This is a genomic window from Spiroplasma citri (genome assembly GCF_001886855.1).
Taxonomy (GTDB): Bacteria; Bacillota_I; Bacilli_A; order Mycoplasmatales; family Mycoplasmataceae; genus Spiroplasma; species Spiroplasma citri.
On the sequence record NZ_CP013197.1, the window covers coordinates 519,044 to 634,386 of the forward strand.

The 115,343-nt window shown below is 24.9% G+C and carries 128 protein-coding genes, 3 rRNA genes, 7 pseudogenes and 1 riboswitch (2 of these 139 running past the window's edge); of the genes and pseudogenes, 72 read left to right on the forward strand and 66 right to left on the reverse strand.

The genetic code is table 4. The features are described from left to right. From SCITRI_RS02775 to recD2, 8 genes are all read left to right on the forward strand, one after another. A 16S ribosomal RNA gene (locus SCITRI_RS02775) occupies positions 1–372 on the forward strand; it begins 1,148 nt to the left of the window's first position. Between the two features lie 273 nt (positions 373–645). Further along, positions 646–3,559: ribosomal RNA gene (locus tag SCITRI_RS02780) — 23S ribosomal RNA — on the forward strand. Between the two features lie 72 nt (positions 3,560–3,631). Beyond that, positions 3,632–3,738 (forward strand): 5S ribosomal RNA (rrf, locus tag SCITRI_RS02785). The 16S, 23S and 5S rRNA genes sit together here, the layout of an rRNA operon. Before the next feature lie 589 nt (positions 3,739–4,327). Continuing rightward, on the forward strand, positions 4,328–4,864 hold the full coding sequence (locus tag SCITRI_RS02790; RefSeq protein ID WP_071938053.1) for a hypothetical protein: 537 nt from the start codon (positions 4,328–4,330) through the stop codon (positions 4,862–4,864). A gap of 171 nt (positions 4,865–5,035) precedes the next feature. Further along, positions 5,036–5,581, forward strand: coding sequence for a hypothetical protein (locus tag SCITRI_RS11225; protein WP_237238054.1), 546 nt, complete (start codon positions 5,036–5,038; stop codon positions 5,579–5,581). A 128-nt stretch (positions 5,582–5,709) separates the two neighbouring features. Next, entirely contained in the window at positions 5,710–5,961 is a 252-nt protein-coding gene (locus SCITRI_RS11230; RefSeq protein ID WP_237238055.1) for a hypothetical protein, read from the forward strand. A gap of 168 nt (positions 5,962–6,129) precedes the next feature. Next, on the forward strand, positions 6,130–7,263 hold the full coding sequence (gene mnmA / locus SCITRI_RS02800; RefSeq protein ID WP_071937125.1) for a tRNA 2-thiouridine(34) synthase MnmA: 1,134 nt from the start codon (positions 6,130–6,132) through the stop codon (positions 7,261–7,263). Between the two features lie 15 nt (positions 7,264–7,278). Beyond that, complete coding sequence (recD2, locus tag SCITRI_RS02805) at positions 7,279–9,441, forward strand: SF1B family DNA helicase RecD2 (RefSeq protein WP_071937126.1); 2,163 nt, start codon at positions 7,279–7,281, stop codon at positions 9,439–9,441. 458 nt (positions 9,442–9,899) lie between these two features. Here recD2 and SCITRI_RS11235 read toward each other — a convergent pair whose 3' ends face one another. Further along, complete coding sequence (locus SCITRI_RS11235) at positions 9,900–10,325, reverse strand: hypothetical protein (RefSeq protein ID WP_237238056.1); 426 nt, start codon at positions 10,323–10,325, stop codon at positions 9,900–9,902. A gap of 981 nt (positions 10,326–11,306) precedes the next feature. Here SCITRI_RS11235 and SCITRI_RS11240 point away from each other — a divergent pair. From SCITRI_RS11240 to SCITRI_RS12570, 12 genes and pseudogenes are all read left to right on the forward strand, one after another. After that, positions 11,307–11,909 carry a hypothetical protein gene (locus SCITRI_RS11240; protein ID WP_237238057.1) on the forward strand — a complete coding sequence of 201 codons (603 nt, stop codon included), beginning with the start codon at positions 11,307–11,309 and terminating at the stop codon, positions 11,907–11,909. A gap of 186 nt (positions 11,910–12,095) precedes the next feature. Then, positions 12,096–12,794 carry a hypothetical protein gene (locus tag SCITRI_RS11245; RefSeq protein ID WP_237238058.1) on the forward strand — a complete coding sequence of 233 codons (699 nt, stop codon included), beginning with the start codon at positions 12,096–12,098 and terminating at the stop codon, positions 12,792–12,794. 595 nt (positions 12,795–13,389) lie between these two features. Continuing rightward, positions 13,390–13,574: riboswitch (cobalamin riboswitch) on the forward strand. Between the two features lie 398 nt (positions 13,575–13,972). Next, complete coding sequence (gene deoD / locus SCITRI_RS02820; protein WP_004028681.1) at positions 13,973–14,683, forward strand: purine-nucleoside phosphorylase; 711 nt, start codon at positions 13,973–13,975, stop codon at positions 14,681–14,683. 19 nt (positions 14,684–14,702) lie between these two features. Then, positions 14,703–15,326 (forward strand): deoxynucleoside kinase, encoded by a 624-nt coding sequence (locus SCITRI_RS02825; RefSeq protein ID WP_004572355.1) that lies wholly within the window; start codon positions 14,703–14,705, stop codon positions 15,324–15,326. A 45-nt stretch (positions 15,327–15,371) separates the two neighbouring features. After that, positions 15,372–17,360: a transketolase gene (tkt, locus tag SCITRI_RS02830; protein WP_071937127.1), complete on the forward strand. Its 1,989-nt coding sequence runs from the start codon at positions 15,372–15,374 to the stop codon at positions 17,358–17,360. Further along, positions 17,360–17,971 carry a bifunctional 4-hydroxy-2-oxoglutarate aldolase/2-dehydro-3-deoxy-phosphogluconate aldolase gene (locus SCITRI_RS02835; protein ID WP_071937128.1) on the forward strand — a complete coding sequence of 204 codons (612 nt, stop codon included), beginning with the start codon at positions 17,360–17,362 and terminating at the stop codon, positions 17,969–17,971. The genes tkt and SCITRI_RS02835 overlap by 1 nt, the downstream gene beginning before the upstream one ends. Positions 17,972–17,986: 15 nt before the next feature. After that, a complete protein-coding gene (locus SCITRI_RS02840) occupies positions 17,987–18,574 on the forward strand; it encodes a nucleoside 2-deoxyribosyltransferase (protein WP_071937129.1) in 588 nt (195 codons plus the stop codon). A gap of 381 nt (positions 18,575–18,955) precedes the next feature. Continuing rightward, a complete protein-coding gene (locus SCITRI_RS09840; protein WP_155522081.1) occupies positions 18,956–19,105 on the forward strand; it encodes a hypothetical protein in 150 nt (49 codons plus the stop codon). Positions 19,106–19,209: 104 nt separating this feature from the next. Further along, positions 19,210–19,359, forward strand: coding sequence for a hypothetical protein (locus SCITRI_RS02845; RefSeq protein ID WP_071937130.1), 150 nt, complete (start codon positions 19,210–19,212; stop codon positions 19,357–19,359). After that, positions 19,359–19,610 (forward strand): hypothetical protein, encoded by a 252-nt coding sequence (locus tag SCITRI_RS02850; protein ID WP_071937131.1) that lies wholly within the window; start codon positions 19,359–19,361, stop codon positions 19,608–19,610. Before SCITRI_RS02845 ends, SCITRI_RS02850 begins: the two co-directional genes overlap by 1 nt. A gap of 692 nt (positions 19,611–20,302) precedes the next feature. Beyond that, on the forward strand, positions 20,303–20,566 hold the full coding sequence (locus SCITRI_RS02855) for a hypothetical protein (protein ID WP_071937132.1): 264 nt from the start codon (positions 20,303–20,305) through the stop codon (positions 20,564–20,566). Positions 20,567–20,584: 18 nt separating this feature from the next. Beyond that, positions 20,585–20,727 (forward strand): annotated as a pseudogene (locus tag SCITRI_RS12570) (DUF3627 domain-containing protein); the annotation flags it as partial. A gap of 938 nt (positions 20,728–21,665) precedes the next feature. On the opposite strand, the gene SCITRI_RS10495 reads toward SCITRI_RS12570, so the two are convergent. The 15 genes from SCITRI_RS10495 to SCITRI_RS02930 form a co-directional block, all read right to left on the reverse strand. Then, the gene (locus tag SCITRI_RS10495; protein ID WP_147076865.1) at positions 21,666–21,896 is read right to left on the reverse strand and encodes a hypothetical protein; all 231 of its coding nucleotides are present in this window, start codon (positions 21,894–21,896) and stop codon (positions 21,666–21,668) included. After that, complete coding sequence (locus SCITRI_RS02870) at positions 21,887–22,873, reverse strand: hypothetical protein (RefSeq protein ID WP_071937135.1); 987 nt, start codon at positions 22,871–22,873, stop codon at positions 21,887–21,889. Before SCITRI_RS02870 ends, SCITRI_RS10495 begins: the two co-directional genes overlap by 10 nt. A 439-nt stretch (positions 22,874–23,312) precedes the next feature. After that, the gene (locus SCITRI_RS02875) at positions 23,313–23,666 is read right to left on the reverse strand and encodes a S1 RNA-binding domain-containing protein (RefSeq protein WP_071937136.1); all 354 of its coding nucleotides are present in this window, start codon (positions 23,664–23,666) and stop codon (positions 23,313–23,315) included. Between the two features lie 58 nt (positions 23,667–23,724). After that, the gene (locus SCITRI_RS02880; protein ID WP_147076869.1) at positions 23,725–24,354 is read right to left on the reverse strand and encodes a hypothetical protein; all 630 of its coding nucleotides are present in this window, start codon (positions 24,352–24,354) and stop codon (positions 23,725–23,727) included. A 177-nt stretch (positions 24,355–24,531) separates the two neighbouring features. Further along, positions 24,532–26,169 (reverse strand): Mbov_0396 family ICE element transmembrane protein, encoded by a 1,638-nt coding sequence (locus SCITRI_RS02885; RefSeq protein WP_071937138.1) that lies wholly within the window; start codon positions 26,167–26,169, stop codon positions 24,532–24,534. Positions 26,170–26,199: 30 nt separating this feature from the next. After that, positions 26,200–26,490 (reverse strand): Mbov_0395 family pilin-like conjugal transfer protein, encoded by a 291-nt coding sequence (locus SCITRI_RS02890; RefSeq protein WP_071937139.1) that lies wholly within the window; start codon positions 26,488–26,490, stop codon positions 26,200–26,202. Between the two features lie 129 nt (positions 26,491–26,619). Beyond that, positions 26,620–26,811, reverse strand: coding sequence for a hypothetical protein (locus SCITRI_RS02895; protein WP_071937140.1), 192 nt, complete (start codon positions 26,809–26,811; stop codon positions 26,620–26,622). A gap of 2 nt (positions 26,812–26,813) precedes the next feature. Beyond that, positions 26,814–27,905: a DNA cytosine methyltransferase gene (locus SCITRI_RS10690; protein WP_084566874.1), complete on the reverse strand. Its 1,092-nt coding sequence runs from the start codon at positions 27,903–27,905 to the stop codon at positions 26,814–26,816. Then, on the reverse strand, positions 27,898–28,071 hold the full coding sequence (locus SCITRI_RS12055; RefSeq protein ID WP_147076873.1) for a DNA cytosine methyltransferase: 174 nt from the start codon (positions 28,069–28,071) through the stop codon (positions 27,898–27,900). The genes SCITRI_RS10690 and SCITRI_RS12055 overlap by 8 nt, the downstream gene beginning before the upstream one ends. 298 nt (positions 28,072–28,369) lie before the next feature. Continuing rightward, complete coding sequence (locus SCITRI_RS02910) at positions 28,370–28,903, reverse strand: hypothetical protein (RefSeq protein ID WP_071937142.1); 534 nt, start codon at positions 28,901–28,903, stop codon at positions 28,370–28,372. Between the two features lie 44 nt (positions 28,904–28,947). Beyond that, positions 28,948–29,370 carry a hypothetical protein gene (locus SCITRI_RS02915; protein ID WP_071937143.1) on the reverse strand — a complete coding sequence of 141 codons (423 nt, stop codon included), beginning with the start codon at positions 29,368–29,370 and terminating at the stop codon, positions 28,948–28,950. A 194-nt stretch (positions 29,371–29,564) separates the two neighbouring features. Further along, positions 29,565–29,855, reverse strand: coding sequence for a hypothetical protein (locus SCITRI_RS02920; RefSeq protein ID WP_071937144.1), 291 nt, complete (start codon positions 29,853–29,855; stop codon positions 29,565–29,567). 195 nt (positions 29,856–30,050) lie between these two features. Continuing rightward, complete coding sequence (locus SCITRI_RS09860) at positions 30,051–30,203, reverse strand: hypothetical protein (protein WP_155522083.1); 153 nt, start codon at positions 30,201–30,203, stop codon at positions 30,051–30,053. Positions 30,204–30,220: 17 nt separating this feature from the next. Beyond that, a complete protein-coding gene (locus SCITRI_RS02925) occupies positions 30,221–30,523 on the reverse strand; it encodes a hypothetical protein (RefSeq protein WP_071937145.1) in 303 nt (100 codons plus the stop codon). A 501-nt stretch (positions 30,524–31,024) separates the two neighbouring features. Beyond that, positions 31,025–31,243: a hypothetical protein gene (locus SCITRI_RS02930; protein WP_071937146.1), complete on the reverse strand. Its 219-nt coding sequence runs from the start codon at positions 31,241–31,243 to the stop codon at positions 31,025–31,027. A 114-nt stretch (positions 31,244–31,357) separates the two neighbouring features. On the opposite strand from SCITRI_RS02930, the gene SCITRI_RS02935 reads away from it, so the two are divergent. The 22 genes and pseudogenes from SCITRI_RS02935 (at position 31,358) to SCITRI_RS03030 (ending at position 51,506) form a co-directional block, all read left to right on the forward strand. Then, positions 31,358–32,530: a hypothetical protein gene (locus SCITRI_RS02935; RefSeq protein WP_071937147.1), complete on the forward strand. Its 1,173-nt coding sequence runs from the start codon at positions 31,358–31,360 to the stop codon at positions 32,528–32,530. A 291-nt stretch (positions 32,531–32,821) separates the two neighbouring features. After that, the gene (locus tag SCITRI_RS02940) at positions 32,822–34,426 is read left to right on the forward strand and encodes a hypothetical protein (RefSeq protein ID WP_071937148.1); all 1,605 of its coding nucleotides are present in this window, start codon (positions 32,822–32,824) and stop codon (positions 34,424–34,426) included. Between the two features lie 155 nt (positions 34,427–34,581). Next, a complete protein-coding gene (locus SCITRI_RS02945) occupies positions 34,582–35,301 on the forward strand; it encodes a hypothetical protein (RefSeq protein ID WP_071937149.1) in 720 nt (239 codons plus the stop codon). 41 nt (positions 35,302–35,342) lie between these two features. Further along, positions 35,343–39,422, forward strand: coding sequence for an ABC transporter permease (locus tag SCITRI_RS02950; protein WP_071938054.1), 4,080 nt, complete (start codon positions 35,343–35,345; stop codon positions 39,420–39,422). A 12-nt stretch (positions 39,423–39,434) separates the two neighbouring features. Continuing rightward, entirely contained in the window at positions 39,435–40,394 is a 960-nt protein-coding gene (locus SCITRI_RS02955) for a hypothetical protein (protein WP_071937150.1), read from the forward strand. Positions 40,395–40,656: 262 nt separating this feature from the next. Next, positions 40,657–40,902, forward strand: coding sequence for a hypothetical protein (locus SCITRI_RS02960; RefSeq protein ID WP_237238059.1), 246 nt, complete (start codon positions 40,657–40,659; stop codon positions 40,900–40,902). Between the two features lie 432 nt (positions 40,903–41,334). Then, positions 41,335–41,580, forward strand: coding sequence for a hypothetical protein (locus SCITRI_RS02965; protein ID WP_071937151.1), 246 nt, complete (start codon positions 41,335–41,337; stop codon positions 41,578–41,580). 235 nt (positions 41,581–41,815) lie between these two features. Next, positions 41,816–41,980 carry a hypothetical protein gene (locus SCITRI_RS10500; protein ID WP_167693718.1) on the forward strand — a complete coding sequence of 55 codons (165 nt, stop codon included), beginning with the start codon at positions 41,816–41,818 and terminating at the stop codon, positions 41,978–41,980. Further along, positions 41,958–42,397, forward strand: a pseudogene (locus tag SCITRI_RS02970) (DUF3627 domain-containing protein). Before SCITRI_RS10500 ends, SCITRI_RS02970 begins: the two are co-directional and overlap by 23 nt. A gap of 152 nt (positions 42,398–42,549) precedes the next feature. Next, positions 42,550–43,020: a DNA methyltransferase gene (locus SCITRI_RS02975; RefSeq protein WP_071937152.1), complete on the forward strand. Its 471-nt coding sequence runs from the start codon at positions 42,550–42,552 to the stop codon at positions 43,018–43,020. 23 nt (positions 43,021–43,043) lie between these two features. Continuing rightward, a complete protein-coding gene (locus SCITRI_RS09865) occupies positions 43,044–43,643 on the forward strand; it encodes a phage tail tape measure protein (RefSeq protein WP_257785698.1) in 600 nt (199 codons plus the stop codon). Positions 43,644–43,665: 22 nt separating this feature from the next. Beyond that, positions 43,666–44,043, forward strand: a complete 378-nt coding sequence (locus tag SCITRI_RS02985; RefSeq protein WP_071937154.1) for a hypothetical protein — start codon at positions 43,666–43,668, stop codon at positions 44,041–44,043. Between the two features lie 10 nt (positions 44,044–44,053). Then, positions 44,054–44,980: a phage distal tail protein domain-containing protein gene (locus tag SCITRI_RS02990; RefSeq protein WP_071937155.1), complete on the forward strand. Its 927-nt coding sequence runs from the start codon at positions 44,054–44,056 to the stop codon at positions 44,978–44,980. Between the two features lie 16 nt (positions 44,981–44,996). Beyond that, complete coding sequence (locus SCITRI_RS02995; RefSeq protein ID WP_071937156.1) at positions 44,997–46,187, forward strand: coiled-coil domain-containing protein; 1,191 nt, start codon at positions 44,997–44,999, stop codon at positions 46,185–46,187. A 482-nt stretch (positions 46,188–46,669) separates the two neighbouring features. Continuing rightward, positions 46,670–47,212 (forward strand): Fic family protein, encoded by a 543-nt coding sequence (locus SCITRI_RS03000; RefSeq protein WP_071937157.1) that lies wholly within the window; start codon positions 46,670–46,672, stop codon positions 47,210–47,212. Positions 47,213–47,241: 29 nt separating this feature from the next. Continuing rightward, positions 47,242–47,364: a hypothetical protein gene (locus SCITRI_RS12110; protein WP_257785685.1), complete on the forward strand. Its 123-nt coding sequence runs from the start codon at positions 47,242–47,244 to the stop codon at positions 47,362–47,364. A 385-nt stretch (positions 47,365–47,749) separates the two neighbouring features. Continuing rightward, entirely contained in the window at positions 47,750–48,181 is a 432-nt protein-coding gene (locus tag SCITRI_RS03005) for a Panacea domain-containing protein (RefSeq protein ID WP_071937158.1), read from the forward strand. Continuing rightward, on the forward strand, positions 48,171–48,587 hold the full coding sequence (locus tag SCITRI_RS03010; protein WP_071937159.1) for a hypothetical protein: 417 nt from the start codon (positions 48,171–48,173) through the stop codon (positions 48,585–48,587). The genes SCITRI_RS03005 and SCITRI_RS03010 overlap by 11 nt, the downstream gene beginning before the upstream one ends. A 165-nt stretch (positions 48,588–48,752) precedes the next feature. After that, the gene (locus SCITRI_RS03015) at positions 48,753–49,265 is read left to right on the forward strand and encodes a hypothetical protein (RefSeq protein WP_071937160.1); all 513 of its coding nucleotides are present in this window, start codon (positions 48,753–48,755) and stop codon (positions 49,263–49,265) included. 90 nt (positions 49,266–49,355) lie between these two features. Next, positions 49,356–51,008 (forward strand): hypothetical protein, encoded by a 1,653-nt coding sequence (locus SCITRI_RS03020; protein WP_071937161.1) that lies wholly within the window; start codon positions 49,356–49,358, stop codon positions 51,006–51,008. 23 nt (positions 51,009–51,031) lie between these two features. Then, positions 51,032–51,313 carry a hypothetical protein gene (locus SCITRI_RS03025; RefSeq protein ID WP_053391401.1) on the forward strand — a complete coding sequence of 94 codons (282 nt, stop codon included), beginning with the start codon at positions 51,032–51,034 and terminating at the stop codon, positions 51,311–51,313. After that, a complete protein-coding gene (locus SCITRI_RS03030; RefSeq protein WP_071937162.1) occupies positions 51,294–51,506 on the forward strand; it encodes a hypothetical protein in 213 nt (70 codons plus the stop codon). Before SCITRI_RS03025 ends, SCITRI_RS03030 begins: the two co-directional genes overlap by 20 nt. A 38-nt stretch (positions 51,507–51,544) precedes the next feature. On the opposite strand, the gene SCITRI_RS03035 is transcribed toward SCITRI_RS03030, so the two are convergent. Then, entirely contained in the window at positions 51,545–52,078 is a 534-nt protein-coding gene (locus tag SCITRI_RS03035) for a lipoprotein (RefSeq protein WP_071937163.1), read from the reverse strand. Positions 52,079–52,263: 185 nt separating this feature from the next. Here SCITRI_RS03035 and SCITRI_RS03040 point away from each other — a divergent pair, with 185 nt between their 5' ends. From SCITRI_RS03040 to SCITRI_RS12430, 8 genes and pseudogenes are all read left to right on the forward strand, one after another. After that, a complete protein-coding gene (locus SCITRI_RS03040) occupies positions 52,264–52,719 on the forward strand; it encodes a hypothetical protein (protein WP_071937164.1) in 456 nt (151 codons plus the stop codon). A 200-nt stretch (positions 52,720–52,919) separates the two neighbouring features. Continuing rightward, positions 52,920–54,242, forward strand: coding sequence for an Mbov_0401 family ICE element transposase-like protein (locus tag SCITRI_RS03045; RefSeq protein WP_071937165.1), 1,323 nt, complete (start codon positions 52,920–52,922; stop codon positions 54,240–54,242). Between the two features lie 242 nt (positions 54,243–54,484). Beyond that, positions 54,485–56,338: an ABC transporter permease gene (locus tag SCITRI_RS03050; RefSeq protein WP_071937166.1), complete on the forward strand. Its 1,854-nt coding sequence runs from the start codon at positions 54,485–54,487 to the stop codon at positions 56,336–56,338. A gap of 25 nt (positions 56,339–56,363) precedes the next feature. Further along, a complete protein-coding gene (locus SCITRI_RS03055; RefSeq protein WP_071937167.1) occupies positions 56,364–57,353 on the forward strand; it encodes an ABC transporter ATP-binding protein in 990 nt (329 codons plus the stop codon). Positions 57,354–57,493: 140 nt separating this feature from the next. Further along, positions 57,494–57,637: a hypothetical protein gene (locus SCITRI_RS09870; protein WP_155522085.1), complete on the forward strand. Its 144-nt coding sequence runs from the start codon at positions 57,494–57,496 to the stop codon at positions 57,635–57,637. 15 nt (positions 57,638–57,652) lie between these two features. Continuing rightward, positions 57,653–58,273 (forward strand): annotated as a pseudogene (locus SCITRI_RS09585) (pyridoxal-phosphate dependent enzyme); the annotation flags it as partial. Positions 58,274–58,735: 462 nt separating this feature from the next. Beyond that, the gene (locus SCITRI_RS03065) at positions 58,736–59,119 is read left to right on the forward strand and encodes a Rid family detoxifying hydrolase (RefSeq protein WP_071937168.1); all 384 of its coding nucleotides are present in this window, start codon (positions 58,736–58,738) and stop codon (positions 59,117–59,119) included. Between the two features lie 117 nt (positions 59,120–59,236). After that, positions 59,237–60,195: pseudogene (locus tag SCITRI_RS12430) on the forward strand (hypothetical protein); the annotation flags it as partial. Here SCITRI_RS12430 and SCITRI_RS03075 read toward each other — a convergent pair. Together SCITRI_RS03075 and SCITRI_RS03080 are read right to left on the reverse strand one after the other, a co-directional pair. Continuing rightward, positions 60,178–60,933, reverse strand: coding sequence for a UPF0236 family transposase-like protein (locus SCITRI_RS03075; RefSeq protein WP_071937169.1), 756 nt, complete (start codon positions 60,931–60,933; stop codon positions 60,178–60,180). The pseudogene SCITRI_RS12430 and the gene SCITRI_RS03075 overlap by 18 nt on opposite strands. A 190-nt stretch (positions 60,934–61,123) precedes the next feature. After that, a complete protein-coding gene (locus tag SCITRI_RS03080; RefSeq protein ID WP_071937170.1) occupies positions 61,124–61,513 on the reverse strand; it encodes a hypothetical protein in 390 nt (129 codons plus the stop codon). 138 nt (positions 61,514–61,651) lie between these two features. Between SCITRI_RS03080 and SCITRI_RS03085 the strand changes: the two genes are divergently transcribed. Beyond that, the gene (locus tag SCITRI_RS03085) at positions 61,652–62,173 is read left to right on the forward strand and encodes a lipoprotein (protein ID WP_071937171.1); all 522 of its coding nucleotides are present in this window, start codon (positions 61,652–61,654) and stop codon (positions 62,171–62,173) included. A gap of 36 nt (positions 62,174–62,209) precedes the next feature. Here SCITRI_RS03085 and SCITRI_RS03090 read toward each other — a convergent pair whose 3' ends face one another. The 22 genes from SCITRI_RS03090 to SCITRI_RS03190 form a co-directional block, all read right to left on the reverse strand. Next, entirely contained in the window at positions 62,210–62,422 is a 213-nt protein-coding gene (locus SCITRI_RS03090) for a hypothetical protein (RefSeq protein ID WP_071937172.1), read from the reverse strand. Continuing rightward, on the reverse strand, positions 62,403–62,684 hold the full coding sequence (locus SCITRI_RS03095) for a hypothetical protein (RefSeq protein WP_071937173.1): 282 nt from the start codon (positions 62,682–62,684) through the stop codon (positions 62,403–62,405). Before SCITRI_RS03095 ends, SCITRI_RS03090 begins: the two co-directional genes overlap by 20 nt. Before the next feature lie 15 nt (positions 62,685–62,699). Next, complete coding sequence (locus tag SCITRI_RS03100; protein ID WP_071937174.1) at positions 62,700–64,328, reverse strand: hypothetical protein; 1,629 nt, start codon at positions 64,326–64,328, stop codon at positions 62,700–62,702. A 14-nt stretch (positions 64,329–64,342) separates the two neighbouring features. Continuing rightward, positions 64,343–64,945 carry a hypothetical protein gene (locus SCITRI_RS03105; protein WP_071937175.1) on the reverse strand — a complete coding sequence of 201 codons (603 nt, stop codon included), beginning with the start codon at positions 64,943–64,945 and terminating at the stop codon, positions 64,343–64,345. Between the two features lie 946 nt (positions 64,946–65,891). Continuing rightward, a complete protein-coding gene (locus tag SCITRI_RS03110) occupies positions 65,892–66,149 on the reverse strand; it encodes a hypothetical protein (RefSeq protein ID WP_071937176.1) in 258 nt (85 codons plus the stop codon). Between the two features lie 146 nt (positions 66,150–66,295). After that, positions 66,296–66,430: a hypothetical protein gene (locus SCITRI_RS12115; protein ID WP_257785686.1), complete on the reverse strand. Its 135-nt coding sequence runs from the start codon at positions 66,428–66,430 to the stop codon at positions 66,296–66,298. Continuing rightward, positions 66,388–66,819, reverse strand: coding sequence for a type II toxin-antitoxin system antitoxin SocA domain-containing protein (locus tag SCITRI_RS03120; RefSeq protein ID WP_071937178.1), 432 nt, complete (start codon positions 66,817–66,819; stop codon positions 66,388–66,390). Before SCITRI_RS03120 ends, SCITRI_RS12115 begins: the two co-directional genes overlap by 43 nt. 159 nt (positions 66,820–66,978) lie before the next feature. Next, entirely contained in the window at positions 66,979–67,110 is a 132-nt protein-coding gene (locus tag SCITRI_RS12120) for a hypothetical protein (RefSeq protein ID WP_257785668.1), read from the reverse strand. A gap of 48 nt (positions 67,111–67,158) precedes the next feature. Further along, positions 67,159–67,533, reverse strand: coding sequence for a hypothetical protein (locus SCITRI_RS03125; RefSeq protein WP_071937179.1), 375 nt, complete (start codon positions 67,531–67,533; stop codon positions 67,159–67,161). Positions 67,534–67,549: 16 nt separating this feature from the next. After that, the gene (locus SCITRI_RS03130; protein WP_071937180.1) at positions 67,550–68,065 is read right to left on the reverse strand and encodes a Panacea domain-containing protein; all 516 of its coding nucleotides are present in this window, start codon (positions 68,063–68,065) and stop codon (positions 67,550–67,552) included. A 431-nt stretch (positions 68,066–68,496) separates the two neighbouring features. After that, positions 68,497–69,363, reverse strand: coding sequence for a hypothetical protein (locus SCITRI_RS03135; RefSeq protein ID WP_071937181.1), 867 nt, complete (start codon positions 69,361–69,363; stop codon positions 68,497–68,499). A gap of 52 nt (positions 69,364–69,415) precedes the next feature. Further along, entirely contained in the window at positions 69,416–69,943 is a 528-nt protein-coding gene (locus SCITRI_RS03140) for a hypothetical protein (protein ID WP_071937182.1), read from the reverse strand. A 17-nt stretch (positions 69,944–69,960) separates the two neighbouring features. After that, positions 69,961–70,887 carry a phage distal tail protein domain-containing protein gene (locus tag SCITRI_RS03145; RefSeq protein ID WP_071937183.1) on the reverse strand — a complete coding sequence of 309 codons (927 nt, stop codon included), beginning with the start codon at positions 70,885–70,887 and terminating at the stop codon, positions 69,961–69,963. 9 nt (positions 70,888–70,896) lie between these two features. Further along, the gene (locus SCITRI_RS03150; RefSeq protein WP_071937184.1) at positions 70,897–72,444 is read right to left on the reverse strand and encodes a phage tail tape measure protein; all 1,548 of its coding nucleotides are present in this window, start codon (positions 72,442–72,444) and stop codon (positions 70,897–70,899) included. Positions 72,445–72,631: 187 nt separating this feature from the next. Next, positions 72,632–72,964, reverse strand: coding sequence for a hypothetical protein (locus SCITRI_RS03155; protein WP_071937185.1), 333 nt, complete (start codon positions 72,962–72,964; stop codon positions 72,632–72,634). Further along, the gene (locus SCITRI_RS03160) at positions 72,957–73,544 is read right to left on the reverse strand and encodes a major tail protein (RefSeq protein ID WP_071937186.1); all 588 of its coding nucleotides are present in this window, start codon (positions 73,542–73,544) and stop codon (positions 72,957–72,959) included. Before SCITRI_RS03160 ends, SCITRI_RS03155 begins: the two co-directional genes overlap by 8 nt. 15 nt (positions 73,545–73,559) lie before the next feature. Continuing rightward, a complete protein-coding gene (locus SCITRI_RS03165) occupies positions 73,560–73,937 on the reverse strand; it encodes a hypothetical protein (RefSeq protein ID WP_071937187.1) in 378 nt (125 codons plus the stop codon). A 5-nt stretch (positions 73,938–73,942) separates the two neighbouring features. After that, a complete protein-coding gene (locus tag SCITRI_RS03170; protein ID WP_071937188.1) occupies positions 73,943–74,341 on the reverse strand; it encodes an HK97 gp10 family phage protein in 399 nt (132 codons plus the stop codon). Between the two features lie 10 nt (positions 74,342–74,351). Continuing rightward, the gene (locus SCITRI_RS03175; protein WP_071937189.1) at positions 74,352–74,678 is read right to left on the reverse strand and encodes a hypothetical protein; all 327 of its coding nucleotides are present in this window, start codon (positions 74,676–74,678) and stop codon (positions 74,352–74,354) included. Continuing rightward, the gene (locus tag SCITRI_RS03180) at positions 74,668–75,036 is read right to left on the reverse strand and encodes a phage head-tail connector protein (protein ID WP_071937190.1); all 369 of its coding nucleotides are present in this window, start codon (positions 75,034–75,036) and stop codon (positions 74,668–74,670) included. Before SCITRI_RS03180 ends, SCITRI_RS03175 begins: the two co-directional genes overlap by 11 nt. 23 nt (positions 75,037–75,059) lie before the next feature. Then, the gene (locus SCITRI_RS03185) at positions 75,060–76,838 is read right to left on the reverse strand and encodes a phage major capsid protein (protein WP_164028179.1); all 1,779 of its coding nucleotides are present in this window, start codon (positions 76,836–76,838) and stop codon (positions 75,060–75,062) included. After that, positions 76,813–78,015: a phage portal protein gene (locus SCITRI_RS03190; RefSeq protein WP_071937192.1), complete on the reverse strand. Its 1,203-nt coding sequence runs from the start codon at positions 78,013–78,015 to the stop codon at positions 76,813–76,815. Before SCITRI_RS03190 ends, SCITRI_RS03185 begins: the two co-directional genes overlap by 26 nt. Positions 78,016–78,186: 171 nt before the next feature. Between SCITRI_RS03190 and SCITRI_RS03195 the strand changes: the two genes are divergently transcribed. After that, on the forward strand, positions 78,187–78,678 hold the full coding sequence (locus SCITRI_RS03195; protein ID WP_071937193.1) for a Panacea domain-containing protein: 492 nt from the start codon (positions 78,187–78,189) through the stop codon (positions 78,676–78,678). Beyond that, positions 78,659–79,051, forward strand: a complete 393-nt coding sequence (locus tag SCITRI_RS03200; protein WP_071937194.1) for a hypothetical protein — start codon at positions 78,659–78,661, stop codon at positions 79,049–79,051. The genes SCITRI_RS03195 and SCITRI_RS03200 overlap by 20 nt, the downstream gene beginning before the upstream one ends. A gap of 99 nt (positions 79,052–79,150) precedes the next feature. Here SCITRI_RS03200 and SCITRI_RS03205 read toward each other — a convergent pair whose 3' ends face one another. From SCITRI_RS03205 to SCITRI_RS03305, 23 genes and pseudogenes are all read right to left on the reverse strand, one after another. Then, on the reverse strand, positions 79,151–80,854 hold the full coding sequence (locus SCITRI_RS03205; protein ID WP_071937195.1) for a terminase large subunit: 1,704 nt from the start codon (positions 80,852–80,854) through the stop codon (positions 79,151–79,153). A 2-nt stretch (positions 80,855–80,856) separates the two neighbouring features. Further along, positions 80,857–81,360: a hypothetical protein gene (locus tag SCITRI_RS03210; protein WP_071937196.1), complete on the reverse strand. Its 504-nt coding sequence runs from the start codon at positions 81,358–81,360 to the stop codon at positions 80,857–80,859. 268 nt (positions 81,361–81,628) lie between these two features. Next, entirely contained in the window at positions 81,629–84,085 is a 2,457-nt protein-coding gene (locus SCITRI_RS03215; RefSeq protein ID WP_071937197.1) for an HsdM family class I SAM-dependent methyltransferase, read from the reverse strand. Between the two features lie 217 nt (positions 84,086–84,302). After that, positions 84,303–84,680 (reverse strand): HNH endonuclease, encoded by a 378-nt coding sequence (locus tag SCITRI_RS03220; RefSeq protein WP_164023979.1) that lies wholly within the window; start codon positions 84,678–84,680, stop codon positions 84,303–84,305. Then, positions 84,661–85,515 (reverse strand): recombinase RecT, encoded by an 855-nt coding sequence (locus SCITRI_RS03225; RefSeq protein WP_071937199.1) that lies wholly within the window; start codon positions 85,513–85,515, stop codon positions 84,661–84,663. The genes SCITRI_RS03220 and SCITRI_RS03225 overlap by 20 nt, the downstream gene beginning before the upstream one ends. Before the next feature lie 119 nt (positions 85,516–85,634). Next, the gene (locus SCITRI_RS03230; RefSeq protein WP_071937200.1) at positions 85,635–85,877 is read right to left on the reverse strand and encodes a hypothetical protein; all 243 of its coding nucleotides are present in this window, start codon (positions 85,875–85,877) and stop codon (positions 85,635–85,637) included. Beyond that, the gene (locus SCITRI_RS03235) at positions 85,868–86,302 is read right to left on the reverse strand and encodes a single-stranded DNA-binding protein (RefSeq protein ID WP_053391425.1); all 435 of its coding nucleotides are present in this window, start codon (positions 86,300–86,302) and stop codon (positions 85,868–85,870) included. Before SCITRI_RS03235 ends, SCITRI_RS03230 begins: the two co-directional genes overlap by 10 nt. 90 nt (positions 86,303–86,392) lie before the next feature. Continuing rightward, positions 86,393–87,112 carry a PD-(D/E)XK nuclease family protein gene (locus SCITRI_RS03240; RefSeq protein ID WP_071937201.1) on the reverse strand — a complete coding sequence of 240 codons (720 nt, stop codon included), beginning with the start codon at positions 87,110–87,112 and terminating at the stop codon, positions 86,393–86,395. A gap of 5 nt (positions 87,113–87,117) precedes the next feature. Beyond that, positions 87,118–87,795: a hypothetical protein gene (locus SCITRI_RS03245; RefSeq protein ID WP_053391427.1), complete on the reverse strand. Its 678-nt coding sequence runs from the start codon at positions 87,793–87,795 to the stop codon at positions 87,118–87,120. Next, entirely contained in the window at positions 87,795–88,205 is a 411-nt protein-coding gene (locus SCITRI_RS03250; protein ID WP_071937202.1) for a hypothetical protein, read from the reverse strand. The genes SCITRI_RS03245 and SCITRI_RS03250 overlap by 1 nt, the downstream gene beginning before the upstream one ends. Beyond that, on the reverse strand, positions 88,205–88,411 hold the full coding sequence (locus tag SCITRI_RS03255) for a hypothetical protein (RefSeq protein ID WP_071937203.1): 207 nt from the start codon (positions 88,409–88,411) through the stop codon (positions 88,205–88,207). Before SCITRI_RS03255 ends, SCITRI_RS03250 begins: the two co-directional genes overlap by 1 nt. Further along, positions 88,411–88,794 carry a pentapeptide repeat-containing protein gene (locus SCITRI_RS03260; RefSeq protein ID WP_071937204.1) on the reverse strand — a complete coding sequence of 128 codons (384 nt, stop codon included), beginning with the start codon at positions 88,792–88,794 and terminating at the stop codon, positions 88,411–88,413. Before SCITRI_RS03260 ends, SCITRI_RS03255 begins: the two co-directional genes overlap by 1 nt. Before the next feature lies 1 nt (position 88,795). Further along, on the reverse strand, positions 88,796–88,933 hold the full coding sequence (locus tag SCITRI_RS09875) for a hypothetical protein (protein ID WP_157092848.1): 138 nt from the start codon (positions 88,931–88,933) through the stop codon (positions 88,796–88,798). A 1-nt stretch (position 88,934) separates the two neighbouring features. Next, positions 88,935–89,192, reverse strand: coding sequence for a hypothetical protein (locus SCITRI_RS03265; protein ID WP_053391429.1), 258 nt, complete (start codon positions 89,190–89,192; stop codon positions 88,935–88,937). Position 89,193: 1 nt separating this feature from the next. Then, positions 89,194–89,373 carry a hypothetical protein gene (locus tag SCITRI_RS03270; RefSeq protein ID WP_071937205.1) on the reverse strand — a complete coding sequence of 60 codons (180 nt, stop codon included), beginning with the start codon at positions 89,371–89,373 and terminating at the stop codon, positions 89,194–89,196. A 13-nt stretch (positions 89,374–89,386) separates the two neighbouring features. Then, positions 89,387–89,566, reverse strand: coding sequence for a hypothetical protein (locus SCITRI_RS03275; RefSeq protein WP_071891731.1), 180 nt, complete (start codon positions 89,564–89,566; stop codon positions 89,387–89,389). 135 nt (positions 89,567–89,701) lie between these two features. Further along, on the reverse strand, positions 89,702–90,241 hold the full coding sequence (locus tag SCITRI_RS10505) for a hypothetical protein (protein ID WP_071937206.1): 540 nt from the start codon (positions 90,239–90,241) through the stop codon (positions 89,702–89,704). Next, a complete protein-coding gene (locus tag SCITRI_RS03285) occupies positions 90,210–90,443 on the reverse strand; it encodes a hypothetical protein (protein WP_071937207.1) in 234 nt (77 codons plus the stop codon). Before SCITRI_RS03285 ends, SCITRI_RS10505 begins: the two co-directional genes overlap by 32 nt. A gap of 18 nt (positions 90,444–90,461) precedes the next feature. Then, positions 90,462–91,205, reverse strand: coding sequence for a DNA-methyltransferase (locus tag SCITRI_RS03290; RefSeq protein ID WP_147077617.1), 744 nt, complete (start codon positions 91,203–91,205; stop codon positions 90,462–90,464). A 153-nt stretch (positions 91,206–91,358) separates the two neighbouring features. After that, positions 91,359–91,798 (reverse strand): annotated as a pseudogene (locus SCITRI_RS03295) (DUF3627 domain-containing protein). Beyond that, entirely contained in the window at positions 91,776–91,940 is a 165-nt protein-coding gene (locus SCITRI_RS10510; RefSeq protein ID WP_167693716.1) for a hypothetical protein, read from the reverse strand. Before SCITRI_RS10510 ends, SCITRI_RS03295 begins: the two are co-directional and overlap by 23 nt. A gap of 326 nt (positions 91,941–92,266) precedes the next feature. Beyond that, a complete protein-coding gene (locus SCITRI_RS03300) occupies positions 92,267–92,512 on the reverse strand; it encodes a hypothetical protein (RefSeq protein ID WP_071937151.1) in 246 nt (81 codons plus the stop codon). A gap of 476 nt (positions 92,513–92,988) precedes the next feature. Continuing rightward, positions 92,989–93,459, reverse strand: a complete 471-nt coding sequence (locus SCITRI_RS03305; protein WP_071937209.1) for a hypothetical protein — start codon at positions 93,457–93,459, stop codon at positions 92,989–92,991. A 174-nt stretch (positions 93,460–93,633) separates the two neighbouring features. On the opposite strand from SCITRI_RS03305, the gene oppB reads away from it, so the two are divergent. From oppB to SCITRI_RS03345, 9 genes are all read left to right on the forward strand, one after another. After that, positions 93,634–94,878, forward strand: a complete 1,245-nt coding sequence (gene oppB / locus SCITRI_RS03310; RefSeq protein WP_071937210.1) for an oligopeptide ABC transporter permease OppB — start codon at positions 93,634–93,636, stop codon at positions 94,876–94,878. Positions 94,879–94,894: 16 nt separating this feature from the next. Next, positions 94,895–95,884, forward strand: coding sequence for an oligopeptide ABC transporter permease OppC (gene oppC, locus SCITRI_RS03315; protein WP_071937211.1), 990 nt, complete (start codon positions 94,895–94,897; stop codon positions 95,882–95,884). A 29-nt stretch (positions 95,885–95,913) separates the two neighbouring features. Next, positions 95,914–97,617 (forward strand): oligopeptide ABC transporter ATP-binding protein OppD, encoded by a 1,704-nt coding sequence (oppD, locus tag SCITRI_RS12260; protein ID WP_071937212.1) that lies wholly within the window; start codon positions 95,914–95,916, stop codon positions 97,615–97,617. 1 nt (position 97,618) lies between these two features. Continuing rightward, complete coding sequence (gene oppF / locus SCITRI_RS12265; RefSeq protein ID WP_071937213.1) at positions 97,619–99,853, forward strand: oligopeptide ABC transporter ATP-binding protein OppF; 2,235 nt, start codon at positions 97,619–97,621, stop codon at positions 99,851–99,853. A 2-nt stretch (positions 99,854–99,855) separates the two neighbouring features. Next, entirely contained in the window at positions 99,856–102,030 is a 2,175-nt protein-coding gene (locus SCITRI_RS03330) for an ABC transporter substrate-binding protein (protein ID WP_071937214.1), read from the forward strand. 1 nt (position 102,031) lies between these two features. After that, positions 102,032–102,307: a hypothetical protein gene (locus SCITRI_RS11280; RefSeq protein ID WP_237238062.1), complete on the forward strand. Its 276-nt coding sequence runs from the start codon at positions 102,032–102,034 to the stop codon at positions 102,305–102,307. A gap of 184 nt (positions 102,308–102,491) precedes the next feature. Next, positions 102,492–102,635, forward strand: coding sequence for a hypothetical protein (locus SCITRI_RS11285; protein ID WP_237238063.1), 144 nt, complete (start codon positions 102,492–102,494; stop codon positions 102,633–102,635). Positions 102,636–102,777: 142 nt separating this feature from the next. Continuing rightward, entirely contained in the window at positions 102,778–103,335 is a 558-nt protein-coding gene (efp, locus tag SCITRI_RS03340) for an elongation factor P (RefSeq protein WP_071937215.1), read from the forward strand. Between the two features lie 31 nt (positions 103,336–103,366). After that, entirely contained in the window at positions 103,367–103,672 is a 306-nt protein-coding gene (locus SCITRI_RS03345) for an MMB_0454 family protein (protein ID WP_071937216.1), read from the forward strand. 143 nt (positions 103,673–103,815) lie between these two features. Here SCITRI_RS03345 and SCITRI_RS12575 read toward each other — a convergent pair. Continuing rightward, positions 103,816–105,070, reverse strand: a pseudogene (locus tag SCITRI_RS12575) (ISNCY family transposase). A gap of 257 nt (positions 105,071–105,327) precedes the next feature. On the opposite strand from SCITRI_RS12575, the gene SCITRI_RS03360 reads away from it, so the two are divergent. From SCITRI_RS03360 to SCITRI_RS03400, 9 genes and pseudogenes are all read left to right on the forward strand, one after another. After that, positions 105,328–107,073, forward strand: a complete 1,746-nt coding sequence (locus SCITRI_RS03360; protein WP_157092849.1) for an APC family permease — start codon at positions 105,328–105,330, stop codon at positions 107,071–107,073. Positions 107,074–107,191: 118 nt separating this feature from the next. Continuing rightward, a pseudogene (gene udk / locus SCITRI_RS12435) lies at positions 107,192–107,833 on the forward strand (uridine kinase). Positions 107,834–107,913: 80 nt separating this feature from the next. Further along, positions 107,914–108,384 (forward strand): transcription elongation factor GreA, encoded by a 471-nt coding sequence (gene greA / locus SCITRI_RS03370; protein WP_071937219.1) that lies wholly within the window; start codon positions 107,914–107,916, stop codon positions 108,382–108,384. 106 nt (positions 108,385–108,490) lie between these two features. Then, the gene (locus tag SCITRI_RS11300) at positions 108,491–108,667 is read left to right on the forward strand and encodes a hypothetical protein (protein ID WP_237238065.1); all 177 of its coding nucleotides are present in this window, start codon (positions 108,491–108,493) and stop codon (positions 108,665–108,667) included. 162 nt (positions 108,668–108,829) lie between these two features. Further along, positions 108,830–109,063: a hypothetical protein gene (locus SCITRI_RS11305; RefSeq protein ID WP_237238066.1), complete on the forward strand. Its 234-nt coding sequence runs from the start codon at positions 108,830–108,832 to the stop codon at positions 109,061–109,063. Beyond that, positions 109,044–109,616 (forward strand): hypothetical protein, encoded by a 573-nt coding sequence (locus SCITRI_RS11310; RefSeq protein WP_237238067.1) that lies wholly within the window; start codon positions 109,044–109,046, stop codon positions 109,614–109,616. Before SCITRI_RS11305 ends, SCITRI_RS11310 begins: the two co-directional genes overlap by 20 nt. Before the next feature lie 429 nt (positions 109,617–110,045). After that, the gene (locus SCITRI_RS03385) at positions 110,046–110,312 is read left to right on the forward strand and encodes a bacteriocin leader domain-containing protein (RefSeq protein WP_071937221.1); all 267 of its coding nucleotides are present in this window, start codon (positions 110,046–110,048) and stop codon (positions 110,310–110,312) included. A gap of 487 nt (positions 110,313–110,799) precedes the next feature. After that, complete coding sequence (gene fib, locus SCITRI_RS03395; protein WP_071937222.1) at positions 110,800–112,338, forward strand: cytoskeletal motor fibril protein Fib; 1,539 nt, start codon at positions 110,800–110,802, stop codon at positions 112,336–112,338. 114 nt (positions 112,339–112,452) lie between these two features. Then, positions 112,453–113,739, forward strand: coding sequence for a YitT family protein (locus SCITRI_RS03400; protein WP_071937223.1), 1,287 nt, complete (start codon positions 112,453–112,455; stop codon positions 113,737–113,739). Here the strand turns inward: SCITRI_RS03400 and SCITRI_RS03405 are convergent. Then, positions 113,736–114,716 carry a hypothetical protein gene (locus SCITRI_RS03405; RefSeq protein ID WP_071937224.1) on the reverse strand — a complete coding sequence of 327 codons (981 nt, stop codon included), beginning with the start codon at positions 114,714–114,716 and terminating at the stop codon, positions 113,736–113,738. The two genes, SCITRI_RS03400 and SCITRI_RS03405, sit on opposite strands and share 4 nt — an antisense overlap. A gap of 86 nt (positions 114,717–114,802) precedes the next feature. On the opposite strand from SCITRI_RS03405, the gene SCITRI_RS03410 reads away from it, so the two are divergent. Next, positions 114,803–115,343, forward strand: the 5' portion of a protein-coding gene (locus tag SCITRI_RS03410) for a deoxyribonuclease IV (RefSeq protein WP_071937225.1). Its footprint extends 386 nt past the window's final position; the window shows 541 of its 927 coding nt (coding positions 1–541); it begins with the start codon at positions 114,803–114,805; its stop codon lies off the right edge, out of view.

Below are 115,343 nucleotides of genomic sequence, written 5' to 3' on the forward strand. Positions count from 1 at the left end.
CTAGAGGAAGGTGGGGATGACGTCAAATCAGCATGCCCCTTATATCTTGGGCTACACACGTGCTACAATGGTCGGTACAAACAGTTGCGATCTCGTAAGAGGGAGCTAATCTGAAAAAGCCGATCTCAGTTCGGATTGAGGGCTGCAACTCGCCCTCATGAAGCCGGAATCGCTAGTAATCGCGAATCAGCAATGTCGCGGTGAATACGTTCTCGGGTCTTGTACACACCGCCCGTCACACCATGAGAGTTGATAATACCAGAAGTCGGTATTCTAACCGCAAGGAGGAAGCCGCCCAAGGTAGGATTGATGATTAGGGTGAAGTCGTAACAAGGTATCCGTACGAGAACGTGCGGATGGATCACCTCCTTTCTATGGAGTTAATACTTTATAGTAATTAACTAGTTTTAATGACCGTTATGTTTAGTTTTCAGAGATTAGTTTCTCTGAAAATAACAAGTAAATGTTATTGGAATTGTTCTTTGAAAACTGGATAATAGACATCTAGTTATTTTAATCACATGATTAAAATAACAATAATTCAAAATTTCTGTTATTTTTAAAAAATAACTAAAATTTCACAGTTATATTTGTAAATGATTCTCAAAAAACTGATTTAAAATCAGGTCAAATAATTTATAAAACTTTGAAGTTACAAAGGGCGTATGGTGAATGCCTTGGGAATAGGAGACGATGAAGGACGTGACTACCTGCGATAAGGTTCGGGGAGCTGGAAGTAAGCTTTGATCCGGACATGTCCGAATGGGGAAACCCGGTGAGATTAATCTCTCATCATCCTATAATGAATAAATAGTTATAGTGAAGGTATACCTAGGGAATTGAAACATCTTAGTACCTAGAGGAAAAGAAAGCGAATGCGATTCTCTTAGTAGCGGCGAGCGAACGGGGAACAGCCCAAACCAGATTTATCTGGGGTTGTAGGACCATAAATAGTAGAGTTACAAAACTTGTTTATAGTAGAAATGGTTGGGAAACCATGCCGTAGAGGGTGATAGCCCCGTATACGAAATAGACAAGACTCGAAATGGAATCCTGAGTACGGCGAGACACGTGAAATCTTGTCGGAATCAACGCGGACCACCGCGTAAGGCTAAATACTACCTATTCACCGATAGTGAACCAGTACCGTGAGGGAAAGGTGAAAAGCACCCCGGGAGGGAAGTGAAATAGTACCTGAAACCATATGCCTACAAGAAGTCGGAGCCCGTTAATGGGTGACGGCGTGCCTTTTGTAGAATGAGCCGGCGAGTTATGATAGCATGCAAGGTTAAGTAGAAAATACGGAGCCGTAGTGAAAGCGAGCCTTAATAGGGCGTTTAGTATGTTGTCATAGACCCGAAACCAGGTGATCTAGCCATGAGCAGGTTGAAGTTGAGGTAAAACTTAATGGAGGACCGAACCGACGTTCGTTGAAAAGACCGCGGATGACTTGTGGCTAGGGGTGAAATTCCAATCGAACCTGGATATAGCTGGTTCTCCCCGATATAGCTTTAGGGCTAGCGTCGAGGTTAGCAAGTTGGAGGTAGAGCACTAAATGTATGATGGCCCCACCTAGGGGTACTGAATGCAATTAAACTCCGAATGCCAATTTTGTATACTCGGCAGTCAGTACATGGGTGATAAGGTCCATGCACGTAAGGGAAACAGCCCAGATCATCAGCTAAGGTCCCAAAATTTATGCTAAGTGTGTAAGGATGTGAAGTCGCTTAGACAGCTAGGAGGTTGGCTTAGAAGCAGCCACCCTTTAAAGAGTGCGTAACAGCTCACTAGTCGAGTAACTTTGCGCCGAAAATGTACCGGGGCTAAGCATAATACCGAAGCTATGGGTTTTGTATATTTATATACAGGGCGGTAGGGGAGCGTTCTAACAGGGATGAAGGTAGACCGTGAGGACTGCTGGACTGGTTAGAAGTGAGAATGCCGGCATGAGTAACGTTTGAGGGTGAGAATCCCTCATGCCGTTTGACCAAGGTTTCCTGGGCAAGGTTCGTCCACCCAGGGTTAGTCAGGACCTAAGGCGAGGCCGAAAGGCGTAGTCGATGGACAACAGGTTGATATTCCTGTACCACCATATAGAGCGATGGAGTGACGGAGAAGGATAGTATATCCCGGTTATTGGATTCCGGGCTAAGCACAAAGAGGGTAAGGTTGGCAAATCCGCCTTGCATAACCTTGAAGTGTGATGGGGAGCGAACGGTTCGCCTAGTAGCGAAGTATATGACTCCATGCTTCCAAGAAAAGCTTCTAGCACTATTTATATGGTGCCTGTACCTAGAACGAACACACGTGGTCAAGGAGAGAATCCTAAGGCAAGCGAGATAACTGTAGCTAAGGAACTCTGCAAAATAACCCCGTAAGTTAGCGAGAAGGGGTGCTCATAGCAATATGAGCCGCAGTGAAGAGGAAGGGGCAACTGTTTAGCAAAAACACAGCTCTCTGCAAAGTCGTAAGACGACGTATAGGGGGTGACGCCTGCCCAGTGCTGGAAGGTTAAGGGGATTAGTTAGCATTAGCGAAGCTTTGAACCGAAGCCCCAGTGAACGGCGGCCGTAACTATAACGGTCCTAAGGTAGCGAAATTCCTTGTCAGGTAAGTTCTGACCCGCACGAAAGGCGTAATGATCCCTTCGCTGTCTCGGCTGCAGACTCGGTGAAATTTTAGTACCTGTGAAGATGCAGGTTACCCGCAACTAGACGGAAAGACCCCATGGAGCTTTACTATAGCTTGATATTGGGTTTTGATATAGCATGTATAGGATAGGTGGGAGACTTTGAAGCAGTAACGCTAGTTGTTGTGGAGTCATCCTTGGAATACCACCCTTGTTATGTCGGAATCCTAACCTAGATCTGTAAGCCAGATCAGAGACAGTGTCAGGTGGGTAGTTTGACTGGGGCGGTCGCCTCCTAAAATGTAACGGAGGCGCCCAAAGGTACCCTCAGTATGGTCGGAAATCATACATAGAGCGCAAAGGTAGAAGGGTGCTTGACTGTGAGACTTACAAGTCGAACAGGAGCGAAAGCTGGGCTTAGTGATCCGGCGGTCCCGTGTGGAAGGGCCGTCGCTCAACGGATAAAAGTTACCCTGGGGATAACAGGCTGATCTCCCCCAAGAGTTCACATCGACGGGGAGGTTTGGCACCTCGATGTCGGCTCATCGCATCCTGGAGCTGAAGTTGGTTCCAAGGGTTGGGCTGTTCGCCCATTAAAGCGGTACGCGAGCTGGGTTCAGAACGTCGTGAGACAGTTTGGTCCCTATCTGTTGTGGGCGTAGGAAATTTGAAGAGATCTGTCCCTAGTACGAGAGGGCCGGGATGGACACACCTCTGGTGCTCCAGTTGTCACGCCAGTGGCACAGCTGGGTAGCTATGTGTGGAAATGATAATCGCTGAAGGCATCTAAGCGAGAAGCATACTTTAAGATGAGATTTCCCATCCTTTATGGAGTAAGACCCCTTGAAGACGACAAGGTTGATAGGTTGGGTGTGTAAGCACGGCGACGTGTTCAGCTAACCAATACTAATAGGTCGAGGACTTCAAAAAAGCGAGAGCTTATTTACAAATTTTAGACAGTTTATTATCTAGTTTTGAGCGGATAATTTCCCTCAGATATAATCTGGTGCTTATGGCATAGTGGACACACCCGTTCCCATTCCGAACACGGAAGTTAAGCACTATTACGCCGACAATAGCCGCAAGGTGAAAATAGGGCAGCGCCAGGTTAAAAAAAGGTTTTGACCTTTTTTAATATTTTTATTTACCCATGCTGTGGTAGCTAAACTATTACATTCAGTGATGTAAGTCCTGTTGAATACAGGAACCTAAACCTTTAGTCATTTTTTGTTAGTCTACTTTTCTTAACTAATTCAAACATTAGTCTTTTTTATTTATCAAAATGTACGTCCAATATTAATTAATAATAAGATTTTTAAATTAAAGGTTTGTTAATTTAAAACTAATGTGATAAAGTTAATATTGTAAATGATTTTAAAAAATGGTTAATATTTTTTAAAATAAATGACTTTAATTAATTGTTTTTATTAACAAATCATTATAAATTATTTCATTTAAAAAATAATTAAATTAAATAATATATAGTATAAAAAGAGTAAATAAAACATAAATTAAAAATATAAAATTCTATTTTAAAATAGTTAATGTTTTAAAATAAAATGAAAATCATAAAATATTAATTTTATGATTTTCAATTATGAAAGGGGCATACTTAATATTATGGGCTGCTTAGCAAAAATGATTGAAAATATAGGAAGAATATATTTAGTATATAAAATGATAATATGGAGTAAGAAAATGCGTAAAAAAACTAAAGCAGCATGAAATTTTACTGCTGATAAAATTAGCAAAAAATGAAATAGTGCAAAAAATTGGTTATTAAAAAAACATTATTATTGAACTAACTATAATAAATGACTTGACATAAGAACAAAAGAAGAAAGAAAAAAAATTAATTTTCAACAAGATATTGTTATTAATGCTCAAATATATTATAAACAAGTTGAAAGAGAAGCAAAGCGTAAGCTTGAAGAAATAAAGAACATTGCCAAAAGAGATAATATATATCAGTATTTAGAACCTGACTTTAGCCAAATTGAAAATATTTTAGATAACTTTGACATAGTAAAAATGATGTCACGTCTTTCAACTTCAAATCAAGATCTTGCTAATAAATTTAAAGGCATTCTTAATGAATTTAGTACAGTTTCCTCATCACGTTCAAATAGTGAGCAAATGATTGATAATGATATATCATCTGATGATAATGATGAATTTTTTGATGCATTAGAAGAATTAGAGCCTGTTAAAACAGATAATGAACGCAGTTTGTAAGGAAATTGTAATAAATAATTTTATAAATATAAAAAGCAATTAAAATTTTAATTGCTTTTTATATTTACTTGGCATTACAAAAAAAGTCCAATATTTCCTTTGTTTTTTAGCTGTTTTACGATATAATTAATATGTATTAGTTCTGAATTTGTTTTGAAATGGGTGTTGATAATGAAAAGTAATGATATTAAAATTTTAAAAATAAAACCAATTAAGCAAAGTGTTCATAATAACCAGAACATTGAGCCCCAAGAGTTTATTTCAAACAATGATGAAACTTTTTTGCTACAAGAAAATAGCCATTTTTTTAAAAATAATTATTTTTTCACTAAGAACCAAAATGTGAATCAAAATAATGATTTAAATTCATTCGCACAGTCACGGAAAATAATTTTAAATTTAGATAATCCAAATGCATTAAAAATTTTACATCATCAAACTGAAAAATTACAAGAGGAGAAAACAAGTTTTCATCACCGATTAAATAAAATTAAATCAACTTTTGATGAAAAAATCCAATTGGATAATGAGGAACACTTATATGAACCACCAACCATTACAAAAAAAAATGACTTATTAAACTTTAATAATAAAAATAATGATGTTCAGTTTAATAATAAACCTGCTGAAGTTAAAGTTGACCATGCAACAGTCAAAGCACAAGCTCGTGCTGTTGCTCAAAAAATAATTCAAAAAGATCAAGAAAAATTAAAGTAATCATTAACTAATAGTGATAATAAAAAAAATATAAAATCAAAGTTAGGTTTAACAAATCATTTTCCTAAACTTACTTTACCGAACTCATCACCAAAAAAAGATGTTTTTTTACTCAAAGTTATAATAAAATGCCAGGTCAAAAAACAAATATTTCGCAAAAAATAACAGGTAATGTTACTCCTATCCAAACGAAAAGTGATAAGGAAGAAACTTATGATAAAAAGTTTGATATTAAGCAAAATGAAAATAAAAAAATAGTGGAAGGAGTAAATTTAATCGTTAGCCCGGACAAAGCAAGTCAATTTTATGATGAAATTGATACAATGGAAATTGATCAAGTAGTATTATGCAAATTATTAGTTATAGTTTTTTATTGATAGCAAATATTTTGATGTTAGCAGCAGTTTTAAAAAGTAAAAAAGAAAGATCTTAAATTATATAGGAAATTATTTTAAGCAATAGGAAACCAATTTCTTATCTTGGGTTTTTTAATTTTCAATGTTAAAATAATAGTACTAAATTATTATTAAAAAAGGAAGTGATGTGCAATGAAAAAAGTTGTTGTTGGATTATCTGGGGGAGTTGATTCTTCAGTTAGTTTATATTTATTACAACAAGCAGGTTATGATGTTGAAGGTCTTTTTATGCGTAATTGGGACAGTCAATTAAATAATGATATTTTAGGGAATAAAGCAATTAATAATATGATTTGTCCACAAGAACTTGATTATAATGATGCTGTTAATGTTAGTAAAACATTACAAGTGCCATTGCACCGTGCTGATTTTATTAAAGAATATTGAGAATATGTTTTTAAACATTTTATTAGTGAATATCAAAAGGGGCGAACTCCTAATCCAGATATTTTATGTAATAAATATATTAAATTTAATTATTTTTTAAACTATGCAATTAATAATTATCATGCTGATTTTATTGCAATGGGGCATTATGCGCGTGTACGTTTCAATGAAGAATTACAAGAATATCAATTATTACGGGGAATTGACCGAGATAAAGATCAAACTTATTTCTTAAGTCAGTTGAACCAAGGACAATTATCAAAAACATTTTTTCCGTTAGGAAATTTAACAAAAAAACAAGTTAGAGAAATTGCAATGACGCAAAATTTAAGCACGGCTAATAAAAAAGATTCAACAGGGATTTGTTTTATTGGCGAACGTGATTTTAAAATTTTTTTACAAAATTATATTCCAAATCAAGATGGTAATATTGTTGATATTGAAACAAAAGAAGTTGTTGGTCATCATAATGGGGTGATGTATTATACAATTGGTCAACGGCGTGGTTTAAATTTAGGTGGTATGAGTGAACCATATTTTGTTGCTGGTAAAAATGTTGAAAAAAATATTTTATATGTTGCAAAAAGCAGCGAAGAAAAATGACTATATTCAACTAGTTGTCTTGTTACTGATGTTAATTGAATTAATACTTTCCGTGAAAAAGAATTTAATTGTACAGCTAAGTTTCGTTATCGTCAAAAAGATATTCCTGTTAAAATAACCGTTTTAAATGATAACAAATGTCTTGTGCAATTTGCAACAACAGTAAAAGCAATTACACCAGGACAAGCTTCTGTTTTTTATGTTGATGAAGTTTGTCTTGGCGGTGGAGTTATTAATGATGTTTATTTAGATAATCAAAAATTATGATATTTATAGGAAAGGATTATTAAAATGGTTGAAAAAATACGTGGTTATTTAAAATTAATTGTTTTTGAATCTAATAATGGTTATCGGATTTGTAAATTTCAATTAGAAAATGATAAAACACATTTTATTTTTATTAAAGGATTTTTATCAGCTTTACAACCAGAACAATTATATGAATTATGTGGGGACTTTGTATATAATGAACGTTATGGTGAAAATTTTGAAGTTAAAGAAGTTCATAAACTTGCTCCGCGTAGTAATGATGAGGTCTTAAAATATTTAACTAGTAGTTTATTTCCAACAATTGGTGAAAAAGCAGCACAAATAATTATTGATTATTATCAAACAGATGTGATTACTAAGATTAAAGAAAATTTATCAACCTTACATCAAATCCCAGGGATTAGTGTTAAACAAGCTAATATTATTGCAAAAGTATTTCAGTCAATGAGTCGTGATGATGAATTAAATCACCAATTTAATCAAAAAGGATTATCGCTACAAGTTTTATCTTTATTAAAAACAAAATATAATGTTGACCAGATTTATGCTTTATTAAAAAAAGATCCTTATTCATTATTATTAAAAGATAATATTGCTTTTAAAACAATTGATAAGATTTATTTAGCATTTGAGCAAGAACCTTTTAGTAATATTCGAATTGGTTATTATGCCTGATATTTAGCAAAGGAATTTTGCAATAATAATGGTGATACTTATTTAACATTAAATGAATTAACAAAAATTTTACAAAAGCATTTTTCTTCTTTAACAAAAGAACAATTATTAGCAGGATTAAAATATAGTAAAGAAATTAAATTACTAATTTTTAAGAATGATAAAATTTATGTTGCAGAAGTATATCATAGTGAAATAAATATTGCTGCAATGTTAGTTGGCTTGAACACAACTGACCAATATGATGATCAAAAATTAACAGAAGAGTTAGAGAATTTAACAAATAAAAAACAAATTATTTATAATATGAATCAAACAAAAGCAATTAAGACTGCCGTTCATTCTAATTTTTTAGTTATTATTGGGGGACCTGGAACGGGAAAAACAACAGTTGTTGATGGCGTTGTTAGTCTTTTAAAAAAAGTTTACCAACAATCAAAAATTGTGTTAGCAGCACCAACAGGAAAAGCAGCAAAACGATTACGAGAAAAAACTGGCCGGAAAGCTTTAACAATTCATAAATTATTAAAATATGATGCTTTAACTAATCAGTTTTTTTATAACGAAAATAATCCTTTAGAAAATGATATTTTAATTTTAGATGAAGTTAGTATGGTTGATAGTTTGTTATTAGCACAAATTGCCAAAGCTAGTGTTAATTTGCGTAAATTAATTTTAATTGGTGATCCAAATCAATTGCCATCAGTTGCTTGTGGTGATTTGTTACGAGATATTATTCAAAGTGATGTTTTTAATGTTATTAAATTAGAAGAAGTTTATCGGCAAGAAGCTGGAAATGACATTTTAGAACTATCTTATGCAATTGAACAAGAACATTTTGAAGATAATAATTTATTTGATAAAAAAGATTTTACTTTTATTAATGAAACTGATTCGCAAGCATTATTAACAGTTGTTGGTGATTTATATCAAAACATTAGCAATCAATATGAAGCAGATTATAATGCTATCCAAGTAATTGCTCCAATGTATAATGGTCCAGTTGGAATTAATGCATTAAATACTTATTTACAAAATCGAATGAATCATGCAGTTGGCCAAAAAGAAATTAAGATTGGACATCGTTTTTTTCGAGTTAATGATAAAGTTATGCAACTTAAGAATCGACCTGAATTAGAAATTTATAATGGTGATGTTGGCATTATTATTGATATTAAAAAAGATAAAAATTTAAATGATGTTATTTTAGTAAAATATGATAATGTTATTACATATACTAAAGAACTTTATTATGATATTACTTTAGCTTATGCTTGTAGTGTTCATAAGTTACAGGGCAGTGAATATGATAATATTATTTTTGTAATAACAAAAAGTTTTTGAATGATGTTAAAACGAAATCTAATTTATACAGCAATTACCCGCGCTAAAACTAAGTTGTATTTAATTGGTGAACCATCAGCATTTTTATATGGAGTTAATAATTTACCACAAAAGCGTCGAACAACTTTACAAGAAAAAATTAAAACATTTTTAAAAGAGCAATAGTTATAATATTTTACCTAGTTTTAATACTATCCGTAAAATAACATAAAACTTATTAATTATAAATGTATTGCAATGGTAGCAACATCAGCAGGTTTTATTGCAAACATCTTTATCAAATTATGTCCTGGTTTGTGTTGTTATAATAATAGTAATGAATAAAGTAGTGATTACAAATGATACAATATTTAAAATATTTACTATTTTTTTACCTTTTAATTTGTTTTTTTAAAAATATTTTTAAGATAATTCTATCATAATTTAAAAAATCAATAAATTATGTTTTAATATTGTAAATTGTAAATACAAGTCTAGCAAAACTGTTAATTAAGTAATAACATAAAAATAAGTTAAAAAACATCTTTAATAAAAAAATTTTTCAATTAAAAATTAAAAACTTTTTTATAAAGATTAATGTTTTTTATTTTGCTATTTAAAATAAATATTGATTCCTATACATTTTAGAAAAGAGAACTAGCAACACAGCCAATTATACTAAGCGCAGAACCTTTCGCGATACCTTTAAGTACTCCGGTAGCGAATGCTTTTCCTGATTCTTTAATAATGACTTTTAAAGCAGAGTCACTATTTTCTTTAATTTTTTCTCAAGCATCACCAGGCGCATCAGCAAGAGTTTTATTTTTAAATGACTCAAAAATATTGTCTAAGCATGTTTTTTTCTCTTCTAGCTTATCTAATCTTGATTTTATTTCATCTATTTCTGCTATAAGATTTATTATTTGATTGTTTTGATCTAAAATTATTAAATCTTGAATATAACCATGTAATATTTCTATTAATCATAGTTTAAATTCTTCTTTAAATGCCACTTCTTCTTTCATTAAAATATCTTTATTATAATTTTTATCGTTTCTTTTTGTTTGCAATTCCTCTTCTTTACTATTAGCTCAATTATCAAATTGTTTTGCTTTTTCCGCTGTTAATAAAAATAGAGGATTTACATCAACTTTACCAACAAGACGAATTGCATTGTATTTTAATTTACTTCAAGTGCGATAAGTGCAATTTGATGATGAAAAATAATAATTATGTCTGATTTTTAATTGTTTTCCATCAAGAAATAATTCTATATCAATATAAGAATTCTGAACGCAAAAAGCTCAGGTACTAATACAGTTAACAAATTTAGTATTTTTTTCATTACTTGTATTTCTCCTTTTCTCAATATTGAAACTTTTTATTTAGGGCCTATCTTGTATTATATATATGCAAACAAAATTATGAATTATTTTGTAAATTGTAAATAAAGAAAAAAGTTAATATATTTTAAAACTTATTGATTTAGCAGTGAAATAATTTACTTTTTTTCATCAAACCAGTTTTTTTATAATGGGGGTGCTTAAAAATGGGGGTGCTTAAAATTAATATTAATAAATAACTTAATTTTAAGCAAACAGAGAAACATATATTTTATAGTTTTCATTAGTTTATATTTGAAATGTGTAATTAAAATCTTCTTTTTAGTTACACATTTTGCTTTTATTGAAAATACATTAAAAAAGCCAATTTTTATTGTTTTTTTAAAATAAAGATATAGAAAGGAAATTAATTTAAAAATAATTGTTAATATAAAATAATTATGATAAAGTGAAAAATGTAAATGATTTTTAAAATATTACTAATATTTTAAAAATAAATGACATTAATTTAATAAAATATAATAAAAAGAATTTTTAACATCGGCTAGCGATAAGAAGCCTTAATTATGATATTTAAGTTTTAAATTATTTTTTTAAGTTATAATTAGAAAGTATGAATATAAATATTACGAAGGGATTTTAAATTATGAAAAAACTAATGAGTTTATTAGGAATGACTTTTTTGCAACGGCAGGATTCAGTCCAATTATGAGTTGTAAGACGCCTCTTAAAGATGATAATAACAATGGTGTTGGAAAAGATATTGAAATTTTAAATAAAATTTCGCAACGTGCTATAAACAATTTTTCAGTTTATGCACGAACTAAAAATACAATTAATAGTACTGAATATCAAAATAAATTTGACAAGTTATATACAATGGTCAATAAAGAAACGGAAAGTAAAAAATTAAACCAAATGGATGAATATGTGAAGAATGCTTTAGCAACACTAAAAAATGGTTTTATTGCTGTTTTTAATAATATTTGTAATGAGATTTATAATGACTATTCAAATTATTATCCTGATAGTAAACCAATTGAATTAGTAAGTGATAGTTTAAATTATGAATTAACTTTTATTGATATGGCACAATTAAAAACAATTTTAGATCGACCAGGATTAGAAAAAGTGAAAACAGTTAGATTAGATTTCCATTTTCAATTTAAAGCTAATTTTAAACTTTTATCAACAACTTCAGATTATGTGATTCAATATGTTATTACTGATAATTCAGAAGAAATGAAAGTTGTTTTAAATGGAATGGTTCAAAAAATTTCCAGAGTAATTGTTAATTTTTTCAATACATAAGGAGTTTTTCAAATTGATAAAGCGCCAGAATTTGCTAAAATTTATCAAAATTTTGATGTAAACTATACGGCTGGTTTTGCTAATTTAGATAAAATTATTTTAGAAAAGTTACAGCGTAAAATTGAAAGTGATAGCGAATTACAAAAATTTGTAAAGAATATTAAATATAATTCTTCAATAACCTTGTTGAGTTTACTAACAAGTGCAATTAATAATACTACTAATGGTGTTGATGTTGTTCGAAAAAATACAGCCTCATATGTTTGAACTGGAAAAGAATATCAACCTGATAAAATTACTCCAGAAAATTTTGTTAAGTTTTATCGTGCATTAGTTAATGTTTTTAATATTGGAGGGCAAAACTTACGATTAGCTGATTTTCATGTCAATTTAGTTAAAATTCAAGTAGCTGTTTTCCCACTATCTGGAGCAGTAATGAATGATGGTCAAGCCTTAAAAGTTCAAGTTGAAATTACAGAAGAAGGTTTAACAAATAAGTTAATGGAGTTTGGACGGTTAGTAGTCGCTTTTTATAATCATTTTAAATTAGAATCAAATGAACATTCCGGCGTATTCCATCTTAGCGAAGAAGCTTTTACTGAAATTTTAAATTTAAAAAATCGCAAATATAAAGATGTTTTAAAAATTTTAATTGATGATTTTAAAGAAGCATATAAAGGAAAGAATTTACCAGGACTTGACATTTTTACCACTGGTAATTGAGAAAAACGTGTTCATGAAGTGAGTTTAAATAAAACTAAAGATACTTTTTCACTCCGTCGTCGGGCAGTTTGAAACTTTGATTTATTATTTGTTCCAAATAATGCGGTTTGTTATACTGGGTGAACATCAACATTATTTACTTTAGAATTTACTAAAAAATAAGTTTAATTTAAAAAAAGCAAGAAAATCTTGCTTTTTTTAAATTAACGATAAAAATTGCTAGCATTAACGCTAGCGAATATGTAAATAATAAATCTGGTCAGTTCATTTTAATGATAATTAGGATTAGTATGAGAATAATATGGGAGTTTGCTAATTATATTAATTATATTATAATTAATACATTATTCATTAAATCATTTACCATTGTGACTATATTTCTGATTACTACTAGCAAGGAATATAACAAAATTTAAAACTAAACCTAATTTATTTAATAACATTGCAAATGAATAACTGCTATTAACTAAAAAACTATTTATTATCAATTGCTTATTATTTATTTTATTATATTATCGATTATTTTTATGGTGGGCTAGATTTTCGACTATTTTTTGATTCTAATTGAGATTGAAAGGAGTAAAAATACTTAATAAGTAAGGCCCATAAATATTATTTACAATTTTCATTATATTCTCCTAGATTTTTCTGACAATAGTTTTATTTTTAATTATAAAAATATCAACTTTTTTCCTAGTTTCTTTTTAGTTGGTAAATAATTTGTTAATTTTAACTTGCATTTTAAAAGTAAACTTTATATTATTATTTTAACAACTTTAAAAAGCAATTTTGGATGTTACGGGAATTAGGTGTGAATCCTAGGCTGTCCCAGCAACTGTAAAGTGGATGAAAGCTAGCATAATTCCATTGAGAAAATATTTCTTGAGAAGGAAAAGTGAGTAAAGTGAAACTAAGCCAGTAGACCGTTCTAAAAAACATTGGTAAGATATCAATGCTGCACTTATAGTTATTATCTCTGGGGTTGGATGATTAATTATTTATTAGTGAAAACTATTAAATAATAATTTGAAAGACGTCAAAAAGAGTTTTTTAGTTGTTAATTTAAAGCAGTAAACCTATCAAAAGGTATTATTTAAAAAATAATAAATAATAAAAATTAATTAATAATTAAGTTTAATAGCATTTGATTTAAAATGGTTTTATTTTTGTTGTTGTCTTAAACTATTAATTAAAATAACCGTAGAAATTAAACATCATTTATGTGGATATGCAACAATATTCTTTTTCGTGTTGTTTAAATATCCTTACTTTTTAAATAAAAATAGGATTGATAGGTATTTATTGGTAATTAAATTAAGCGGAAAAGAGAGGAACAAAAAATGACACCACATATTAATGCCAAAAAAGAAGAAATTGCAAAAGTCGTTTTAATGCCGGGAGACCCATTACGAGCAAAAACCGTTGCGGAAAAATATTTAACAAATTTAAAATTAGTAAATGAAGTTCGAAATATGTTAATGTATACTGGCAAGTATAAAAACATTGAGGTAACAATTGCTGGAAGCGGAATGGGTTGTCCAAGCATTGGAATTTATTCATACGAATTATTTAAGTTTTACGATGTTGATTACATTATTCGAATTGGTTCAGCTGGAAGTTATAATCCGAATATTAAAGTTTATGATATCTTTAATGTTCGTGAAGCATTTGGTGAAAGTAATTATGCAAAAATTGCAGCTAATATTGATAGTAATTTAATTGCCGCAAGTGAAAAATTATTTAATGAAATTGAAGCTGTAGCACAAGCAAAAGGAATTAAAACACACACGGGAATTGCGCATGCAGCAGATGTTTTTTACCGTTATGATGATTCATTAGACTTTATTCATACTCATAACTTAGATGTTGTTGAAATGGAATCATATGCTTTGTTTACTAATGCAATTGTTACGCAAAAACATGCAGCGACATTATTAACAGTTTCTGACCATCTTGTGACGAAAGAAGTTACTACAGCTTTAGAACGGCAAAATAATTTTATGACAATGGTTGAATTAGCATTAGACACTGCTGTTCAATTAATGGGTTAAAAACGAAAGGAGCAATAAAATGAAAATTGCAGTCTTTGGAACCGTTGGGGCAGGGAAAACAAAAGTTAGTGAAGAATTATGCAAACAATTAAACTATAATTTGTTTAAAGAACCATTAGAAGAAAATCCATATTTTAAGGATTTTTATCAGGACATGGAAGGATTTGCTTTTAAAATGCAAATTTATATGTTAACAACAAGAATTGAGCAATTTTTTAACATTGATAATTTAGATGATACTGTTTTTGACCGCACAATTTTAGAAGACCCTGTTTTTGTGCGAGTTTCTCATTTATTAAAAATTATGAATGAAATTGATTTTAAAGTCTACAATCGTTTTTTTCAAAATGTTATTGTTCCAATTTTGAAACAAAAATTAGGATTTGATGTCATTATTTATTTAAAAGTTTCAACTGAAAAGGCTGTTGAACGAATTAAACAGCGTGGGCGTCAATTAGAATTAGAAACCCCATATTATTACTGGGAAAAATTGAATGAACAATATGAAATTTTATATCATGAATTAAAAAATGATTATAAATTTATTGTTATTGATGCTGACAATGATGATTTTTCAGAAAAAATAAGCATTATTATGCAACATTTATTACCTCTTGATAATAAGGTTCCTTGTTTAATTTAAAAATAATTATTATTAATATTTTAATTTAATAAGGAGGAAATTAAAATGAAAAGCACAAATAATAATATTGAAACAAAAAGTTTAAGTAATTTAAGAATTTTAGGCTTAGATCCTATTATTTATAATAAAACTGGTCACCCAGGGATTGTATTAAGTGCAGCACCACTAATGCAAGCAATTTATTTAGATAATTTAATTGCTAATCCGGCAGTACCCGATTGAATCAATCGTGATCGTTTTGTATTATCCCCAGGACATGCTTCAACTTTACAATATGCGATTTTACATTTAGCTGGTTATAATTTGACAATTGATGATTTAAAAAATTATCGTCATATTAATTCAAAAACTCCAGCTCATCCAGAATATGGCGTTACTCCTGGAGTCGATAATTCTTCTGGCCCCCTAGGGCAAGGAGTTGGCTATGGGGTTGGGATGGCATTATCTGAACAACATCTAGCGGCTAAATTTAATAAACCAGATTATAAAATCATTGACCATTATACTTATGTTTTATGTAGTGACGGTGATTTACAAGAAGGAGGAGCAATTGAGGCAATTCAATTAGCTGGGGTGTGAAAATTAAATAAATTAATTATGTTATATGATTCAAATGATTGTCAATTAGATACAAAATGTGATGCTGTTTTAAAGATTGATTATCAACGTTTTTTTGAAGCACAAAATTGAAATTATATTCGAATTGAAAACGCAGATGAGGACTTGCCAGCAATTCAAAAAGCAATTGAACAAGCTCAAAAATCTGATAAACCAACATTAATTGAATGTAAAACAATTATTGGTTATGGGCATCCAAAACAAGGTTCACCAATGCATTCTTCACCATTTACTTCTGAGGAGATGGACCAAGTAAAAGCATTTTATGATTTTAATCATCCTCAATTTTATGTTGACAATGATGTTAAAAAACACTGACAAGATACTTTTGCTAAACGAGGAGCAATAAAATATGAAGAGTGAAAGAAAAAAATAACTGCTTACAAAACAGAGTTTCCAAAGGAATATGAAGAATTATTTGCTATTCCATCGGTTAATTTAAAATCTTTTGCAGAATTATTAACAACAGATAAAGATAAAAAAGCAGGAACACGAATTATTATGGGAGATGTATTTAAATATTATCAACAAAAATGTTTAAATAATATGTTTGGAGGTAGTGCTGATTTAGGAACTGCAACCAAAATCATTGGTTATAATGGATCATGAACAACATCAACCCCACAAAATAATAATGTCCATTTTGGAGTGCGAGAATTTGCGGCCGGAACAATTAGCATTGGTGTTGAATTACACCAAGGTTTGAAAGGATTTAATTCAACATTTTTAATTTTTGCTGATTATATGAAACCATGTGTTCGAATGGCGTGTATTCAAAACTTACCAGTTATTTTTGCTTTTTCCCATGATTCAATTGGTGTTGGTTTTGATGGAAAATCACATCAGCCAGTTGAGCAATTAGCAATGTTACGAAATTGTCCGAATTTAAATGTTTTTCGGCCAGCGGATATTAAAGAAGCAATTGGATGTTTGAAAGCAAGCGTGGAAGCAAAAAGTACTCCATCAGCTTTGATCTTATCGCGACAAGATACCCCATATCAATTATCAGAAACATGCTGAGAACAAACACTAAAAGGTGGATATATTGTTGTTGCTGAAGATGAGACAAAACCATTGGAGGCAATTATTATTGCAACAGGAACTGAAGTAGCACCAGCAATTATTGCAGCTAAGACAATTAAGAAAAACATTCGTGTTGTATCAATGCCTTGTGTTGAATTATTTGAACAACAACCAAGGGCTTATCAAGAAAAAATTGTTCCAAAAAATATAACAAAAGTAATTGCAATTGAATTTTCAAATGATTATGTTTGATATAAATTTGTTGGTAAAACTGGTTTAGTTCTGGGTGTTGATGATTATGGTTTATCGGGAAGTGCTGATGCTGTTATTAAGTATAAGCAATTAGATCAAAGTTCTATTATTAATAGAATTACAGCATATTTAGAAGAATAATGATTACATTAGAAAAACTATTAGACTATAAAACTTTTTATGTAATTCGAAATCATAATTATGCTGTTGCTCAACAAATTTGTGAACAGTTAATTAATTTACAAGTCAAATGTTTAGAATTAACATTCACGATTCCTAATGTTGCAGAATTAATTAGTTTTTTTCGTAACAAATACCCAACAATTTTAGTTGGAGCAGGAACAGTTTTAACATTAGAACAAGCAATGCAAGCGGCAAAAGCCGGAGCTCAATTTTTAGTGGGTCCAGTTTTTAACCAAGCAGTTAGTGAATATTGTCATCAAAATAATTTACTATATATTCCAGGGGCAATGACACTACAAGAAGTTAACGATATTGTTAATGCTAAATGAGAAATTATTAAAATTTTTCCAGCAACAGCATTTAAATTAAATTTTATTCAAACAATTAAAACATTTTTTCCAACAAAAATTTATATGGCTTCGGGAGGAATTAATTTAACTAATTATGAAGAAGCAAAAAACTTAGGATATGATTTAATTGCCGTTGGTGCTTTTATCACGGGTGATATTAATAGCACATGTCTTGATATGGAAAAATTTAAAAAATTTGAAACAATAATTAATCAATAAAGGAGAAAAAATAATATGAGAGATAATAAAAAAGTAATTTATAATGCGGGTAGTATGTTTACTGAGGCCCAGTGAAATACAAGAAAACGTGAAGGAGATATGTTGCGTAAAATGTTTCCAGATTTTATTATTGGAAATCCAGTTGATTTTGAAACAAATCAAAAAAAGCGCCCTACAAATAAAGCAATTTTTGAATTAGATTATGCTGGTTTAACGGAGGCAGACTATGTTATTTTTGAATTAGATGGATGAGATTCAGGAACTCATATGGAATTTGGTTTAGTAGTTGAACAAGCAATTCATAATAAAAATAAATATTTATTACCAATTATTTCTGACTTTCGTTTACACCAAGGAATTTTAAAAGGAGAATATCCTGGTTTTGGTTTAAATGAAATGATTACAGGGGCATTATATTATGAACCATTAAATAGTGGTGATGTTCCTCAAATGACATTATGTAATTCGCATAAATTAGCGTGTGAAGCAATTTGAGCTATTGAAAAGGGCAAAATTGAAGATTATCGAAAAAAATATGATATTAAAGATATTTTCAAAGAAAGAGAAGATGCTTTATATCATGGCTTTGATTGTTTTATTTAAAATAATTAATAAATTAACTTAAAAAGTGAATATATAACGAAAAGTGTACATAAAAAATAAAATTTTAGGATTAAGTCATTCTATATTTAATAGAACTCAATCCTTTTAATTTGTTACAAAATAATAGTTTTAAAAACCTTCAAGAAATTTTTGATTAATTTTAGTAATAAATTTATTAAGATTTATTTTACGAGTATATTAACTTTTTTATTTGCCAGAATAAGTATTGTTCCTAGCCAAACAAGTAATTATTTTATTAGTTAATTACTTGCATTTTTTTTATAATTTAACCGTGTCAAATTTTAGAACTTTAATATTTGATTACAAATTTTATAATGGAAAAACTAATTTATATTAATAAAATGGCATCATGTAATCGAAGTGCAACAAATCAATTCTGAAAGGAGTTGATTTTTTATTGAAAAGAAACATTATTTTATTTTGCGGTCCTTAGTAACTAAGTATGGAAAAGATATTGTTATTAATACTGTAAATAAGATAGTAATTAATAATGTAAAAGAAAATGAATAAATTATCCGCGTAATTTATTAGCGGTAATTTATTCAATATTGTTTATTTTGAGCGTAGCGAACACGCGGAGCGTGACGCGATATTTTTTAGAAAGGAGATGTATTATGCCAACTTGATTAACGACAATATTTAGTGTTGTTATTATATTAAGTATTTTTACTTATATTGGTTTATCAATTTACCAAAAAATTAAACAAATTCGAGGAAAGAAAAAAGATAAAAAAGAAATTGAAAGAAAGGAGAGTAATAAATAATGTTAGGTATGTATTTAACAACAGCGTTTAATTTTTTAACAGCACCTACACCTAAAACTATGTCTGAGGGTATGACTGGTATTTGAACTGGTTTATCTAGTGCATTATGAAAAGTTAAAGAAGGTATAACAAATATTTTACCTGAGATAATGGTTTTCTTAGGTGAAGCGTGAATTATATTAATTCCATTTGCTATATTTTGTATTATTAAAATCTTAAACTTTTTCCGTGTTATGGTTAAAGGATTTTAATATTTATTATAATCGATCATAATATCTTAGTTAAGGCACACTAGGAAGTTTTAGTGAAATAATTGTTTTAATTGGTGATACCATTCATGATAATCAAAAAATAGATGCTATCACATTTGTAAAAAATGAATTTATTAAATAGAAAAATGAACTTATTATTATTTACTATTAAAGTTCTTAATAGTTATTTTCAGTGTGCCAATTTTTATTATTTTTATATTTAACAATGTTTATTAAACATTAAATAAACAATATATTAGCATTATATATAACATTGTTAATAATCAGTGTTTATTACAATTAAAAAACATTATATAAACATTATTTATAACATTGTTTATTAAACAAATATTTAGCTAGGAGATTATATTATGGATATGAAATTTAAAACAACTAAGGAATATAAAAAAATAAAGAAAAATTTTATTAAAGATATTTTTTTATTAATTTTTTTAATTTTTTTAAATTTAATTGCTGCTTTCTTTTTTTAAGTTCTTTTATTTATTTTTCAATATTGAGTTGAAATGATAAAGATTTTCCATACTTTGTGCTTGCAATTATTATGTCTGTATGTGTTTTTATAGTTATTATTTTTGTGATTATTATGTATATAAAATATATTTTTGAAATTAAGGTAGAATTTGATGTTGAAAAAGAAAAATTAAACAAATATTTAGTTAGGAGACTATATTATGGATATGAAATTTAAAACAACTAAGGAATATAAAAAAATAAAGAAATGATATATTTTAGTTAATTTTTTTGTTTGATTTTTATATATTTTTCTTTTTATAAGTTCAGTTGTGTTAGTTTATGTTTTTATTTTAAATATAAATAATAACAATAAAGAAATTTTTATTTTGGCATTAGTTTCATGGTTTGTTTCTGTAATTTTGGTAATTGTTCCAACTATTTTGGAACATATAGATTTAAATAAAGGATTTAAAAAAAATTAAAGAAAGAAGTTGATAAAATTGAGTAATTTTGTTAAGAAAAATCAGAATGTAGAAAATTATTTTATTAGTAAGGAATTTATCCCTTTTACAACAGAAAAAGCAAGTTTTATTAATTTACCTAATCATAATCGTCTCATAATCGTCATATTGGTTTTTGATTATTATGAATATTAATTAATGTTTTTATAAAATAACCATTAGTTCTTTTTTCTAACTGATAATTTGGATTTAAAAATTCAATTCATCCCTGGGTATCATTATTATCATTTAGTGCTTTTTTTATTTTGTTATCCATTTGTGTTTTAATTTGGTTTCAATTATTAGCACTTTGTGGATTATTATCAATATTAGAATAATAACTAAATTCTTTATTTAGTTCTCTTGTTAAATTACTTTTCATATCATTAAAACTAAAACTTGTATTAAAAATTAGTTCATTAACTTTTAATCATGTTTTCGCTCAGGTATTACTTGAATTTCATCCGTTTTTCGCTCGTGCATAAACCAAAAAATCAATTTTAATGCAATCATTATTTTCTAATTGATATCTTACATTTGCTCATCCTCATTCTTCATTTTGGGTATAACCTTGATAGTGATTAAAAATTTGTTCTGTTTTTGCTATGCCACTTATTTCATTTAGATTGATATAGTGATAAGCATTATAATTTGCCGTAGCCGCCTGATTGTGAGCAACATAACCCTCAAAATCAATTTTAATCTGTTTGTATTTATTTTTAAAATCATTTCAACTACTAGCATAATTCAATATATTAACATAATAATATGATGATTCTACTTTCTGTGTATAATCACCACCCCAAGTTCCACCCGTTTCGACATCAATATCATCATTCCAATTAATATTTTTTGTAAAACTTGGTGCTGTTGGATTAAAACTTTTCTTTGCATTTTTACTGATAACTTGTTCTTGTTTTATAAACAAAAAATTATCATTGATGGATGATTTGACAATAAATGGTTCACTTACACCAATCAACGATGTTAATAAACATGATAATATAATCTTTTTCACAGGATATAACCTCCTTTCTGCTTTAAAAATATTTTATAAATTGCTTTTAAATATTTTTTCATTTTATTTCAAAGTTGGATATATTAATCCAATTCACAATCCAATTACTAACAAAAATAACACAAAACAACTTATACTAAAATATAATATTATTCGACAAGTTTTTTTGTATTTCGTTAACTCAATTTGTTTTTTCATTTTTTGCAATTTAATACCAAGAAACTTCCATAAACAACCAAACAAGCCGATTATGGCAATTGTTCCCATCATACCAATTATTGTATTTAACATCATTTACACTTCCTTTCTTTTTTATTTCTTATTTGTGGTAAATAACTTGTAAAGTATTCGTTTCAAAATGCTCATATTTTTGTTTGCATACTTTGTTTTGTTAATAACCAATATGCAAATCCCTCTGCCAATAACTTGTCATCATCACTCAATCCATAATTACTGTTAGCAAATATCCTTAACACTTTTTCTTTGTCTAGTTCTGCAAACTTATTTAAGTTATTAATTTTCTGTCCTAAAAATTGCTTTAAATAAAAAATATGATTGATTTTAAATTCTTCTCAATCATAAAAATAAAAGATATGTCCTAATTCATGGATTAAAATATGCAGAAAATTATTGGTTGTAAATTGTCCTTTGTGTCATTCACTATTTATTGTTTTTTCAAATGCACAAGATAAAACCTTTTTGTTTAGCAAAATAGTTTGGTGATTATTTGTTTGTCCTAAGACATTATTATCACCATCAATCGCATTTTTTATTTCCATTTTCTTTAAAATTTCACTGATATTTGTTTTATTTCAAATATTAGCAACAAAATTATAAAACAATAAAATAAGTTGCTTTAAATTATCTTGGTATTGTTGACAAATATTATTCAATAAATTTTGTCAATAATTTTGTTGTTCTATTTTTAAATAATATTGTAGTTGTTGATAAGTACTAAATTCTGTTTTAAATTTAATTTCTAAATTAATATCTGCTTTGCTTAAAAAAGCATCTGTTAAATTTTTGATTATATCTTTTTTATATTGATTAAAGAAAGTTCCTTTATAACCTCGCTGTTGCATTAAAACGGAGTGGGGTAAGTATATTTTTTCTAAATTAATATTTGTTTCTGAATTAACTTTTAAATCATTTTTGAAAGTGATTGGTGGTAAATATGTTTTATTATTAACAATATTAGCACAATTAATCAAATTCACTGTGTTTGTGCATAAAAACGAAAATATTGCTAAAAAACTAAGTAATTTTTTCATACATTTTTATTTTTCCTTTCTATTTTGACAAAATAAAAAAACAGCAAACTTAATTGCTGTTTATAACTTACATTACTTTTGCTAATTTATTTGTTTTCATTTGATTCACTAATATTTTCAATATTTTTTGTTTCATTTTTACAGTTAGCTTTATTTTGTTTTTTATTTCTACAAAATAGTTTTTTAAATCAACATTTCATTTTTATCACATCCTTTACTTTTTATACTTTTTCTTATTTTCTTGTTGTCTAATACTACCGTTAATACAAACTTGACATTTTTTTGTTAAGCAAACTTGACAAGAAATACACTTTAAACAACTTTTACAACCTTGGAAAGAACCTGTACAAACACGACAAGTATAGCAATTATGACCTCCACCAGGACAACAAATTTCTAACATATTTTCCTCCCTTTACATTTAATTATTTTTACTGGTTTATTTGTTTTCAGTTGTTTTACTAATGTTTTTAATATTGTCTGTTTTATTTTGTTTTTTATTTAAATTTTTAAAAGCTGCTTTTATTTCTTGAATTTTTTTATCATCATTTTTTAATAGTTCAGGGTGACACTTTTTATAACTTAATTTAAGATGTTTCCTAACTGAATCAAAATCAAGTACCTCAACTTCAATTTCATCACTAATATCAAAAAAATCTTTAATATCTTTAACAAAGTAATCTGAAACTTCACTAATATGGATTAAACCATCAGCTCTTTCTGCTCTACAAAAAGCACCATAGGGCGTAATGTTTGTTATTTTAACAATAACTTTATTTCCTTTTTCATACATAAATAAAATATATCTCCTTTTCTAAATTAAATTTTGATAAGTTGATATTTGATACATTTTATCTTTGTTTATTTGTTTCTTTTAATTTTAGTTCCATTTCTAAAATTTCTTTTTTTAAGCGTAAATTTTCATTTTCAAGTAATAAATTTGGCTGCGTTTGCTGTTGTTTTTGATTTTCTTTTGCTTTCAGAGATTCCAATTCTATTTTTAACTTAGCAATTTCTGCTTTTTGTTCAGGAATATTTTTTTCATAGTATTTTATTAATTTATGTGTTGTTTTAGATGGTTTATCTATTTTATTTCATTTTGTTTTATTTTCACTTTTTCTTCATATTTCATAATATTCTATTTCTTGTTTATAAAGAACAAATTTACTTTCATCTTCTTCTAATTCTTTTTCTCTGATTTGAATGCGATATTCGAGAAATGGAATTGCACCTTTTTTATATTCGTCGTATCATTCTCAAGCTTGATCTCATCTTATTTGTTTTGAATCAGTATTTTTAGGGTGTAATTCACTTGCATTATTAATATGTGAGTTTTTTAATCATGTATATTTAGCAGTTATTGGGATAATACGACCAAATTTTTCTAATACTCACATAACATTATTTTTGTCATCGTCGTTTAATCTATCAATGCTTAGAGGAATATTATTAGTTCCCCCCTTGTGAGTTAATAATTGCACCGTGAATTTCAGTTGCAAGACCTCTGTCTTGCATTTTGGCAACGCGTTCTCAGTTGATTTCGCCACCTAATAATCGTCATAATCCCATAATTTATTACTCCTTTTTACTTATATTATACCGCATTTCTTATTTTTGTCAGGTGTTTTTTTACTTATGACTTTTTCTTTTCTGCTTTTTTAGCAACGGGTTTTTTCATCCCATTTTTTATTTCTAGTATTTTGTTTTGTAATATGACTAGCAATATTTTTATTAAGTTTATCTGCTTTTTTATAAACTTTTTTAACTGGCTTATTGTGTTTTGCTTGTTGTTTATTTTGTGAATTAACAAAAACAAAACTATTATTTGGAATATTTAATTTTGCTTTTATTTTGTTTACTTTCCCTAGTTTTTTGTTTAAAGACTCAGATTTTGAATTACTGAAATTGCTTGTTTTTAACTTATTAGTTTCATTACCACTATTTGCCAATTGTGGGTTAAATCTTTTACCAATTGCTTTGAATGGTGTTGCAACTCCAATTCCAATTTGGCGGAAGAATCCTTTTGTTCCACCACCGCGAACTGCCCCCACTAGTTTACTTGTTGCAAGCGTTGTGACCCCAAGTCCAAAGCCCGCTAAACCAACAATCCCAGCTCTTGAACTCATTCCCTCGGTCGCGTGTCAGAAATGGCGAAAGTCAAGGGGTTTTTCTTGGCGAGATTGACCGCTTGATGATTCACTATCTCCTCAATCAGCATCACCACCAGAACCCATCGCATTCATGGTTTTATCTGCCATACTAGTACCACCACCCATTGTCATTGCTCGTTTGGCTCTTTTGCTTTTGGCAAATCCAAATGCTTTTCCTGCCATTTTAGCAGCTCCCATTGCCATCATTCCACCAGCAACAGTTGATTTCATTGAACTCATTCCCTCCCTAACACCAGCTGCTTCACCAATTAAGTTGGCAACAACATCCGAAAACGCCATTACTGCCAAGCCACCACCGCACATAAACAGAATAACAAACAATGATTTTCCAATTCCCTCAATACCTAATCCTGCTAAATTAGTGCTTAAAATTGTTTGAATTGTTGTCATAAAAATAAAATATCCTGTTAAAGTGGCGGTTGATGCTAGAAATTTTGCAATTACCATATCTTTTCAAATAAATGCTCCTTTACCATTGTCAATTGTCATAATAATCATTACTCATAGCGAAATAATAAATAAGAAAAACAATTCGATTATTTTTTGTACCAAAGCAATTCCAATCATAAACATTGCAAACAACATAAATCACACTCCAAAAACTTCGGCAATCATATTAAAATCACCAATATTGTCAGGATAGGAATAATTTTTTGGTATATTATCACCACTACCATCTCAATTGGTATTTCCGATATTGTATAGATAGTTTGCAATATTTCCGTTTTCACCACCAAATCCCGATGTAATCATTTTGGCAATGTTAGAAATTGCAAAATTAGTCAAAAAGAAAAAGATTGGAATTAAAAAGATAAAAACAAACGCTTTACTACCATTTTGTAAAGCAACAATAAATTTTGTTTTTGTTTCGGTGGCATCTTGAAACAAAATTTTAATCATAGTAATTGTAAATATTAAGGAAAATAAACACAAAGCAGTTATGACAAAATATCAGAATGCCATTGGGATATTTTGAAAACTAAATTCTTGTTTTGATCCAAACATTAAATCACCAACCACTCCTCCCGTTAAATAATTTAGGACTGTGTTAAATGATGCAATTAATTGCAATGGCCCTTGTACAAAAATTGATCATATTAGTTTATACAGTGCATTAAGTATCATAATTTTTCACTTCCTTTCATTTTTTATCAACTATGTTCCAATACTAGGGTTATATGTTTTGATAACTTGTAAAATAACATTCATAACAGCAATTACAACTAAAATTATAATAATTGCTATAATCGGTCATTTTAAAGCACTTAAATCATTTCCTCTCGCTTCAGGATTATCAGCATTTCGCATTATTGAAATTAAAATAATAATTAATTTTCAAACTGTAAAAACAACTGCCAAACCCATTATTACTCCCAAAACAACATTACTTCATAATATAACAACATCCATTATTCCACTAAAATCTGCTGTGTTGTTTGATTTCATATTTTCATCCTCCTTTGTTATTTTAAAAATTTGTTTTTACTTAATTTGTTTCTTTTTTGATAATAAATATTTTTCTTTTTTTGATAATATTGCTGTTGATTATTAAAGTAATTTTTAATATTGTTTTTCTTAGTCATTTTTTTCTTTCCTTTCGAAAGGTAAGTAAAATAAATGCAATAATAAATTACCAATCATAAAATCACAATCAATTCCAAGGGCAATTAAAAACAAAATAGGGGAAATTATTAGCAACAAAATTCCAATAATAATTGTTAAAGGATATAAAAGTAATTTTCACCAAACTTTTCTCTTATTTTGCATCTTTAATTTTTCCTTTCTATTTGAAACATTGCTGTAAATATTTTTTCTAACACATCAACAACAATGCTATTACCAGCTTGTTTATAAAGTTGGGTTTCTGAAACAACTTTGCTTGCTTTATCAAAGTCTTTATTACTAAATCCCATTAATAATCAACATTCACAAGGGGTTAACACTCGTAAAAAGTATTCTTTTTCAGCAATTAAAAAAGATAGTATTTTACTACTATCTTGTTGTTGTCTTTTATTATCAATCATAATTTTATTGACATTACTTGCTGCGATTGTTCCCATATAATTATTTTCTGTTTTTCAAAACCGATTATATGATCCATTAATTAGCAAACCATCTTTTGCTCGTGGTAAAACAATAAAATTACCATAATCCTTAATTGGCAATGCAATTTGTGGTGGTCTCCCGTGTCCTGTTGTAATGGTTGGAATAAGATTATTTTTTGTTATATCATTAAAAATATTAACTTGATTATAATTTCTCAGATTAATCATTAATTTTCCATCATTAAGTTTTTTTATATCATTGGGAATTGCAATAATTTCTGCGTTTCCTCATCGCATTTGTTTTGTTGTAATTGTATAAGAACATTGTTGAATGATTTTAAGTTTATTGTTTTCAATTGCTTTTTTCATTGATTCTTGTCTAATAAAATATTTTTCATTTACATTGTTTTCTAAAATATCTTTTACTAAAAATTTTAAATTACAAGGTTGGGGATATTGAAATTTAAAATCTTGTTTTAATGTTGAAATCATAAATAATCGTTTTCTATTTTGGGGAATTCCATAATCTTTGGCATTCATTGTAAAATATTGGTTATGATATCCTAATTTATTAAGTTGATTTTGTAGATTTTGAAATCCAACAAAAAACTTTTTACTTAATAAATTTGGTACATTTTCCATTAAAAGATATTGCGGTTTTATTGCCATTGTGCTTATTAAATCAACAACTTTGTAAGCCAAACCACTTCGCTTGCCATTTAATCCTTGGCCATTATTATTGGCATTTGATATGTCTTGGCATGGGAATGATCAAGTTATTAAATCAGCATATGGTAAAGTTTCTAATTTAGTAATGTCACCTTAAATTTGGTGTGTCATAATCATTAAAAATCGCTCGATATGATTTTTCAGCGTATTTATCATTATCACAAAAAGCAATTACTTTGTGGTTAATTCCAATCTTTTCTAATGCTTTTCTTTGACTCCCAATCCCAGCAAATAATTCAATTACTTTAAGCATAATAAACAATCATTCTTCTAATTTTTCTTTTATCTAAAACGATTCATGGATTGGGATACCTATAATAACAAAAAAATAATATATTAATATTGTTTTCAATATAAATATTATGAATATATTTACAAAATGGGCAATTAATCATTTCTGCACCTCTTTCTAAAAAAAACAAGATAATTAATATCTTGTTTTGTGTTATTTTCATTATTTATGTTTTTTTAATTTAATCTATTGATGTATTTTCATCTTTATACTTGCTTTTATTTTGTTTTTTGTTATCTATACATAAATCATTTCTTCCTTAATTGTTTTTAATTTCGTCTAAAATTGTTTTTATATTTTTTATTTTTGTATTTATTTTTTCTAAATCTTTCTGGTCAAAATCACTATTTTTATTTTCGCTTAATAAATTTAAAGTACTATTTAAGTTGTTTATTTGTTTTTTTAATAACTTAATTGCTTGTTGTTTTTGTTCGTCTGTAAACTCATTTTCTTTTTGACATAGTAAAATTTGATATTCGCAATTATTTAGTTCAGACATTTTAATAAATTTTTCTGCTTGTGATTGGTTTAATTCTGTATGATAATCTGTTTCGTTTTCATAATCATTTTTACTATTTTCAATTTCTTTAATTACTTCATCATATTCTTTGATTTCTGCTGTAATTTCTTGTTTTAATTTTTCATAGTAAAAAACATCTTTGACTATTGGTTCTTTTGGTTTTGCTGGTGGTAAGTGTGGTTTATTATTTGCAATATTACCACAACTAATCAAATTCACTGTTTTTGTACACGATAACGAAAATATTGCTAAAAAACTAAGTAATTTTTTCATATTTGTTGTATCCTAAATAAAAACCATTTTCTCAATAATTGGGGTTATCAATTGGGGTTATCAATATTTTCTAAATCTTCTAGTAATTGTTTTAATTCTTCTAATGTTAATTTTTGTTGTTGTATTTTATTATTTTTATAATGATTATCATATTTATTTAGTAAATCATTATTAGCATCAATGTTGTTTTGCGAATTAAACTGTTTTTTGTTTTCATGTTTTAATTTTTCAAAAGATAAAATTAAATTTTTTCCCACAATATTACCATTTTTATTATTGATACTACTATGAACCGCATAATTTTTATTTTCATCAATTTTTAAACAAAAATAATTTTTATAATTTGATAAACCTAAACAATTTTTATCTAAAACAACACAATCTTTTTGTTTGTTTATTAAAATATGCGTTTTATTTTTTATTTCTTGTGAAATTAAATTTTGGTTTAAATAAATTTTTTTTATCATATTTAACACCTACCTAACTTTTTTTGCTTTTAATTTTATTTTTCCTAAAATTAATATCTAATAGTATTTTAAAAATAAATAATTAATTAAACCAAAAAATCACTTCTTAACGAACTGGTTCTATATTTTTGTCTGAATCTTTTTGTCATTTAATATCAGATAAATAATTTATCACTGTCACTGTATAACTAAATTTATCTTCAACTAATTTTATCTTCCTTACTTTCTAACTTACTTGGTAAATTATTAATATCTTTAATTAGGCAATATCTATGATTATTACTTTCACAATATTTTAAGTGCATTTCAATTGTTATTTCATCAGTTTGTAAACTTTCTCAATCATATGTAAGTTTATCTTCTTCACAAAGTAAATAAAAGTCTTCTTTAAATAAATGTTTTGATTTTAGTTTTTTAATTTCTTTATCTTTTTCAGCAAGTTCTTTTTTAAGTTTGTCATATTTAATTAATTCTGTTATATTCATTATTTTTTCTTTCTAAAAATATATGGGTTTTTTGCAAAAATACAATAAACATTTGTGCATCATAAATGTTTATTATCACCATCTATTTTTGATCTACATTTAGGACAACTTTTCCTCATTATTTTTATCTCCTTTATTTTTTACTTATCAAAAATAAAAAACCAACTAATTTTAATAAATAGTTGGTTTAATTTTTTATCGTATTTGATTTAAAATATTTTCAATATTATTAACTTTATGAATTAAAGTTTCCATAATTTGTTCTAAATTGCTTAAATTGTTTTCTGTTGTTGTTTTAATCTCGTTAATTAACTCGCTAATCGTATTTTTGATATTATTTTCAACCATTTTATAATTTCTCCTTTCTAATTTTTAATATTAATAATTCATCATTTATTTTTCTTAAAAATTAATTTTTTAATAATTTGATGGTTATTTTTGCATTGTAAAGTCAAAAATCAAAGATTATAACTTATTTTTTGTTTGTTAATAAATTCTAATCTTGCTAAACAATACCGAGCATACTTTTTACAATATCAGCCACCTTTTTTGTTTTTGGTTAATTTTGTAAAGTCCTCATTGATATAACACTGACATTTATTAATTAATCCTCTCTTATTTTTTAATTTAATTTTTAACTCTTTTCAACAGAGTTTTTTTAAAGACACTTTCAAATCCTCCTTATAAATAGTAAGATTTCTAAATTTTTTTATTGTGGAACACTTACCCTTTAACCATTGCAGGTTAAAGATTTATCCCCAAACCACGATAACTCTTTTATATTGCCTAAAAGAATTGCCTGCATTATGTCGTAGCGGTACGGCCACCCCTATATTGTTTATCCTCGCTTGCTTGGTTTTACGACATTCCAAGTAGGAGAGTTTTATTCGGTTGGTTTTGCTGTTATTTTCTTAAGCTAAGCAAGGTTAACGACAACTTTAACCTAATTAAAAAAGATAGAATTTTATATCTATCTTTTTCTTAGTTTTTGGAAATTTTATACCAAACGATAACTTTACGCGGTCAAAATATCTTTATATCTTTTTCCATCACCTATAAAAGACATATATTTATTTTTTAAATTTATTTCAATTCTTTCGTATTTTTTTAAGCCTAATTCTTCATCTAAAGGATAACGATTTATATTTTCTTTTTTTTCTTCATCATATTTAACATATAATCTTCTTCTTTATAGGAATATTTCCATATTCTGTTTTAATTGTTTTTGGTAATTTTGATATAACCTTATATCCTTGTAATATTTGTCCTTGTTGATATAATTTAAATATCTCATTATCTCTATTAATTAATAAATTTTTAACTTCATTTTGTGTCTCGATTGTTTTATTTTTTTTATAATTTCCTAACAAATTTTTTTCTAACTCCATCTTATTATTTCCCTATCTTTAAAAAATATTTTTAATATAATATTAATAATACTTAATTTGATATTTGATAAGTTTTATTATTTTATCATAATTTGAAAGCGAGGATATCTAAAAATGCAAGACTTTACTGAAATTAATAACAAAAAACGAATTACTAGTTATGAACATTTAAATACAAAATATGATTTAAATTTTAGTGACTATAATTTTGGTTTTGACTGAGAAGTATTTAAAGACTTTGTTGGGGATAGTTATGCCCGTTATTTTACTTCACCAAGTTTTTTTAAGTTTGTTTCTGCGGGTCGTGGTACTAATAAAACATGAAATCATATAGCAGAAAAATTATTTTATGCTTGTAATTTTACTGATGCTTCATCTAATATTTTACGAAGATATGCTAATACCCACGAAGATACTACTTTTGGAGATACAATTAACGTATGTAACTACTTATATGATAAATATGGTATTGATTTAGGACTCGACAATGAAAATGGCATTGTTTGACCTAAAAATGTTAAAGAAGCTGGAGAAATTGTTTTTCCTAGTGGTGTTCGTATTGCTTTTGCTGGTTATGCCAATTGTAATAAAATTATGGGTAAAGTTGGTAAAGGTAGCGGTATTATAACAGCGTGAACTGATGAAATGATACATGCCGAAGAAAAAGAAATCTTAACTGATAAAGAATTAGATAAAAGATATAATAATTTAAGAGTTTCAATGTTTCGTTCTAAAAGTTTAAAAGTATCTTATGAAAAATACACCGATGAAAATAATAATGAACAATATAATTTAGACAATCCTATTCCTATAAAAGAATTATCTTGGACATTTAAAGAATGAGATAATATAACAAAACAATATACAAAAATAACAACATATTTTCATAAAACATATTCTAATCAATTTACTTTTAATCCTTTTGATAAATACCACGTATTTTATGAAAAATTTGTAACCCAATATTTACCTTTAAATGAAAGAATTAAAAATATTTTAAAAGAACATAACCAAATATACTCAGAAAATAAACAAGCATTTAACGGTTTAGGTGTTTTTAATTTACGATTAACAATGGGGGCTGTTTGAAGTAAAATACCTAATATCACTAAAAAACTTGTTTTAACCAACAAAGAAGAACGACCAGACTTATTTGAACTTGAATATTACGGATTTGAATATAACGACAATGACCCCAGTATTTATGTTTTACGAAATTATCGTAAATATATTAAAGAATATAATTTAAAAGATTTTTATAATTCTAATACAAAATTAAAAACCTAAGAATAATGAATACTACCTTTTTTCAGGTTTGGTTATTGGTATTTTAATTGGTAAATATGAAAATGAAAAACCACAAGGATTAGTTACTAATTAGTTAAAATTTAATTAACAATTTAATTAGTAGAAAAAAGTTATTATTTAAATAATAACTTTTTTTGTAATTTAAGCAAATAAATTGTTAATTATTTTTATCTATTGCAAATAATTTGAAAAGTAAGTTTAATTACTTTTTATTTTTCTTTTTGTAAGATAATATAAAATATATCGTTTAAATAAAATGAGGTATAAATAATGAAAAAACTTTTAGGTATTTTAAGTATTCTTTTATCAGGCACAACAGGTAGTTTTGGGGTGCATGGTTGTGCAATAAGAGGTAACAATTTATCAAAAACTAATGAATATAAAGCAGAAGCGAATCAAGATATTGAAACTTTTTATAAAATAATAACATTAATTAAAAAGAAAATTAAAGATTGATGAGATGCTAAAGCATTGATTGATATTAATAAGTATTTTAATGATGTTACTAAACTTAATGAATTTATTACAACTTTAAAATCAGATGAATCACAACCCTTTATTGGCGCGGCAATTAGCAAATGACCTTTTTTAGAACAGTTAATTAATGATTTTAAAAAAGAAGTTAATAATATTAATAGTGAACTTGCTATTACTTATAATAATTTTTATCGTGACACAGAAAAAGAATTTCCAATATTATTGTCAGATGATAATATCAAATTAAAAGTAAATAAAATTAATTTTGATAAACTATCAAAATTAATTGCTGAGAATAAAGAAAATTTAAATGCAATTACAATTAGTTTTGATATTAATTATTCAGTTAAATTTAAAGAATTTGACCAAGTTTATGAAAGTAACGGGTTAGTTATTGCTAGTAATAATTTGGAAGTCTTAACTAATGTTCAAGAAAACATTGAATTATGATTTATAAACTTTATTAATGATTTACTTATTAAGCAAGAAAATAAAATTATTGATAGATCAAATCAACATTTTAATAATATCAATGGAAATAATACAATTTGACCAATTATTAAACAAGAATTAGATAAAAAAAATATAATAACTAATTCTCAACCTTATTTTTCTCATTTTTTTAATACTTTAAATTTATGAAGTTCTTTTTATAGAAAAAATTCAATGTTAACCTTGGTAGGAGAAGGATATCAACCAGACAAATTAACAGCAAAAAACTTTTTAGAATTTTATAAACAACATAACAATATTATTAGTGAAAATAATTATTATGTAAAAGCAGATATAAAATATTTTTTGCCAGGTAATTTAACAATTGAAAATTTACCGTTTAAAGATAAAACTCCGCAGTGAAGAAATTTAAAGACACCAATTAAAGTCTTAGTACCAAAAGATAAAGTTGATGAACAATTACAGCAATTTGCAGAAAAAATAATGGCATTTTGACATTATTATAAATTAGAAACTTATAATAATAAACTTGTTTTTAAGATGAACCAAGCAGATTTTGATACTTTATTTAAAAAAGTTAGTTTATTTAAGCCAGAAAGTTCAGTAGATGCAAGAATGACATTACTTTTTGAAACTATTTTTAATCTTTTTAATAATACTTGTGCTGCCACAGAAAAAATTAAATCAAAAATTTATAAACCTAATGTAGCAGAAGAAGAAAAAGTTATTTCAAAATTTAAAATGGAAACAATAAAAGATGATAAAAATATTACAATTAAATTATTTAGAAATCATTATTCTGATGGAAATTATCCAATTTATTATATAAATTTATCTTATAATGATTTTGGATATAGTTTCTTTTTTACTCCGGATGAAAAAGAAAGAAATCTTGAGAATGATGACTATTCATTTTTACAAACAATAGAATTTAAGGTTGGTTAATTTTTAAAATTTTAATTATAAGAAACAAAGCGGTGTTATTTCATAAATAACACCGCTTTTATTTCACAGTTTATTAAACTTAATTTTACATTCATTTGGGAATAATGTTATAATAACATGAGAAAAATATAATGAAAGTTATAAAGGTGATGGTAATGAAAATATATGTTTTAAAAAAATATCAAAAATTTATTAATATTTTCTTTATTATTTTTCTTGTTTATATTTTATTTTCATCATCATTTTCAATTATTGATATTGCTGGTAATTATAATTTTTTAAATATTACATTAAATTTAATTTATCTTGTTTGATCTAGTTTTATTTTTCTCTTTTTTATGGGAATTTTAATGCAAATTTTAATTAATTTTAAACAATTGAAAAAGACAACAATTTCAGCGTGGAAATTAATTTTATTTTCTAATTGACAAATTATTATTTTATGACTTTGCAATATTGTTTTAATTTCATATATATTATTTTTTGGTTATACTTCAATAATTTTTCAATTGCAAAATATAATTGCATATGAAACAATATATTCTTTTTTAGTTATTTTATGCTATGTTTTTTATGCAATTTTTACCATTAGTTTTATTATAATGCTAATATTGTTTCGATTATATATTGGTTATTTAAAAAAGATTAATGATGTGATTGCTTCTAGTTATTATACATTTTGTAAATATACTTTGACTAGTATTGTTGTCACTAAACATAACCAATTAACAATGTCAATTTTATTAATAATTTATCCAAATTATGATTTTAATCAATGATTTAAAAAAGCTACTATTGTTGATAATCTTCGTAAAACAGAATTATTAACACAGTTTAAAAAACAAACAACACCACCTAATCTTTACTCTAACTAAATTCAAATATTAACAAAAAAAGAAGAAAGAATGTGGAAAAAATGACAGGTTTTAAGTTATTATTTAAAAACAATTTTAAAAACACAGTTAAAAATAAAATTCAATTTATTGGTTTAGTTGTTTTGGTATTTTTAACTAGTTTTATTTTTACAATTATTGCAGTTTCTAAACAACGAGTAGAAAATAATTATAGTAGTTTTATTTCTGAACAATTAAGTAATCAACATGATTTTGTTGTTAGTTTTGCTAATTCCACTTATGTTAAAAATTCAAATAGGGAACCGGATCAGTTTGAAAAAATTACAGATAGTGGGATTCGTCAAAATGCAATTTTAGAATTTGTTAAAGAACAATTAAAGAATAGAGATGAACATTTTATTTATAACCGTGTTGAAGCGCGAACATTTACATTGGGGAATAATAAAGTTATTAAAGCAGTAACATTAAATCTTCATCAAGAAATTGATAAATTTATTGTGGCTAATGGAATGCCATTAAGTGTTTATACGAAATATTTATTATCAATTAACCAAGAAACAATGCATTGGATTTATTTAACCCCTGAGTTTGCTCGCAAAAATAATATTAAAATTAATGATATTATTCGATTACAACCCGATAGGTATGGAACAACAATTAAAGTTGCTGATAGTGAATTAAAAGATGTTGATTTAACTCCATATGAAAAAGAAGATATTAATAAATGATTGCCGAAATCACCATATGCAAATGAAAATTGGTTCCGAGTAGTTGGATTTGGACAATCAGCGGATTATGTTACGCCAATTATTGATGCAGTACATCCATTTCCGAATATGAAAAATGAAGGAATTGCATATTTAGATCCACGATTGTTTGGATTAGTTGAAGATACAGCTGGTAATAAATATCCAGTAACAAAATTAGATTTAACAAAACAAATTTTAATTCCAAAAAGTCAATTAGAGCGAGAAGTTTATTATGTTGGAAAATTTCAACAGACAAAAGTTGAACAAATGCGAAATAATTATAGTCAAACAATCAATAATTATTTAAATACTAATCAGGGCAAACATATTGGTTTACATGGATATTACGTCAAAACATTGTCAACTGGTTTACCAATTGCTACTTTTCGGACAGATAATCGTTATGAATTTGCGAAAAGAATTACATATTTTACATCAACATTAAATGCTTTTATTAGTTGTTCTTATATTTTAATTACGATTTTATTAATTATTTCGTTCTTTGTGTTAATTCTAGTTGTTCACCGGCAAATTGATGCAACTGGACCACAAAATGGATTATTACGAGCATTGGGATATCGACGCCGTGTGTTAACCTTTAGTTATATTTCCTATCCATTAATGATTGCATTAATTGGTGGGATAGTTGGTTATGGAATGGGGATTAGTGGCCAATTTACTGTTAAATATTTATTTGGTTCATATTTTAATTTACCATATGGAAATTTTGTATTTGCACCATTAGCATTAGTAACTTGTGTTTTATTTATTTTCGCTTTGTTAACTTGTGTCACAATGATTAGTGGAACAATTATAATGGTTTCAAGAACACCATTACAATTAATTCGTAAAGAAAAAACAGTTTCATATGGTCGTTTTAAAAAAATTGTTTATAAAATGTTTGCAATTCGTAAAACATTTGATGCACGATTTCAAGCAGTACAATTATCTAATTCAATTGGAAAAATGGTTGGGGTATCTTTAACGATGATTATTAGTACCATTATGATTACGATGTCAACAACAATTCCAATTATCTTACAGAATAATATTCGTTATTCATATGAAGGAGATAATTATAAAACTTTAGTTGAATATAATAGTCCGATTTATAATTTACCAACAAGTTTTTTACGAACATATGATCCAAGTAAAAAGCCATGAGATAGTAAAAAAAGTCTTTTGATTAATACAAATATGACAACAGATGTTAATCAATATCTTACTGACTTTGAAACAGGGCAAATTAATTCCGAAAATTTTGCTCCGACATATCAAGCAGATGATATGCGATCGTTATTATATCGTAATATTTCCAAAGAATTTTTACAAAGTAATAAATTAACTTCAACTAATCCGGATTTATCAAAAGCAATTTGTAGCACAACATGAGGTGACTACAATGATTTTGGTTTAAATCTTTTAACAAAATCAACCATTGAGAAATATTTACGAACAACAGAAACAGCACGGGAACATATTGATATGTTAGAAAAATCTCGATTATTTTATTGAAAATATCGGGAAACTGTTGGATTAAACATTAAACGTGCAGATTATTTTGATTCACGAGGGAATTTAAATTTAAATGATAAGTTAGGGAAAAATATTTTTACCCAGAGTGATTATAAACGAGATTTTGGAGAAGGAAATCCAACGATTACATTAGCAAATAATTATTTTCGTCCAGCATTAGAGCAACCATTGTCTGTATCTTTTTATGATGTTTTAGATTCAGCAACAGGAAATGAATTTAATACACGTTTAAAAAAACCAATGTATGATTTATATAATTGAATTTATGCTTACTTTGTGGAAAATGTTAATCAATGTTTTATTCAAGGAGTATATTCACGTTCTCCACAAACTGTCCGATTAAAAATGCAACAAGCATTTAATCAAAACAATGGTAATTTTAATTTAACCTTTGGAGTAATTCCGTTTAATCCATTAACAGATGATCGGGGGACAATGATTAATGCTGAATTAAATAGTATTGAGTTTAAAATTTACGGAATTAATCACACATTTAAAAATCAAGCATTAACTAATAAAAATAATGCGAATTTAAATGAAAAATTATTTACAGCAAGTAATAATATTGTTTTAAATGAAACATTAGCTAAACGATTAAATTTTACAGTTGGAGATCAAATTAGTCCGCGACTGATTCGCAAAGCGTTAGTTGCTAGTGAACAAGATGCTACTTCGGATCAAATTTTACAAGCTTGAGATGCAAGCGATATAACAGGTAATAATACTCAAGCACAAGGGCGAGTTGGTAAATTAATGTTTAATGGGGATAATAAATATAAAAATAAGGTTTTAAAAGATGGAAATAATGAATATGTTTTAGAAAGTAAAATTGATGCACTTGACCCTAATTTTACAAAACCATCAATTTTAAACGATAAAATTGTTAATAGAAGTTATCGGGTAAGTAATGAAACGAAGAACGAATCCTTTACCGTTGTTGGTATTACTAATCAATATGGTTCACCACGAGCTTGAATTAATGAAAATAGGGCACAACAATTACTAGGATATGATAAAACCCGAAATTATTTATTACAATTATTTTTAAACGAATGAACAAATTCATTTATTAAAAACAATGATAAATTAGCACCATCTAAACGAAAAAGTTTAGAATTATTAGAAAAATTTATTAAAGAGCATTCAAGTACACCTGTTGATAAGTTATGGGATGAGTTTGTTAAATATTGAAAAGCACATCAAAGTGCAGTTAATTGTATTGCTGTATTTGAAAATGAATATCCAATTTTTAATTATAAAATTTCTAATAGTTCCAAAATTGATGATATTGAAACCGGATTAGGAACAAGTCAGTTATTTGGTGACTATAGTTTTTATGGTTTAAATGCTGGTATTAGAAGTGAAATTTCCTATCCACCATATGCAAATAGTACTTTTAGTAGTTTAATGCCAATTGCTGAAGCTCAAGCAATTTTAGGAAATATTTCAAAAGCCGTTAATGGTATTATTTTCTTTATTATTGGTATTTCTTTTGTATTAAGTTTTATGATTATTATTTTAACAAGCAATATTGTTATTGCGGAAAATCAAACAATTATTGCAACAATGAAAGTATTAGGATATCGAAATCGTTATATTACAAAATTAGTTATTGGAATGTATATTCCTATTATTGTAATAATGACAATTGCCGGCTTTGGTTTTGGGTGATTATTTTTAATTATTTCTAACATGATATTAATTCGAATTGGAATAGTTTTACCACTGTTTATGAATATTATGATTCCAATTATTGCAATTGGCAGTGGTTTATTATTATACTTTATTGCATATTTAATTAGTTGATTTAATATGAATCGGATTAATCCATTGATCGCAATTATGAATGCGGATTAAGGAGGGATTAAAATGAAAAAATTACTGGCAACTATTGCAATTGGTATTTTAACTTCAGGACCAGTAATGTCTGTAGTTAGTTGTACTAAAAATGATAATTGAAATAATATTCCAATTGCTCCACCAGTTTTACCAGTTGAAGTAACTGGTTTTGCTGGAATTGATTTTAAAACAATTAATCCACAAAATAATAAACAGACTATTCCTGAATTATTACAACAATTGGCACAATTGTTTAAAGGAACAAAATGAAACTTTGAACAGTTAATAAAAAATTATAAATTTAATAATCAATCAAAACCAGTTAATAAAATTGATTTGTATCGCAATGGTCAGTATGAATTAAATTTTAGTGATGGAACAACTTTAAATACAATAAAAATTAATAAAACAGTAACAACTTCAAATCATTTAGCTGATAAAGTAAAAAGTATTGATTTAGGTCAAATTACTGATGCACGACCAAAAACAATTTTAATTGCCATTATTTTTAACAATATGCAACTTATTTCAGAATTAGAAAATTTTGGTGAATTTTTTATTGGTGAACAAACATCAGCTATATGAAACAAACAAATTGACAGAGTTGATAAAATTGAAGTTGAACCTGATCAAACTAGCGCAACTTTAATTTCAGGAAATGACCACTGATCGGAACATAATAACCCAGCAACAGATTATTATGGTTCAGTTAAAGTACATTTTACTGTTGTGGCACCAAAACCACCAACAGTAAAAGAAGATTTGGAACAAATGAACTTAATAACAAATTTAGGCAAATTACCAAAGGTAACCATTTTACAAGTAATGATGATGTTTATTAGTGTTAATTTTGTTAGTCAGTTAAATCGACTAAGTGCTTTATTAAATGATTTATATTTAGATATTAATCCGGATAAAAAAAGTGGAACAATTACTGCCTATGAGAAATCAGAATATTATACTGGTAGTATTAACGTAACTTTTAGTTAATTATACATATTAATAGAAACCGCTTGATTAGCGGTTTTTAATTATTTGCATTAATTTTATTATTTAGCAATTTATTATTTATTTTTAATAATTTGATTAAAATATTTATTTTTAAATTAAAAATATGGTATGATTAAATATCTTTTTTATCATAAATATGGTATAATTATAATAGAAAAAATAGTTCCATAAGAAAATTCTAGGATGTAATAATTATAAAATGTATTAAATGATTTTATAATTATTCATGTAAGGAGTTTTTATGTTGAAAGATATTTTTTATATTGCCGAAGAAGAAATGTGTAATAAATGTTGAAATCAATTAGCACAAGCAATAAAAGAAGTTAAAAATAATAATCTGCAAGAAATTAATAATTTAATGTTTTTCAAATATTATTTAAAAGATCAAATTAATACACTTGTTTCAAAGGTTATTGCAATTATTAAATGTAATAATAATTTTTATACATTATTTTGAAAAGAAGATTTGCTAGTCAGGACTGTATAAAAAAAGTAGGGTATAAAAATATAAAGAAATTAAATAAGAATAATTAAACCATTTACTAAAATGGTTTTTTTATTTGAAAAAACCTAAAATAACTAATTGATTCAAAACAAGGACAGCATCTTTATATATTTATAATTTTTAAAATAATAAAAAGTTGTTTCCTTTCTGAAAAAACCATATTAAATTAAGAAATTAATAAATAATTCACATACTTACTTAGTAAAGGTGTTGTCCTTGTTTTGTTTCACTTAGTTATATTAATAAATCAATCGTTAAATATTAGATTGGAGAAACTAAAAATGGAAAAAATCAATATTATGATTAAATGCAGTAAATGCGGAATGCCAAAGCGAGTTCATAAAGTTAAACATCGCGGAAAAACAGAATGATTTGAAGATATTTATTATTAAATATTAAATTTGATTTATAAAAATGAAAATTATTAAACAACAAAAAATATGTGATGTTATTAATTGTTATAAATTATCATCATTTATCACCGAAGAATTTGAAACAAATAAAATTTTATGAACTTGTCAAAATCACAAAGTTTTATTAAATCAAATTAAGTATATAAACAAAGAAAAAATTTGACTTTATAATAATTTGGAAAATTCAAGGATAGATTCTGATTGAAAAACTGGGTATTTAAAAATATTTTTTAGTAAAATTAAATAATTCTAATATAACAAGATGAATAACTCATCTATGGCACACTAGTTATGTTATTTGATTTATTAATTTTAATTTTATATTTCTTTTATTAAACTTGTTAATAGGATTTTTCAGTGTGCCAATTTTTAATATTTTATATTTTTAATAATGTTAATAACAATGTTTATTAAACATTAAATAAACAATATATAAACATTAAATATAACAATGTTTATTAAAAAAAGGAGTGTGATTAATTATGTTAGGAATTTGAATATTTTTTATTAAACGTAAATGTCAAATTTGTCATTCTATTTTGAATAAAAAATTTGTTGGTAGTTTGTATTTTAAGTTAAATGTTTGTTCAATGCAGTGTAACCGAAAGCGAGTTGATTTGAGTAATGTATCAGAAACCAAGTTATAAGAAGAATATTAACGTAGAAAATTACTTTATTCGAAGAGAATTTATAGTTTTTAGAACAGATAAAGCTTCATTTATAAATTTACCTAATCATAATCGTCATATTGGTTTTTGATTGAGTAATAAGTTTATTTATCCGAGTGAAAAACATTCGGAACAAGTAGCAATCGGTTTGATTTATGATAATTATTATTCTATTGTAAAATATGATGAAAATTTAAAGCGTAATATTTGAAAGAGTTTAACTGGAACGGAATTAATTAATTTATATAATCAATATAAACAAAATTACTCTACTAATATGAAAGAAGCATTATTTTCAAGTGAACCTAAAAAAGTAAAAACAAATAAAAATAATTTAACAAATTTAAGTGTTGAAAAAAAGAACAATTAATTAAAGACTTAAAAAGTTTAAATTAAAATATTCCCAAAAAAGTTTTAAATAATATACAAAGTTTTAAGATTATATATTAAATAGACATAACATATAAAGCTCACTGCATATTTTAAAACACAATAGTATAGTGCCTGCGATCACCTTTAAAGTGAAGCAAAAGGCAAAGGGTGAAAAAATGTTTAAAACAAATTTAGGAAAATTAATAAATGGAGATGCTTTGGAATTTATAAAGACATTAGAAAATGATAGCGTTGATTTAATATTAACTGATCCGCCCTATTTATATAATTTTTCAAAAAGAGAAAACGAACAAATAAATGAAAAAAGCAATATAACCAAAAGCATAAATAAATATATTAATGCTATTTATGATAATAATTTGCATAATTCATTTGATATAAATACTTATTTAGATGAGTTTTATCGAATTTCAAAAACTAAATTTATGTTAATTTGAATGAATAGACAACAAATTATAGATTATTTAGATTGAGTTCGTAAAAAAGATATGCTTTATGATTTTATCCTTTGAAACAAAACAAATCCAATGCCAACTAATAATCATATTTATCAAGATAAAGAATATTGTATGATAATTTATTCTAAAAAACATCGAATTCCGAATTATAAAAATGATTATTTTTAGCAATCAAAGGAATTTTAACAAAAATAACTGTTGATACCGCCAAATATGCTGGTGAGCTTAAAAAAACATCAAAAGAAATCGGTATCACAGCAGAAAACTTACAAATATTTCGTTATATTGCAAAAAGAACTGGAATTACTAGCGAAGAATTAGAAAAGAGTTTTAAAAAATTACGACAAGGTATTAGTGCTATTTCTTATGGAATATCAAATGAAACAACAGAAGCTTTTAATAAATTAGAAATTAATATTAAAAATAATGAGGGATCTTTAAAAGATACAGGAACTATTTTTTTAGAATTAAAAAAATCATTAGAACAAATAAGTGATGAAACTGAAAAAAATAATTTAATAATGGATATTTTTGGTTCTAAGTTAGGAAAAAACCTTATTCCAATGCTTGCCTTATCAGATGAAGAAATTAAAAAAATGACAAACAACATTAAAGATTTAGGTATTGTTTCAAATGAAAATGTTGACAAAACAACACTATTAAATAAAAAATGAAATGAATTTAAACATGTTATTAATATTACAAAAATGAATTTAGCACCCGCCCTATTACCCGTGTTTGAGTCTTTGGTTTCTTTTTTAGAAGTCAGTTTAATACCAATTAATTATTAAAGGAATAACAAATTTTTTTAATATGTTTAATGATACAACCAAAAAAACTATTTTTATTATTTTAGGAATATCAGCAAGTTTGGGAGCTGTTGTTTACACAATTGGAAAAATAATAAATGTTATTAGTTCATTAAAAACACTTTTATTAGGAATGGCAAAGCACCCAATTCTTTATGGTGTTTTAGTTAGTTTGTCTGCCTTAGCTGCTGGTGGGGTATGATTATATAATAAATTTAATAAACCACCACAAAACATTAACCAAGAAAGCCAAACTAATAACTATAATAAAATTGAAAATAAAAATGAATTTAAACCAACAATTATTATTGAAGGAGAAAATGATAAAGAACGAGCTGAAAAAATACTCGAATATATAGGGCAATGAAATAATAGAGTATAGGGAGAAAAATATGTATAATTTACCATTTAGAACTTTTAAAATTAGTAATAATAAAGATAATTTAATTAATTTATGTGATTTAGATAATATCATTATTTTATCATTTAATGGATTAAATATTAATTTTGATAATAATTATTTAAACATCGATAATAATTTTATTTTAAATAATAGTAAGCATTCTTTAAATCAAATAAATTTTAAATTATTATTTATAAGTCCAAACCCCTATGGTAAATTTAATGATTTTATTAATAAATTAAATATTAATTTAGATAATAAATCTTACCCCTTTTTATTATTTTATAGTTTTTGAATAAATGAGAAAACAAAATTGGAATATTATTGTGAAGTAATTATTAAAAGTATTATTAAAACAGAATTGAATAATAATAATGATTTAGAGGTTGATTTTATTTTAGAACAATTAACTAACTGAAAAAAAGAAGAAGATAAATTATTTGAAATTAAACCAAATAAAACAAGCGGAAAAATATACAATGAGCATAATAACAAATATTATTTTAAGTTAAATCGCATTAAATATGCCAATCAATATAATGAAAAAACTAAAATTAGTAATAATAGTTATTTAGCATCAGATACTCTAATAACAATCAATGGCCCCACAAAAGAGCCGTATTTAAAATTAGAAAATATTAATGGTAAAGTAATAAGTGAACTTAAAATTAATGCTGAAATAAATGAAAATGAAAAAATAATAATAGATAGTAGATTAAAAACTCAAAGCATTATAAAAGTTGATTTAAAAACCGAAAAATCATACAACATATATCAATATCAAGATTTTAAATATACTAATTTTATTCAAATTCCACCAGGAAACTATCATATTTTATATTCTTCTAACCTTTCAAAAGACAAACAAGTTGGAAATATTAATATTAAAAAATTTGAAGAATATATTTTAATTTAGAAAAAGGAGAAATTAAATGGGTGTAGGAAGTTCAACAAAAAACCACTGAAATGACGAAATAATTGCAATTAGAGAAGATAAAAAAGAAATTATTAATAAGTTAAAAAACAATACTTTAAATTCAGAAATTTTAAAACAAATCCAAGAATTAAAAGAAGAAATATCAGAATTAACAAAAGAAATTAATGTTGAAAAAAATCCTTTTGATGAACTTGTGAAAAATTATCCTGAAGTTATTTCACAAATCTTACAAACGCCTGATTATAAATTAATGATTGATTATCTTGATGAATTATCTAATATTGTGCTTGAAATTAATAAAACACAACAAGAAGCAGAAGAAAAAGCAAGACAAAAAGCAAAAGAAGAATTATTAAAATTAGAAATTAAAAAAGATAAAAATATTTATCAAGGTAATAGAACTAAATTAATTATATTAGGAGTTGATTTTGAAAAAGGATCTTTATTTTATAAAGATAATTGTATTGTTGAAAATTATAAGATATTTTTAGATATTTATACCCCGCAACTATCAACTTTTAATGCTTATAATTATTATAATCTTAATGTTGAAATTGAAGACATTGTTTGTATTTTGAATAACGAAAATCAATTATATATTGGAATTATTACTCATATTGAAAAAAACAAAGATGAAAATTTATATACCTTTACTACTAAAAATATTGAATCTATTTTTGATTTTAAAATTTACAACATATATAAAAATAAAAGTTGATATACTTTTCTTACTTTAATAAAAATTATTTATAACAATCTTCCCTTTATTAAACTTAATAAAAAAATTAATGATGAAAATAATAATAATCCTAAATTTTTTGAAGAAAATGAAGAAAAAGAATTTAATTGTTATCAATTTATTAACAAAATATTTAAAATAACAAATATATTTTTAAAATTTAATATTGATTTAAAAAATTTTATTTTAAATTGTGACATTTGCAAAGAAGGACAAGAAGATATCAAATTAAATAATTATAAAGTAAAAGATAATATTAAATGTATTACAAATATAGAAATTGAAGAATTAAACCAAAAAAGTATCAACAGAATTGATTTTTACCAAAAAAATAACTCAAACAAATATAAAAGAGCAATTTTATTAAAAAATAATGAAATCTCTTTTGATGAAAAAAACAATAATTTACAAAATAATTTAATTAAAAATAAAATTTATGAATTATAAGAAAAAGACTTTACCTTAGAAAATATTATAACTATTAGCAATCAAGAATTTAAGTTAAGTGAATACTCACACCTCATAAAATTTGATATCACAAAAGATAACAATATTTTAAATTTAAACAATTTACAACTAAGAGATAAATTTACCCTATTATTTAACAATAAAGAATATAACAGCATTTTATCTGGGATAATTTTAGAAAGCAATAAAAACACAATTACCCTAATATTCGGCCAAGTAAGATTATGGAAGTAAGTTTTAACACTTATTAACTAATATGCCCCTTAAAACAAGTAATAAAGGTATTTACAAATAATTATATTTTTATATAATCAATATGTAATAAGTTATTTATTTAAGGAAATATAAAATTTAATAAAAAATATAGGTATTTAAATGTTTTATTATAAATGAGGTTTTATAAATAAAAATGATGTAAATTTATTTAAATTAGCATTTATAAAAAACTCCTAATTTAAATAATGAAAATAACAATTTTTGAGATATTAGCTATAATAATAATTAAATTAATTCATAAAACAAAAATTAAAGATTATAAAATTAATGTAATATGAAAAAAGATTATTTTAGATGATGAATTTGCTACTTATTTAATAAAAATAGTTTATAGGTCGCATGAAATAGCACAAAAAATTAAACAAGAAGGATTATATGGCGAAAAATGAAAGGGGTCAATCAATGAAACTGTTAATGCATTAGTGTATAAACATTCCTATAATGATAAGATAACAGCTAATTTATTGTTTTTATTTGAATGTAAACAAAAATTTAACAATGGAAATAAAAGAACTGCACTAATTTCGTGTATATTATTTTTAAAATCTTGTGGTTTATTTTTTAGATATACAAATACTGTTGAAAAAGAATATATGAATTTATGAGAACCACGTATGAAAGAAATAGTTAAAATTTATGAATCAAGAAAATATTTAGATGAAATAATAATTGAAAAAATAGAAAAAATCATTGAAGAAAATGTTACAATATCTTATACAAGGTATTAAAATTTAATACAAAAAGGGACTGAGTAAATATGTCAAAAATTATGGAAAAAAAAGATTATAAATTATTGGAATTTAAATTTAATGAATGAGAACAAGATATTTATAATCACAAAGAATTAATGGAAAGTTTAAAAGCATTAGCAGATACATAATAAAAATAATAAAAAAAGAGATATTAAATCCCTTTTTTATTTATAGTATCGCACAGACTATTGACTGGCAATGTTTCTTTTCTTTATTTAAAAACTTGCAAGTAGAACCTAGAATAACTCGCAACATCACTTGCTATTTAATTATAGCATGTTTTTAGGTTTTTATTATATAATTTAATTAATAAAGAAAAGGTGATTAAGATGAAAGAAACTATGTTATCAAAATATTTAAATGTATCTCCAATAGAAGCAAACAAAATAGAAATGGCAGTATTATATTTATTAATTAATTGCAAAAAAAAATTTATTTTTAAAATATATATATAAATTTATTGCATCTTTAGAAATAGAAGTAGCCAAAAAATATGCAAACCATTTCTTTGAAATGGATTTTGTAGCATGAGAAAAGGGCCCTGTTCCTATTAGTTTTTTAAATTATGTAGAAAAATATAAAGGAAAATTTTTATATTTTAAATATTTAATAGAAGATGAAACAAAAACTAAATTTTATTTAGAAGATAAAAAAAATAATTGTAAAGAATTTAGTTGAGATTATTTTTCAGAAGAAGAAACAAAAATATTAAAATATATAACTACTATTTTTAATGAATATTTAGGCTTTCAAAAAACCAATGATGTTATTGAATATACTCATTATTATTCAAAATCTTGGCAAAATGCTTGAAAAAAAGCAGCCAAAGAAAGAAAAAAAACATATGATTTAGATTTTTCGTTAGATATAAACACCGATGAATTAGGTGAATCAGAAAAAGATGAAATAATTAAATTATACAAGGAATCTAAATATGGTAATTAATAATAAAAATTGTTCATATGTTATTGATAATTCTGATAACACAGTATTTATTAGCGGAAATCCTAAAAAATCTTATTTATTCCCTTTATTTATTACAGAACAAAAACAAATATTTTTTATTAGAATGATAAGTATATTTCCTAAAAGTGATGAAAAAAATTATGTTGAAATTTTAAATTGAAATGAAATAGAAAAATTAAAAAAGACTACTTATATTAGATTTGATAAAAACAAAAATGACATTCATAGTAAATGGGAATATAAAATAAAAAAATATGAGTATATTTATGATGAAAAAATAGAACAATATAGAGAAGAAATTTTAAGAAAAGCACTTAAATGTATTTATATTCAACCAATATATTATAAATATATAAATGAAGAATTAGAAAAAATTAAAAAATAAAATAAAAACACTGATTTGATTGTAATTTTAATTCTTATTTATTTGACAAATAATTTTAATGACGGTATCATCACGACGACAATAAATGATGGGGTTAATTATTATTGTTAAGGCTGGTGATTTTTTTATGTTAGATAATAATGAAAATAATAAGGTGGTTAAATTATGGCAATAGTTTTAAAAACATTTCCTAATTGTAATGTAGAAGCGTGTGATGATGGAATTATTCAAGATTTTTTTGCTAGTTTTTTTGTTAAAGATAAAAATATTATTTTTTTAAACGAAGAAAAAAAGTTAATAAAAACACACCCTGGAAATAAAGTTTTTTTTAATCAAACATATATATTAATTTATGGGCGAATTATTGAAATTGAAGAAGATACAGAATATGAATTACAAGCAACCAGTGGAAATTCAATTAAAAAAATTATTTTTAATATTAATTTAATAACAAAAAAGAATGAAATTAAAACACTAACAAACGAATTATTAAATGAAAGTAATTTATCATGAGAAGATATTAAAAACGAAGAATGAAGCTATGATATTGAATTATTTACTTATCAATTACAAAATAACACAATTTACAATATAAAAGAAAATCAAAAATATTGAGAAGACTTAAAACCACACACAAAACTAAACAACGATCTAAACAATAATTTTAACAACGAATAAAAATATGATTGCTAATAACGCATTAAATAGTGAATGAGATAAAACATCTAACAAATTAGAAAAAAAATATTTATAAAAGAGAGGTAAAAAATGGCATTTAGATTTATAACATTTGACAATACAGAAGATTATTTAACAGACCGCGACCAAGCAATATACTATGATTTTTTATTAAGAAACCAAACAATTCCCTACTATGCTAATAAAGAATTAAGCAATAAAAACGCTATAAACTTATTAGGTAATAGCGATAATTATAACGAAGAAATGTTAAAACTATGTGATAACAATTCAACTGGTTTTTTATTTTATGGATTTGGCCAACAAGAAAACTTAGAAGCAGAATTCAAATATGAAGACAACGGAATTCAAGCAAAAATAAAAACAAAAAAAGGAAACAGAGAAATACCATTTTTTTATTTAAGCATTTGCGGAAGAATGATTAAAGTAGAAAACAATACCACAAACGATATCAACGACTTAATACCGTATGCAAAAAACCAAGCAGAAACAACAACAATATTTTTAACAATTAAAATAGATATGTCAAAAGCACCATTAGTATATCCAATCCCCGATATAGACAACCCAGATGAAAACTACCAATATATTAATAAAAATTTTATTGAAAGTTTAGAAGAAAACAAAAGCGAACAAATTGAAAAATTAACAGAATTATTAGAACAATGCCCCATTAACACTAAAATTGAAGAAGTTGAACCAAGCGGAATTGACAATAAATTCTATTTTGAAAAAACCAACGAAGAAGAAAACAAACCATGAAAAAATATTAAAAGTGCCATGACTTGAACCGATAATTCAAAAACAATAGCAACAGCCATAATCGATAACATTAATCAAGTAAATGATTTTAAATACCGAGCAATTTATCAAAATAAATGTGCTAGCGAATATTTTGTATGAACAGACAAAGGAAGATTAATCCAAGATAACTTAAACACAAGACATAAAGACGGAATTTATGAATTCCCTATTCTTAGTTTTAATTTACCCCTAAAAGGCGAAAAAATAAAATCCTTTAATTGAGAATATACCGCACGAGCTCCAATTCGTTATCAATCAATCAAAGACCCCAACAATTTTATTAATTTTTGCGAATATGCCCGAGAAAAAAAGGAAGAATTCAATAGAAAATGAATCAAAGAAATGGAAAAAATGGATCAAAAAATAGCACAACTAGAAAAAAGAATTAGAGAAATGCCCTACAAAATAGAAAGCAGCGTCAAATATGTGAAAAGCAGATTAAAAGAAATAGCACCAGACGAAAAACCTTTTAATCAAGTTGATAATAAATGATATTATGTTGTATGAAAAAAAGATAAATGAGAAATAAATAAAATTTTTAGAAATTATAATATTAATGTAAACCAAGAATATATTATATACAAAGATAATAACTATGAATTAAAGTTTTTCAGAGGTATTAACAAAATAAATAAAATACAAGACACATCTTTAATCTATAATTCTAATAATCCTTTTGGCTTTGCACAATGAGGTGAAAGAAATTCTGATTATATAAATTATATTAAATCAGTTTATCGTTGAGATGGTGGGGAAGAATGATCACCAATATTAGCATATGATGATGAAAGGGATATGATTAAGTTTTGGGTATGAAAAGATTTTAAAACATGAGAAAAAGCACAGCGTGGTATTGTAACAACGGCTGCTATTGGTTTGCGAGCATTTGGATATTGAGTACTAATTGATAAATATTAATTTAATAATAAGGAGAATAAAAAATGAATGAGACTATTTTAGAAATTATTGTTTTGGTTATATCACTTTTTACTGGTGGAACAACCGGTATAACTGCAACTATTTTGAGTAAAAAACAGCAAAAAATCAGAGATGAAAACAAAGAATTAAAAGAAAAAATAAATGATATTAAAATTGAAATTAATAATATTAATACAAAATTAGATGTTATTACGATCATAAATAACAAACTTGCTAATAACAACAAAATAAATATCAGACAAAAAAATAAGGATGGTAATAAAAATGAAAAAGAAAAAAACTAAGTTATTTTTTTTACGATTAGCATATTGAATAGTTCACGGTTTAACATTGGGGTTGCCAATTTTATTCACTGAAATTAATAAACTAATGCTAAAACTAAAAGAAAAAATTAATAATGAATGTATTTTGTTAGATGAAAATAAACAAGATAATATCAACAAAATAATTAAAAAAGATGATGAAAAAGAAAATTAAATACATTAAAAAAAGCAATTTAGTAAAAATTGCTTTTTTTATTCACCATTAACTTTTACATTACCATCAATATCAACTACTAAATCAGGTTTTTCTTTATCTAAATTTCAACGATAAACTGATTTAATATAATTTATATAATCAGAATTTCTTTCACCTCATTGTGCAAAGCCAAAAGGATTATTAGAATTATAGATTAAAGATGTGTCTTGTATTTTATTTATTTTGTTAATACCTCTGAAAAACTTTAATTCATAGTTATTATCTTTGTATATAATATATTCTTGGTTTACATTAATATTATAATTTCTAAAAATTTTATTTATTTCTCATTTATCTTTTTTTCATACAACATAATATCATTTATTATCAACTTGATTAAAAGGTTTTTCTTGAGGACAAATTCATTCTAAGTTTTCTTTTATTTCTTGGCAATTTGTGTATATTTGGTTTTCTTGTTTTAGTTGTTGTAATTCTTCTTCGTTATATTGTGGTGTATTACAAGCAACTAGACTTGTTGTGCTTGTTCCTAATAATGTAATTGCTCCTAAAAAACTTAATCATTTTTTCATAAAAACCCACTCCTTTCTTGATATTTTATTTATATAAAAATTATATAATGAATTATGCAAATTTAATGATTATTTATTGAAAATATAATTAAAATATAAATATTCAAAAATAATATTTATTTTGATAATATATTAACAGTATCAAACAAAAATTTTAATTTTAAGAAAGGAAGTTAATTATATATATGGCACCACAAGCAATTTTTGAACCCGAATCAGAACATTTTATGGATGAATTTAATATATACAAAGATGATGATAATGAAGAAAATGATAACGAAGAAGACGAAAAAAGTGGTTTTTTTAAAGATATTAATTGAAACCACAACATATTAGAACTTTTTGAAGAAATCAAAGAAATTAAGCAAGATATTTGAATACAAATTCTTACTGTTTATCTTGATAAAAATGATAATGTTTCAGGTATTGAATTTAAAATAACTCCTGAGGGAAGTTTTTATCATGAATATATATTTGTTAATTTTGATGAAAAAGGAAAAATAACTAATGATTTAAAAGAAAATATAGAAACATATAAGGAACAAGACAAAGAAGATGATTTTTATTTAGATTTTAAAGTTGTTAAAAAATTTTATCAAACATTAATGAATTTACAAAATAAACAAAAAAATAATAATTAAGCAAGATTAAAAATCTTGTTTTTTTATTTTAAATTAAGATATAATACATTTGTTATCAAAAAAGTATCAAAATTGTATTAAATAATATTAAAAAAATTAAATATTTGAAAAACAAGTTAAAAATAACTTGCTTTTTTTAGGTGCTTATTTTAATGTGTGTGATGATTTATTTTTAAATCAGGAAAGGAAACAACTTTAAAATGGATATTAATAATATTATTAATGGTGACAACTTTTTTAATAAAACATATGAAGATTTGAGTAGATATGTTGTTGGAGAAATTGCATCTAGGTTAGAAAATTTAGATGATCTTATTTTTCAAAATTATCAAAAATATGATAAATTTAAACATTATCGAGTAAAAGAAATAAGAACAAAAACATTAATTACTTTAAAAGGTAAAATAACATTTCGCAGACGACGATATTATAAAATTAATCCAATAACAGGAAAAGAAGAATATATTTTTATTTTAGATGAAGTTTTAAAAATTAAAAAATGACAAAGACTGGGGAATGACGTCAAAGAAAGAATTTTATTGTTTTTAAGTGATGATAAAAAATACCGCGATATTTTAGATGCCTTAGAACAAGCAAAAATTAGTTTAATGACAATTTCAAATACAATAAAAAACGCAACAACAAACGAAAAATATTATATTAATAATACCACTATTAAAATAAAAGTTCCGCATACTTTATATATTCAAATTGATGGAACTTTTCTTAAAATAGAATACGATAGAAAAAAGGTTAAAAAACACACCTTATTATCTACTGTTCATACTGGTTATGATCAAGAAAAAACAACCGAAAAAAGACATGTAATTGCAAATAAGTTAGGTGTTTACGAAATAGATAATATTCCAATTTATATTTCTAAAAAAACAAAATTAAACCGTTTTGTTGTTAAATTAATACTTTTGATAGTAAGTAATTATAATATTCAAGATGATACTGAAATTATGATTTTAGGTGATGGAGCAAATTGAATTAAAGGGGTTAAAAAAGATATTGCAAATCGTTTTCCTAATAACAAAGTTCATTATACAATAGACAAATTTCATTTAGTAAAAAGATTTAAGGATTTATTACCCCACCGAAGAATAATTAAAGAAAATGAAGAAACTTTTAAACAAGTTGTTGATTATTTTTATAATGGAAAATATTATGAATTATTACAATGTTTAAAAGAAAGTAAGTCATTTATTCCTAGTTCTAAAAAGTTTTTAAGAGAAACAATTAATTTAATTAAAAATAACGAGGGTGGCATTAAAAATCAAACATTATGAAATAATATTGGTTGTCATATGGAGGGCGATGTTTCCCGTTATGGTAAGGGGATATTTTCTAAAAAAGGAATTTATAGCGAAAAAACTGTTAAAAATAAATTGAATACTAGTATGCTAAAATTAAGAAATAATATTAAGGATTTTAAACAATCAGAAAAACCACCAGAAAATAATAGTATTTTATATAATAATTTTAATAAAACTGAACAACAAAACTTACATCTTTATTAATTTTATTTTTAAGTTAAATAATTTTAATAAAAATGAATTTTTTGTTGTGATTAAATTTAAAAAAATATAAAAATTTGTTGACAATAAAATTAAACATGGTATCTTTAAATTAAGTAGGTGGATTATTTATCCCATAATTTCTTAAAATATATTAAATACCCTTAAATAATTTATACAATCAATATCTGCTATAAAATTGACAAGCATAAATTAAGTAATTTAAAAAATAGATGGAGAATAGAATGCTTAGAAAAGGTAAATCAAATTCATGATATTCAATAATATCATTTTCAATTTTTAAAATCCGCCGTTCAATGGCAGTTTGAGTTTTAGTGTTGTTGTCACTTGTTTTATTTGCTGCACTTGCAATTACTCTTTTTTTATCTTCAACAAATATTTACGATTTTTTAAAAAATTTTCAATATGGAGTTTTTATTTTTAATAATATTTTATTATTATTGTTTGTTTTGTTAGTCATCATTAAAATTTTTGGTCGAGAATTTGAAGATGGTACATATTTGCTCTTAATTTCCAAACCATATTCTCGTTTTACTTTATTTTTCTTAAAATTAATTTCACTTTGAATTTTGATTATCTTTTTCTTAGGAGCAATTATTTTGTTTGCGTTAGGAATTGGTTATATTGGCTATTTAATTAATAATAATTCAGAATATTTAGAAGTTTATCAAAATTTATTATTAAAATTACTTTTGTATTCTTTAGCATTGTCTTTTTTTGCATCAAGTGGTATTTTATTTGCTGTAACTTTTTTAAATTCGCAAGTAGTTTTGTTAATTGTTGTTATTTTCTGTAGTTTATTTTTAGTTGGGGGGATGCCATATTCGTTAATTATGAGTTTAGCGAATACAATTGATTTGTCATTTATAGAAACTAGTATGACTAAACAAAATTATCCCGTTCTTATTATTAAAAGTACAATTAATTTTAAAAGAAATTTAGAAAAAAAATTAATTAAATATAATAATTTGACTAGTAAAATTTGAGATTTTTATAATTCGTGAGATTACGATGATTTAGATAAAGTTTTTAAAACGCGCGACTATGAAAATATTACAAGTGATCCTAGTTTACGAATTAAACGATTAGAATTTTATCAATCATTAGGTTTAACAAAACCGAAAGAAGAAAGTTATACAATTGAACAACTTAATAAGTGAGATAAAATAACAAAATATAAATATGATAATAAGGATGAAACCATTTTTGAGATTATTAATAAAGTTGGCGGAAGTAATCTTAAAATGAAATTGAATTTTGCAACAAATTTCTTTTTTAAATCACCAGGAGAATTAGAACCAAATAATGAAATTCATCAAGAATTACTTGACTGTATTAACTTTATTGAAAAAAGTGCAAAATCATGAGAGTTGTATCTTAGAACAAATGATTTAAATGGAAATTCGTTATTTTACTTTGATTTAGATAAATCCTATTATAGTTTAATATCATCTGATGGGAAGGTAGGAACCGAAAACCAAAAATTGTCAGAACCAAATGGATTTAATCCAGTAAATGTTTTTCGCGCCGAATTTGCTCTGACTGGAATTTCACCAGCTGATTCCGAATATGATAATGGTCCTGACTTTCAAGATTGAATTCTTAATTATTTTGGAGCTGAAGATAGAATTGAGGATGGTTTTGAAATTAAAACACTTTATGTTTTAAGAGAAATTGAAATTAATATTTTAAAAAAAATAATGGATTATAAATTACTTGAAGCTGTGCCACTTAAAATAAATACAGAATGACAAAAATATGATGATTTAATGCAAACATATGAATTAATTTCTAAAATTAATATTATTGAACATTGAAATCAAATTTGAACAAGTTCTTTATCATATGTTCCATTTTGATTTGAACCACTTCAACGAAGCAACATTAATTTTAATGTTCAAAATAATTATTTAATGAGTTATCAAGATTTCCCAATATCATTAAAACAAGATAAAAAGGTTGACCTTGTTGTGCTTCCATTCTTAAATATTAATTTATTGTTATATATTTATTTAGGAATATCTGGTTTGTTTTTAGTTAATGCTTATTTAATTTTACGTCGCAAAAATATTACTTAAGGCAGGAAGAAGGAGATGTTAAATCATGAATAATAATGCATTAGTACTTAGCGATGTTGCGATTGCTTCGCGTAATTTTAGTAAAAAGTTTAAAAATAGTATTGTTGGTCCGTTTAATTTTAATGCTAGTCGTGGAAAATTACACGCCATTTTAGGTGCTTCTGGGAGCGGAAAAACAGTTTTTATTAAATCTTTAATTGGTGGTTTAAAAGGTTTTAAGGGTGATATTACAATTTTTGGGAAAAAAGCAACAAAAATTAGTATGAAAAAAATGATTGGTTATGTTCCTGAGTTTGTTACTTTTCCTGAAAACATTAGTTCTTATAATTTTTTAAAGTATTTAGGAAAAACAAATGGTTTGCGGGGGAGATATCTTCGAGACCGAATTGAATACTTAATGAAATCATTAGAAATTTGAGAACACCGTGATAAAGATGTTAATTCATTTTCATCAGGAATGAAAAAAAGAGTAATGATTATTCAGGGTATTATTCATGACCCTGAAATCTTAATTTTAGATGAACCAGAAGCAGGATTAGATATTAATAATCGAAAAAAAATTATTTTTTACTTAAAGCAATTAACACTACGTGGTAAAACTGTCTTTTTTTCATCCCATTTACTAGATGAAATTAAGGATTATATTGATGAATTTACAATGGTAATGAATGGAACACAAATTTATACGGGACAATTAGCTGCTTTTAATATTAAAAATAGTTATTATTTGGTGACTAATAATCCCCAAGCAATGATTCGTTATTTTAATTTAAACCGAATACCAAATTGATATGATCGAGCAAATAATTCGTTAAATTTTGTTTTAAATTCACCATTACATTTATATTATGTCACTCAATATGCATTAAAAAAACGGATTAAGATTGCTAAAATTAGTGAAGTTGAATTTTCATTTGATTTTTTATTACAAAAATTAAATATTACGTTACCTCCCAATATGACCACTAATCGTAAATTACGAAAGAAACAGTTGAAGAAACAGCAACAAGGTTAATCAATTAGAATAAGTTTTAAGTAGGATTATGCAACAAAATTAAAGAAGATATGTTTTAAAAATATTTTAATGTCCATTAAAGTATTTTTTTTATTATAATTAAACTAGGTTCAAATTATTTTAAAAAAGGAGCAAATTGTATGGAATTTGATATTTCAAAAGAAAAAATTAAAAGTACATATAAAAAAATTAAAAATCATATTATTAAAACACCATTGATCTTTGCAACAAAATTAAGTCAAATTACTGGCAATAAAGTATATGTAAAATTAGAAAATTTATAACGGGCTGGTTCATTTAAACTAAGTGGGGCGTTAGCAAAAATGATGGAACTTAAACCAGAAATAATTGCAAAAGGAGTAGTAGCAGCGAGTGCTGGGAATCATTCAAAGAGGATTAGTTTTGCAGCTAATTTATTAAAAGTACCAGCAACAATTGTGATGACTCAAAAAGCACCAATTAGTAAAATTAATGCAACAAGAAATTATGGTGTTGAAGTAATTTTACATGGTGATTTCTTTGATGATGCCAATAAAAAAGCCTTAGAAATTGCTAAAGCAGAATATAAATTTTTTGTTCATGCATTTAATGACATTGATGTTATTAGTGGCCAAGGTACAATTGGCATTGAAATTTTTGAAGAATTACAAGATCTTGATTATGTTCTTGTTCCAATTGGCGGGCGGGGGGGGATTTTATCCGGAATTGCCACGTATATTAAAGCAGTTAATCAAAAGTGCAAATTAATTGGAGTACAAACACAGAATGTTCCAAGTTATTATGAAGCACAAAAAATGAATAAACCATTTTCTGTTCAAGGTAAATTATCAATTGCTGATGGAATTGCTGTTAAACAATGTGGGGATATTACTTTTAAAATTTTAAATAAATATGTTGATGATGTTATTTTGGTTTCATAAGCAGAAATTGCAGAAACAATTTTATTTTTATTTGAAAATTGTAAAATTGTTGCTGAAGGTGCTGGTGATGTAACAACCGCTGCAGTATTATTTAATAAATTAAATGTTAAAAATAAGAAAATTGCCTGTGTTTTATCAGGGGGTAATATTGATGTAACAACATTTTTAAATATTAATAACCGTGCTTTAATTAACCAACGTCGTCGAATTATTTTAAAAATTGATGCCCCATTAAGGGAAAGGACATATTAGTAAAATTACTAATATTGTTGATTCGCATGGTGTTCAAATTTATCAAATTTTTGATTCACAATTAGAAAATAGTCTTGAAATTAATCGTGAAATTATTCGCTTAGTAATTGATATTAACATGAGGATTGAATTAACAAAGATTGTTGTTGATTTGGAAAAAGCAGGATATACGGTAATGGCACAAGAATTTATTAATTCAATTACACCATAATGGAATTAATTCATACTGTTCAAGCACCACAAGCCGTAGGTCCATATTCCCAAGCGATTAAACTTGCAAATGGGTTTTTGTATATTTCTGGACAATTAGGATTAAATCCTACAACAATGCTTTTAGTTGATAATATTAGTGATCAAACAAGACAAGTATTAGCAAATATTAATGCTATTTTAACCGTTGCAAAGTATACTAAGGATAATGTTATTAAAACAACAATTTTATTAAGTGATATTAATGATTTTGTTGTTGTTAATGAAATTTATGAATCCTTTTTTAAAGAGCATAAACCGGCACGTAGTACTTTTGCTGTTAAAGATTTACCAAAAGCAGCTTTAATAGGAATAGAAGTCATTGCTTTTAAAGAAAATAGTTAAGACAAATTATTTTTAAAAATATTTATATTAAGCAACTTGGTTGTTAAAAACACTAAGGTGCTTTTTTTAAAAATAAGTATAATTAAAAGTGTCTTACAAAAAGAAGATGGCAATTAGATGAAACGGTTATTAACACTTTTTAGTGTTTTTGTTTTAGGTTTCGGTAGTAGTTTGGGTGTTGTTAGTTGTACAGTGCGAGCAAAACATGAGCCTGAAGAGGATGAAATGGAAGGTCATCAAGATCTTGGAATTTTAAATCAAATAAAAAAGTAAGCAAAGCAAACTTTATCAACATGATGACAAACAAAAACAATGATTGATATTATTTAAGGAATATCCAGAGCAAATATCATCATTTGAAGAACTAGTCGCAGAGTTAAAAAACAAAAAATGATGGTTTATTAACTTTAACGAGCACAGCAATTAGTAAATATCGTTTTTTACATCATTTGCTTGTTGGTTTTAAAGCAGAGTTTAATAATTTGAATCAAGATTTACAAGATCGATATTCAAATTATTATGTTGATACAATGTCATTGTTCTTAGGAGAAAATGATATTTCATTTACTTTGTATAATATTAATTTTGAGAACATAACAAAACTATTAGAAGATACTCCCCAAGCAGTATTAGGGATTAGAGTCCAGGTTAATATTGCTTATGAAGTGCGCTTTAAAGAATTATCACCAGTGCAGGATAACATTAATAAAAACGTAGTTATTGGTAATAATATTGATATTTTACGTAATATTATAAAACAACTTGCAGAATATTTTTCTATTTTTATTGATAATATTTTGAAAAAACTAGATTATAAAATTATTATCACAGAATTTAGTAGTTATCTAGATTTGCCTTTGGTTTCTGTATTTCGTTCATTGATTGAACAAAAAGTAAAAGAGAAAAAAATTATGTTTTATTGAGTTAATAGATTTAATAATATTAGTGGCATAATGCATAATATTTTCCATCAGACTGAATACTTTTATAAAGACCATTCAGTATTAAAATGAGCAAAGGAAGGATATAATCCTAACAAATTAACCAAGAAAAACTTTTTAAAATTTTATAAACAAAATATTTATAATTAAAAGTATTAATTTAACAACAAAAGGTCTTAATTTTGTTTTTTTAGTAATATAATTTGGAATATTATCCATTTCATAAACGCCCAACTTATTTGCAATTACTGGTCTTTTTTCAGTTGATTTTATTTGATCATAGCCAGTATGAACGGTAGACAATAGGATGTGTTTTTTTATTTTTTCATTTTGGTTCCACATTTTTATATAAGTACCATCAATTTGAATATATAAAGTATGAGGGACATTTATTTTAATATTTGTTTTATTAATATAATATTTGTCGTTTGTTGTTGCATTTTTTATAGTATTTGAAATTGACATTAAACTGATTCCTGCTTTTTCTAATGTACCAGAAATGTCGCAATATTTTTTATCTTTACTCAAAAATGACAATATTCTTTCTTTGACATCATTTCCCATTCTTTGTCATTTTTTAATTCCTAAAATTATATCTAAAATAAAAACATACTCTGTTTTTCCCGTCTTTGGATTAGTTCAACAATATCTTCTTCTTTTAAATTTTATTTTCCCCTTTAAAGTAATTAATGTTTTTGTTCTAATTTCTTTTACTCTAAAATCTTTAAAATTATCATCTTCTTGATAATTTTGAAAAATAAAATCATCTCATTTTTCTAATCTATATGCAATTTCTCTAATAGCATATTTTTCTAAATCGTTATATATTTCATTAAAAAAGTTTTTTCCATTAATAATACTATTAATATCCATTTTAAAGTTGTTTCCTTTCCTGATTTAAAAATAAATCATCACACACATTAAAATAAACACCTAAAAAAAGCAAGTTATTTTTAACTTGTTTTTCAAATATTTAATTTTTTTAATATTATTTAATACAATTTTGATACTTTTTTGATAACAAAAATATTATATCTTAATTTAAAATAAAAAAACAAGATTTTTAATCTTGCTTATAATAATTTTCGTTAAAATAAATTTTTAAATAATATTTAAAATCAGAATCATCATCACTAAAACAAAAAAGACATTCTTTACAATTATAATAATTTTTATAACAAATGTAGCAACATGGGCTATTACATACAATACATTCATATCCTTTTTTTGCTTTTCTATAACACAACCCTCTTGCACCAGTAAATTGACATTTTTCATCGTTAACATGTTTATTATATTTTTCTCAAAATATTTCTTTAAAAAATTCATTTTCTTTTTTTATTTGTTCTTCACTTTTTGGATTATATTTTAAAAAATATTCAAAAGAAGATCTTATTTCTGCTGCAATTTTTTCAAATTCAGTTTCAAATTCAATTTTAGATTCTTTTTCCACTTTTTCCTCCACTTGTTCTTTTTTTCTTTTGATAACATATTATCAAAAAAATAAATTTTTATCATTATTCTTTGTATATATTTATATTCATTATATAATTTTTATATAAATAAAATATTAAGAAAGGACTGACTTTTTATGAAAAAAAGATTAAGTTTTTTAGGAGCAATTACATTACTAGGTACAAGCACAACAAGTCTAGTTGCTTGTAATAATATACCACAATATAACGAAGATGAATTACAACAACTAAAACAAGAAAACCAAATATGTACAAATTGCAAAGAAATAAAAGAAAAATTAGAATGAATAGCACCACAAGAAAAGCCATTTAATACAGTTGATAATAAATATTATTATGTAGTATGGGGTGGTGATAAAAATGATGATTGAAAAATTATTAAATTTAACAATAATGAAAAAATTAAAAGATGACATCCAAAAACTTTGGATGTACAAAATAATATTAAACTTTGCTTAACTAACTATGCAGAAATTCCAATTGATATTGATTTATCGATTGATGCAAGCACAATTAATCTTTGAAAAAGTGATAATGGAACTTATTTTAAAGCAGTTTATCGTTGAAATGGCGGAGAAGAAAATTTACCTGATTTAGTTGTTAATAATGATGGTAATGTAAAAGTTAATGGCGAATAAAAAAACAATTTAGTAAAAATTGCTTTTTTAATTTATTTAATTTTCTTTTTCATCATCTTTTTTAATTATGTCATTAATATTATCTTCTTTATTTTCACCTAGCAAAATACATTCATTATTAATTTTTTCTTTTAATTTTAGCATTAGTTTATTAATTTCAGTGAATAAAATTGGCAATCCCAATGTTAAACCGTGAACTATTCAATATGCTAATCGTAGAAAAAATAACTTAGTCTTTTTCTTTTTCATTTTTATTACCATCCTTGTTTTTTTGTCTGATATTTATTTTGTTGTTATTAGCAAGTTTGTTATTTATGATTGTAATAACATCTAATTTCGTATTAATATTATTAATTTCAATTTTAATATCGTTTATTTTTTCTTTTAATTCTTTATTTTCATCTCTAATTTTTTGTTGTTTTTTACTCAAAATAGTTGCTGTTATGCCAGTTGTCCCACCAGTAAAAAGTGATATAACCAAAACAATAATTTCTAAAATAGTTTCACTCATTTTTTATTCTCCTTATTATCAAATTAATGGTTCTCAACTTCCAAATGCTCTTAAACCAATAGCGGCCGTTGTCACAATACCACGCTGTGCTTTTTCTCATGTTTTAAAATCTTTTCATACCCAAAATTTAATCATCCCACCATCATATGTTAATATTGGTGATCATTCTTCGCCACCATTTCAACGATAAACTGCTTTAAAATAAGTTCCATTATCACTTTTTCAAAGATTAATTGTGCTTGCATCAATCGATAAATCAATATCAATTGGAATTTCTGCATAGTTAGTTAAGCAAAGTTTAATATTATTTTGTACATCCAAAGTTTTTGGATGTCATCTTTTAATTTTTTCATTATTGTTAAATTTAATAATTTTTCAATCATCATTTTTAACACTACGCCATACTACATAATAATATTTATTATCAACCGTATTAAATGGTTTTTCTTGTGGTGTCATTTCTTTTAATCTGCTTTTGACATATTTGGCACTGCTTTCTATTTTGTAGGGCATTTCTCTAATTCTTTTGTCTAGTTGTGCTGTTTTTTGATTCATTTTTTCCATTTCTTTATTTCATTTTTTATTGTGTTCTTCTATTTTTTCTCGGGCATATTCGCAAAAATTAATAAAATTGTTGGGGTTTTTGATTGATTGAAAACGAATGGGAACTCGTGCGGTATATTCTCAATTAAAGGATTTTATTTTTTCTCCTTTTAGGGGTAAATTAAAACTAAGAATAGGGAATTCATAAATTCCGTCTTTATGTCTTGTGTTTAAGTTATCTTGGGTTAATCTTCCTTTGTCTGTTCATACAAAATATTCGCTGGCACATTTATTTTGATAAATTGCTTGGTATTTAAAATCATTTACTTGATTAATGTTATCGATTATGGCGGTTGCTATTGTTTTTGAATTATCGTTTCAAGTCATGGCACTTTTAATATTTTTTCATGGTTTGTTTTCTTCTTCCTTGGTTTTTTCAAAATAGAATTTATTGTTAATTCCGCTTGGTTCAACTTCGTCAATTTTAGTGTTAATGGGGCATTGTTCTAATAATTCTGTTAATTTTTCAATTTGTTCGCTTTTGTTTTCTTCTAAACTTTCAATAAAATTTTTATTAATATATTGGTAGTTTTCATCTGGGTTGTCTATATCGGGGATTGGATATACTAATGGTGCTTTTGACATATCTATTTTAATTGTTAAAAATATTGTTGTTGTTGTTTCTGCTTGGTTTTTTGCATAGGGAATTAAGTCGTTGATATCGTTTGTGGTGTTGTTTTCTACTTTAATCATTCTTCCGCAAATGCTTAAATAAAAAAATGGTATTTCTTTGTTTCCTTTTTTTGTTTTTATTTTTACTTGAATTCCGTTGTCTTCATATTTGAATTCTGCTTCTAATTTTTCTTGTTCGCCAAATCCGTAAAATAAAAAACCAGTTGAATTGTTATCACATAGTTTTAACATTTCTTCGTTATAATTATCGCTATTGCCTAATAAGTTTATAGCGTTTTTATTGCTTAATTCTTTATTAGCATAGTAGGGGATTGTTTGGTTTCTTAACAAAAAATCATAGTATATTGCTTGGTCGCGGTCTGTTAAATAATCTTCTGTATTGTCAAATGTTATAAATCTAAATGCCATTTTTTACCTCTCTTTTATAAATATTTTTTTTCTAATTTGTTAGATGTTTTATCTCATTCACTATGTAATGCGTTATTAGCAATCATGTTTTTATTCATTGTTTCTTCAAAGTTGTTAAAATTATTGTTTAGATCGTTGTTTAGTTTTGTGTGTGGTTTTAAGTCTTCTCAATATTTTTGATTTTCTTTTATATTGTAAATTGTGTTATTTTGTAATTGATAAGTAAATAATTCAATATCATAGCTTCATTCTTCGTTTTTAATATCTTCTCATGATAAATTACTTTCATTTAATAATTCGTTTGTTAGTGTTTTAATTTCATTCTTTTTTGTTATTAAATTAATATTAAAAATAATTTTTTTAATTGAATTTCTATTGGTTGCTTGTAATTCATATTCTGTATCTTCTTCAATTTCAATAATTCGCCCATAAATTAATATATATGTATGATTAAAAACAACTTTATTTCCAAGGTGTCTTTTTATTAATTTTTTTTCTTCGTTTAAAAAAATAATATTTTTATCTTTAACAAAAAAACTAACAAAAAAATCTTGAATAATTCCATCATCACATGCTTCTACATTACAATTAGGAAATGTTTTTAAAACTATTGCCATAATTTAACTACCTTATTATTTTCATTATTATCTAACATAAAAAATCACCAGCCTTAACAATAATAATTAACCCCATCATTTATTGTCGTCGTGATGATACCGTCATTAAAAATATTTGTCAAATAAAAAAAGACAATTTATATTGTCTTTAAAATAGTTTATGTTATAATACATACAAATTTGTATTTATTCAGTCGTAGCAAATTCCTTAAATATTATGTGAACAGTCTTATTACTGTTGTGTGTCTGCTCCTCTCTTGTGCTTGATGAGTAAAGATCAACAAAATAGACAAGTTCAAGGTTATTTATTTACTATAATACGACTGAATAAATACAAATTTTTTTAATTTTAATAATTATAATTACTATTGTTTTATTTTCAATAAGTAATAATCATTACTTATTATCGTGATGATACCGTCATTAAAAATATTTGTCAAATATATAATAAATGAAAATTTGTGTATATAATACCATATTTTTTTATTTTTCCTTTAATTTTATAAAAACATGCTACAATTAAATAGCAAGTGATGTTGCGAGTTATTCTAGGTTCTACTTGCAAGTTTAAATAAAGAAAAGAAACCTTGCCAGTCAATAGTCTGTGCGATACTATAAATAAAAAAAGAGATATTAAAATCTCTTTTTTTAGATGAGGAAGCGACTACGCTCTTACCAATAGCGGACAAGTCCATATGGCTCATCTATAATTTTGTATTGTTTAATAACTATTATATCTAGTTTTCATTCAATAGTTAATTCAAAGGTCAAAATAAGTAAAATTCCTTTTGGTTTACGATTAAAAGCAATAGAACACCATAGGCCATAAAGACCATAGACTTTTCTTACAACTAGAAACATAACTTATTTGTGGTGATGATACCGTCATTAAAATTATTTGTCAAATATACAAGAATTAAAATTACAATTAAATCAGTTTTTTGTTTTATTTTTTAATTTTTTCTAATTCTTCATTTATATATTTATAATATATTGGTTGAATATAAGAACATTTAAGTGCTTTTCTTAAAATTTCTTCTCTATATTGTTCTAATTTTTCATCATAAATATACTCATATTTTTTTATTTTATTTTCAAATTTACTGTGAATGTCGCTTTTATTTTTATCAAATCTAATATAAGTAGTCTTTTTTAATTTTTCTATTTCATTTCAATTTAAATTTTCAATATTTTTTTTCCTCACTTTTAGGAAGTTTAGTTGTCATTCTAATAAAAAGTATTTCTTTTTCTTCTGTAATTAATAAAGGAAACAAATAAGATTTTTTAGGGTTTCCGCTAATAAATACTGTGGTATCAGAATTATCAATAACATATGAACAATTTTTAGTATTAATTACCATATTTAAATTCCTTATATAATTTAATTATTTCATCTTTTTCTGATTCATCTAATTCATCGGTGTTTATATCTAACGAAAAATCTAAATCATATGTTTTTTTCTTTCTTTTACTGCTTTTTTTCAAGCATCTTGCCAAGATTTTGAATAATGAGTATATTCAATAACATCATTTGTTTTTTGAAAGCCTAAATATTCAATAAAAATAGTAGTTATATATTTTAATATTTTTGTTTCTTCTTCTGAAAAATAATCTCAACTAAATTCTTTATAATTATTTTTTTTATCTTCTAAATAAAACTTAATTTTTGTTTCTTCTTCTGTTAAATATTTAAAATATAAAAATTTTCCTTTATATTTTTCTACATAATTTAAAAAACTAATAGGAACGGGGCCCATTTCTCATGCTACAAAATCCATTTTAAAGAAATGATTTGCATATCTTTTTGCTGCCTCTATTTCTAAAAGGGCAATAAATTTATATATATATGTTTTAAAAATAAATTTTTTTTGCATTTATATAATAAGTATAATATTGCCATTTCTATTTTGTTTGCTTCTATTGAAGATATTTTTAAATATTTTGATAGCATACTTTCCTTCATCTTAATCACCACTTTTTATTTACTAGTAAATTATACAATAAAAAAAGAGATAATTAAATCTCTTTTTTAATTATGTATTTGCTAATGCTTTTAAACTTTTAATTAATTCTTTATGATTATAAATATCTTGTTCTCATTCATTAAATTTAGATTCCAATAATTTATAATCTTTTTTTTCATAATTTTTGACATATTTAATCAACCCCTTATCGCCATCATCATACCATATTTATTATATTTTTAAATTAAATTAATTGTTATTTTGATAATATTTATCAGGATCAAAAATTATTGCAAAGAAAATATTATTAACTAAAACACCATAAATTCTTTCCTTATCTCCAACTCTTAAATAATCATATTTTTTAATATCTTGTTCAATATCTTTATTAAAATGTGATTTTACATAATTTACTAATTCTAAAGGAATTTTTGGGGGAAGGCGTGATTTATTTGTTTCAATATTTGAATAACCACAAGATTGTCTTGAACCTTGTATTAAATTTCGTAAAGAATAATTACAAATTTTTTTAATTTCATTTAGAAAATCATTATTTATTTTTTTAGTTTTATTTATATATGCAAAATTGAAAAATATTTTTTTATCTAACTTATCTAAATTCATATTATTTAATTTTATATTAAATTAATTGTTCAATTTGGTTTAATTTTTCTTGAAAATAATATAACATTTTATCATTATTAATTTCTTCATTATTTTTTGTTTCTTTTCATGGACCTTCTATATGTGATAAAGAAACTAATTCAAAAGCACTATATTTACTAAAATATATAAAAACTCTTTCAATAAATTCTAATTCTTCATTGGTAAATTTTTTTTCAATTTCGTGTATTTTTATTTCGTTAAAATTTTCAAGATTATCTTTTTCTATGTATGATTTTCCATTTTTTCTTAGTAAAAAATACAATTCTTCTAAAACTGGGCCATATGTTCATGCTTTATATTTTTCTTTTATTATTTTTTTATTAAATTTAGCCATAAATAAACCTTCTATAAAATACATTAATTTTTGTATTTGCAAATTTGTCATTCCAAAAATTTCTTCATTATTAATTTCTAATTTTTTTTGAATTTTATAGTTTTCATCTAATAGTAAATATAAAAAATCTTCAATTTTAATTCCTTTGCATTTCATAATTATCTCCCCTAACTTAATTAAATTATATAATAAAAAAGAAATAATTAAACCTCTTTTTTTGTCGGGCAGCTTGCCTGCTCTCTAAGAACACACCAGCAACTTTTTTTCTAGAAGTATTTACCGACTAAACTCTGGCCAATTATTTCTTTTTTTAGGTGGGGAAACAAACAATGCTCTTACCGATAGCGGACAAGTCCATACGGCCCACCTATTTTGGATATCCATATAGAGGCCTATTATTTAAAATAGGAACTTATTCTACCTTTCGTTGCCTAAGATTACCTGCATTTAGAATACAGTTAGGTCATTCGGATACCCGAAAACCGTAATTAATTAGGACTTACATATTAATTATATAAAAATATAACTAAATGCAAATACCTTTATTACGCGTTTTAAGGGGCATATTGGTTAATAAATATTAAAACTTACTTCCATAGCCTTACTTGGCCAAATATTAGGGTAATTGTGTTTTTATTGCTTTCTAAAATTATTCCAGATAAAATGCTGTTATATTCTTTATTGTTAAATAATAAGGTAAATTTATCTCTTAGTTGCAAATTGTTTAAATTTAAAATATTGTTATCTTTTGTGATATCAAATTTTATGAGATGTGAGTATTCACTTAACTTAAATTCTTGATTGCTAATAGTTTTAATATTTTCTATGGTAAAGTCTTTTTCTTCTAATTCATATATTTTATTTTTAATTAAATTAGCAAGTAAATTATTTTTATTAATATCATAAGAAATTGTATTATTTTTTAATAAATTTGCTTTTTTATATTTATTGGCATTGTTTTTTTGGTAAAAATCAATTCTGTTGATACTTTTTTGGTTTAATTCTTCAATTTCTATATTTGTAATACATTTAATATTATCTTTTACTTTATAATTATTTAATTTGATATCTTCTTGTCCATCTTTGCAAACATCACAATTTAAAATAAAATTTTTTAAATCAATATTAAATTTTAAAAATATATTTGTTATTTTAAATATTTTGTTAATAAATTGATAACAATTAAATTCTTTTTCTTCATTTTCTTCAAAAAATTTAGGATTATTATTATTTTCATCATTAATTTTTTTATTAAGTTTAATAAAGGGAAGATTGTTATAAATAATTTTTATTAAAGTAAGAAAAATATATCAACTTTTATTTTTATATATGTTGTAAATTTTAAAATCAAAAATAGATTCAATATTTTTAGTAGTAAAGGTATATAAATTTTCATCTTTGTTTTTTTCAATATGAGTAATAATTCCGATATATAATTGATTTTCGTTATTCAAAATACAAACAATGTCTTCAATTTCAACATTAAGATTATAATAATTATAAGCATTAAAAGTTGATAGTTGCGGGGGTATAAATATCTAAAAATATCTTATAATTTTCAACAATACAATTATCTTTATAAAATAAAGATCCTTTTTCAAAATCAACTCCTAATATAATTAATTTAGTTCTATTACCTTGATAAATATTTTTATCTTTTTTAATTTCTAATTTTAATAATTCATCTCTTGCTTTTTGTCTTGCTTTTTCTTCTGCTTCTTGTTGTGCTTTATTAATTTCAAACACAATATTAGATAATTCATCAAGATAATCAATCATTAATTTATAATCAGGCACTTGTAATAATTGTTGGGCATGTTGAGGATATAATCTTACAGCTTCATCATAAATAAGTTTTTCGTCATTAATTTCTTTTGTTAATTCTGATATTTCTTTTATTAATTCTTGGATTTGTTTTACAATTTCTACATTTAAAGTATTGTTTTTTAATTTATTAATAATTTCTTTTTTATCTTCTCTAATTGCAATTATTTCGTCATTTCAGTGGCTTTTTGTTGAACTTCCTACACCCATTTAATTTCTCCTTTTTTCTAAATTAAAATATATTCTTCAAATTTTTTAATATTAATATTTCCAACTTGTTTGTCTTTTGAAAGGTTAGAAGAATATAAAATATGATAGTTTCCTGGTGGAATTTGAATAAAATTAGTATATTTAAAATCTTGATATTGATATATGTTGTATGATTTTTCGGTTTTTAAATCAACTTTTATAATGCTTTGAGTTTTTAATCTACTATCTATTATTATTTTTTCATTTTCATTTATTTCAGCATTAATTTTAAGTTCACTTATTACTTTACCATTAATATTTTCTAATTTTAAATATGGGTCTTTTGTGGGACCATTGATTGTTATTAGAGTATCTGATGCTAAATAACTATTATTACTAATTTTAATTTTTTCATTATATTGATTGGTATATTTAATGCGATTTAACTTAAAATAATATTTGTTATTATGTTCATTGTATCTTTTTCCGCTTGTTTTATTTGGTTTAATTTCAAATAATTTATCTTCTTCTTTTTTTCAGTTAGTTAATTGTTCTAAAATAAAATCAACCTCTAAATCATTATTATTATTTAATTCTGTTTTAATGATACTTTTAATAATTACTTCACAATAATATTCCAATTTTGTTTTTTCATTTATTCAAAAACTATAAAATAATAAAAAGGGGGAAGATTTATTATCTAAATTAATATTTAATTTATTAATAAAATCATTAAATTTACCATAGGGATTTGGGCCTATAAATAATAATTTAAAATTTATTTGATTTAAAGAATGCTTACAATTATTTAAAATAAAATTATTATCGATGTTTAAATAATTATTATCAAAATTAATATTTAATCCATTAAATGATAAAATAATGATATTATCTAAATCACATAAATTAATTAAATTATCTTTACTATTACTAATTTTAAAAGTTCTAAATGGTAAATTATACATATTTTCTCCCTATACTCTATTATTTCATTGCCCTATATATTCGAGTATTTTTTCAGCTCGTTCTTTATCATTTTCTCCTTCAATAATAATTGTTGGTTTAAATTCATTTTTATTTTCAATTTTATTATAGTTATTAGTTTGGTTTTCTTGGTTAATGTTTTGTGGTGGTTTATTAAATTTATTATATAATCATACCCCGCCAGCAGCTAAGGCAGACAAACTAACTAAAACACCATAAAGAATTGGGTGCTTTGCCATTCCTAATAAAAGTGTTTTTAATGAACTAATAACATTTATTATTTTTCCAATTGTGTAAACAACAGCTCCCAAACTTGCTGATATTCCTAAAATAATAAAAATAGTTTTTTTGGTTGTATCATTAAACATATTAAAAAAATTTGTTATTCCTTTAATAATTGGTATTAAACTGACTTCTAAAAAAGAAACCAAAGACTCAAACACGGGTAATAGGGCGGATGCTAAATTCATTTTTGTAATATTAACAACATGTTTAAATTCATTTCATTTTTTGTTTAATAGTGTTGTTTTCTCAACATTTTCATTTGAAACAATGCCTAAATCTTTAATGTTGCTTGTCATTTTTTTAATTTCTTCATCTGATAAGGCAAGCATTGGAATAAGGTTTTTTCCTAACTTAGAACCAAAAACATCCATTATTAAATTATTTTTTTCAGTTTCATCACTTATTTGTTCTAATGATTTTTTTAATTCTAAAAAAATAGTTCCCGTATCTTTTAAAGAACCCTCATTATTTTTAATATTAATTCCTAATTTATTAAAAGCTTCTGTTGTTTCATTTGATATTCCATAAGAAATAGCACTAATACCTTGTCGTAATTTTTTAAAACTCTTTTCTAATTCTTCGCTAGTAATTCCAGTTCTTTTTGCAATATAACGAAATATTTGTAAGTTTTCTGCTGTGATACCGATTTCTTTTGATGTTTTTTTAAGCTCACCAGCATATTTGGCGGTATCAACAGTTATTTTTGTTAAAATTCCTTTGATTGCTAAAATGGGTATTGTAATATGTGTGCTTAATTTTTTTCCGATTTCTTGACACTTTGTTCCAAATTCTTCAAATTTTTTAAAGGGAATATTTTTTATTTCTTGGGCGGTATTTTTTAATTTTTCATTAAAGTTGTTTAAACTGCGATTAGATGCATCAATATTTATTTTTGTATATTCATATTCTTTATTTAATTTATTTTGTTTTTGTATTAATTTTTCTCTTTCGGCAGTATCGTTTGTTTTTGATAATGCTTCTTGTGTTTCTAAAATGGTTTTATTTAATTGATTATATTTTTCAATTAAAAGTTCTTTTTTTTCTGAAATATTATCAATGATATTTTTATATTCATTAAATTTTTCATTTAAAATATCAATTTCATCACCGTTTTTAAATTTTAAATTATTATCAAAATTTTTTAATTTAGATCCTGATAGTTTTATGTTATCGGCTATTTTTTTAAAATTGTTATTTAATTCTAAAACATTACTATCAAGAGTTATGCTCATTCCTTTAATTTCTTTTGCCATAATTAACTATTCCTTTAAAAAAATTTATTAATATCTTGTTGTGTTGCTAATCTTTTGTTTTGATTATTATAAATTTCTATAATTTCTATTAATGTTTTTAATTTAATATATTTGCTGTCTATAATTGAAAACCCTAAATGACTAAGTCATAGTAATAAGTTAGGAGTAAATTTATTAAATTTATAATCTACTTTTTTGTTAATTCGCCGTATTCCTGTAAATTTTTGTCATTAACACTAGCACCTACAAATTCCATTATTAAGTTATTAATTTCATTAACATTTTCGGTAATTTCTTTAAATGTAATTTTTTGACAAAATTCCTTAAAATCTTTAAATTGATTTTCATCAGCTGCTTTTGTAAAAGAAAATAATAATTTTAAAATAAATGAAAATTCATATTTGTCTTTTTCTAATTTATTTAACAATTCTCCGTATGAACCAAATAAATCCTCATAAATAATTAATGCATAAGTGCTTATATTAACTTTTAATTTTAAACTTTCTAAATATCTATTCATTTTCGTTTTTTTCTTCTTTTTCTAATTTTGGAACTTGAGAAAAGTAGTTATTATAATTATTTTCATTAGCTTTTTTTGTTGTTTTAATTTTAATAACATTATCTTCAATTCGTGGTAAGGCGTTTAATTCAAAAGTATAAGTATCTGGGTTTACATTTTCGGTTTGAGTATTATGAGTTTGGTTGGGGCGTTTTAAATTAACTCTTAAAAGCCAAATTCTTTTTTCTTCTAAATCACCCTTGATTTCAAACCCCAAAGCAATTTCACTCTTTAAACTAGTTGATTTTTCAATATAATTTCCATTTTTATCTTTTTCAATTCCTAAAATTTCTTGTTCAAAATCATCAGATGGTTTTGCTATTGTTAAACTACCACTATAGCCTTGAAAAGAATGTGAAATATAGTATGGTTTATTATCAGCATAAAAGGTATTAGTGTTTTCACTAACATTTAAACTTAAATTTACTGCTCCTAATATTTTTTGTGGGATTGCATATTCTGTTTTGTTTGTTGTTTGATTGTATTTTAATTTTGCATAATGAACATTTTCTAGTCCAAATTCAATAATGTTGTTATTCATTTGTATTTTCTCCTTTTATCTTTTTAGCAACAAAAATATTTCATAAATTACAATATATAAATTTTGTTCGTATAAATAAAACTCTTGTGCTAATTGATAATTTATTTTTTTATTTATTAATTCATTTTCTAGTTTTTCAATTTCATTAAAATTAATTTCATTTTTAAAATTAAAGCAAATTTGGAATGTTTGTCTTATAAAATTATTAATATTATCTGATGAAAAAAAGGTATTATCATTAATTCTATAAAAAGTTATATTATTTTCAATGTTATTGAAATTATCTTCATTAAAATTAAAAAATGTATATTTAATCTTTTTAGTTGGATAAAGTTTTTTTAATAATTCAATAATTAAATTAATATTTTGCTCTCTTTTATTATTAATAATCATCTTAACTAATATTTTAAAATAGTTTCTATTTTTTTAATATATTCATCAATATACTTATTATAAGCATTTCGTAAAAATGGGCGAGGATTAATTTTTTCATTATTTCAATGATTAATATATCCATATTCTAATAAGTGGATTATTTGATATTGTTTAGTGGCATAAATTACACCAATTATTTTATCTTTGGTTAATTTTATTTTAAAAACAAAATAATCTTTTAAATGTCTTCTTTTTGTTAAATGTTTATTGCTAATAGGGCAAGTAATTTTAATTTCTGCCAATATTTTTTCACCTACATTTTTAATTTCTGCTTTTATTTGTTCTTGGATATCATAAGTATATTGTTGGATTGAGTCTGCAACAAAATCAAATATATCAACTACTGAATTACTTTTTTTCATTTTTAACACCTTATCTTAAACTTAAAAATAGTTCTAAAAATCCATCTTGTCTGTCATAAGTTCTAATAATTTCATATTCTTGTCAATTATTTTGATATTTATAATCAATTAAAATAAATTTTTCATTATCATACATATATTTATCTATAAGTAATTTTATTTCTAATTTTATGCCCGCCATTCTAGCGGTGTAAAAATCATTAGCATAAATTGATTTAATATCACAAAATACTTGTTTTTTATTTTTAGTTATTTTTTTATGACTTAATGGATTTTCGTCATCTTCTTTATCAATTAGAAAAGCATAATCATTTAATAAAATTAAATTATCTTTCAATTTTATTTTTTTCTAGTTTTTTAATATCTTTTAATTTCTTTTTTAATTCTGTGAGTTCTTTTTCTAATTGATATATCGTTGTTTGCGGATAATTAGCATATTTATACATTAATTGTTGAATATTATAGTTAAGAATAGTATAAAATTTTTCTCCAATTAATTCACGCCCTAAATTTTCCTTAACATAAATAGAAATAATATTTTTTATTTGTTCATCATTTGCTTCCTCAATAATTTTAAAAGGAAGACCTGAATTTATTAAAATATTTTTTGATGATTGAATTAAAGTTTTTATTTCTTCATCAAATAAATTATGCTGAATTCGTAAACTTAATTTAACAAAATTTAATAAGTCCATATTGATCCTCCTTTATTTTTAAATTACTCAGGTTGGAAATTTACAAAAGCATTTTTTTCAACAACTTTCCCATCTAAAATGGCTGCTCCCACATAAGTATGTAAAAGTTTTTTAATTCCGATATGTTCAGAATATCTTAGAGTTAAAGGCTCTTGGAAATTTACATAATAAGTGTTTAATTTTCCAAAAGAAATGCAATTATTTTTATTTGTTTTAGAAAATGTAGGATATGTGTCTGTTAAAACAACATCATAACCTAAGATTTTATTAGTAACTCCATCTGAACTTATATTGTGGTTTCAAATAGGGCGATCATTTTTATCTTTAATATTTTGAATAGTTCAGAATGTTTCGTTATTCATTACAAATTTAGCACCATTTGAATATCCTAATTTTAATGATTTAATCATTTCAATAATAGCATCGTAATTTAATTCTTTAATTTTTACACTTTTAATGCTTGTATCTGATAATATTCCAGTTGGTTGACCTTTTCCAGTTCCAGTAGCAAGTGATTGTTCAATGCCCTCTTTAATTCTGTTTGTAATTACTCTAATTACAAAAGCTTCAAAATCTTCAATTGTCATAAATCTTGTAGTTTCTGAAAATTCAAGCGAAGTGGCAATAATGTGACCATCAAATTTAATACTATCTGATCCTGTACTTCCTTTTATTTCTTCACCCTCTGTGACAAATTTAGCTGCTGTTGAATCTTTTTCATACGCAATATCTAATTTTCCTCGGTGTTCTAAAATAGTTACTTCATTAATTAAATTAGAAGTTAATTTAATTTCATTTAAGATGTTTTTTCATATTGTAGTAGGTACAAGCGGACTCGCATCTTCATTTCCAGTTGGATTTGTTCCAACTTGTAAAAATTTTGCTTCTTGTGGTGTTAATTGTTGTCTTTGCATATTTTTTAATCATGCATTTTTATATTCTCTTGTATCTAAAATATCTTTTTGATTATAGATAGTTTTAATTTCCATTTGTTCTGTTCCCCTTAATGTTTGTAAAATTGTGCTATTTCCGTTTTCAATATTTTTAATATTTTTTTCTAAATATTCATTTCTTATTTTTTGAGTTTCTGTAATTTCTTCATTTAATTTTTTAATTGCAGTTAATAACTCTTTTTGTTCTTGTAATTCTTTATTAGATAAATTATTTTTCTTTAATTCCATATTTTCTAATTGTTCTTTTTTTTCTTCTAATTCATTATTGGAATCAATAATTTTGTCATTTAATTCTTTTAAATTTACTTTTTCCATATTTTTTTCTCCTTTGATATTTTTAATTTCTTGTATTTCACTCTGTGGATTTGCTCCTAATGGAACCAAAGAAATTTCGTCAACTTCAATTTGTTTTAAATAACGAACAACTTGCCCGTTTATTTCTGTTGGTTCTGATTTTAAAATACGATATCCTATACTTAACTGCATTGGTCTATTATCTTTTTGCATTTGTTTAGCAATTTCGTAAGTTTCTTTTCCATAATTAGTATTAGTATATATTTTAATTTTTGCCCATAATCCGTCTTTGCGGTTTTCTAAATCTGCAACACCCAAAATTTTTTCGTGATTATGAGATAAAAACACCGGCACAGTTTTACCATTTTTTAAATCATTTTCAAAACTTTTGTAGTCAGTAATGTCATTGTGATAATCAACTACATCATATTTATTTGCTATTCCGATAATTTCGTTTGTATTAAATTTATCTTCTTTTATTTTTTTTATATTAAAATCAATTTTTTTAGTAATTTCATTATTAATAATTTTATTGTTGTCCATTGTTTTCTCCATTTTTTTCATCATCTACTTTTCCATAATTTCAATTTAAAAAGGTATCTCCTCCCTCATAAGGATCTAAACCAAATAATAATTTTCTTATTTCATTTGGGTTTATTGCACCAAGTTCAACACCTTTTAAACTATTTGATAAGTTTAATATTATTAATCTACTATCTAATACAAACTCGAAATATTGCCCTAATTCTAATTCTTTTTTAGTAAAAATTTTAAAGGTAAATTCTTTTTCTAATTGTCTTAAAACTGGATGAATTACAGTAGATAAGTAACTTAAAAATTGTTCTGAATTATAAGTTCCTTTAACAATCTCAGGTGCTATATTAAAAAATTTATAAATTAAATTTTCAGAATATTCATTTTGTTCTTTACTAAATTTTGATATATTACTATCAATTTTTTTAAAATCTTGTCCATAAGATAAATACGCAACTCTTTTATTACTAAAATTGGTATTTTTAAAATTAATATCTTCAACTGGTAAAACTGGCAACATTTGGGATCTCTCTTGGTTAAACTGCGTAGGAGCACCAGTTGGCCCCAGTGGCATATTTGTGGTAATTATCCCCATTAAAGAATTTGTTTCTTTAAAATTGTTAATAATAGAGTTTGTCATTTCTTCTAATATTCTTTTACTTGGTTCAAGCGAATTATTAGGATTATCCCCTAAGAAATTTTTATTATAAAATTTCCGTAGATGAATTATTTGAGAATACGGTAATATCTCAAATGCATTATTATTTTGATAAAATCTTATAAATAATTCATCATCCTTAGACAATAATTCAATAGTGCTGTATTCGATTGGAATTAAAGAAATGATTTTATCATTAATATCTTTTTCTATTTTAATAAAAACATTCCCTTGCAAAAATAAATTAGTAATTATCTTATAATAAAAATCATAACTACTCATTAAATTGTTTGGTCTCAAATTTAATAAATAATCAAAATTAGATTTTTTTATTTTTTCATTTTGGCGATATGTATTAACTGATACTTGTGCTATATCAGTAGCAATCCGATTAATTGTGCTTTTAATTACATCAATTTGATAATTATTCTGAAAATTAGTAAAAAAGTCTTTTCATTCAAACTTAACAATATCAACTTGAGAATTTTTAGGCGTTTTATTTACATTATTATTATCTTTATTTTTTTTATATCAAAACATAATCACCAGCCTTAACAATAATAATTAACCCCATCATTTATTGTCGTCGTGATGATACCGTCATTAAAAATATTTGTCAAATAAAAAAACAATTTATAAACAAGTAATAAAGGTGTTTACAAATAATTATATTTTTATATAATTTAACTAATAAGGGAAGGGCGGATTATTATGAATTTAGAAAATTTAAAAGGACTATGTAAAGAAATTATTAAATTTTATGAAGAAGAACAAAAAAATGAAAATATATTAGAAGAAGATATTGAAAAAATTAGTAATTTAAGAATTCAAAAACTATTGTTTTTTATATATGGTTTTTATTGAAAAGAAAAAAAAGAAGAAATTATTCCAATTGTATTTGAAGCATGACAACATGGCCCTGTTATAAAAGAATTATATAATTTTATAATTAATAATTTAGATAACTCAAATATGAAAAGAAATAATGAAATAGATTTTAAATGATTTAAAGATGCTAAAACTCCTAAATATGATAAAAATTTGCTTAATAAAATATTAAAATATCTTAGTCAATTTTCTACTATTAGATTAGTAAATGCTTCTCATAAAACTGAACCTTGATTGTTTACTGAAAATTCAAATGTTATTGATAATAAAGAAATTAAGAAATGGTTTGAAAAAGATGTACCAACAATTAAATAAAACAGACGAATTATCAAATTATGACAATAAGTATATTTTATTTAATTTTAGATTTACTTTAATTGAAACAAAATTAGATACTAGCGATTATAAAAAAATATTTAATAAAATTATTAGTTATTACTCTAAAATTACAGTTAGACAATTTGATAGTTCGGTTAATGTTGAATATAATGAAAAAATAATAAAAAGGCAAAAAGAAAAAAATAATAAATTTATAGACTATATAAAAAATAACTACAATTTAGATTTAAAGCGTACTTTTGATATTTATAGAAGTGGTTGCGGAAAACGAGCAGATGGTTTATTAATAAAAAATATTTTTTATTTATTAGAAATTACAAATCATAATCAAAGAGAGGGAAAAAAATAGTATATAATATAATTATAGGTGGGCCGTATGGACTTGTCCGCTATCGGTAAGAGCATTGTTTGTTTCCCCACCTAAAAAAGAGATTTAATAATCTCTTTTTTATTTTTGAGAATATATTTTATATAATTCAATATAAATTCGGTCTTTATTATCGCGAAAGATTTTATAAGCAAATAAAAGGGAGATAAAACCATCAATCCTTTTGTTTTTTGATCTTTTAATTGGCATCATATTTTCTTTTTCTTCATCAATAAGAACATCAACATTATTAAAGTGTAATTTTAATAATGGGTTTTGATTAAAAACAAATTTATTGTCATCAAATTCTAATTTAAGGGCTTTTATAATTGGACTAATTGTTCTTACTCCAAATCTAATTAAATTATTTATAAGATAAAATCCTGCATTATCTAAATGTTGTTTTAAAAGATATGAGTTAAAAGTATCATATCCTATACCATAACAAATTAAATTATATTTTTTCATTATATTTATAATATAATTAACAATTTCACTAATGTTAATTTCTTCTCCTTTGCATAATGTTAATATTCCTTGTTCTTGGTAAAGTTTATATGGTATTTTATCTTCTGTTGTTTTTTCAATTATTCTTGCTTCTGGCATAAAAAATTGTGATAATAATATAAATTCATTTGTGTCTAAATTTGGGATTAAAAATACAACTGCACTTAGATCGTTTGTTTTTGATAAATCAATTCCAATAGTACAAATTCTATTTTTTATTAAGTATTCATCGGTATTAATAATTTTATTATTTTTAGTTTCTAAATCTAATCGACTAAAAAGGGCACTATCTAAATTGCTTTTTAAATTACAATGTTTAATTAAAAAATTTGGTTGTTGAGTTGGTGTAATTAATGCTTCTTGTCATTCGGCTTTAAAATTATCAATATATTTAGAAATACCCAAATTTGGATTAGCTTTATAAAGATTGTTAAAATTTTTTCATTCATTTCTTTCATCAAGTTCATAAATTCAAGGTAAAAATTTATTATCTTTTATTGTGTTTTCTAAAACTTTCTCAGCATAAGAATATCTTTCATCGAAAATATTTTCTCTAATAGATCCATTGGTTGTTATTAATAACATTAAATAATCTTTTCTTTTTGCGGTTGCTGTTCGCATAACATCATAAATGTCACGCTTTTCCATCATTGCTACTTCATCTAAAACAACAAAATAGGGGCTTAAACCATCTAATGTTTTTGTTTCTGATGATAGTGGTTGAAAAAAAGAATTATTATGTATAAACTCTATTTTATCTCGCTTAACTTTTAAAATTTTATTTAAGTTAGGATTAATAAAAATCATTCGTCGCATTTCTTCATAAACTCTTTTTGCTTGATCTCGTTTGGTTGCAATAGAATAAAGTTCGGCATTTGCTTCATTATCTAAAATTAAACTTTTTAAAGCGATTGCAGAAGCAAGGGCGGTTTTTCCATTTCCTCTTCCGACAATTAAGAGTGCTTCTTTAAATCTTCTTAAATTTGTTTTTTTATCATAAAAACCATATAATGCTTCTAAAAATGCTTTTTGCCATAATTCTAATTTAAAATTTTGTTTATTATATTCTCCAGTTGTATGAAAGCAAGATTTTTCAATAAAGCTAATTGTTTTATTTGCTTCTTTGTGATTAAAATAATAATCTTTATTTGATTTTAATTCTTTTACTAATGTGGAAACAATTTTTTTAATTTTTATTCCAACTTTATTTTTATTGGAGTTTTTATTTATTCATTCATAATATAGTTCTAAATTTGTTTTTTCATTATTTGCTTGCATTCTTATTTTTCCTCTGAATTATCATATAAATTATTAAAATTAAAAGTATCGGAATTATCTTTTTGATTAGCTATTTTTATTCATTGTTCTATTATTTCATATCCAGCTTTATAATCTTTATATGCTTGTCCATAAGAAATTAAAGCGGGGTGTCTTACTTCTTTTGGTTTTCCACGATTATTATCGGTTTCAGAAAATAATTTACCATCATTAATTAAGGTTTGGATTTCATTATTAATGTTATTTAAAGTTAATTTAAGGGTACAAAATTCTTCTAAAAAATCAAGTTTAATAATATCTAAAATAACATTTTTTTCTTTTAAAAATCGTTTATATTTATTTATTAATTTTTCTTTATCTTTTTCTCAATTTAAAAGGTTTTTTTGTTGGTTTAAGTTATTGTTTTCTTTTGTTAAAATGCTTTCATTTTTTGTCAAAAAAGGGGCATTTTTTGTTAAATTTTGGCTATTTTTTGCTTGTTTTTTGCTATTTTTTAACTTATTCATTTATAAAAACTCCTTTATTTACGGGGTTTTTTATTATTTTTAGTATAAAAGTGCGGTTTTTTTCAAAATTAAAAAAAGTGTACACGGAACCCCACCATCACGGAACCCAAAAAGTCCTTATTTTAAAGGACTTATAGGGGGGTATATAAGTAAAATAAAATTAATATTTATATAACTAATTACACTGTGATGATACCGTCATTAAAATTATTTGTCAAATAAAAATAAAGAAAATTAATTGTTGTTTAAATAAATTAACTATATTTTTTTAAATATTTTTATATTCATCTAAAATAATTTTAATTTTTTTAAATATAGGATTATTAATCATAATTTTTTTAATTAAATTTCAATCTATTTCATTTTCTAAATTAACAGGTAAAAATAATTTTAATGTTCCAGTTTTAAACTCATCTTCACTTATAGAATAACCAAAATATCTATTTTTATGTTCTAAACTCATTGAAAATGCAATAAAAATTTTATGTTCTAAATTTAATTTTTTATCTATAACATCAAAAACTTTGCATGTACTAGCAACTATAAATTTATACGGATGAAAGAAAGCTAAGCCTGCACCTCCATCTCCTTGAGTATTTCATGTAAATAAATTTTTTAAAACAGATTCATTATATATGTTTCTAGTATTATTTAATCTACATCCGTTTTTAGAATTTGAAGCCGCCACATATGATATATTTCCTTTAATATCAAGATATTTTTCAATTCTAAGTGCCTTATTAATATTTTTTTTAATTTCCAAAAATTTATTAGCTGGATTTTCTTTTATATTTAATTGTTGTATATATTTTTTTAAATTATATTTTTTTAACTCATCATTTATATTAAAAAGATAGTTATATATTTCATATTTATTTTCATATTTATTTTTATTAATTAACTCTAATAATAAATTAAATAAATAGTCATTTAAATTTAAAAAATCATCAGAAGATATTTTATTATAAAAATTAAAATTTCAAGTATCATATTCAGAAACATTTTTTACAAGAATTGCAGTATTCAATATTTCTTTTTTATTTTTATAATTATCAAGAAAATTACTTTTTATTTGTGTTCACTTTTTAATTCCATCATATCTACCATGCTTCTTGCTAGATATAAAACCATCATCTTTTAAATCATAAAAATATGTTCCTGTATAATTTTCTGAATTTGGTCGACCAATATCAACAACCATTATTGAAGTTTTAACTTGAGCTCCTGAAGAACTTTTATTTTGAAATATATTATTAGGCATATTAATAACTGAAATTAAAGAATTATTTTTTAAAAATTCTCTTTTAAATTCTATATTTCCTTTAAAAATAGAAGTAGAAACTATTATAATAGCTTTTTCAGTTGCTAAAGTTAATGATTTATTTATAAATTTTCACATTTCATTTTGTGATAAATATGGAGGATTCATTATAACTTTTTTGGGATTTTCAAAAAAATCATTTTTATTAAATTTAAAAATTCCTGAATTTTTTGGTTCTGGATTATCATCATCTACATAAATATTAGTTTTTCCATCATCATTAATCAACATATTAACTAATGTTAAAAAAAACATTTCCTTAGAAATTTCTATTCCATAAATTTTTTTCCGTTTTATTATTTCTATTTCATCATTATTTTTTGCCATTGAAATTAATTTATTCATAGAATTTACTAAAAAAATACCCGTACCACATGCAGGATCAATTATAGAATCATCTTTTTTTAGTTCAGCTAAATCAATCATCAAGTTAACAATGTGTTTGGGAGTTAAAACTTGACCTAAGATTTTACCATCTCCAGATGTATATCTTAATAAAACTCTATACATATCACCAGAAAAATCATGATTATAAGATTCTTTTTTCATTTTATTAATAATTGGCATTAATTTTTTATCAATATTATCTATAATTTTTTTTCAAATTTCATTATTTATTGAGTATGATTCTATTAAATTACAAAATCTATCAATAATGCCAATATTTTTATCTCTTTTATTTTCAGGTAAAACACTTAACATTTTTGTTTTTATTGATTCTATTAGTAGTTTACTTATATTACTTATATTAGTTTTATGTTTTTCAATATCTGTTGTAATTTGTTTAAAATGTATTAAAGAAAATATTATAGCTCCCGTAATAATAGGCCTTTTTTCTACAGAAATTTTACTATTATCCATTAATTTGTTTAAATTAGATAAAACATTGCTAAGACCATCAATTTTTTCTTCAACCAAATCATCAGCAATAATATTTTGATAATCAAATTCATTTAATATTCTTTGTGATGGAAGAACTTCAAAATTTAAACTATCTTTTTTTGAATAAAACTGATCAATTATATAATCATCTACAGAACCCGAAGCTGCAATTCCAAATACATCATATTCTTTAAAAAATTTCATGTAATGTAAAACTCCATCAACAGAAAAAGATTTAGGATCTTTTATTTTTCCAACCGAATTAGATGTGTGTTTTTTTATATCATTTTTAATTTCGCCTAAAATTAATAATTTTGTTTCTGGATTAAAATATATCAAATCTGGCCTTCCAATAGAAGAAAAAGAAGAATTTTTTGATGCTATAGATAATTTTTGATTTATTTCGTCAAAATCTGACTTAATAACATTTCAATTATATTTATATAAACTTGATTTTTTCATATCATTAACAATATTAAACAAATGATTATGTAAATAAAATTCTAATTCTTTTTTTTTCATAAAAACCTTTCTTTTAAATTAATTTTTATAATTATATCCTAATTATATTCTATTATTATTATATTTATAATTATTTTTTCACTTCCTTTGTTAATTTTTCTTTTCTGTTTTAAGCATTTTTATAAAAATCTTTTTTAATACATCAATCACAATGCTATTACCAGCTTGTTTATAAAGTTGTGTTTCTGAAACAATTTTGCTTGCTTTATTGAAGTCTTTATTCTTCTTTATCTATTATTTTTACTTTGCCAGTTTTTTCGTCAATTATGACATTATCGCGATATCCTTTTTCGGTTTTGTGTTCTTTATTGTGGCATTTCATACATAATAGTTCTAAATTTTTTCATGCAAAAAGTTTATCAATGTTTCAATTAATAAAATCTTGATCGGTAATATATTCTTTGTGGTGAACAATAACGCCATTAACTATATATCCTTTTTGATAACATCGTTCACATATTCCCATTTTGCTATTAAAATAATCGTTTCTTATTTTTACTCATTTTTTATTGCGATAAAATTTATGTCTAATTGGACGATTTTTATCATAATCTTTTCAATTATTTTTCATTTTCTTAATCAGAAAACATTTCATCAACAGTTTTAGCAATTTCTTCATCATCATTTATTTCATTAATGCTAAATTCTTGTTCTAAATTTAGATTTAATTCATCTTTTTTGTTATTTAATTCAATAACATTCTTATCTTCTTTATTTTTTATGTTAGGATTATCACTAAACTCTTTGCTGTTATTAATAATTATTGCTTGATCATGTTGATAGGCTTCTTGCATTTCAACTGACATAATACCTCATTTTCTTAAAAGTTGGGTTAATACTGTTTTAAGTGCCATCCCCTCATAACTTCCAGCCGTAAATTTTCCGTAAGTTTGATAATTCTTAGAATATGTTTTAAAATGATTTTCGCATTTTTCTTTACTTCAATATAAAGTTTTTTTATAACCATTTAGTAGTTTAAAAAATGCAACATATCCGATTTTTTCTTTTTTTGTTCGTTCATTTTCGTTGGTTATTCATTTAAAATTGTATTCTTGTTCTAATTCATCAAAATTTAATAATTCACCTTGTTTTACTTCTATTGCGTTTATTGTTAAATATTTTCCTGTTCGGATTGCTAACTGAATATAACCCTTATAACCAATTTGCAACTGTCCTTTTCCATTATATGGAACAATATAGGCATATCCTAAGTTAGGGTCTAACGGTAAATCTAATAACATTGCTTTTACACAAGCAGATAAAACACTCATTAAATTTATTTTTTCTTTATCAAATAAATTGGGATTATTATTATAAATTGCTAAGATATTTTTACGAAATAAATTAATTTCTTTCTGATTTGTTAATTTTTCATTAATTCAATTATTAACTTTTGAATTATTTAATATTAATTCAATTTTATTATTCATTTTATTTTTTCTCCTTTTTTATTTTTCACAAATAACACGAATAGCAATTATATTTATGTAATTTTGTAAAAAAGAATAATTTTATATTTTTACATTTTAAAAAATGATTACGATATTTATTACATTTTTTCATTATATTTTTTTCTTTCTAAAATTAGATCTAACTTATCATCTTTACAAATAACTAAGTTATTTTCCCCATAATTTTTTTTAAAATATTCTCATTCCCAAGTTGAATTAATATTGACATCTTCAACATCAATACCAGTTATATATTCACCAAAATAAGTTTTACATGGTCGTTTACCTTTTTCAGAACGATAACATAAAATATATTTATTAGTTTCCATATTTAATCTCATAAAATAGCATCATCATTATTTTCAAATGATTTATTTGATTCTATTTCTTCTAAACGAATATTTCTTGTTGCTGATTGGGTCTGATTTATTTTTGTGGGTGTTATGGGAGGTGTACTATTTTTTAAATTATTATTAGTTTGTAAAAATTGACAACTATAAACTCTTACTGTTCACTGTATTTTATTTTCTTTGTCTTTAAAAGACTGTAAAATACCTGTAATTGCAATTTGACTACCTTTTTGACAATATTGTTGTAATACACTTGCTTGTTTATTTCAAACTTGACAAGGAATAAAATCAGTTTCTTTTTGAGTTGAATGTGGTCTTGTTACTGCTAATTGAAACATGGCATATTCTTTACCACTTTGTGTTCTTTTAATTTCAATATCTTTTGTTGTTCTACCAATGGCAATAAATTGATTCATACTAATATTCCTTTCTAGTGTTTTGGTTTTTTATTTTCTTTGTTGCATTTAAAGCAATAACCTCAATATTTTAATTTGGGACAATATTTTTTAATTTTCATAGTTTCTTTTCTCCTTATTAGAATTATTTTTTAAAAATGTATGCATTATTTCTTGTCATTCTAACTTTAATTTATTGGTAATATTGAAACGATTTATATTAACACCATTTTCGTTAATTATTCAAATTTCACCAATATTACTAGTAAAAATATTATTTTTTTCAAGTAAATAATTATATGCTGTAATTTGTATTTTTGCTTTATTAATTTTTTCAGCATTAAAGTATTTTCAAGTTTTAAAATCAACAACAATAGCTTTGTTATTTTCATAATAAATTAAATCGGGAGTCCCACACACTTTTCCGTCGGATAAAGGTGTTTCAAACATAATAATTGATTTAATAAAATCGTTTTTTATTCTATTAAAAAAATTATAGAATAACTCAATTATTTTTAAACTTTCTTTTATTGTTGATATTTTTTTACTATTTTTAATAATTGTTTTATAATCTTTTCTATTTTCTGTTTGGAAAATTGCATCATATAAAATCCGTGAAATAAACTCATGAATAATTTTTCCTCTTTCTGTTGCTTTTTTAAAAAGTTCATTATTTTTCATTAATTTATCATATTGAATTTCAGTATTATTAAAATAACTAATAATAGCGGTAATGCTGGGGAAAATAATATTATCTATAAAATAAGAATGGTTATCTTTTTCAAAATTTACATTATATTTTAATTTAATATTATTACTAATAAATTGCATTATCTTTAAAAATGATGTTTCTTTTCATATAATATTTCTAAACCATTAATATTTGGAATTTCATTATTATTTTCTTTAATTGCTTTTTTAATCGCTTCTTCATCAATAGTTTTAATAATAAATTTTTCTGGCACTTTTTCAATATCAATAATATTTATTTTTAAATCTCATCTTGTTTTTAAACCTTTAACTTTTATGTCTTCTTTATTCAAAATTTCAGAAATTAAATTATTTTCTTTATTATTATTTAATTCTTTTAATTGATTTTCAGCCGCATTCATTCAATTAATTTGTTTAGTCAATATTTCAATTTGAATAACATCTGTTTCTAATTTTTCAAAAGATTTAGTAATGTATCTATACAAACTATCAATTATTTTAAGTTCTGATCGATTATTAACAATTGGAGTTATTATTTTTTTAATTGTAGATTTTAATAATATTTTTAATTCAGTACCATAATCTGCATCACTTTTGTTATTAACTTGAAAATTGTTAATATTTTTAATTAAATTATTCAAATTTTTTAAATCATTATCAATATTTTTTAAAAATAGTAAATTATTTGCCACACATTTTTTTAATGTTGAGATAATAAATTCATCTTTATTTTTAAAATCATCTAAATCTTTATTTGTTTTAATAATTTGATTTATTTGATTTTCGCTTTTTATTACATCCATTATTTTTCCTCCTTACTAGGTAATTTGTCATATTTAGAATTATCTTTTAAAATTAGAATATACTTTGATAATTGTTCTTCTGTTGGTTCTTCTTCATCTTCAACTATACATTGGTCTCAATGTCCGTGATAACTACAATAATATTGAGCATCAAAATCTTCTTTATATAATATTTGTTGTTTTAATTCAGCAAGTTCTTTTTTAAGTGCATTATTTTCTGTTTTAAGTGCATCATCTTTATATTTGACATTATTATCTTTTTCTTTTCATTCAGGGTCTTTTGAATATTTAAAATCAAAGCACGGATGACATACTACAGCACCTTTATTGGTTGATTTTTCAGTAATAATATGTCATTCAGAATAAATATCATGTTTATCAAAACAACCATAACATGTAAAAACTCCCATTATTTATCCTCCTCAATTTCCTTAATTATTAATAAATTATTTAGTTCACTTGTATTTGAAAAATTAAAATATAATTCTGATAATGTTAATATGTCAATAGAATTATCTTTTCAATAACATTTATATTTTTTATTTTTACATTTATTTCAATTTACACCAATAAATGTTAATCAAGCATTTTTATAATTAATTTCATTTTCTAACATTATTCATTCTCCTCAATAACAGTTAATTGGTCTAATTGTTCTTTTGTAATTCTAGCACCTAATAAACAAGCATTTTTTAAATTAGTACCTACTAAACAAGCATTTTCTAAATTAGCACTTCGTAAATTAGCATATTCTAAATTAGCATATTCTAAATCAGCACATCATAAATTAGCACTTCGTAAATTAGCATATTCTAAATTAGCATTTTTTAAATTAGTCTCTTCTAAATCAGCAGATTGTAAATCAGCAGATTGTAAAACAGCACATCGTAAATTAGCACCAGATAAATATAATACTTCTTCTTCTAAATATTTAATGATTTTATTTTTTTCAACATCAATTCCTGTTAAATCTTTTATCATATCTTGTATTGTTTTCATTTTATAATTCCTCCAAATTCTTTTCTGCAATTAAAGTATCAATATAGTCATAAGCACTTTCTTCTGAGTGACATTCTTCTAATGCTTCATTAAATAAATCTTCTTTTGTGTAAACTTTGCCATCTTCATCTTTTCACACATTATTTATTTTCCTTTAATATAAGTTCCAAGAATTCCAGTTCCTTTTTTCTATTTTTAATGTAATTATTTATTGATACAGTATTATCTCTTTCATCTATTGTGAATAAGTGTTCCATTTTTTTATTAAAAATCTTAATTGCATTATATCCACTATATATTCCAGTTCCACGGGAAATTTTATAGCAGTATTTATCATCTAATTTATTAATAATTTCTTTTTGAAATTCTGATAATTGTACATTTCTAATTTCTTTCATATTATTTATCTCCTTGTCATTTAATATTTTTATCTTCTAAATCAATAATGGTTGTTAATCAACAATCATGTTTCATTTCAACATTAGCAGTAATTTTTGCTTCTTCTAATGTATAAAATGATTTAGTTAAAATATCATTTGAAAAATCACTTTTCATAATTAATAAGTATTTTTTAGTCATAATTTAATTCCTCCTAATTCTTTTTATTTACACTTAAATTTTCTAATTGATAAGTTTGTAATCAGTGTTCTTCACATAATATAATTTGTTTTTTATAACCTAAATTTCACTCTAATTTATCATTACTTTTTTCAATATAACTATTTCCACAATAAGCATTTTTATTATTACAATTAATTCTTTGACATTTCATATAGTAATTCCTCCTAATTCTTTCTAGTATTTAATGCTCAATGTTCATCAGTAATATCTTCAAATGACACTGGATAACTTCTAAGCATTAATTCATGTATTTTGTTAATAGTTTTTTTATTTAACTTTTTCATTTTTATCTCCTTAAATTTCCTTGGTTAATTTTTTTTATTATTTTGATACTTAATAAATAAAAAAATGGTAAGCATATTGTGTTTACAATTAACACTCCAATTATTATTTGTTCTATATTTAAAACACCAAGATTTAATCAAAAAAGTATAAAATCAATTGGAAAGTAAATTATTAAATTTATGAATAAAAGTAAGATAATTTTTGAAAAATTATGACATTTTATTAAATAAATAATTCTTAATAAAATTGCAAATAAACCTGTGCCAATATTTCAACATAATGATCCTAGAGTAAAACCTCATAATGATAAATCAACTAATAAATGACCAACAAAACCAATAAATAAACATCAATATCAATTTAAAATAAAAGTACTAATAAAAACTGGAATTAAAAATAATGGAATTGATGTTCTTAAAATGATTTGTATTCGCATTACTTGTGATAATACAACCATCATCGCAATTAAAACTGCTATATAATTTATGTTTTTAATTAATAAAAAATAATTATTGTTTTTGCATTTTTTTATATTTAACATAACTAAGTCCTAATTTTTTAGCTTGCCGTTTATCTTTTTGTTTTTGTTTATATTCTTCATCAATTAAATTAATATTATTTAATAATTCTGTTTTTTGTAAGTCAGACAAACCACAATTAGATAATGCAATTAAATAAAGTTTTTGTTTTTCTTGTTCTAATTCTATTTTTTCTAATTTAGCCAAAATTGAAGCAATATTCATTTTTTTATTTCCTTTCTATTAAAATTCAAATTTAAACTGAATATTTTTTAATCTTTTTTTAATTATTTTGTAATATTCATTATTTATTTCGCAGCCCATTCACTTTCGTTTTAATTGTTCACAAGCATAAGCTGTTGTACCACTACCTAGAAAACAATCTAAAATTACATCATTTTCTTTACTATATTTACTAATTAATCGATTAAATATATATAATGGTTTTTCTGTTGGGTGCCCTGTTATTTTTTTTCCGATTGAATAATTAAAAATTGTTTTTTTACTTTCATAATCATTTTTATAATTCGGAATTCGATGTTTTTTAGAATAAATCATCATACAATATTCTTTATCTTGGAAAATATGATTATTAGTTGGCATTGGATTTGTTTTGTTCCAAAGGATAAAATCATAAAGCATATCTTTTTTACAAACTCAATCTAAATAATCTATAATTTGTTGTCTATTCATTCAAATTAACATAAATTTATTTTTTGAAACTCGATAAAACTCATCTAAATAAGAATTTATATCAAATGAATTATGCAAATTATTATCATAAATAGCATTAATATATTTGTTTATGCTTTTACCGATTCTGTCGGTAGTATTGCTTTTTTCATTTATATGTTCATTTTTTCTTTTTGGTAAATTATATAAATAGGGTGGATCAGTTAATATTAAATCAACACTATCATTTTCTAAACTTTTAATAAAAGTTAATGCATCACCATTTATTAATTTTCCTAAATTTGTTTTAAACATTTTTTTCACCCTTTGCCTTTCACGTCACTTTAAAGGTAATCGCAGGCACTATACTATTGTGTTTTAAAATATGCAGTGAGCTTTCTATGTTATGTCTATTTAATATATAATCTTAAAACTTTGTATATTATTTAAAACTTTTTTGGGAATATTTTAATTTAAACTTTTTAAGCCTTTAATTAATTGTTCTTTTTTTCAACACTTAAATTTGTGAAATTATTTTTATTTGTTTTTACTTTTTTAGGTTCACTTGAAAATAATGCTTTTTTCATATTAGTAGAGTAATTTTGTTTATATTGATTATATAAATTAATTAATTCCGTTCCAGTTAAACTCTTTCAAATATTACGCTTTAAATTTTCATCATATTTTACAATAGAATAATAATTATCATAAATCAAACCGATTGCTACTTGTTCCGAATGTTTTTCACTCGGATAAATAAACTTATTACTCAATCAAAAACCAATATGACGATTATGATTAGGTAAATTTATAAATGAAGCTTTATCTGTTCTAAAAACTATAAATTCTCTTCGAATAAAATAATTTTCTACGTTAATATTCTTCTTATAACTTGGTTTCTGATACATTACTCAAATCAACTCGCTTTCGGTTACACTGCATTGAACAAACATTTAACTTAAAATACAAACTACCAACAATTTTTTTATTCAAAATAGAATGACAAATTTGACATTTACGTTTTAAAAAAAATATTCAAATTCCTAACATAATTAATCACACTCCTTTTTTTAATAAACATTGTTATATTTAATGTTTATCTATTGTTTATTTAATGTTTATATATTGTTTATCTATAGTTTATTTATTGTTTAATAAACATTGTTATATTTAATGTTTATCTATTGTTTATTTAATGTTTAATAAACATTGTTAATAAACATTGTAAGCATTATTAAAAATATAAAATAGTAAAAATTGGCACACTGAAAAATACTATTAACAAGTTTAATAAAAGAAATATAAAATTAAAATTAATAAATCAAATAACATAACTAGTGTGCCATAGATGAGTTATTCATCTTGTTATATTAGAATTATTTAATTTTACTAAAAAAGATTTTTAAATACCCAGTTTTTCAATCAGAATCTATCCTTGAATTTTCCAAATTATTATAAAGTCAAATTTTTTCTTTGTTTATATACTTAATTTGATTTAATAAAACTTTGTGATTTTGACAAGTTCATAAAATTTTATTTGTTTCAAATTCTTCGGTGATAAATGATGATAATTTATAACAATTAATAACATCACATATTTTTTGTTGTTTAATAATTTTCATTTTTATAAATCAAATTTAATATTGACTATAATAAATATCTTCAAATCATTCTGTTTTTTCGCGATGTTTAACTTTATGAATTCGCTTTGGCATTCCGCACTTACTGCATCTAATCATAATATTGATTTTTTCCATTTTTAGTTTCTCCAATCTAATATTTAACGATTGATTTATTAATATAACTAAGTGAAACAAAACAAGGACAACACCTTTACTAAGTAGATATATGGATTATTTAATAATTTCTTAATTTAATATGGTTTTTTTCAGAAAGGAAACAACTTTTTTATTATTTTAAAATTATAAATATTTAAAGATGCTGTCCTTGTTTTGAATCAATTAGTTATTTTAGGTTTTTTCAAATAAAAAAACCATTTTAGTAAATGGTTTAATTATTCTTATTTAATTTCTTTATATTTTTATACCCTACTTTTTTTTATACGACCAAGACAATAGTAAATAGTTATAAAAACTAATTAAATAGTAAAAAAGATAATTAGGGAAGAAATTAATAATATTCCAGCAATAATTAATAATATTTTTCGATTTTTTTTAATTATTGCTTCTTCATCAGTTAAAGTAGATTGGTAACGACGACAATGATCATTAAAGTAAGCTGTGGCTTGCTTATTTTTATATCATCCTAAAATTAATCAGATTAATAAAATTAAAACAAAGAAGCTAACAACAATTCATTCTGTTTTTTTAATATTTTTAAAGGCAAAAATTCCTAATAAAAAACTAATTCCAAGTAAAATTGCACTAGTTAAAATAGCAATTAAATAATGATATCAAGTAATTTTTTTTAGTTTTTGATAAGTTTCTAATTTTATTGTTTGATTATGGTATGTTTCCTCAACAATTTCTTTAACTTCTTTTTCATGAATTTCTTTTTCTTCTTGTTTTAATCGATGTAATTCTTTAAAAATATTTTTCTTTTTTGCCATCATTGCCCTCACATTAATATTTTTTAAATTTATTATTAAATTATATTGTATTTTTTCAAAAAGTAAAATATAATTACATAGTATAAAATTATATTTTGTATCAAGTACATTATTTAATAAAAAGTTGATAAAAGGGACACTTTATTTTTCCTTAAAACTAGGGAGGGAAAAAATATGAAAAATATTAAAAAAGATAAAGATATTTCTAAAAATAATTTTGATATTAGCAAAGAATATGATAACAAGTTTATTAATGTTGATTTAAATTATCAGCAAACAAATAAACGAACATCACTTTTTACTGAAATGAAATATAAAATGGCAATTATTAATCATCATCGTCGGGAATTTTTTGATCGTTTTCCATTAATAGGTTATTCATTAAAAAGAATCTTTTTTGCAATTATTACTTTGTTGTTAGCAATTTGTGTAATTTTTATTTTATTACGGTTAGTAACTCCCGATGATATTTATATTAAAGATATTGATATTGATAAATTAAATATTTTGTCAGGTACACCAGAATATAATGCTTTGCTTGAACAAAAAATGAAAATTTTTGGGGTATATGGTTCAATTTGAAGTCAATTAGGAACATATTTGCTAAATATTATGCCTTTTATTAAAAAAACAATAATTGTTAATAGCGCTTTTGATCCAATAACTGGTGAGTTAGTTGGTGAAAAAGTTACAACATGATTTTATTTAGGAGTTGTTTTTTCAACAGCAGTAGCACAGCCAGGAGAATTAGTATCAGATATCTTTGCACGAGCAATTCCATATTCATTTGGTTTTGGGTCAGTCGCTGTTTTGTTAGCTTATTTAATTGGTGTGCCGTTAGGAATAATTGCTGCAAAAAATAAAGAACGTGGTGTTGATAATACCATTAATGCTGGTTCAATTATCTTTTTAGCAATTCCACCAGTTGTTTTAGTTGTAGGGATTTATTTAATTTCAATTAATTTTTTTTATGCTCATGGTTTATTTAGCTCGGGAACTTTTGATACTAAGTTTTGACCAGTTTTTGCAATTTTCTTAATGATAGCACCACCAATTGTCATTAATACAAGACGATATGTTATTGATGAAATGACAGCCGATTATACTAAGTTTGCACTATCAAAAGGAATGACTAATCGTTATATTTTCTATATTCATATTTTCCGTAATGCGGGGATTCGAATTTTTCGGTTATTACCAGCAGCTTTTGTAACAACAATTTTTGGAGCAAGTATTTTTGCTGAACAAAATTGAGCAATTCCAGGGATGAGTAAATTTATTGTGTCGGGAGTTGGAAACAAGGATTCTTTTGTTGTTATGGGATATATTTTATTAACAGCAACGGCTGGAATTGCTACTAGTTTAATATCGGATATTATGATGGCGATATTAGACCCACGAGTAAAATTAACAAAATAAAGAGAGGAGCAAGGTGATGCGAAGAGTTACAGATGAAGAGTTACTTGATTTTCAAAGTTATGATATCAATAATTTAGATCCAAGTTTATTTGAAATTGTTGGGCCACAACTAGAAGAGAATGAACGAATTTCAACGAAATCATATCGTTATTGAAAAGTAGTTGGTCAAATTTTAATTGCTAAAAAAACATTTATTGTTTGTTTATTATTATTACTTGCAATTGTCTTATTAACAGCAATTGTTCCAATTTGTAAAATCGCGAATCCGTTACCTGCTGATTTACCAATTCCTAATTATCAACAACCTTTAGCTCCAAATGCAACTTATTTATTTGGACTGGGAATGAATGGTGAGAATTATTGAGATAAAATTTGAATTGGAATGCGAACTACCTTGTTATTTACATTAATAATTGCCTTAATTCAAATTTTAATTGGGGTTATTGTTGGTTCAATTTGAGGGTTTTATAAAAAATTTGATATTTTATTTATTGAAATTACACGATTTCTAAATTTAGTACCAACATTAATTTTATGATTAATTATTATTTTTGCTTTAGGTAAAACAATGCCAGTCATCATTTTTGCCGTATCACTTACTAGTTGAATTACTTTGGCAGAGGTTATTCGGGTACAAATTATTTTAGTCCGAAATACAGAATATAATCTTGCTTCAAAAATGTTAGGAACATCAGGATCAAAAATTGTGACAAAAAATATTATGCCACGAATTTTACCATTAATTATTCAAACAGCATCTTTTGCTGTTCCAATGGCTATTGCAATTGATTCAACATTAAATTACTTTAACTTTGGTTTTGTACAAGGACGTGAAAATACGACATTAGGATTTATTTTAAATGAAGTATTAGCATCTAGTAAGTGACAAGATTATCCACATTTATTAATTATTCCTATTTGTTTTATTGCTGGAACATCGGTTTTATTCTTCTTATTTGGAAAAGTATTTGCTGATTCATTAGATCCCAAAAACCATTATAAATAAAAATGACATATTAAAGGAGAAATTGCTTTATGGAAAAAGAAATTGTTATTTCAATTAAAAAATTAATAATAAAATTTAAAACTCGTGCTAACGTTTTAACTGCTATTCGAAATATTTCTTTTGATATTTATGATGGTGAAACATTAGCAATTGTTGGTGAGTCGGGAAGTGGCAAGTCAGTTATGACCAAAACATTTACTAATATGTTAGAAAGTAACGGATGAATTAGTAATGGTTCAATAGTTTATTCGCCTTCGAAAAATATTTTAGCGGATGATTTCGCATATTTTCGAAAACCAGTTCATTTAGTTGATTTTCATAAAATTTTATTAGATAACAGCCTACAAAAAAATATTATAAAGTATAATAAAAAACGAATTATTAGAACAACACAAAAAATAAAAATGATTAATAGTTTAGAATTAACTAATTTACAAGCAGCAATTGTTGCTTTACGAAATAAAATTGAAGTATTAAAAAAACAAATTGGTTTTAGTCATTCCAATCGAATTAATAATAAAATAGGAAAACTTAATGCACAATTAAAAGAATATAAAAATCAACAAGAGATGTTGCTAAACCCTGAATTAAAACAAAAAAAGATTGAATTTTTACAAAGTTGAATTATTGATTATAATAATGAAATTGATAAAATTAAAAAATTAACTTGAAGAGAAAAACGGTTATTAGGGAAAAATATCCAGTTTTTAAAAAAATATTTTGAACAAGGAATTATTCCTCCACCAACAGAATTTAGTAAAATTCAAAATTATTTTAGTAAAAAAACTTATACCGATGGAATTCGTTATCGTATTAACAAATTAAATCAGTTAATGGTTATTGGTGAACCATTAAATGCTAATAATTTTACTAATGTTTATGAAGAATGAAATTTAATTAAAAATTTTGAATTTATTAATAAATTAAAAGCGGCAAAACAAATTAGTAAATTACGTGGTCCAACAATAGCAACAATTTTCCAAGATCCAATGATATCTTTAAATCCATTATTATCAGTTGGTTTTCAAATTTCAGAAGTATTACGAAAACATCGTAAATTATCACGAGCAATGGCCAAAAAAACAGCGCTTGAATTATTAGAAAAAGTTGGAATTCCAAAGGCTAAAAAACGTTATCATGATATTCCGGGAATGTATTCGGGCGGAATGCGCCAACGGGTAGTTATTGCAATTGCTTTAGCTTGCCAACCAAAAGTTTTGATTTGTGATGAACCAACAACAGCCTTAGATGTTACAATCCAAGCGCAAATTCTTGATTTAATTAAATCGTTACAAAAAGAATATAAATTTACTGTTATTTTTATTACCCATGATTTAGGTGTTGTCGCAAATATTGCTGATCGGGTTGCTGTAATGTATGCTGGTCAAATTATTGAATATGGAACAGTAAATGACATCTTTTTTGATCCGAAACATCCTTATACTTGAGCGCTATTATCTTCTTTACCGCAATTTGGTCAAAAAGGTGAAGATCTTTATTCAATTCCTGGCTCACCACCATCATTATTTGCAAAAGTATATGGGGATCCATTTGCTCCTCGTAATCAGTATGCGATGAAAATTGATTATTTATTAGAACCACCAATGTTTAAAGTAAGTGAAACGCATTATGCAAAAACTTGACTATTAGATCCACGAGCTGCGAAAGTAACAAAACCAAAACAATTGCAACAATTAGAACAAATTAAAAATGATACAAAGGTAGGTGATTAAGATGAACAAAAACGAACAAGAACAGTTTATTATGGTTCGCGATTTGTTAATTCAATTTCGCCAAAAAAATAAAAAAGTAAATGCAGTTAAATGAGCAAATTTTGATATTTACCGCGGGGAAATTTTTAGTATTGTTGGTGAATCAGGGAGTGGTAAAACGACAATTGGTCGTGCCATTGCTGGTGTACAGCCAATTAAAGACGGAACGATTTATATGGACCGACATTTGATTTGGGGAAAACCACCACAATTATATAAAATTAATTTAGATATTAATGAAAAACTACGATTATTGCAGAATAATAATATGTTATTAAATAAACATTTAAGTAATTATATTAATAATTTAAAAATTAGTTATTATCGTTATTTTGAAAATAAAAAATATGTTGTTAATACAAAGGAATTAATACCTTACGAAAATAAACAATATTTAGTAACAACTGACCTTGGATTAAAGAAAGTTGATTTATTAAATTTTAATCATAGTAATAATTATTTTACCTTAGTAAAAGAAATGTATGAACATAATTTAATTTTATTAAAAGATATGTTAAAAGCTTATCAACGAATTTTTCGTTTTATGGATAATTTACACGAATGAATCCCATCATTATCTCTTGCCTTAGAAGAAGAAATCAAAGGACGTGTCCGTGGAAATATTGAAATTATTGAAGGAAGTATTTTATTAGGGCATCAAATTTATAAGACTCTTTTAAAATTAGAAGAAAATCGTAATGCTTTAAAAGAAAATCTTGTATTAGAACAAGCACAAAAATATTATAATGCTTCTTTTGAACAATTAGCAAAATTATTGTCAATTCATACTAAATTATTAGATGAGGTTCATTTTTTGCATAAAAATCAACGGGCGGCTTTTATTCTTTTTGTTCCTAAGGGAAAACGAAAAAAGTATATTTTAGGTTACAATAAACGTTTTAATGTTTTCAAAAGTGATTTTGAAAAGGCATATTTAAAGGAATTACAAAAATTAGAATTAGAACCGCAAGCAAATGCACAAGCAATTGTTGCATTGCAACAAGCATATCAAACGAGTGCTTTAATGATAAATATTGCAACAGCAGATAATGCTAAAACATTAAATGAATTAGCAACCACTACTAATTTGAAAACAAGTTTGGCAGCATTACCAAATAATGAATGAAAAGAAAAATTAATGACTTTAGTTAATAAAAATGCAACAGTAGAACAGCAACAAGCGATCCTTGCTGATTTATCATATTTAGCACGCCATGGGGTTTTTCGTGATCAAACAACAATTAAATTATATTATCAATGAGTAGGTAAAAAATATAAATATTCAACATCTGAAATTGTTGCTTCTAATCGTTTGTTAGATTTGTTAGATTTACCATTAATTGATGAAATTGTTAAAAATGCTGAATTGTTTAAATTACCAACAAGGAGAGAAAATCGTTTACAAAAGAAAAAAATTCAAATGATTTTTCAAGATCCATCTTCATCATTAAATGATCGAATTTCGGTTGAAGAAATTATTGGAGAAGGGTTAACAAATTTTCCTGAATTATATCAAAATGCTACTGCTCGCCAGTTGTATTTAACTTATTATAACAATAATTTAGGAAAAAATGAAAAACCATTAAAGTTAGAACAAATTAAAGATCGTGATGTCAAACATTTCTTAATTTTAAGCATTTTAAAAGAAGTTGGATTATTACCAGAACTTTTATCACGTTACTCACACGAATTTTCAGGAGGACAACGACAACGCATTGGTATTGCTCGAGCATTAATTATGAAACCACAATTTATTATTGCTGATGAACCAATTTCCGCATTAGATGTTTCAATTAGAGCCCAAGTTTTAAACTTATTAAAAAAATTTCAGCAACAATATAATTTAACTTATATTTTTGTTGCTCATGATTTATCGGTTGTGCGTTTTATTGCTGACCGAATTGCTGTTATTTATCATGGTCAACTTGTTGAATTAGCAAGTGCTGAAGAGTTATTTATTAATCCATTACATCCATATACTCGTGCGTTATTATCAGCAATCCCACTGCCTAATCCAAATTATGAAAAAGAAAAGGTTCATTTCATCTATGAACCAGAAAAGGAACATTGAGATTATTTATTTGATTTACCAGAGTTTACGGAAATTAAAACGGGACACTATTTATTTGGGAATTCACGTGAAATTGCTGCAGCAAAAACTAAAATTGCTATGGCAATTGACAGAAAGGAGGGGTAACGATGTTCAAAAAGAAATTGGCGTTTTTTGCTAGTTTTACCGTAATAACCACAGTAACACCATTAGTGGTTTCGTGTGAAATTAGTTTAGACCAATTAGCAAATCGTTTAATTACCGATAATGTTTTTCGCTCTATTTTTAAATTTCCCTTAACATCTTGGTCAAGTGCATCAACATTTCTAGGTGAAGATAATAAAATTTTAGCTGATGTTCTTGGAACATTAGTAGCAACTGATAAATATAATCGTAGTTTTGGTGATCTTGCTGAACAAAAGGATAAAACATCAAAATATGTTGGAATTCCTAATGCTGATCAAAGTGAATGAAAATATAAAATTTCACCTCAAGCAAAATGATTTGATTATCAAGGGAATTTTCAGCGACAAGTTAAAGCTAGTGATATGATTAATACTGCTAAATTTGTTTTATTTCCAAAAAACTCATCGGCAACATCAGGATTATGGCGAACTTTTATTAGTGGTGCACAAGAAATTTGAGAGTATTTTCAATCAGGTAATTATCAACCAGATTATTATAATGATCCAATTTGAAAAAAATTAGGAATGACAATTAATGATAGTGATGATGAAATTACCATTAAATTAACAAAGTCAGCAGAATATTTTGATACTTTAATGACTTATTTAGCTTTTGCGCCATTACCAGAAAAGGCATTACGACAAGGTTATAATTATGGGACTAATTATAAAAATATTTGGTATTCAGGGGCATATTTAGTTGAAAAATATAGTTCAACTTCACAAATTTTATTACGAAAAAACCCTGCTTATCGACATGCAAAATTAACATACATTGATAAATTAAATTATACTTATTTAGCAAATAACGATGTTTCGCGTGAACATGTTTTATTTGAATCAGGTGACGTCAATGATTTTCTAGTTGAACCAACAGATAGTAACGGTTGAAAGAAATATGTTGGTTCTAATCCTGCTAATCCAATTTTCAGTGGTGCATCAAGTATTATTAATCCTAATCCAACAACATATACGATTATTAATAATTATGCGAATAGTGATGTTTTAAATTCAAATCCAACTCGTGCTAAACAAGCATTAAATGCAAGTAAGGCATTACAATATGATAAAATTCGAAAATATTTATCAACCCAATTAGACCGTAGTAAATTTGTTAAATATTATTCTGAAGCTCTAGATGATTCACCAACTTCCAAGTTTTTACGAAATGTTTATACAGCACGTTATTTTGTTTATAATGGGAATGTTGATTATGCGTCATATGTTGAAGAAGCATATGCAAATAATTTTTTAAATGGTAATGTGATGGCTGCTAGTCAATTGTTAAAAGATGGTAGTGATGCTTTATATCGTAACAAAGATTTATTAGAAAATGATGATAATATTTTAGATGATATTCGTAATTGATTACAAACAAATATTGGTTCTTCACGAGTTGAATTTCGTTTTTTAATGAATGGTGCATGAACATTAACAATTAATAAGTTTTTATTAAATATGATTGACTCATTTAACGCTGAAAATGATGTGATTAAAATTATTCCAGATATTACTGTTGATGCCACAGAATATTTAACACGTCGTAAAAAAGCAGATTGAGATATGCAAGCAGGAGGATGGTCCCCTGATTATGCAGACCCGTATACTTATTTACATACCTTTTCCTTAGGTGGTGATTTACAATATTATTTTGGAACTTCACGGATTTTTAGTGACTTAAAATTAACAAATAATCGTGCTCCAGATTATGCAACAATTAAGGATCAATTGAATAATCCATATTGAAATCTTTTAAAAAATACAACAGCAATTGAAGATTTTTATAATGTTTTTAAAAATTATACTAACCAAGTAGCAGCAAGTGATGAAATTACTGATCCAACTCGTTTAGCTGATCGTTATCGAAGTTTTGCTGAAGTTGAATTTAATGCCATTTATACTAATTTTATGTTTATTCCAGTTTATGTTCCAAATGGTTCATATCAAATTCGAATTTCATATGTAACACCACGAACACAAGTTACAATTGGATATGGTAGTTCAAAATATAAACATTGAGGAATGGTTTTAAATCCTTATTTACTAACTACGCAAGAACGTCAAATTATTGAAAAACGTTACCAACATCAATTAGCAATTATTCAAACTGATTATGCCGCCTTTAGGGAGGATTATTAATATGAAAAAGTTGTTAACATCTTTTATGGCTTTTATGGTCGTTAGTGTTTTTGCTACTGTTGTTAGTTGTGCAAAAATTGAAACTCGTGATCGTAGTAAAATTTCGTTATCTTTATTTAAAAGTGAATTAGCTTTAATTCCTGTTTTTGAAAAACAACAGCCAACCGCAAAAATAACTGAAACGATGTTTCAAAATGCAATTTATGATGCACTAGAAACAAACGGAATATCGTGGTGAAATTGCAATTGAGGACTTAAAATTTATTTATTATGATAAAGATTTAATTTCAAAATATTGAACTGATTTGCTATGGCAACCACTAGCAAGTGGCGGAGTAAAGACAGCATTCTGATAAAACTAATATTATTTCGGTAACATTATATCAAACAGAACCACTTGCATTAGATACCATTACCTTTAATTATGAAAAAAAGTGTTAAAAACCTTACCAGTTTAAGATATGATGACTTACTTTGCAGTACTAAATCGAACATTTTATTTCTCAGCACGTCATTTTTTAATTAGTAAAACAACTGACCGTGTTATTATTAAGGCAGTGTCAACTTCAAACCGATATCGTGGTGAAAATATTATTAATTTTTAGGTTATATTACAATTTTATAAAATTAAAATTATTTTGGGAAAATTCGCTTAAAAGAAATTTTCTCCTTTTTATTAATTTTAATAACTTTCTGTTTAAAATTAAGATATAATTAAACTACGATAAATAGAAAAGGAAGAAAAAGATGATTAGTGTAAACGATTTCCGCCCAGGATTAACGTTTCAATATGAAGGTAATATTTACATCGTAATTGAAGCACAACATTCAAAATCAGGTCGTGGGCAAGCGCATGTTAAAACAAAAGTTAAAAATTTGCGAAGTAATGCAACAACAAATATTACTTTCACTGGTGGTGATAAAGTTGAAAAAGCAATGATTGACAAGGCTGAAATGCAATATTTATATGATGATGGTACCAATGTCATCTTTATGGATACGCAAACTTATGAGCAATTAGAAATTCCATCAACTAATTTAGTTTGAGAAAAAAACTTTTTAAAAGAGGGAGTAATGGCTTCTGTCACAAAATATGAAGGTGAAGTATTGGAAATTATTTTACCAGATAAGGTGGATTTAACAATAACTGAGGCAGAAGCAGCAGTAAAAGGTGATACTAGTTCTGGAGCAATGAAAAAAGCAGTGCTAGAAACTGGATTAGAATTACAGGTTCCTTTGTTTATTAAAGAAGGGGAAGTTATTACTGTTTCAACTAGTGATGGAAAATATTCCGGGCGTGCTTAATTTTAATAATTCATAAAAGGAGAGATTGAAGATGAATAATAATTTTAATGAATTAATAATTGAAAGTAACCATCGTGGAACAATTGCTGTTAGTTTATTAACAATTAAAAAAATTATTTTATATGCAATCCGTGATTTGACCCATCAATATTTTGTGGATAAAGTTGAATGTAGAATGATTGATAATTCATTATTGCACATTTATATTAGTGGAAAAGTAATTGCAAAAGAAAACTTAAATGATTTAACAGCTGAAATTAATGAAGCAATTATGAAAGAATTAAGTTATTCGTTACAAATTAAACCAAAAAATATTAGTATTGCTTATCATCATTAATAATTTAAAAACCAATTAACTATAGATAGAAAAAGAAAAAAATGTTATGCGTTTGCTAAGAACTTTGTAAGTTCTTAGCAAACTTTTATTTATGATATGTTATTTTAATTCTACTGTCAATATCTAGCTAAAATTTCGTAAATTTATTTAATTGATAATTGTTTCATAGTATATCTTTCAGTTCATGGATGATTTGATTTGGGTTTATGAGCTTTAGATTTTGGTAATGTTTTTTCTGTATTTTTAACTGTTGGAATATATTCTAATAGATTATAAATTTTGTTTTCATACTTAAGATACAATGTTTTATCAAATGCATTAATTATTGTAACATTTGTTTTTGAATTAAAAAATTTTAGTTTTTTATTATCATAAGCTAAGTACTTTTTATTTGCATAACTAATTGATGATCCATTATCTGTTCTTCTTGTTGAAGTTATTGATAAAAGTAAATTAATTTTGTCACTTTCTGGTGCATCAACGAAAGCAGAATTGTTATAATCAATGGGAAGAGCAAAGTGTTTATTGAATTTAGGCAGAAATTCTTTTAAGAACTTATTTGCTTCTTCAAGAGTAGTTACTTTTGCAAGACCTAATTTTCATTTTTTAGACGATCTTGTAAAGTGCCTCATAACCGTTCAATTCGACCTTTTGTTTGAGGAATTGAAGTAGTTATGATTTCGACACCTAATTTATTACAGCATCTGCTGAATTGATTAAAGGTGTTTTCTTCTTCTTTTTACTATTATTTTTTTTGATAAGTAAAAATTGTTTGCTTATCTGTATAAAATGTCATAGTAATACCATAGTTTTTTAAAATTTGATATAAAACATTATAATAACCATTTAAGGTTTCTTGATAATCAAAATATAATCCAACAACTGTATTTGTTGCATCATCAATAGCACCATGTAAAAATATTTTAGGATGATTTATTCCTAGTCATAAATGTTCACTAGCATCAGCTTGTAATAATTCCCCAAAATATTTGCGGCGTTCTCTTAAAGGATGTGATTTATCTTTTTTTCTTAATTTCTGTTTTCTAGGAGATTTTATTTGATTTAGAGACATTAAGTTGTACAAAACTGAATAAGAAATTTTTATTTTTTCATTTTCAAGTAATTTTTCTTTAAAATGTATAAAATTAAAATCAATATATTTAGTTTTGTAAAGATTAAGAATATTTTCACAAATTTCTGGTTTTGTTTTGTTATATGCTGTTCTACCACGTGAATGATGCGCAAAGGAAGTCATATTTTGTGTATCATAAATTTTCATTAATTGTTCAATTCTACGAATAGACAAATCTAAAATTTTAGCAGCACGTTTTTTTTGTTATTTCATTATTAATAACTTTTCCAATAGTTTTATATTTATGTTTTTCTGTCATTGTTAATTTTCTTTCCATAGTTATCACCAAATTAATAATATAAATAATTGTGAAATTTTTGCTAGATAACTATTACGAAATTATCACAAGATAAGGACAAGGTTATTTTAATTCTACTTGTAATTTTTTCCTATTTGTTATAATTAGAGATAAATTATTTATAAAAAATTTAAATAATTTGAGTGTTATAATTTAATTTTTATGTGAATATATCATCAATTAAATATTAACCAAGTTTTTTAGAAGAAAGGAAAAAACTATTTTATGCTTAAAAAAGAACAAAATAAGAAATTTAGTTTAGCAGATTTTGTTTGATTAGGCTTTAATTATACTGTTGTAATTGGTTTTATAGGTAATTTTGCTATTTTATCAAATATCTCACAACCTGACTCAATTGGAATTCATGTTATTTGATTATTTGCAGTTGAAGGTTTGATCGCAGGAATATGTGCGTGAGCATTTGCTAAAATGGCTATAGTTCATCATTCTAATAATAATGGAGCTTCATATATTTATGTTAGAACAAGTTTTGGTAAATTTTGGGGAATTTTTGTTGCTTTTATGCAATATGTTGCCTTACCATTTTTAATTACAATTCAAGTAATGATGTTGATTCGTGGTTCATTTGGAGCAGATTGAGTTTCAAAAATAAATCCAGATAAAAGTATTACTGTCCCTTGGTATGCTGCAAACTGAGGGTCATTTGGTGACTTATGATTAGATTTTATTGGAATTGCTATTTATATGTCAGCAGCAGGAATTATTTTTTGGGGGATGAAATTATATAAAAAATTAGCGAATGGAACTGGTATTATTAAATGAGTTACAGCTGGATTTTTAATTTTAGCTGGTTTAGTATTGTCAGTTCAACATGGTGGTGAAAATTTAAGTTATTGAGGACATCATACGAATTTCTCGTTGCCAGGATTTATTAAAACTTTTAATTCATGCTTTTTCTTCTTTGCTGGGTTTGAAGTCTTTTCAACTGCTGGGAAAAATATTAGTAATCCAGAGAAAAATATTGGCCGTGCAATTACACTAATTATGTTAATTAGTACAATTTTTTATATTGTTATTTCAATTATTTTCTTTGCTGTTTTTACTAAATTTGTTCAAAATATGCAAATGGGAACATGAAGTTTAGGTTTTAAAAATAAGATTATTTTATATGGTGGCCCAATTATTAATATGATTATTAGTGCTTTAGCATTGAAAATAAATGTTGCAATGCAAAATGATTTATACGGGGGAACTTCATTACAACCATTATGGGCCGAAGGGTATTTACCAGATCATTTGCGTAAGTTAAATAAAGATGGAATACCAATTCGTGCCTCAATTTTAAACTTAGTTATTACAAGTTTAATGATTTTTATTTGGTTAGCAATCCCCGATATTATTAAAGGGTTTAGTTTAACAAAACAATTTGGTTTTATGGCAATCCCAGCAGAAACAATGACTTATCAGCAACCATTTAATGTTTCATCATTAACTGAAGCATCATCAGCTATTACAATTTTTATTTATGGTATGGTAATTGCTGTGATACTAAAATTAGCTTATCAACGTAAAATTAAGATGCGAGTATGAGAATATCTTGCCTTTCCAATTGTCTTTGTTATTTTAACTTTTGTTTTTGGATGACATTATTATAGTTTAATCAATAATATTGTTATTTCAGATGGAAGAAAACGAGATAGTGCAATTATTGGAGCAGCAATTGAGTTAGCATTTGTTGCCTTTTCTGTTAGTTTTGCAACAATTTGATATTTTACTTATTATCGTGCAAAATATCTTCGCCGAATGAAAGAACAACCTGAATTGCAAGCTAAATTAGATGCTGAATTTGAAGTTAGAGATGATTGAAAATATGTTTCATTAGAAATTCGTCACGAAATTAAAAATTATTTAAAACGAAATCAAGCATTATATCAAGCAAAAACTAATATTAATTATCAAGATGCAGAACATTTGCTCACGGAACTAAATCTTATTGTTGAAAAAAAGTAATAGTCTTGATGAGGAAAAAGATGAACCAGCGAATGAAGAATAGTCAAACAATTTAACGAAAGTTAAGTTGTTTTGCTTTATGATATACTAAAATAAAAAGAATAAGAGGAGGAGTTAAATGCAACCAAAACCAAAAAATAAAGTGCAATTAGCTACTATTACTGGCGGGACTGCAAGTGGCAAAACAACAGCTGCTAATAAAATTGCTGAAATTTTGCAAGGAAAAAAGATAGTTTATTTAAAGATGGATCATTATTATAAAAAATTAGATGATTTGACATTAGCAGAACGAAAAAAATTAATTTTGATCATCCAAATGCCCTTGATTTAGAATTATTAGTTAATCATTTACAACTCTTAAAAAATCATCAGAACATTCAAATGCTAAATTATGATTTCCCAATTTCTAATTGCTCAATACAAACAACGGAAATAAAAAGCGGTGATGTGATTATCCTTGATGGTATTTTAGGTTTAGCATTAGAAGAAATTCGCAAATTATCGGATATTAAAATCTTTATTAAAACAGAAGATGATATTCGTTTTATTCGACGTTTAACGCGTGATTTATCAGAACGAGGGCGAACAGTTGAAAGTATTATTAATCAGTATTTAACAACAGTAAAACCAATGCATGAATATTTTGTTGAGCCAAGTATTAAATATAACCGATATTATTGTGCCATATTATGAAGGAAATGAAATCGCAATTGATATGATTGCAACAAAAATTAAGGCTTTATTACTTGATAAAAAATAAAAAACTCCATTATTATTGTCTTTTTTAAGGTATAATAATCATTGTTGGAATTAAAAACAGAGAGGAACGGAGAGAACACCATGAATGAAGAAATTTTGTTAACTAAAGAGGGAATTAAAGACTTAAAAGAAGAATTAGATAATTTAATTAATGTTATTCGTCCCGAAGTGATTGAAGAGTTAAAAGAAGCTCGTGCACAGGGAGACTTATCAGAAAATGCTGATTATGATGCAGCACGAAACCGTCAAGCGGAAGTTGAAGGACGAATTAAAGAAATTGAATCATTATTAACAAAAGCAAAAGAAATTAAGGAAGTTAAATCAAAAACAGGAATTATTAAGTTAGGAAGTACAGTAACGTTTACTAATTTATTAATTAATAAAAAATATGAACTTAAAATTGTTGGTGCTGTTGAGGCTAATCCTTTTGAAAATACAATTTCAAATGAATCACCAATTGCAAAAGCTATTATTGGGAAAAAAGCTGGCGATTTAATTGAAATTAAGGGAATTCAAGAACCTTATAAAGTTAAAATTTTAACTGTAGAATAAATAATAAAAAAATTATTAAAAACTTAAAAACGGAAAATTATTTTCTTGGTTTTGATTATATCATAGAGTTATCTTGGTGTAATCTAAGAAAGGAAGGAGTATAAAAATGAAAAAACTTTTAAGTTTATTAAGTACACTAGCAATTAGATCGACTGCTATTCCAGCAGGATATGCGATGAATCCTTACAATTTTGAAAATAATAATAAATTCTCAAGAGAATGAAGTTATGGTGAAAAATCTTTTGATTGAAAGAATAATTATTTAACTATTAATGTTGGGTAACCAAAATTAAAAGATTTTATTCCAGTAATTTATGATACTGAAGCAAAAATTGAAAAATTAAGTTTAGAAATTAATGTTCTTTGAACAAAAATTAGAGAGAGTGAGCAGGAAAAAACTACTTTAGAACAAAGTAAGAAAGTTCTTGAATCAGAATTACTAACGATGCAGCAAGTTAAAGAAGGATTAGACAAACAAATTCTTGATGCAACAAGTCAAAATATTAGTCTAAAAGTAGAATTAGAACTAAAAACAGCAGAAATTAGTAAGGTAACAAAAGAATCACAAGAAAAAGTTACTACATTAGAAGCAGAAGTTGCTGACTTAAAAGCTAAGTTAGTAGCTAGTGAACAAAATAAACTTTCTTTAGAACAAAAAAATGAAAGAAGTTGAAGCTAAATTAAATACAATTACTGAAGAAAAACTTGTTTTAGAAACTAATTTAAAAGATAAGTCAAAAGAAATTAATAATTTAAATTCACAGGTTGCTAATCTGAATACTAAATTAGCAGCTAGTGAGCAAGATAAACTTTCTTTAGAAGAAGATAAGAAAGAGGTTGAAGCTAAGTTAGAAAAAGTTATTGAGGAAAAAAATACTTTAGAAGTTGACTTAAAAACTAAATTAGATGAAATTGAAAGTTTAAAAGAAAAATTAGAAAATGGAAGTCAAAATAAAGAGTTGCAAGAAAAAGTTACTGCGTTGGAAGCAGAAGTTGCTGAGTTGAAAGCTAACTTAGAAACTAGTGAGCAAGATAAAGCAACTTTAGAAGGAAATAATAAAGAGTTACAAAGTAAAATTGATGAATTGACAAGTAATTCAGAAAATGCTAATTTAGTTAAAGAATTGCAAGATAAAATAGCTAGTCTTAAAGAAGTGAAAACTACTTTAGAAGCAAGAAATAAAGAGTTGCAAGAAAAAGTTAATGAGTTAACAGAAAAAGCGCAAGGATAATTAAATTAGAAGTTGCAACATTGTTTTGCAACTTTTTTATTCAAAAATGAAAGGAAAAAAAGAAATGAAAAAGGTATTATCATTATTTGCAATGTTTATCCTACAACTACTTTGTTGTAACTTTTTTCAATTTCTTGTTTTAATTTTTTTTATTTTTTGATAATAATCATTAGGTTTTAAATCCTCATTTATATTTTTATATTCTATTTTTATTCCAAATTGCTTATTTGCTTCCTTTTGTTTTTCATTTGATGAAATAACCATCATATTTTTATCTTGATTTTGATGTAAAGTATTTGCAACTGGATTTGGAATACTAAATCCAATAACACTAAAAGAAGTACTATAAAAGCGCTTTTTATTATATTTAATAAATAAAAAAAGGAATAATCAAGGTAAATTTGTTAAGTTATTAAAGAGGAGGTAAAAATGACAGAATTAACAATAAAACAAATGAAACAAATCAGTGGGGTCAAAATGTCTGGTGCTTTATTATCGGGGATTGCTGCAATAATTAATGCATGTAGTAACTCACTAACTAGTTTAATTACGACTGGTTTTTCAATTGCGTTTGCGACTCAGCAAAAAAATCTAACAGAAGGTAGTTATAAAGCAGGAAGTGGCCATCATTTAACATGATCAGATAAACATAATAATTTAAATAATGCTAATTATGAACAAATATTATTTGTTTAATTACAAATGAAATTATTATCATTAGAACAATAAAAAAATTTAATTGGTGGCGGTGCTTGAATAGTTGGATCGTTAATTTTAATTACTTTTTTTGATATTATTAAAATTAGTTTAGATAGTTATCAGATTGCTCAAGGAACAAGAGGAGAAAATAGGTTATTTCAAGAATTAAATAACAATGATGATACAGAAATAGCACACAATAATGAAATTTTATATGTATAATATTTAATCCTAATAAAAATAATTTTTATTTTAAATTTAATTACAGAAAATAATTTTTATTTATTTTAGAAATTAAAAACAAAATAATTTTTATAATTTTAACAATTTTAAACATTTTAATATTTGTCATTGATAATTAAGGAAAAATACGATACAATAATCATAGTTGTATTTTGCATATAATCAAATATTAATTATAGTAAGATGCACTAAAAATAAATAATTTTTGGAAATTAAATATGAAAATAGAGGTGGAAAATAAATGATCGGCGTAATTTCAACAGCATATTTTACGATGAAAGATAAGCACAGTATTAAAACAGTAAAAAAATATTGGTGAAAGAACTGTGTAATTCAACATGTTAAATACCATGGAAAAACTTTTATTATAGCAACAGTAGGATATGGTAAAGCAAATGCTGCAATGACTATTACTTACTTATTAGAAAAATATCCTGGTTTACAAACAATTTTAAATGTAGACTTAGCATTGTCAACAAACGATAAGCATGATACAGGAGATACAACTATCTCAACAAAATTTATTTATCGTGATGCTGACTTAACAGTTTTTAAAGATATTAAATATGGACAAATTGTTAATGAACCTGAATCATTCCAATTCGATGGTGAATTCGCTAAAGTTGTTAAAGACTTTAAATTGGGGTTAACAGAAGGAGTTACTGGAACAGCAGATATGTTGATTTATAACTCAAAACAATTTAAGGAAATGGTTGATAAATATGGGCATACTATTGATGTAATTGATACTGAAGCAGGGGCAATTGCGCAAGTTGCTAAAAAATCAAGTATTAATTATATTGCTTTAAAAATTATTTATAATAATGCATTATCACCATGAGATAATGATCCAATCCATAAATTTAAAATGTATGAAACAGTTAATACATTAAAATACTTATTAAGAAGATTATTTAACTTATTAAGTTCAAATTATATTATTGATTTATCACAATGTTCACAAGATGATTTAGATTCAATTAATGAATTATTTGAAATTAAACATGACCAATGAATTAAATTATTTAAACCAAATACACATAAAGTATTATCAGGATTTGGGCCTTCATTAATGTTAGTTGATAAACAAGAAAAAACTCCTGTTGCATTAGATATTATTCAAGTAATCCGTTCAAAAACAAAAGAAGCAGAAGGACCAAGTAAAGTAATTTTAGGAGAGGATGAATGAAAAAATGCTCCTAAAAAATGATTACGTAAATTATTATTTTTAGAACAAGTTCGTGTTAATGATGATGAATTATTATGAAATAAATCAGCAAAATATGATTTAAATAATGAAAAATTATATAAAATTGAAACAGTTGCAAATGAAATTGCTGCAGCCATTGCTGAAAAATGTCAAGATAAATCATCATATACATATAATGGTGCAACAGTACCAGAAAAATACTTATTAGTAAATTGTGATGCAAGAATTTCATTTTACATTACCCATAACCAATCACATGAATTTGTTGAAGATAAAAACTTTGGAACACAATTAGTAAGTAATGAATTTGTTAAATATTTAAATGAAGCATTGAAAGATGTTGACTCACCATATCAACAAATTGTTATTTACATGACAATCCCAGCATTAGATTATCGAAAAATTTCAGTGTTTATTCCTTCAAACAAAGGAGCAAACAGAGGTGTTAAATTTGTGGCTTTAAATCAAAAACTACAACGAGATTATACTGTTGTTGATATTACAAGAAATGATTATGATCCAATTAAAGTTGGTTCATTCAAAGTTACAATTCGTTTAAAAAGTGAATAATTAATTATTAATTAATTTATTAAAAAACAACCAAAAGGTTGTTTTTTATTTTTTAAATGATGTTATACTTATTAATAATAATTAAGGTTAAGAAAGGGCATGGAATAACAAAAAATGGTTAACGAAGAAGAAAAAGATTTAACAGCAGAAGGAGATAGTAACAACACTGGAGTTAGCCCTGATAGTATTAAAAACAAAACATTAGATTTTTATCCGAAAGAGAAAACAACGGAAAGAAAAACCCGTAGTCGTGAACGGATTTCACGAAAAGAATTTAATTTACGTTTTAAAGCTTATTTTAAATCACGTTTATTCCGTGATTATGCTTATATTATATTTGCTGCTTTTTTAGGAATGGCTAGTTATGATTATTTTATTGCAGCAACAACAAGTAATGGGATTACTCCAAGTGGAATTGGGGGGGTTGCCCGTGGAATTGCGGTTGGAATTTGGCCAAATCAAGATCAGTTACAAATGCAAACAAGTATGTACTGAGTTTTTTATTTTGTATTTAATATACCATTATTTATTTTTGGTGTTATTAAAATTGGGATTCGTTTTTCCTTTCGAACAATTGTTTATATTGGTTTGCAAAATGGTTTCCACTTTGCATTTGCTTATATTCCGGTTATTAATCCACAAGAATTATTTTTTATTGTTAATTATAATAGTTTAAATATTTTTAGTAACTATGGTGGAATGTACCAAATTTGATTATTTGTTTTTGCAGCTGTAGCAGGGATTTTAAATGGCATTGCCTATGGTTTAGTTTATAAAGGTGGAGCATCAACAGCCGGAACTGATTTTGTTTTTGCTTATTATTCAGCCAAGAAGAAAATTTCAATTGCTAATTATAATCGAATTGTTAATTATATTATTATTGTAGTAATGTTAGCAATTCATACAACATTATTAAGTCGTAGTGAATTAACAAGTATTTATTTTGGAAAATACTGAGCAGCCAATATTGAGCAAATTCAACGTCTTGGTTTTAAAATTGATGATGGCGGTTTATATGATAGTGATTTCACTAGTCATAAAATTAAATACTTCTTTGGTCCTGCATTATTTGCTTCATATTTATTTGTTGTAGTCCAAGCAATCACAATTGATATTATCTTCCCAAAATTTAAATATCGTAGTTTAATGGTTATTACTTCAAAAGCAGATGCTGTTGTTTCAGGACTACAATATGTTCATTATCCTAATGATATTATTCGTCTGCCAGCACGTGATCATTATGAAGGCAATGATATTAATAATGAAGTGATAATTGTTTCCACCTCAGTTTTAGAATATAAAAAAATTAAAGCTGCGATTGTTGTTTCAGATCCAGAAGCTAAAATTTTATCTCATAAACTGGATAAACTTATTGCTAATTATAAAATTGATAAGTATTAATCTTTTTTTACAATTAAATTGAATCAAACAAAGCCTTTTTGTAATATTTCATAGTCATGGTTTAACATTAGTAAAATATTCTTTACCATAATTTTTTTGTTTAAACTAATTTTGATATTTAATAAACTATTATAATTATCTTTACTATTATTTATTGAACTAGTTGCTAACTGGAGTGAGCATGTTTGCTTGGTTACTTTAATATTTGGAATCATTTTTGTTGTTTTCATATTTTCTAAAATACGATTTTTAAGAGGTAATGTTAAATGCGCATTGGTTTGGTCATACCAAAAAAAGTTATCAAAAGTTAAGTTATTTTTTTGATGTTTATTTTTTCGTGTAATTTCAAAATTTCGGTCATTAAGAGAAGGAGAAGTTATTGTTAAAAATAAATAACGGTAATATTGCAGGTTATAAGGTTTTGAAATTAAATTTGGTTGGAGATTATCAACAACAGTAGTTGTTGCTTGATTAATAGAACCAAAATTAAAATTATAACCGTGATATTGGCCAATGATAATATTATCATTTACTTTAAAATCAGATAGGTGAGGTAAATTAACTGGTTTAATTGTTCATTGAGAACTAATATCGGTAATTGTTAATGTTTTGAAAATTGTTTTAAAGATATCATTATAGGTATTAATTAATAAGGTTTTATTTAAATTAATTTTAAGTTGATTAATTAATCTTTTTTGACGTTTTCTAATAAAAATTAAGAAGATAAAATTTACTAAAGTTATTAATAAAAAAACAATACCAAGGGGTAAGAAGACAGCTTTTTGTATAGTAAAATGCAGATTATATGCTGCAACAAAATTAAAGATTGTTAATAAAAAATTAAAAATTAAACTTAGCAAGCATAATAAATTAATTCCTTGTCAAGCCACAATTTTATCGCTTTTTTTAGTAATAATTTTTTGATAAATTTGAGTAATTGTTAACTTAATTTTTTCAATGCTTTTTTCGTTAATCATTTTGATCCTTTCATAAATAATAAGTTATTTTTCTTATCTTATATATGATATTATAAAATTGATTAGAAAGAAAGGGAGACCTTAGAATGAAAGATTATAATTTAATTATTGGGAGTCACGTTAGTATGAACAAGCAGCAAAATTATTTGCTGGGTGCCTTAAATGAAAGTCTAAATAATAATGCTAATGCAATGATGATATATACAGGACCACCCCAAAATACTATTCGTGTTAGTACTGAACAATTTTTTATTCCAGAATTTTATCAACAATTAAAAAAACATCATTTTGATATTAATAATATTATTATTCATGCTCCTTATATTATTAATTTAGCGAACACAACTAATCCTAGTACTTTTGAAATAGCTGTTGAGTTTTTAAAAAATGAAATTACTCGTGCTGATGAAATTGGAATTAAAACAATTGTTTTACATCCTGGAAGTGGTGTTGGCGCGCCAGAACAAGTTGGATTAGATCAAATTATTGAAGGATTAAATTTAGTTTTAACACCTAATCAAAAAGCAAAAATTGCTTTAGAAACAATGGCTGGTAAGGGGAGCGAATTAGGAACAAGTTTTGCCCAACTAAAATATATTATTGATAATGTTAAATTAAATGATAAAT